This window comes from Fibrobacter sp. UWB15 (assembly GCF_900177705.1).
GTDB lineage: Bacteria > Fibrobacterota > Fibrobacteria > Fibrobacterales > Fibrobacteraceae > Fibrobacter.
Genome location: NZ_FXBA01000001.1, coordinates 920,756 through 1,036,098, shown reverse-complemented (window position 1 = coordinate 1,036,098; position 115,343 = coordinate 920,756). Strand labels below are relative to the sequence as shown.

Genomic DNA, 115,343 nt, shown 5'->3' with positions numbered 1-115,343 from the left:
GGGCGTCGAACTGCCCGCAGGTGTGAAAATCCGTCATTCCGTCATTTATGTCGGCGCGGAAATCGCCGAAGGCGAAACAATCGAAAACGAAATCCGTGGCAAGGGTTTCAAGTGGAACGTCCCTCCAACCCCTGTTTACTAACTACTAACCACTGTCTACTGTCTACTGTCTACTTCTTACTATCCTATGCGTAAATTCAGAGTTGCACTTGTTGAACCGGAACATCCGCACAACGTGGGCTTTGTGGCCCGCGCCATGCACTGCTACGCCCTCGATGAACTTTATATTGTTTATCCGAAGCGTGACAAGGTGATTGAAAATTCTTACCACACGGCACCGAACAGCCACGAGGTTCTGGACAAGGCGACTATCGTGCACAAGTTCGAAGATGCCATCGGTGATTGCGCCTGTGCCGTCGCGTTTAGCCGTCGCATTTACGGGTCTGCGATCAAGCACACGATGATGCCTGGGCTTTCGGAATTGTTGCCCGAGAACGGAACGATTGCGCTGGTGTTTGGCCGCGAATCTTGCGGCCTCGAAACCGAAGAAGTGAACGCCTGCACCTACCAGTGCGAAATTCCAGTGCCGGGGCTCATGAGCCTCAACTTGGCGCAGGCGGTGACGGTGGGACTTTACGAACTTTGCCGCAGCGGTGCGCTCGCGAACGGCGAAGGTCGTGCAAAGCGCGGAAGCAAGGGTGCCTGCGAAACGGCTCCGGCGACCATCGACCAAATTGATAGCTTCAAGAAGTTCTTGGACCGCTATTTGACGGGCCAGTATCACGACCAGTCGTGGCGCGACAACTTCCTCAATACGCTCTTGCAGCGCCTGCACCCCACGCGCAACGAACTTTCCGCTTTGTTTGGCCTCATCCGCAATCTTGCGAAAAAGCCTGCCCGTCTGGAACAGGCCGCCGACAAGGCCGCTAAGAAACTACAAAAAGACCTAGAGTAGAACCATGAAAATTCTGTTTGCTATAGTAGTGTTGATTTTACCTTTTGTGCTGTATGCACAAGAGATGGATACCACATACGTTGTTAATGAACAGGGAAAAACGATTGGTCTTGTACATGAAAAAGGAGAAATTCCTCTTTATCATGTACAGCAGAAAAAAACATCTAAAGAAATTCATAAAGATTCACGAAATAAAATTGAAAAAGATGTTTTAGCAGAAGATAGTACTGCTTATTATCAGGATTTGGTAAATCGTTACTTGGCTGTTGGAAATAGGAGTCGTTTTACAGGAAATATATTGTTAATTCTAGGTCTTGCAGGTATTGCTACAGGAACAATTCTTGTTACAAATTACGAAATTAATGAAGACGTAAGTGATGGATATCTTCTTGCAGGTGAAATAAGTTTAGCTGTTAGCGCTCCATTATTTTTGGCAGGAATTGTATTTAGGGCTCGAGGAACAGATAAATTAAGACGAGCCGATGAATATGAGAATATTTTGAAACAATATAAAAGACGATATACAATAAATTTACAAGCAGCACCTTTAGTTGATCCTTTAAATCATAGATTTGGTGCAAATGTTGCTATGATTTTTTAATTATATGGAAGTCGAATACAACATCGCCGGGCGAATTTTGGCCAAGGATGGCACGCGCGTCATAACGCTTGCCGAAATCCTTGCGTCGCCCTTGGTGGTGAATGGGGCTGCGGGTGCCGCGACTTGTGCCGCTGACCTTACCGAAGACATGCTTGCTGCCTACTGCAAGGCGGAATCCGAAAAACACGCCTGCAAAGTCTACCTGTGGAAAGACCGTGAAGAATACGGCAATGCGAACGTGTTCAATGGCGGCTCCGATTACGAAGTCGTGAATGAAATCTGCGTCCTGTGCATCTACGACTGTGGAAACGAAGTGGCCCGTGAAACCACGGACCACTGGAACGAAAAAATTGACGCCGTTATTTGAGGCGTTTAGCCTGCCCAATGCTTTAATTGCGAGAGGTGCGAATCGAAGAACTTGCGCCTTTCCGCATCTGGCGTATTTTCCGGATTAGGCATGTGCGAAAGCAAAAAGTCCAGCAGCGTATTCTTGTCGGTGTAGGCGAACTTGCCGTCGGCATAGCACCACTTGCAGTAATCCTCGTTGAAGTTGCCGTCGAGTTCGCGGCTAATCATCGCATCGTCACCGAGGGGCATGCCGCAGCACTGGCAAAAAAGTTGTCGCGGGGCACCGAGCAGCGTATTGATGGAAACATTGAATTCCTTTGACAATACCTTGAGCATTTCCGTGTTCGGCTGCGTCTCGCCGGTTTCCCAGCGGCTTACGGCCTGCCTGGTCACGTGAATGCGTTCGGCCATTTGGTCTTGGGTGAGATTGTGCTTTTCGCGGATGTTCTTGAGAATTTCGTAGGTCTGCATTTAAACTCCTTTTTGTTTACGGCTCAAATATACCTATGGCTTGGCACAAATGCAAGAAACAGGCTGTTGCGTTGTGTAAAAACTACTTTAGACAATCCTGTTTGTTTCGCCTGGTGGCTTATGCTTGAAATAGACTGTTTTGAAAACTATTTATATTTGGCTTATGGCATCACAGACGATTAAGATTCAGTACCTCGACGATTCTATTCAGCGCCTCACGTATGTGGGCGGCAAGTCCGACTGGATTGACCTCGCGGCGGCGGAGACCGTGACGCTCAAGGCGGGGGAGTTCAGGCTCATTCATTTGGGCGTTGCGATGAAGTTGCCCGAGGGTTACGAGGCGCATATCGCCCCGCGTAGTTCCACATTCAAGAATTTCGGCATCTTGCAGGCGAATTCTGTTGGTGTGGTAGATTCTAGCTACTGTGGTGCAAATGATTGGTGGAAAATGCCCGTGTACGCCACCCGCGACGTGACCATCGAGAAGGGTAGCCGCATCGCGCAGTTCCGCATCATGGAGCAGCAGCCCACGCTTACTTTCGAGGAAGGCCCGCTGGACGGCGCAGACCGCGGCGGTTTCGGCAGCACGGGAATCTAGGGAACACAGATTTTATTTCGTTTATATCGACCCGAATGTATCCTTGAATTTACATTCGGGTTTTTCTTTTTTTGGGTCATCTGACATTCCTCATTCCTAACCACTAACCACTGCCTACTGTCTACTTTCAACTTTCTACTATTTTATATATTTCCCTTACACAGGTAAGTATTGCGCTTGCCCAGATTTTTTAACATCAAAAAGGAAAAACATGAAACGTCTCCCCATTGTTGCTCTCGCAGTATGTTTCGCTGGTCTCGTTGCCTGCAATCAGGCTTCCGCTGGCGGTTCGTTCAACCAGCAGGCCAGGCTTGATAACCTTGAAAAGGATTTCAAGCAGGTCAAGGAAGAATTCGAAATCATCAAGTACGCTCTCGACAAGCGTGGCATCTCCCTGGAACAGGCCCGCGCCGAAATGGAAGCGGACAACAAGGTCTGGGACATTCCCGACGAAGACAGCCCGGTCTTTGGCAACACCAAGAACCCGAAGCTCACGATTGTTGAATTTACCGAATTCCAGTGCCCGTACTGCTCCCGCATCGCTCCGGTCATGAAGGAACTCAACGAAAAGTATCCGGACAAGATCAAGTTCGTGTACAAGCACTTCCCGCTCAGCTTCCACTCCAACGCCCGCTCTGCAGCAGCCTCTTCTATCGCAGCACACAAGCAGGGCAAGTTCTGGGAATACCGCTACGCGCTCGCTCCGCATAGCCGCGAACTCGGTGATTCCATCTATGTCGAAGTGGCCAAGCAGGTCGGCTTGAACGTTGAACAGTTCAAGAAGGACATGGTTCTCGATTCTGCCATGAATGCCCGTATCGACAAGGACTTCCAGCTCGGTACCGAAGTCGGCGTGCAGGGTACTCCGAACTTCTACATCAACGGCAAGCGTCAGGACCGTTTCAGCCCGGAACTGGTTGAAAAGCTCCTCAAGGAAGCCAAGTAATTACCTAAGCGGTTCAATCTGTAAACGCGACTTTAAGTCGCGTGCTCCCTTTTTGAACGCGAAAATTTTAATTTCAAAATCAAACTAAAAAACACAAAAAAAGGACACGATCATATGATGAAGCGTACATTGACTGCCGCTACCGTCGCCCTTCTCGGCTTCGGTGTCACGGCTACAATGGCTCAGCCGAAAGCTCCGCGTGTAGTTCCTTACAAGTTCTTCGACGAACAGTATCGTCCGGGGGGCTTTGACTACGCTTACGGCGGCAAGAGCAAAGGTATCACCATTACTAAGGACGGCGGCTACAAGTCTAAGGCTGCCTTGAACATCAAGCTCGACCCGAGCGAATATTCGGGCGCTTCTGTTTGCTTGTACAACGAAACCTTCGACCTCAATAAGTTCATGCTCGACTCCAAGCTCGAATTCATGATCAAGGGTAAGAAGGGTGGCGAAGCCGTTAAGGTCGGTCTTTTGGATGAAGAAGTTTCTGACGGCAAGAAGACTCAGGTCGTTCTCCCGATGAACAAGTACATCCAGGGCGGTGCCGTGACGACGGATTGGAAGAAGGTTTCCATTCCTCTCGTGGACTTCCCGGACCGTGGCTTGTACTGGGACAACACCCGCAAGTCCGAATTCCCGGCCCGTATCGACTGGGACAAGATTGCAGAAATCCGCTTCTCTATCGACAAGAGTGGCGCGTCTGATTTCGAAATCTGGGTCGACAACATCGAAATCGTGAAGGGCAACAAGAAGGCTGCCCCGAAGAAGAAGGTTGTCTACTGGGATGAAAACAACGACGTCATTGACGGCCCGAAGAACCCCGAAAAGCTCGACGGCAAGGCTAAGCCTGTCAAGAACGGTACGTTCTACGATAACCAGCTCAAGGGCTTCAGCTACAGCTACGGTGGTCTTTCTGCCCAGCGCGAAGCTGATTCCAAGACTCAGGGCAACCCGAATGTGCTCGCCCTGTACATCGATAACAACGACTGGTCCGGTGTGACCTACTCTCTTGGCGAAGGCAAGTTCATTGACCTCTCCAAGGTTCGCAACAAGGGTGGTCTCTACTTCTGGATCAAGGGTAAGCTCGGTGGCGAAAAGGTCTACGTGGGTATCCTCGACAACCAGGGTAACGACATCAAGAGCCAGACCAAGATCAGCCTGAACGACTGGATCGAAGGCTCCAAGGTCAGCAAGGACTGGAAGCTCGTCAAGATTCCTCTGAAGAAGTTCGGCGACAAGGGTAAGGCTTGGGACGCTAACAAGCAGGCCGAAGTTGCCAAGGACGTGCAGTGGAACAAGATTCAGGAAATCCGTTTCTCTGTGGGCAAGGGTGAAAACCAGGGCGAACCGGGCAAGCCGGCTCCTGTGACCATCTTTGTGGACCAGATTACCTTCACCGAAAATATCGACTGGGTTGACCCGGATATCAAGTGGGATAACTGGAAGTCCAAGGCTCCGGATGTCGTGATTTCTGACTTCGAAGGCAAGTTCGCCAAGGACAAGTGGGAACCGTCTTTCGGTCCGAAGTCCAAGGCCGAAATCGAAATGCCGTACAAGAGCTCCAAGCTCGACGGCAACAGCCTCTACATCAAGCACTTCGAAATGTCCGACTGGGTGGACTTCGTTCTTGACTTTACCAAGAACACTGCCGCTCACGACGCCAAGCAGCGTGACTGGACGAACCACTGGGGCATCATGTTCGACGTTTACTCCGAACGTGCATGGCAGTCCATTACGGTTCAGATCGGCGACGCCGGAAACGAACTCTTCGTTTCCAACACCGGTGTACCTCGCGGTCGCACCACGGTGATCGTTCCGTTCCGCTCCTTCAGCAAGTTCCCGTACTACCAGCCGCCTAACGCTAAGGAAAACGGTCAGTTCGACCTCAAGGGTGTTGTTTCTCTTGACTTCAAACCGGGTGGAGAAGGTTCTAACGGTAGCTTCGAAATCGATAACATCAAGCTCACCAACCAGAAGGAAGTCAAGGCTGCAGCCCGTCCGGCTCTCGTGAAGGTTGAAGTCAAGGGTACCGGCGACGTGATCAACCCGAACATCTCGGGCGGCCTCTTCGGTATCAACGCTGCACTTTGGGATGGCGACATGCTCGACAATCCGAAGTTCAAGGTTCAGACTGCTGAATACGCCAAGCGCATCAACCACGGCATCATCCGTTACCCGGGTGGTCTCCGTGCCGATGACGACCACTGGAAGGAAATCCTCGACAACCACGACTGGATGGTCGATACCGACGAATTCCTCGCCTGGTTGAAGAAGACCGGTTCTAACGCCATGTTCACCGTGAACTTCGGTTCCGGTACCGAACAGGAAGCCGCTGCTTGGGTGAAGCACACCAACATCGACAAGAAGGCCGGCATCGTTTACTGGGAAATCGGTAACGAAGTCTATGGTAACTGGCACCCGTACTACGAAAAGTATGGTAAGGACGGCGGTACCATTTATGGTAAGCGCGCCCGTAAGTTCATCGAAGCCATGAAGAAGGTTGACCCGACTATTAAGGTGGCCGTGCTCGGCGTGCTCGATGGCCAGTGGAACGACAACGTGCTCAAGGAAACCGGCGACATTGCCGACGGTCTCATTGTTCACCACTATCCGCAGCACTTCGGTGAAGAAAACGACTTCGCACTCCTCTCTGCTCCGCAGGACCTCGTTCCTATCTACAGCCGTCTCCATAAGGTTGTGGACAAGTGGACCAGCCACTTCAAGAAGGACAAGAAGATCGAACTCTGGCTCACCGAATGGAACTCCGTGGACTTCAACCCGGGTCCGCAGACCATCGCTCTCGAAAACGGTCTGTTCGTTGCTGACTACCTCGCAATGTTGGCCACCGAAAACGTGGACAACGCACAGTACTGGGATATCCACAACGACATCACTCCGGAAGGCGGTGACTACGGTTACTTGACCCGTTCTGCAGAAGAATGCATGAACTGCCCGCGTCCGAGCTACTGGGCATTCCAGATGGCTTCCGACGCTCTCCGCGGCAAGCTCCTCAAGACCGAAATCTCCGGTGACAAGGAATCGCTCATCACGACCTACTACACCGAAAACGGCAAGAAGAAGAGCCTCCTCGTGATCAACAAGAGCCCGTACAGCGACTACGAACTCAAGTTGAACATTCCGGGCTTCAAGGGCAAGGCCACTGTCCAGACTCTCGACCGCAGCACCGAAAAGCTGAAGGAAGGCTGGGCAAACGATCCGTCCAAGAAGGCCAAGAAGGGTGTTGATGTGAGCAAGCCAATCAAGGTTGGCAAGCGCACCGTCACCCTCATCACGGTGGAATAATTCTCGCTCAAAAGCGAAAAAAGGGACCGCAGCAATGCGGCCCTTTTTGTTTATATGTAATATTTTTATATTACGGTCATCAATGGGGGTCAAATGACTAAAAAAATTATACTGGTCCTTTTAACTGCAATTTATAGTTTTGCCGCTTGGAATGGCGAAACTGCTAAGCCTGCAATCCAGACAACCGCGAATGGCGATGTATATCAGATTTCGTCTCCGGCGGAACTGGCCTGGTTTGCAAGTCAGGTCAACAACGGACAAACAGACCTGAACGCAGAACTGACTGCAGATATTCAGCTAGGATCTGACTCTTCCTCTTATTCTAGCTCCCTTTGGCCGATTATCGGTGTAGACAAGGAAAATGCGTATAAGGGAACCTTTGATGGAAACAACCATACCGTCTACGGCTTGAACGTGGCCTTGGGGACCCCTTTCTCTTATGGCCTTTTCGGCTATCTCGATGCGGAGGGTGTCGTTCGGAACGTTTCCGTTGCCTACTCGCATTTTGATTTCGATTTCCAGAACATGGCCAAGGACTCGGTGAATTTGGGCCAGCTCGTGGGCCGTTCCGAGGGTACTGTCTACAACTGCCATGCCCGAAAAGGGAATATTCGGGTGTTCGACGAGAATGCCCGATTGGTCGACAGGATTTACCGGCCCGCCAAGGGCTACGTGGGCGGACTTATCGGCATTATGTCTTCGGGAACCATGGAAAAGGTTTCGAACAGCACGGAGATAAACCTGGACGCCTTCGGGTACTACGTCGTTGGCGGAGTCGTGGGGAACATGGGTAGGGATGTGGTCCTGAAGGACGCCAAGAACTTTGCCGATATCCACGTGAAAGGGGACGCATCCAGTACCTACATCGGTATCTCCTATAATCTCAATTCCTATGTCAACATGCTGGGCGACAAGCATGAAAATTATGCTGGCGGTATTGTCGGAATTAACGAGGCGGAAGCCTATTCCTGCGAAAACCGTGGAAATATTTACGCGAATTTCGGTACTGTCGGCGGCATTGCCGGTAAGTCCTGGCATTTGTATGACGTCGTGAATTACGGAACCGTTGCGGACACCCTGGGGCTCGCCGGCGGCATTAGCGGACATCAAATTGTGGGATGGAACTACGTGAACCACGGAAATGTGTTCGGATATTTTGCTGGAGGGATTGTCGGCTATGTTTTTGGTTCTGCTGGGGGCCATAACAAGGGCTCCGTCCATGGAACGATGCTTGCGGGCGGCATTGTCGCCATGGGAAGCGTTATCTATTCGAAAAACGAGGGGAAGGTTTCCGGAAAGATCGCCGGCGGTCTTGCGGGATATGGCCGTGGGAACGCAGTCGAGTATGCGTTTAACCTTTCCGGCGATATCCAGGGAGACTCCTTGGAGGGAATTCTGGTGGGCTATCTTGAGACGGAAATAAAACACGGCTATTACAACAAGGATCTCGTGTCCGATATGGCTTGCTATGGCGGTGTGCCCGAAACTTCCCGGCCTTTATGGTGCGTAGGGATGACGACGGATTCCTTGAAACAGCGCGAGTTTGTAGGCCGGTTCAGCGAAGATTGCAAATTTAGGTATGGCGAAAGGGAGTGGTCCTATGTCCCTGACGAATATCCTGAATTTAGAAAGGATGGATTCCAGGAAGTTTTCCCCGTCATCTTTGACGACGGCCAGTTCATTTCTACCGGCTATACCGATTATCAGGGCAAGCTCGACAAGATGAAAATCCCGGTTTCCGAGGAAGGCCACTATTTTGCCGGCTGGGTAGACGGTGAAGGGAACCCGGTGGGCGTGGACCATGTCTTTACGGATTCGACGGTGCTGTATGCCAGGTATTCCGAAACCATCGAGGACACTTCGCTTGTCGTGTATTCCCAGCCTTCCGACGTCCCGGAGTTCAAGGTATGGAACGGCGACTTCCAGAAGATCGACAAGATTGTTCGGAAGGACGGTCGCCTGTACTATGCCATCTATACGCCTGCGGAGCTGAAGTGGTACCTGGACGATTCCCGGAATCTTTCCGCGATCCTGATGAACGACCTCGTGCTCGGGAAGGATTCCTTGACTCCCACCGAGCATAATCTGTACTATTGGTACAGGGGCCGCACCGGACTTTGCGATACATGTATCTTTGACGGGAACCACCATACCATTTATGGGCTAAGGCATTCCCTGTTCGATTCCTTGGGGGCGAATCTCGAATGGTACGAACTGCCAGGCGGGCGTAGTTATGCCTATTACATGAGCGAAGCCCTTGTAAAGGACCTGAACATCAGAAGTGCCTTGGTAGAACAGTATGCCGGGGCCATAGCCCAGGTCAATCTCGGTCATATCAGGAACTGCTCCGTCCAGGCCAAGCCCTTCGATACGACGGTGACTATGGGTGGACTGGTCTATTATAATGAAGGTGACATTGATAGTGCTGAATTTATTTTTGATTTTAATCGTAGCGACTCGAAAAATCATGATTACAAAATTTCCGGCATTGCCGCTTATAACACGTTTGGCGGCAAAATAACGAATGCTTATACGCATGGTCATATAGACATTTCTCAAGAAAATAATTTTAGCGTCATTATCAGCGGTATCACCTATGAATCTTACGGTGACTTGGACAATGTGAGGAACGAAACTTCGTTTGATGTGAGTGCCTACAATGTTGAAGTGGCTGGAATTGCGAATTTCACGCAGCATATAATCAATGGTGTCAATACAGGTGACATCAATGTCAATTCCTGGGGATATTATCATCGTCTTGCAGGAATTGCCTTGACAAACGAAGGTATCGTTGATTCCTGTTCCAATAGCGGCAATATTCATTTGGCCTATAGTATTTCTCCTGGTAGAGATTCCGTTGCGATGGCCGGTATTGTTGCCTTGAATTTTGGCGAAGGTTCGGTCAAGAACGTCTTGAACGAAGGGCGAATTCTTATGGAAGACATTTCCAAAGATGGACGCTATCCTAACAAGTTTAGTATCGGTGGTATCGTCGGTAGCAACTGGGGCTATGTGGATTCTACTGAAAACAGGAAACCCATTTTGCATGAATGTCCGAATTTCTATAATGAATGCGAATACTCGCGTGTAGAAAACAAGGATTTAAAATTTGCTATTGGCGGTATCGCGGGAAAGAATTTTGGGGAGTTGAAAAATTCCAAGAATTTGGGCCGCGTTTCGGGATTTACGAATGTGGGTGGTATTGCAGGTATTTCGGATAGCGTCTTGATGAATGTCAATAACCGTGGCCCGGTTTATGGTATTTCGGTTACTTACGGGCATTATGCCTATATAAAAACGGTCGAACCTTATGTGGGTGGCATTGCTGGAACCTGCAATCAAGTAGAAGGTGCCTATAACGATGCTCCTATTTTCTATGCATATGCGGATCAGAAACTGAGTTCCCATATTGGAGGCGTTTGCGGAAGCCTTAAGGGCAATATGAATCAGGCTTATAATATCGGGGATATTTATAGCGAAGATAATGTGGACAGCTCCTTTGTGGCAGGCATTGTTGCTGATCTCTACCCGGGAGCGTCAATTACGAATGCGTTTAACTGGGGCAATGTGAATTCTCGAGGCTTCTCGGGCGGTGTATGGGCCAAGGGCGATTCCGCGGTGGTCGTTAAGAATGTGTACAGCACGGCAAAGGTAGACGGAATGAAACTCCAGGGAGGTGTCTATGCGTTTGTTGCTGACTATGAAGAAGACCATGCTAAGAACGCCTATGTCTACTACGATTCTGCTGCGGTCAACGACTTGTATTCTGTAGACTTTTTTGCGCCAATGTCTTCGGACCTTATGAAGACGGATGATTTTAAGGATGCACTCAATACGACTGCGGGAACAGAAGAAAACAGCAAAATCTGGACTCGTGGCGAGGGCTATCCTGTTTTTGCTGGCTACGACATGATTCCCATGTCCAGCTATTATGAAGAAGGATTTTCATCTTCTAGTGTTAAATCTTCTTCCAGCGTGAGTTCTTCGTCTAGCGCGAAGTCTTCTTCCAGCGTGAGTTCTTCGTCTAGCGCGAAGTCTTCTTCCAGCGTAGAATCTTCGTCTAGTGCAAAGTCTTCTTCCAGTGTAGAATCTTCGTCTAGCGCGAAATCTTCTTCCAGCGTAGAATCTTCGTCTAGTACGGAAGAAATTCCTGTTGCTATGAAGCCGGCTAATTTTGCGGTAAACGTTTTGGGACGAATTATAAGTGTCCGCTATGAAAAGGAATCTGCAAATTACTTGCTTCTGGATTCTCAGGGTCGAATTTTGAAGTCTGGAATGCTTTACAAGGGCGTTTCTTCCATAGAAGTTACTCACTCCGGAAAATATATTCTTAGAGTCGATGGCATAAACCAGCTTGTAAATGTTCGTTAGGTGGGGGAAACAGATGAAATTTAAATTGTTTACGGCTGCAGCCCTGCTGGCATATTTTAGCGGCTGTTCTGACAACGAAACGAAAATGACTTATCTGACAGGCATAGATGATTCTCCTGCAGAGTCCTGTTCAAGTGAAAAAGAGACTTCGGTTTCTTTATCGTCGAGTAGTTCAACCACAACGCTTGCCGGGGATTCTTCGAGCAGTTCCAATGTACAAGGATCATCTAGTTCCAGCGTTTTGGTTTCTTCTAGTTCCAATGCGTTGAATTCGTCAAGTTCCGGCGTTCAAGAATTGTCGAGCTCAAGCGTAGAAGAATCGTCGAGTTCCAATAATCAGGTTTCGTCTAGTTCCATAGATTTAATATTATCTAGTTCCAGTGTTCAAATTTCATCGAGTTCTGTCGTTCAGGAATCGTCTAGTTCGGAAGAAGAGTCTAGCAGCAGTGTGGTACAGTTGATCCCTTCAAAGGATTATGACTGTAGCAAGTACAAGTGCTTGCCGACTCAGTACCTGAATCCAGAAATTGAATATGGTGAATTGCTGGACAAAAGGGATAATCAAGTCTATCGTACAGTAAAAATCGGTGACCAGGTCTGGATGGCTCAGAACTTGAATTACGATATTGGCGATACGACAACAGATGACCGGTTCGTCTATTGGTTCTCAAAGGAAGTTATCCCACATGCCGAAGATAGCATTGCCAAGTATGGCCGTGGCTATACTTGGTCTCAGGCTATTGATACCACTGAATATTGTGAGAACCATTCCTGCTATTTTGAAATTTCGGATCTTCCTCGTCAAGGCATTTGTCCAGAGGGTTGGCATGTGCCCAGCAAACGTGACTGGAAACTCTTGGAGAAATTTGTAGACATGAATAATGGAGACGAAGACCTTGGCGTGAGCCTTAAGGCGAAAAGTTTATGGGCTGAACATCCGGATGCACCCACGGGGTCGGATCGCTTCGGTTTTTCGGCGTTGCCGTTTGAACCGAAAATGAGCCGAAATCATCCATTGGAATCGGTTGCTTTCTGGAGCGCAAGTGAATCTTCAGAGTGTGTAAGTTGCGCTGACGTACGAGAATTCAATTATTATTATCAGTATGTATTTAAAGATTATTACGGGAAGTCCAGTCGAATAGCCCTACGCTGCATGCAAGATTAGTCTCAAAAAAGTGAAAAAGCCCCGATGATGAATCGGGGCTTTTTAATGTTTAGAATTCTTCGCTTAACGTTCCAAGCGGAAGTAGACTGCGGCCAGCGGCGGGAGCTTGATATTCAGGCTCCACTGGCGATTCTGCCACGGAATATCCTGCGTCCAGACTTCGCCGAAGTTACCCACGTTAGAGCCGCCGAACATGCTTGCATCGGTGTTGAAGATTTCTTTCCACTTGCCGCGGGTCGGAGCGCCGAGGCGGTAGTCGTTGCGGACCACCGGCGTGAAGTTGAATACGCACAGAATCTGGTTTCCGTGGTCGTCCTTACGCACAAAGCTCACGATGGAATTGTCGGCATCGTCGCACCAGATCCATTCAAAGCCTGTGTAGTAGTGGTCGATTTCCCAGAACGGGGCGTTTTCCTTGTACAGGTGGTTCAAAACCTTCATCATCTGCAGGAGCTTGCCGTGGCTATCCCAGCTGATGAGGTGCCAGTCAAGCGAACGCTTCTCGTTCCATTCGCGGAACTGCCCGAACTCGTTGCCCATGAAGTTGAGTTTCTTGCCCGGGTGCGCATACTGGAAAGCGTAGGTGAGGCGGAGGTTTGCAAACTTCTGCCAGTTGTCACCCGGCATCTTGCCTAGCATAGAGCCCTTGCCGTGCACCACTTCGTCGTGGCTGAACACCTGGATGAAGTTTTCGCTGTAGGCGTACACCATGCTGAAGGTCAGCTGGTTGTGGTGGTACTTGCGGTGAATCGGTTCATGCTGAATGTAGCTGAGGAAGTCGTTCATCCAGCCCATGTTCCACTTGTAGTGGAAGCCAAGACCGCCCTGTTCAGGCGGGCGCGTAATGCTTGGAAAGCTGGTTGATTCTTCAGCAATCAAAATCGCATGCGGAGTGAGGCGACCCATGATGCTGTTCAGGTGCTTCAGGAATTCGAGCGTATCGTAGTTGATGTTGCCGCCGTCCTTGTTCGGGACCCACTGGCCGGGGCCCTTGCCGTAGTCGAGGTAAAGCATCGAGGCCACGGCGTCAACTCGCAGGCCGTCGCAGTGGAATTCCTTGAGCCAGTACATGGCGTTTGCAATCAAGAAGTTCTTGACTTCGTTACGGCCCAGGTTAAAGATGTAGGTGCCCCAGTGCGGGTGTTCGCCCTGGCGCGGGTCGGCATGTTCGTAACAGGCGGTGCCGTCAAAGCGTCCGAGTGCGTGGGCGTCTTTGGGGAAGTGAGCCGGAACCCAGTCCACAATCACGCCGATTTCGTTCTGGTGGCAAAGGTCCACAAAATGCCTGAACTGGTCCGGTGTGCCGTAGCGGCTCGTGGGGGAGTAGTAACCGGTCACCTGGTAGCCCCAAGATTCATCGAGCGGGTGCTCGGCCAGCGGCAAAAATTCCACGTGGGTGTAGCCCATTTCCTTGAGGTACGGAATCAAGGTTTCTGCAAGTTCATCCCAGTTCAAGAAGCGGTCCGGATTCGCGGGGTCGCGGCGCCAGGAACCGGCGTGGACTTCGTAAATGTTCATGGGCGAACCGAAGACCTTGGTTGCCCAATGTGTAGACATGTAAAGGTCGTCGCCCCATTCGTAGCCGTCGAGGTGCGTGGTGATGGAGGCAGTTGCCGGGCGGACTTCGCTGAGTTTTGCGAGCGGGTCCACTTTAACATGCAGGTTGCCATCGGCACCGTGAATTTCGAAGCGGTAGAGTTCGCCTTCGCCAATGTTCGGAATGAAAATTTCCCAAATGCCGGTGGAGCCAAGCATGCGCATCTGGTGGCGGCGACCGTCCCAGCTGTTAAAGCTACCGACGACAGAGACTGCGTGGGCGTTCGGAGCCCAGACGGCAAAGTGCACGCCCTTAAAGCCCTGGTGTTCAACAAGGTTTGCACCAAGTTTGCGGTACAGTTCGTAGTGCGTGCCGCTCGAAATCAGGTGGCGGTCAAAGTCGCTAAGTACAGGGAGAAATGCATACGGGTCGGTCAGCGTGTATTCGTTGCCGTCGTCTTGGCGAATGATCAAGTTGTAAAAGAACGGTTCGTATTCCTTGTCCAGAATGGCTTCAAAAAATCCCGTGTTGCCAAGCTTCATGAAATCGAATTCAAATTCGCCGTCACAAGATTCACCGCGAATAAAGCTTGCCTGCGGTTGGTAGGCGCGAATCACCGTCTTTAAGCCGCGGTCCGTGTTCAGCGGATGCAAACCTAAAATCGAGAACGGGTCTTTGGTATTGAAATCCCAAATGGCACGCATGTCTTCTGACGTAAGGCTCGTAAAATCATTCCATTCCATACAAAACTCCTGTAATTGGTCCAGACCAAGGAGGGCCCAAAACACCTTGTTGTAATGTCGTAAATATAACTTAATCAAAAAAAAGGGGGCTTTGCAATTCTATATTTGGGGCATGTACAGGCGAGTCCTTACGATTCAAGATATTTCGTGCTTTGGACAGTGCTCCCTCACGGTGGCACTGCCGATTATTTCTGCGTGCGGTGTAGAGACGGCGGTGTTGCCGTCGGCGATTCTTTCGACCCATACGGGCGGCTTTACAGGCTGGACATTCCAGGATCTGACTAAAGAAATGTTGCCGATTAGCGAACACTGGCGTGTGGCTGATATTCGCTTCGATGCGTTCTATACCGGTTATCTGGGTTCAATCGAGCAAATTAACATGGTCAAGCACATCATGGACACGAACGGTGTCGATGGTGCGATTCGGGTAGTCGACCCTGCCATGGCCGACAACGGGGCGCTTTACCCCGGCTTCAATATGGAATTTGTCGATGCCATGAAGGATTTGTGCGCCCATGCCGATGTTTTGCTTCCGAACATGACCGAAGCTTGCATGCTCACGGATACGGAGTACAGCGAAAATATTGACCGCGAAACGGTCGAACTGCTTTGCAAAAAACTCTGCGAACTGGGCACCAAGTCGGTGGTGCTGACCGGTGTCGGATTCCGTCCGGATTATACGGGTGTCATGCTTTACGACGGCAAGGAATTCAACTACTACGAGCACAAGAAAATTACCAAGGGCTTTAACGGCACAGGCGACTGCTATGCCTCGGCTTTTGTAGGAGCCATGCTCCGCGGTCGTCCTATGGTCGATGCGGCCCGGATTGCGGCCGACTTTGTGCTGGAATGCATCGAAAAGACTTATGAAGACAAGTCTCACTGGTATGGAGTCAAGTTTGAACTTGCGCTCCCGAACTTGATCAAAAATTTAGCAGACGAGTAGGTATTTATGGCGATTGCGATGGAAGAAACGGTTGACCCGATGCAATTTACGCAGGTGTTCAAGGTGACGCCCGAAATGATTGACGACAATCATCATTTCAATAACGTATGGTCGGTGCAGTGGATTCAGGACATCGCCATTGCTCATTCGGAGCAGGTGGGCGGTACGCAGCTGATGCGTGACCTGGGAGCTGGTTGGATGATTCACGTGCAGCACGTGGAATACAAGAACCAGGCGTTCCTCGGTGATGAAATCCGCGGAACCACTTGGGTCGCTGCTTACGGCAAGGTGGCTAGCTTGCGCAAGTGCCGCTTTGAACGCGTCTCTGATGGCAAGGTGATTTTCGAATCGGAAACCCAGTGGGTGCTTGTCGACATGAAACGCGGCCGTCCCATGGCCATTTCCGACGAAATGAAGCGCCTGTACGTCGGTCACTAGTTAGTAGGATGTAGACAGTAGGCAGTAGGAAGTGACTCGAAGGATCTCTAGCTGAGGAATTTCCTTGCAATCCGTTGGATTCTTGCGCGGAGTCCTTTCTCGCCTTTCTTGTGGTACGGCGGGTAAAGGAATGTCATGGTGTCTAATGCGCCTTGTCGCATCACGTTGCGTTCGTGGCTAAAAGTCTTGAAGCCATAAATTCCGTGGTAATTGCCGGTGCCGCTCATGCCGACTCCGCCAAAAGGAACCGACAGATTTTCGATTTGCAAAATGCAGTGGTTCACGCAAGTAGAGCCCGAGGTCGTGCTGGCGATGACTTCGTTGATTTTCACTTCGGATTTTCCAAAAATGTACAGCGCCAGTGGCTTCGGGCGCGCTTGAATGAAGGTAATTGCATCTTCTAGCGAATCGTAAGCGATAATCGGGAGAATCGGTCCGAAAATTTCGGATTCCATAATGCGCATGTCGGGGGTGACATCGGTCAGCACGGTCGCGGGCGTGTATCTGGTGCCACTGTCGCAGAATTCCGCGCCGCCGATGACGGCCTTCGCACCCTTCGCAACCGCATCCTCAATGAGCGCTTGGTGGCGCTCGACGGTGCGGCTTTCAACGATGTGTACAAAAATTTCTGAGTTCCGGCGGGCGTCTTCGGTTTCGCCGTACATCTTCTTTATGTTGTCTGCAACGGCTTCGGCGAGCGGCTGCATTAAACGTTGCGGGCAAAGCATGTAGTCGGGAGCGATGCAGGTTTGGCCTGCGTTCAGGCACTTGCCCCAGGCGATTTTCTTTGCGGCATCCTTGATGTTCACGTCATCCAGAACGATTGCCGGCGATTTTCCGCCGAGTTCAAGCGTGACTCCGGCATGAATTTTTGCCGCTTGTTCTGCCACATGGGCGCCCACGTTCGGGCTACCCGTAAAGAACACATGATCGAAGGGGAGGGCGAGCAACTGGTCGCCAATTTCGGCACCTGCGCCCTGCACAACGGCGACTTCGTTTTGCGGGAAAACGTCAGAAATCAGCGATTCAAGAAATGCCGCTACATGAGGCGTCTTGTGGCTCGGCTTTGCTATCACCACATTGCCGGCAGCGACGGCTGCGACGACCGGCGAAATAAAAAGCAAGAACGGGTAATTCCACGGTGCCATAATCAGCACGCGGCCCTTGGGCTCAAAATGGCTCACGCTTGAATTCAGCGGGAACAGAAGACTAAAGTTACCGTCTTTGTCTTCAACCCAATCGGGCAAGTGGTTCACGGTGTGGTCGATTTCTTGCAGGGCAGGGTAGACTTCGGTAAGCCAGACTTCGGTTTTCGGCTTGTGGAAATCGGTCCATACGGCATCATAAAATTCCTGCTGTCGGGCCACAATGACCTTGCGGAGTTTAACCAACTTGGCGATTCGTTCCTTCACGCTTGATTGTGCAATTTTCCAGCGGTTTTCACCCTGCGCATCAAATATGTTTTGTAAGAAATCTGACATGTGGAACAATATAATTTTTACTCATACGTCTTAGGTCTAAAGTCGCTTGATTTATACCATTGAAGCGTACACCCACCGTCCAAACCCCATAGCCCACACCCCATACCACTTCCTACGGCCTACTGTCTACTTCTAACTTCCTACTGTCTACTTTTTTTATAAATTGTAATTATGGCTAGTTTGATTGAATACAAAGGTAAAAAGCCCGTTCTTGGCGAACGTGTGTTTATCGCGGAAGGTGCAAAAGTCATTGGCGATGTAGAAATTGGCGACGATTCGTCCGTTTTTTACAATACGGTTATCCGTGCAGACCTCGCCGAAATTCGCATTGGCAAGCGAACCAATATCCAGGATAATGTGACCGTGCATCTTTCGACAGGAGTCGGCGTGCATGTGGGCGACGACGTGACCGTGGGCCATAATGCCATTTTGCATGCTTGCGATGTTGACGACCACGTGCTGATTGGCATGGGTGCAATCCTCATGGATGGCGTACACATCAAGTCGAACAGCGTGGTGGCTGCCGGTGCCGTGGTGACGCAAAATAAGGAATTCCCGGAACGTAGCCTGATAGTGGGCGCTCCGGCCCATGTGGTGCGCGAACTGACCGAAGACGAAATCCGCAAATTCCACGAAAATGCGGAACATTATTTGGTCATTAAAGAAGAGTTGAGAAACTCTTAACGCTTTTTTGCTACAAAAAACTTTGCTTTAGACTCGATTTCGTATATAATTATATTTTAGCAGTGATGTATAAGTTTGTCTTTCTCATTAATCCGATTAGTGGCGGCGGCCAGGGCAAGGTGATTCACCAGTATTTGCCCGAAATCATGTCTTCTTTGAATTATACGGAAGACCAATGGAAGGCCGAATTTACCAATATCGATGGGTTAGACAATCAGATCAGGGACGCTCTTGCCAATACCGAAAAACTGGTGGCCGTCGGTGGCGATGGCACCGTGTCTTCTGTCCTTTCGGTCATGGTCTCTTCGGAATACGCGAAGTCCGTAAAAATCGGCCTGATTCCCCTTGGTACGGGTAACGATCTTGCCCGCGTTTTGAACCTTTACAAGCCCTATGTAGACAAGGGTCTTCTGTTCCTGGTGCGTAGGCTTTTGCAGGCCAAGGCACGACCCTTCGATATCTGGAAGGTGAACGGGAAACTTGCCTTTGCGAACTATTTTTCGGGCGGTATCGATGCCCGAATCGCTCACGATTTTAACCGCGCCCGCGCCAACGGCGAATTCAATTCGAATTCCGTGCTGGTGAACAAACTGCATTACGTGAAGAGTTTCTTTGCGGACCGCTCTTACCAGCTTAAAAAGGGTAAGCTTTCGTTTGTGGATGCCGAGGGCCGCAGCTGGCAAAAAATTCTGGACGGCCACCGCACCGTGATTGTGGGCAATATCCCGAGTTTTGCTAGCGGTACGAATCCCTTCTACAAGTCCGATATGGCTGACGGCCTGCTCGAAATCGTATGCGTGCCGAACATGTTCAGGTTCTTGCTGGCTATTGCGGTCGGGAACTTGCCTGTCATCGGGAATCTAGTCAAGAAGTATTTTATCAAGACCCGCAAGGCCAGGTCGCTTAAGTTAGAATTTGCCGAAGACGAATTTTTGCAGCTCGATGGCGAAGACTTGAGCGGTAAACTTGGCGGCCATGTAGACATTGACTTTGCCTGCAAGGTGCAGATTATGGCGCTGGGGGAATAATGTTCTCCGTTCGCTGTGCCGAAGTCCTTGAATTTTTACGCAATACAGAATCGATGGAATGTAACGTCTTGCGCGAGTCGCCAGAGGTTACTTTAACAGGCTTTGCTGCACTGACGCAGGCTCGCGAAAACGACGTGAGTTTCTGGGTGGGTCGTGTCGAGAGTGTGACGCATGCAAACGGTCCTTCGAACGATGATTTGAAAAAGACGGCTGCCGGCCTCTTGTTTGTGCCTTCTGCAGCGGTGCAATCGGGCGAGGTTTCGTTTACCGAGATTTTTCCGAACGCAAAGAACATTGTCGCCGTCAAAGAACCTTACCATGCCATGGTCAAGTTCCTGGAACGTTTCGAGGGCAATGGCTTTAATGACAATATGGAATCGGGTGTGCATTTTGACCGCGACTACATGGGCGTGGGCTATGGCGAAACCGGCCCGTGGATTCACCCGACGGCAGTTGTGGAAGGCTTTGTCGACGAAGGCTGCTTTGTCGGGCCCGGCTGTGTGGTGATGCGCGGCGCAAGTATCGGGCGCGGTTGCCGCCTGGAATCAAACGTGACCATTTACCCGAATGTCATCGTGGGCGAGGGCTGCATTTTTCAAGCGGGCGTCGTTGTCGGTAGCCGCGGCTTCGGATTCTACGAGCACGAAGGCGAGCGCCGCATGGTGCCGCATTTTGCAGGAGTGCGCATCGGGAACCGCTCAAGCTTTGGTGCGAACACGGTCGTGGCGGCCGGATTCATTTCGCCGACGACCATCGGCGACAATTGCCACTTGGATTCCATGGTGCAGATTGCTCACAACTGCGTTTTAGGCAACAACATTTACATGGCCTCGCAGACGGCGCTTGGCGGCACGACGATTCTCGAAGACGGCGTACAGTTCGCGGGCGGAGCCAAGGCGGCGGGGCACTTGACCGTGGGCAAGAATGCGATTGTGACCGCGAAAGCGGGCGTGACTAAGAGCGTTCCCGCTGGCAAGACCGTTGCTGGGTTCCCGGCGATTGACATCGAAATCTGGCGTCGTCAAATGGTCGAACTCCGCATGATGGCGAAAAAAAAGTTAGAAGTAGGAAGTAGGCAGTAGGAAGTGACACGAATGTGTCATCCTGAGCGCAGAGCCGTAAGGCTCGAAGTCGAAGGATCTAGTTGATAAAGGTATGAAAAAGTCTTTCTGCAGAAACTTGCTTTTATTTGCTATTTTGTAGCTCGTAATGAGTAATGTGTGTGAATTTAAATCCCCCAGCTTAAGCTTTGGTTCGACATCGGTTTCTGTTGAGCCGCTGGAAAAGGATCCGCAGAAGGTTCCTTTTGTGGCGTGGTATGTGGGCGAAAAGCTTTTTTATCGCAGCGACGCGTGTCATTGTTTTGAAGAACTTGAATTTTTTGCGAAACGTACCGCTGGCTACAAGTTGAGCGAATCCGGCTTGGAACTTCTGTCGCCGGAGCATTTGGCACCCGTGTTCCTGATGTGGCCGCACCGGCGCTTTAACGTGCGGCTCACTGATGCGACTAAGCCCGAAGTCCCGATGATGGACGGTTCGTCGATTCCGTTCTTCTGCGAAATGCGAAAATTCTGCGGAGCGCCCGAAGAGCTGGTCTTTTTCGATGCTCCTGTGCATGCCGAGTGGGACTTGGGTAGAGATGCCGCGGTCTACGGCCATGTTCGCATTACGCCAGCCGAGACATTTGAGGTGGAATACGTTCTTGATCGCAATACCGCCCGCGATGGTTACGACCTGAAGTCGGCGGCCTCCGTCTCCATTTATTCGCCCGAGAACTTGTACCAAATTTTCATGGCGCGCACCTTCATTCACCAGGTGGAACTGGAGCGCGCCCGTGCGGCAGGACTCCTCGCAGGCGTCGATGAATCCTGCGGACTCCTGCTCGCAGCGGGGGATTGCGCGGCTCAAAACAGCGCCTGTTCGCCAAAATTCCGCATCGCAAACGAACCTGCGATGCATAAAATACTAGATTTGATTGGAGACCTGAGTTTTATCTGTCCGGCCCTTCCGAGGGTCAGAATCGAAATCACCAACGGTGGGCATGTGTCCCACCACCAAATCATGGAGAAAATCATTCCTTATGTCAATGCTGGAATCTTTACCCAAGTCTAACGTCGATGGAATCCTCTACGATGCCGAAGTCGTCCACAGCGTGCTTCCGCAGAAGGCCCCGTTTGCCTTTGTCGATGAAATCCTCTCCCTCGATGCTGAAAACATGGAAATCGTTGCCAAGTGGCACTTGACCGGCGAAGAAGGATTCCTCAAGGGACATTTCCCGGGCAATCCGGTGCTCCCCGGCGTGATTCAGATTGAATCCATGGCCCAGGCTGCCACGCTCCTCACCATGATCGGTCGCGAAGCCGAAACCACGGGCAAGCGCCCCGCCTTCATGGGTGTCGAAAACTGCCGTTTCCGCGCTCCGGTGATTCCGAAGGCTGAAATCGTTCTGAAGGCCAAGCTCATCATGGCCCGCCACGGCATTTACAAGTACAGTGGCGAACTCCTGATCGTCGATGCCGAAGGCAAGGAAACGCTCTGCACCAAGGCCGACTTCAGCGCCGCCATGGTGTAAGTTACGGGTCTAGCAACTCGCCACGAATCACTTCGACTTGATCCCCGACCAAACTGATAATGTTGGTCGGGTTTATTTCTATAGGGCCGCAGTCGACCATCATGTCGACGGAATGCTCGAAGGTCTTCCAGATGTCATCCGGCTCGTACATGTCTTCTTCGGTGAGCTTGGCGGCCGTGCTCAGAATCGGCTTGTCGAAATGCTGGAAAAGTTCCTTGAAGAACGGGTGCGTCGGCATTCTCACGCCAATTTCGGGGCGCTTGACGTCCAGGCGGCGGGCGATGTGCGGGTCGGCGGGCAAAATAAACGTGTACGGCCCGGGCACGCGCGGCTTCATGATGTTGAATGCAAAGTTGTCGACTCGGGCGTAGTCGGTCGCCTTGCGAATGTCCGGGATGATGAGCGCCATGAAGAACTTCTTCATCGGCTTCTTGAGGGCATAAAGCTTGTGGATTGCCTTGGGCGATTCGGCGTTGCAGCCAATCGCGTAACCAGATTCAGTGGGGTAGAGAACAAGACCGTCGTCTTCGAGGGCGGCTGCGGCAAGCTTCACGATTCTCGCTTGCGGATTTACAGGGTGAACTTCAAAACGCATATTAAAAATTTAGAATAATAGTTCTTTTTTTACAAGATTGTTATTATCCTAACCACAAACCACTGTTTACTGCCTACTTCCTACTTCCCACTTTTTCTATCTTTTCAGCGTAAAAATTATCGGAGATATCATGTCCAATTATTGTCCTGTTATCGGTCTTGAAATCCATTGCCAGCTCGCAACTAAAACCAAGATGTTTTGCGGCTGCGAAATCGAAGTGAATACGACCCCGAACAAGCACGTTTGCCCTGTTTGCCTCGGTATGCCGGGTGCCATGCCTGTGCCGAACAAGAAGGCGGTGGAATACGCCATTCGCTTAGGCCTTGCCCTGAACTGCGAAATCGACCTGAACGCGATGTGGACCCGCAAGAACTATTTCTATCCGGACCTGCCGAAGGGCTACCAGATTACCCAGACGGGCGGACTTCCGGTGTACGACCACCCGATCTGCAAGAACGGCTGGCTCGAAATCGTGAAGGAAGACGGCACCAAGAAGCGCGTGGGCATTACCCGTATCCACATGGAAGAAGACGCCGGTAAGCTCATCCACGACATGAGCCCGACCGATTCCCACTTCGACGCGAACCGCTGCGGCACTCCGCTCTGCGAAATCGTGACCGAACCGGATATTCGTAGCCCCGAAGAAGCGGTGCTCGTGCTGAAGAAGATCAAGCAGACGCTGGAATACACCCGCGTGTCCAACGCCAACATGGAAAACGGCAATATGCGCTGCGACGGCAACATTTCTCTGCGCAAGAGCGAAGACGCTCCGTTCGGTATCCGCGCCGAAATCAAGAACTTGAACAGCTTCACGAACCTCGAGAAGGCCCTGTACTGCGAAATGAACCTGCAGGCCTCGACGCTCGATGCCGGCAAGGAAGTGGAACAGTGCACCAAGCGCTACGATCCCAATGCGGACAAGACCATCGTCATCCGCTCTAAGGAAGACGCCCACGACTACAAGTATTTCCCGGAACCGGACATGGTGCGCCTCGTGACTGACCCGGCCTTTGTGGAAGAAATCCGCCGCACGCTTCCGGAACTGCCGGATGCCCGCCGCAAGCGCTTCATGGACGACTTCGGTGTTTCCGAATACGACGCCATGGTGCTCACCGAAGACCGCGACGTGAGCGAATGGTACGATACCGCCGCGAAGAACTGCAAGAACGGCAAGGTCTTGGCCAACTGGGTGATTACTGAACTCCTCGCTAAGGTGAAGGAACTCGAAGGCGGCCTCAGCACCCTCAAGATCAAGCCCGAAGACCTCTGCAAGCTCGTGAACCTCATTGCCGACAACACCATCAACGGAAAGATTGCAAAGACGGTCTTCGCCGAGATGTTTGAAACTGGCAAGGATCCCGAAGCTATCGTGAAGGAAAAGGGCCTCGTGCAGGTGACCGACACTGGCGCTATTGAAGAAGTGGTCCGTGCCGTGTGTGCCGAAAATGCGGCCCAGTTCGCCGAATTCAAGGCAGGTAAGGTTGCTTTGAAGGGCTTCCTCGTGGGTATGACCATGCGCAAGTCCGGCGGCAAGGCTAACCCGGGCCTCGTGAACCAGATCCTCGACAAGCTCGCGAAGGAATAATGACTAAGTTCGTTCTTGTTGTGGTTATAGCGCTCCTGTCCGCAGGGGCGTCTTTTGCCGCAGACAAGCTCGATAAGTACGACAGCGCTTACGTGAGCACGCTGAACATGACCGACGAAGAAGCGGCGGAACTCTATGGCATTGACTCGACCAAGCTGAATCAGGGTCCGACGCTCCAGGAACTCAATGAAGAAAATCCGACCTACGTTAAGCGCGAATACAACCATCGCCAACAAGTTATTGTTGGCAGCGTCGTGATGCTCTGCGTCGCTGTTGCGATGGTCTTAATGAACAATTACAATCCGAAACGATAAAATTTCCCAATCACCAACCACTATTTACTAATCACTATGTCCTACACAGACGAAGCAAAACAGAATTTCAAGGCCCTCTCCAATAACCCTTATCCCGGTCGTGGCATTGTCCTCGGCGAAAGTGCCGACGGCAAGTCCTACGTGCAGGTGTACTGGATCATGGGCCGTAGCGTGAACAGCCGCAACCGCGTGTTCGAAATCGAACGGTCGACCGGCTTCATGAAGACCAAGGCCTTCGATGAATCCAAGCTCACGGACCCGCACCTGATTATCTACTATCCGGCACGTCACACCGCCGACGTCCAGATTATCACGAACGGCGACCAGACCGACACGATTTACGACGCCATCAAGCTCGGCGGCACCTTCGAAAGCGCTCTCCGCACGCGCCAGTACGAAGACGACGCCCCGAACTTCACGCCGCGTATTTCCGGCATCCACTACAAGAACGCAAGCCCCGCCGTCTACAAGCTCTCCATCCTCAAGAGCAGGGGCAACAGCGAAGAAGCCGGTTGCGAACGCATGACGTTTGAATACGAGAAGGCTTTGCCGGGTCTTGGCCACTTCATCAGCACCTACGAAACCGACGGTAGCCCGATTCCTAGCTTCAACGGTTTCCCGAAGCTGATGCCGATTTTCGACAATGTCGAAGACACGCTCAAAAAATACTGGGCCGCCCTGAACAAGGACAACAAGGTTTCCCTGATGGTCAAGTGGATCGACAAGAAGACCTTCAAGGCCAAGACCTTGATCGTGAATAAAAACAAATAAGAGCAAAGATGTTGTAAAAGCGGTTCCTTTTTCAAGGAATCGCTTTATTGTAGGGTAGAGGGACATGAAATCGGCGTGGCTTATATTAGCGCTATTGCAGATTTATTTGATAGCCTGTTCTAATTCAGAACAGGTTTTATCTGAAGAAATCCTTACGGAAGGATTTTTTTTAGATTCCCTCGCCCTAAACGAAAGCTTGGTTCGAGACAGCCTTTTAAGAGATAGTTTGCTGAACGACAGCCTCCTGAGAGATAGTCTCTATAAAGATAGCTTGCTCAAGGATAGTCTAGTCAAGGACAGCCTCCTTAATGATAGCCTGCTTCGAGACAGTCTATTTAAAGACAGCGTTCTTCGTGCGGACAGCCTCGCTGAGATTGAACGCATGAACAAGAACGGAATGTTCTTAATTGCCTCGAAGGGGATGTCTGTAGAACTGGGAACGAATATTGCCGACGCCCGTGTAAGTGAACGACCTTCAATGAAGGTCAAGTTGGACTATGACTTTTACTTGTCCAAGCATGAGACGACTTGCGCCGAATTTAACGGTCTGATGAAAAAGGCAACGGGACTTACTTTGGAATGCGAAGATGAAAATCTTCCTGCAACCAATGTGACTTACTTTGATGCAGTTCTTTTTGCGAATGAGCGAAGCAAGGAAAATGAGCTTGATACGGCTTATACTTATGCATCGGCTCGATTTGATTCTGAAAAACATTGTGTAAACCTTGAGGGCTTGGCATATCATCCTGAAAAGGTCTCCTATCATTTGCCCACCGAGGCGGAATGGGTTTATGCCGCCAGCAAGAACTGGAATATGCGCGAGGCCTGGACTGCTGACGATTCTCAATTCAAGCTGCATAATGTTTGCAGCAAGTCTGTTCCCAGCACGGAATTTTGCGACTTGGCAGGCAATGCCATGGAATGGGTCAATGATTGGTTGGGTACATTCCGCGATACGATCGTCCTGAATTACGTAGGTCCTCCTGATGGTGGTTCGCTAGGTCAACGCGTAGTGAAGGGCGGCAGCTACAGAAATGCCTCGGGTGCCGTGAACTTTTATAGTCGCGGCGATGTCTACGCGGTGACTTCTTCGACTCGTGCCGAATATGTAGGTTTCCGTCTTGCGTATGGCTCGATTCCTGATGCGGTGTGGATGGATGCCGAAGGTAAGGCTGCCTTGAGTAGAGTTATTCTATTGGCGAATTCTTCGACGTTGCATTCGGTCGTAAAGACTTTCAATGCAAAGCTTGCATTCCGCAACGATGTCTCGGGGAATCTTGCTTTTGTCGATTATTCTAGCGGCGCGCAGACGGTTGTCGAAATCGAAGATACGCTGGAAGTATTTCATCCTGATATATCGCCTGATGGAAACCTTGTGGCGTTTTGCACCAAGTTTGAAGGGGTAGAAGGTTCGTCGGAACTTTATGTACGCGATTTGAATAAAGACGGTTCGCATCTCGTTAAGCTAGACTTTGAAAGTGCGGCTATCCCGCGCTGGCGAATTCTCGAAAATGGCGATACGGCGATTGTATTTGTGACATCAGCCGGCAACAATAATGACGAATCCGCTTTCCGTTCTGCATCTACTTGGCAGGTGACTTTTGCAAATGGAAAATTTGGGACACCGCAAAAGCTTTTTGACGGTGCTTATCATGGCGGAATCAGCAAGGACGACCGCCTGGCCGTCACGGGAGCTAGGCGCTTGCGTGCAAAAGTAGCCGATTCAGAATCCCCGTTGTCGCAATCTGCTCGCGACACCATGTGGTACAATGGCGAACAGGCCTGCAACGTATCGCTCTCGCAAGATAAGCGCAAAAAGACTCTGTTCCTGGATTTTGGCAGCGCGACTGGCCGTAATTTTGTCGGGAAAAGGTATGCCACCCATGAGCGGCTTTTGATAGCGGATTCGTTAGGCCGTCTGGTGCAATCGATCGGCGCACCTGCGGGGATGACTTTTGATCATAGCGAATGGGTGAGGGGCTCAAGTCATCTTGCCGTGGCGACTCTTGTCAATGTCAACGGTTCGCACCGAACCATTGTGCTGATAGATTTGACTGATAGCAGTTTTGTGAATCTCGTCGAAAGCGATGAACTGTGGCACCCGAGCCTGTGGGTGAACGAGAATGCTTTTGCAGATGATAATTCCGGTCTCGATTTGGATAGTGCTGCCTTCTATTATGATAATGTTTCGAATCCGTTGCTCTCGCACAAGATGAATATTTTCTGGAGTGCCTCCGATTCCTTGAACGTTGTCGCCTTGGGTTCTTCGCGAATGAGTGTCGGCTTTATTGCAAATGCGATTACTTATGGTAAGGCTTTCAATATGGCTGCGATCCCTTCTGATATGGATGTTTCTTTGTACTTGGCTCGGTATTATGTTTTAGCCCATTGCCCGCAACTAAAGACGATTGTCGTTGGCCTTGATTTTGACTTGTGGAATGAACCAGAAAATACGACATTGACGTTGAATTTCCTTTCGTTCCCGGGGTATTTTTACGATTATACCCATAAATACTGGGTCGGTATCGAAGGTGTGGAAGAAATCAAAAACATTAGCCGAAAAATTGTTGAAGAAAACGAAGTCTTGAGCGGCTTTGCCATGAGTATGGGCTGGGTTCCTGTCGAGGATGGTTTTTCGTGGAATAATACAGGCTTCAACGAAAATTTTGTCATCAATGATTCTACATGGAGCGACAAACCTTTGACTATTAGGCGCGAAATGAGCAATTTGCAAACGCTGATTGAGGATGCCGCTCGAAAAGGGGTTAAGGTTGTCGGGGTTGTCTTCCCGCAAAGCCCGGAATATGCGAATACGGGTTCCTATGGCAGACATGGAATGCGCCGTTCCCATGCCCTTAAACTCATTGAAGATGTTCGCAAATTTGAACAGCGTTACGATAACTTTTATTTGATGGATGAAAATAAGATGGGCAATCATGACTATGCCGATAGTCTAGCATATGATTATGACCACCTGAATGTCTTAGGAGCCGTTCAAATAACGACACGTATCGATTCGGTCTTGAATGCAATTAAGTAATTATTTCTCCACCACGTTTCCGAGAATGTGGTGGATTTTCTTGACGCCGTCAAAAGCCGAAGGACTACTGATGTAGTAGAACATCTGCTCCACGAGTGCGTCGGTGTTGAAGTCGTAAGAGGGTATGCGCAACAGGTAGCTTTCCATGGAATTATCGAAGGCTATATAATTCGGTCCGATATTCGGCATGGGAATTTCCATGTTGTTTTCTTCAACCATTTCCATAAAGATCCCGGCGACTTCGTCATTCACGCAAATCCATGGCATATTGTTGCCGTTTGCGGCCTGGAAGGCGAGAGCGCGTTCGGCAAGCGTCTTGAGTTTTTCTTTTTCAAGCGTGCGCGCCATAATTTCCACAGAAAGCTTTTCGACTTTCTTTCGGGCAATCTGCTTGTAATCCCACGGGCTTGCAAATTCGGCATCTACATAAGAATGTACCACCAGGCCGGATTCTTCGAGGCCGGTCAAGCGATCTTTGGACCAGGAACTGTTGTGGTACGGCGAAAAATAGCCTACTTCCGTGACGCCGAGGCCAAGCAGGTAGCGGCCTATTTCTTTACCGGGTTGCTTACCGAAGGTGGAATTGAAGAATACCCAGTTGTCCTTGCGCATAAAGCTGCGCGGCACCGCATCGATAGGGTGTTCCCACCACACGGCTACGGGAAATTTCGCGTCGGCGAAGAACGTCAGGAGCGGTCTGAAGTTTTGCACAAGGAGCGTTGAAAGAATCGCTCCCACGGCATTCGGGTGTTCCGATAGCTTGCAGGGTTTTCCGCTTCGGTCAATCAGCTTGCCCGTAGCATCGTTGATGCCGAAAAGGGTCAGTTTGTAGTGGTTTTTACCGGCGGTCTTGTAAATGAGGCGCAAAAAGTCCAGTTCGCGTTCACTTTCGGCGGTGAATCCGCCCCAGCTGTTGCATCGAGTTACAAAAATGAGTTCGCTAAGCGGTGCATCCTCGCGTTTTTGCTGCTTGCGGTAAAAAAGATACTGGCGCCCTTCTTTTTTCAGGATTCCGCGGGCTACCTTTTCCTCTAAGAACTTGCGGAGCGTGCCCTGCGAAACGTTGTAGCGGGCTGAAAGTTCCTTCGAAAGCGGGAGCGGTTGTGAAGGCTTAATAAATCCTTGCGCAAAGTCGCGTTCGAATGCCTTGGACAGCTTTTCCGAAACAGTCTCGTGCACGTACGGAACCATGTTCTTCAGCGGGGTATTTCCCCAAAAACAGCCTTTTCCCTGAATTTTGCAAATTTTTCCGGCGGATTCCAATTCAGAAAGCGCCGCCTGAACAGTGCCAGACGATGCTCCGAAACTCTTGATCATCGAACGAACCGACGGCAATCTGTCGCCATCGTTCAAGTTCATATCGAGCAAAGCCTTGATAATCCGCTGTTTCATGTTGGGTAATATAACAACAAAAAGACCCGCACAGGGGAGGTTCCTATGCGGGCCGGGGTTGTTTGGGGTTGGATGAATTAGAAGTTAAAATCTACCTGGTAATGTGCCTTGGTGGCTTCATTCACGCGGGCGCCCTTGGCGTTGACGGTGCCGCGGACTTCCTTGGCCTGCAGCTGCTTGGCGTGGGTCGGAAGGATACCAGTCGGGTTGCTAGAGGAGCTGAACGGGTTGAACTGTTCGCTGCTGCTAGACGGAGTTTCGCTAGACGACGATGCAACGCTAGATGAACTGGGGGTAACGCTGCTGCTTGAAACCGGAGCTTGTTCGTCGTCTCGCGGGACCTGGCCGTTGAAGCTTTCCTGACCCTTGCGAGTGAGGGCGAGAATCAACATGCCATCCCTAGAATAAATGTTCTTGTCTGTGAGGTCGACACGGTTACCGTCGAAGGTCCAGTCGCCCTTACCCCAGCGGCTTGCGTCGAATGTATCGAAGTTGTCGGTCCAGTCGAGAGTGAAGTCGCTGCCGCCTTCGCCCTGGCCCGGAGTATACTTGTAAACCTTGACCCAGTTGATGAACTGGAAGAGCGGAAGTTTGGATTGGTCGAAATTGCCGACCCATTCGGCACTTTCTGAAGACCAGAGGTTAAAGCGGAGGCCCTGCGTTCCCTTGAGGTCGCTTACCTGGCCGCCTTCGGTCTTACGGACTTCATGACCGTCTACAGTCCAACGAACGTAGTTGGGGGTCCATTCGAGGCCGTAGGTGTGGAAAGCCTGGTCGGTAGCCGGGTTCACTGAATGGTGCTTTTCGCTGGTTTTTTGTGCGCCTGCCTTACCGGTAATGATGTTAGACTGGAAACTGCCTGGGTTTTTGCCTAGAACTTCGATATCGACTTCGACCCAAGGACGTCCATCGGCGATTTCAGAGCCGTTCTGGTAAAGGAACATGGAGCTGACCGTTCCAGAAGCTGCGGCCATCTTCATACGGGCTTCGAATTTACCGTACTGGACTTCCTTCAAGGTATAGAGTTCTGCGCCGGAAAAATCTTTTGCCATAGTTGCTACTGCCGCGATTGCGAGTACGGAAAGAGTCGTTTTAAGATGCATCATGCCTCCAATTAACACATCCTTATCACCAATAATGAATTTATAAAGAAAATGCAGACGTTACAACGCCTGCAGATGTCAAAATGAAATAAGTGTATCAATAGAATTATTAAAAACTAAAACTACAAATCCAGCGACTCTTGTGCGCTGGCTTCGGCAAGAGCTTTCGGGATAGCTTTGTGAAGCATCTCGTAGGCGGTGCGCGTGGCGGTACGGCCACGCGGCGTTCGCGCGAGGAGCCCCTTGCGAATCAAGTACGGCTCATAGACTTCTTCGAGGGTGTCCGGCTCCTCGCCGAGCGCTGCCCCGATGGTGCCCAGCCCCACGGGGCCACCGCCGAATTTGTCGATAATCATCGAAAGAATTTTTCTGTCCATGTGATCGAGGCCTTCGCCGTCGATACCGAGCATTTCAAGAGTCTTGCTTGCCGACATCAAGTCGATAATGCCTGTACCGCGGACTTGCGCCACATCTCGGCAACGCCTTAATACGCGGTTTGCAATTCGAGGCGTTCCACGGCAGCGGCCGCTCAAAAGCTTTGCGGCATCTTCTTCGAGCCCCACGTTCAAAATCTTCGCGCTACGCATCAAGATGCTCTTGATGTCATCTTCGTCGTAAAGTTCCAGCCGGTACTGCAAACCGAATCGGTCGCGCAGCGGACTTGTCAAAAGTCCACTGCGGGTTGTCGCTCCCACCAGCGTAAAATGCTTGAGCGGCAAGTTCACGCTGCGAGCCGCCGGCCCAGAATCCAGCATAATGTCGAGCCTAAAGTCTTCCATAGCGGGGTAGAGGTATTCTTCCACCACGCGATTCAGACGGTGAATTTCGTCGATAAACAAGATGTCGTTTTCTTGCAGACTCGTCAAGAGTCCGGCCAAGTCGCTCGCCTTTTCGAGCACTGGACCGCTCGTAATATGGATATTCACACCCATTTCTTTAGCGATAATTCCGGCCAATGTCGTCTTGCCAAGTCCCGGAGGACCGCAAAAAAGGCAATGGTCCAGCGAATCGCCGCGGTGCTTGGCGGCTTCAATCGCGATCGAAAGGCTTTCTTTAATGTTCTTCTGTCCGGTAAATTCTTCAAGAGAAGGCGGTCTCAGGGAACGCTCTACATCGCTTTCGTCGCCGGCACGCCGTTCAGGAGAAATTATGCGTTGATCATCCATTGTCTGATTGTCATGCCCGGCGCCTGTCCTCGCTTGACGGGGATGACCGGGCATCTCCTTTTCTTAAAGATACTTGAGAGCCTCGGGAATAATCGTTGCTGCATCTGCAGAATCTCCCAAGATTTCTGCCGCCTTCATTACGGCTTTTTCTGCCGCCGGATCCTTGACGCCCAGCGTATGCAGGGCCAAAACCGCTTCCATTTTCGGGCCGGTAAGTGCGCCCATGCCCGTAATGCCTGATCCCTCTACATCGCCCAGGGCCTGCATCATGGCACCCGCCTTGTCCTTAAGCGAAAGAACCATCTGTTCGCAGGTCTTTTTGCCAAGGCCCTTGATTTTACCGAGGGCGCTCTTGTTGTCGCTGGCGATCATGTTCAAGAGGTCAGCGGGGGAGCTTCCGCTCAAAATGCGCTGGGCAAGCTTCGGACCTACGCCGTTCACCTCGAGTAGCATGATAAAGGTGTCTTTCTCGGTCTTGTCGGCAAAACCGAACAGCGTCATGGAATCTTCGCGCACCACCAGGTTCGTGTAGAGCGTAACCTCACTTTCCACCTCAGGCAATTTGCCTGCTGTGTAGGCCGAAATATTCACGCCGTAACCTACGCCGTTCACGTCCACAACCACAAAAGTGGGGGATTTTTCAATCAAAATACCGCGAATTCGTTCAATCATGCCTGTACCGTAGCAATAAACATCTGTTCACTGCACAAATATATACTAATTTGTAGACTCTGTCAAGTCAAATCGTATTTTTTTACAAGGTACTCTTGGCAATCGATTGTAGGGCGTCAGCCATGCATTCGGCGAGGAGTTTCGAAATAGCTTCTGCTGTTACTCTTGGTTCGCGACTGTCGGTGGAGCGATTCTTGTCGCATTTGCCTTCCCAAAGCATTGTATTTGATTTTACGTTCTTGAAGGTAAAGCCAAGTGCCAAGTGTGCAGATTGAGAGCTACTTTCATCTACTTCTTCAATGGCATTGACATGGCCCGAAAGTTCGTATTCCGGCATGACACCGTTGCCAGAAACGACGGATTGGAACATTCCGCTCTTTTCGACATACTCCGAGACGACTCGGGTAATCATGTGTTCGGGGCGGCTAGCCCATAAGTCCAGATCGTAGAACATGAAGTCGTAGGCCGATTCACGGTAAACGATGTTTGTGCGTTGGTAGGCTTGGTCAATGGTGAACTTGCGTACCTGTAAGCTTTTGCCGGCAAAGGCTTCCGAAGAGGGGTGGTTGATGTTTTCGACAGCAATCGTATAATAACGAGTCGGCTCGCTGGAACCACCGCCCAGACAGGCGGTTAAAGAAAGTGCGATTGCCGATAAGAGAATGTATTTCTTGAACATTTATCACTTCCTTCTAGACTTGTTTTCGGCGTGAATTAGTGCCGACGGGTTATTCTTGATTTTCTGCGAGAATTCTTCGAGGTTTTCAAGTACGGCGTTGAGTTCTACCACGGCGTCGCCGACCTGATCTTGGTTCTTGTATACCATCTGGTCTAAGCGCTTGGAAAGCTGATTGATCGACTCCAGAGTCTGCGTGATATTTTCGTTCATGCTCTTGGTGTCAATTGCGGCAATCTTTTCCTTGACTAGGTCCATGTTTTCGCTGGTCTTAGCCGCAATTTTAGCTTCTTCGATTTCGGCAAGAACGTTTTTCATTGAGGCAGCCGCATTCGAAATGTTGTTGATGGGCTTGTTCAGGTTCTGAGTCATGTTATTCAGGTTCCTGGAAGCTCCTTCAAAATTCTTGATGGCGCTGCTAATGTTTTCTGCGTTTTCCGACGAGAAAATCTTGTTGATGTTCGTCAAAAGCGAATCGATATGGCTAATAATGTCGGTGGCTTTATTCGCCATTTCATCGAAGGCCGTTTTTTCGGCGGGAACGAATCCGCCTTCGGCAACGTCGGGCTCGTCAAAGCGTCCGCCCGAAAGCACAATCTGTTTTTCGCCGGTGAGCGAAATACCGTGTGTCATGCCCGCGCGAGTACCTATCTTGATCGGCGTACCCTTGTTCACGCGGAAGCGGACAACAACCTGGCTCAAGTTTGACGAATCGATTTCAATTCCGGTCACGTTACCGACATCGATACCGTTCAGTTTAACCTGGGCGTCCGTGTATAGGCCAATGACCGATTCACTGAATACGGTGTAATAGTTGTCGAATTCCTTGTTCAAAAAGCGCGAAAGCACATAACCCAAGAAAACGCAAATCATGATCCCGCAAAGGAGCATGAATGCACCAATCTTGATTCGTTCGGAGCGTGTGGTTTCCATAGTTACTCCAAATTAATCGATAAAGTTAAAATGGTAATATTCATGGTTGTCTTCTTCCTTGGGACATTGCCTGTTGAAGAAATGCTTGAGAATCGGGTCTTCGCTTTCAAGCCCTTGCTGCAAGGTGCCGTCCATGAGTACGTAGCCGTCTTTCAAGTAAATAAAACGGTCGCAGACGATCTTGATGCTTTCGAGTTCGTGGCTCACAATAACCATCGAGACTCCGAGCGTGTCGCGGAGCTCCAGCAGCAGTTCGTCGAGGGAACGGGCGGTTACCGGGTCAAGGCCTGTCGAGGGTTCGTCGCAAAAGAGCAGTTCCGGTTTCAGGGCGATGGCGCGGGCAAGGGCTGCGCGGCGCTTCATGCCGCCCGAAAGTTCGGAGGGGTACTTGTGGAATGCATGCAGCAGGTGCACTTTTTCAAGGCGGTCGGCCACAATCGCTTCCATTTGCTTCTTGGGCATGTAGGGCATGCTGCGAATCAGCGGAAGCATGGCGTTTTCGGCCACGGTCAAATCTGAAAGGAGTGCGCCGTTCTGGAATAGTACTCCCGTACGCAGGCGAGTCTCGAAATCGAGGCCTTCCTTGGCTCCGAACTGTTTTCCGAAAAAGGTTATCGTTCCGCTTTCGGACTTGTAGAGCTTGAGGATGTTGTTCATCAGTGTCGACTTGCCGCATCCGGAACTTCCGAGAATCATGCGGATTTCGCCCTTCTTGACATCGAACGAAATGTCGTTCAACACGGTCTTTCCGTCGTAGCCGGCTTTCAGGTGATCTACCTTGAGTGTAATGTCTTCCATGTTTACCTCTAGTAGAATATAAAGCTGAACGCGCAGTCCGCGACAATGATGGCAGAAATCGAAACCACGACGCTTGAGGTTGTTGCGAGGCCTACCGCCTCGGCACCGCCCTCGGCATTTAAACCCTTGTTGCAAGAAATCAGCGTTACAAGCCAACCGAACACGATGGATTTGACTGTGCTCTTCAAGAATAGAATCGGCGGAATCCCGTCGCGGATAGACTGGAAGTAGTTCGCAAACGAAATATCGAAGAAAAAGTATCCAATCAGGAAACCGGCAAGGCAGCCCGCAATGCCAGCGCAGAAGGCAAGAATCGGGGTGCAAATGGTCATCGCGATAAAGCGGGGGACCACCAGGTACTGCACCGGCGAAATTGCCATGGTTTTAATTGCCTTGATTTCTTCGCAGACGCTCATGTTCGCGATTTCAGCGGCAATGGAGCTGCCAGAACGCCCCGCCAAGATGATGGTCGTAAGTAGCGGACTGATTTCGGCAAAAATCAGGTAGCCAAGCCCTGAGGCAAGGTAAGAACCGCCGCCCACGGCCTTGAGCATAAACGAACTCTGGAGCGCCATGATAAAGCAGATGAGAGCGACCATCAGAAAGCAGATGCCGGTTGCTTCGGTACCGAGCATAAAGACCTGCTTGGCAGTACCGCCGAACTTACTGCGCCCCTTGTCGAAGGGACCGCAAATCATCCAGTAGATGCTCATGTTCAAGAGAATGAACACCTCAGCGACTTCCTTGGCGATGACGGCGGTCTTTGCACCGATGGCTTCGAGGAAATTGCTGTAGCCGGTCTTGACTTTTTCTGGGATTCTCTCTTTCTTGAGCGCCCTGAGCTGCGCCTTGATTTCTTCGCTAAAGTGGGCGAGGGTCAGCTTGTGACCGTACTTTTCACTGGTGTCTGCTAAAAGAGCAAAAAAGGCATCGCCGCTGTAATCCATGGACTCAAGGTCCGTCCCGTCTATAGTTAACGGGCCGTTTCGCAAAATCCTAATGCAATTCTTCAGCAGAAATTGGCTGTTTCCGGCTGAAAGATTCTTTGGAAGTGAAACGGTCTGAGCGTACATGCGAACCTCTAAAAGTTGTCGTCGCGGTCAAACATGTGTGTCACAAATTCCACAACCAATTTTTCGTAGGCTTCATCACTAAAGATAGTCTTTTGCATAAGGTCAATGGCTTCCTGCGAAATATTTCCAGTCTTGGCGAGTTCAGCTCCGCCTTGCCAGTAACGCTTGCGCAAAATATTCAGACGTCGCTCGCCCCCACGGTGGTGGAGGGCTCGCATCTGCGGGCATGCAATGAGTTGGTACCCTTTATGACCAAGAATGATGTCGAACTGCTTTCTAATCGGTTCGTAGACAACATCTAGGTCGCACCAGGCGCAGCTGGAAAGCAGAATGATTTTCTGCCCTTCTTTCTGGAACTGTAGACCATGAAGGTTCGAATTGGAGGCGTTCAAGCCTTCTTTCAACTTTTGACCCATATACGGGTGGACCATGCCTACAATGCGGTCCATGAGAACCTTCATCTGTCCAGGAATGCTGAACAGGAATAGCGGAAAACTCCAAATGACGATATCGGCATTCGTCAATTTTTCACGAATGGCGGGAACGTCATCATCCTTGATAAAACAACTGCCATCGGGGCGCCCCCAGCAACTGAGGCAACCTCGACAAGGCTTGATGTTCATTTTATCGATAAAGATATATTCCGTTTCAAAGGTTCCGTTTTCTTCGAGACCTTGGACAAAAGCTTTCGTCGGAATCAACGTACCGCTTTTTTCATTCTTGGGGCTAGCCACCATTACAAGAATTTTTTTCGTATCAGCCATTGTCAAATTTCCAAGAAAGCTTTTAAATCGTCCATTTGTTTTTTGGCCATTTCGACACCATGCTCATAAGATTCGTTCATCTTGTCCATATTGGTGTCAAATTGGTCGCACAAGTCGATAATCGGGCGAATTAAGAACAATTTGCCTTCTTTTTCGAGTTGTTCAATTTTCGCAAACATTTTGTCATAGCGCTTCAGGCGGACCATGAGAGCACGGAACAGGTCCGGGTACTTGCGCTTGTACATGGGGTTCAGAATCGCACGGTACTTGCGGAAGTCCGTCACCGCTTCGCCCGGATAATGGGTCGAAATGGCTACCACCTTGTCGCAGCCCTTTTCAAACGCACGCTCGAACGGTATTGCGGCGGTAATGCATCCATCGGCATAATGCTTGCCGTCGAGTTCTGCCATCGGGAAAATCATAGGCAGGGCGCAGCTAGCGCTAATCAAGTCGAGCAAACGTTTCTTGTCGTTCTTTTCGCTCTTGAATTCGGCTCGTCCCGTTTCGCAACAGGTAAGTCCGATTTCGCATTCAATTTTAGAATTGCGATACGCTTCGAAGTCAAGCGGCATTTCGCCATCGGCAGCCAAGTAGTTCAAAGCGTGGAATTCCTTTTGGATTCCGATGAACTTGCTCGCCCACTTTTTACCTTTCTGCAAGCGCGTCGGGAGCACAATGAAACGCAGGCGACCTTGCTGACGCGTAATGAAGTTCACCGCCGCATGGGCTCCGGCAGACACTCCTGCCACGTAATTAAAATCAATCCCTTCGTCAAGCCAGGTGTCAATCACGCCTGCGCTGAACATGGTCTGACGAGAACCGCCTTCTAACACAAGCCCAGTCTTCATGCCTGAACCTCTTCAGGAGTTTCAGATGCGACCGGGAGCGGAGCCACTTCAGACTTACCCAGCGCCTGCTGCTTGAGCCCCCAGACTTTCTGTCGGAAGTATTCGCTGCGTTCAGCCAAGTGCTTCGAAGAAGGGATTCCCTTCACGCGTTCAATCTTTTCAGGTTCGCCCACAACAATTTGTGTGCGGTGACCGCGCTTGTAAATGCCGTCGATTCCCACCGAAAGCACTGGCGCCCCTGTACTGCGAGCAAGGAACGCAAAACCCGTCTTGAATTCGTTCAACAAGCCGTCATAGCGGCACTTGCCTTCGGGGAAAATAATGACGTTGTTTCCCTTTTCCAGTTCACGTTTGGCAAGCAAGGCCCATTCGGTGTCCATGTTAAAGCGGTCGCAAGGAATCACGCACTTCACGCGGGTCAGCGCCCAGCTAAAATGCGGGTCTTCAATCTGGTCTTTAGCCACCACGATGCTTTTGTGATGGAAAAAGATAGCGAGCATCATGAGGGGGTCCCACATACTCGTATGGTTCGCAATAATCACCGACGGTGTCTTCAGGCGCGGAGACTTTACCGTGTTACCGACAAAAGTCACCTTCGGGCGGTACCAAACAAGCAAATAGACTCGCACGGTGTAGATGACAATCACCATAAAGAGCCGCATAAAACTTTCGACAAAAATATTTTTCTTTTTATCGTTCACGATATATAAAATTCAGAGGCAGAGGAGATGTGAAATGTGGAATGTGAGATGTGAAGTTATCATTAGTCATCACACATTACACACTAGCCATTACTTTCCTAAACTTTCCTTCGGGATGCTCGTAAAGGTCAAGGCGCCCTTGGCATGAACGTTGCCGTTCACTTTCACGATGCAGTCAAAACCGACCAGCACGCCACCTTCTTTTGTCTTCTTCACGGAAATTTCAAGCTGGTCGCCCGGAATCACCGGTTTCACGAACTTGAATCCGTCAATCTTCAAAAGCACATAAAGATTCTTTTCCAAATCTTCGGCAGGCTTTTCGATCACGAGCGAGCAAAGCTGAGCGCAGCTTTCCACAATGAGCACGCCCGGCATAATCGGAGTTCCAGGAAAATGTCCCGTAAAGTAAGGCTCATTCACGCTCACGTTCTTGATGCCCACGGCAGACTCGTTCGGCGTAAGTTCCGTGACACGTTCGATCATCTGGAACGGCGGACGCTGAGCAATCTTTTCGCTGATTTCGTAAATGTTCATCATAGAGAAAGACCTCCGTCAAGCACAAACACCTGGCCGGTCACGTAGGCGAACTGGTCAGAAGCGAGCGCAGATACAATATTTGCGACTTCGTCGGCAGAGCCAAAGCGCTTCAGAGGAATCTTTTCGAGATAGCCCTTACGGGTTTCTTCGGGAATCGCTTCGATCATTTCGGTAGCGATAAAGCCCGGAGCCACGGCATTCACGCGGATACCGAAACCGCCGAGTTCCTTGGCAAGCGTCTGCGTCAGGGAATTCACGGCGCCCTTCGTGGCGCTGTAAACAGCCTGGCCAGCGAGAGCAAACTTCGAAGACACGGAGCTCATGTTAATGATCACGCCGGACTTCTGCTTGTACATTTTCACGGCCACCTGCTGTGCGCAGTAGAAATAGCCCTTCACGTTCAGGTCGAAGCACTTGTCCAAGGTTTCCGGATTCATCATCATCAAGTATTCGTCGCGCACGATGCCTGCGTTGTTCACGAGCACGTCAATGCGACCGTAAGCCTTGAAGACTTCGCGAACCATGACTTTCACCTGAGAAAGGTCGGCGACATTCGCCTTGTAAATCATGCCGTCGCCACCTTCGGCCTTAATCTGGTCCAAAGTCTGCTGGGCAGCCTCGTCGGAACTGGAGTAGTTCACCACGACAGTATAGCCATCGCGAGCAAGGCGCAAGGCACAAGCCTTGCCGATTCCCTTAGATGCACCTGTTACCAAAGCTACTTTCATATTCAAGCTCCTTCTACCTAAACACTATTTTCCGAACACGACTGCGCTGTAAGAACCGCCCGTCGCATAAGAGATAACCAAAATTTTCTTGAGATTTGCCGATTCAGCCGTCTTTGCCGAGACAGAACCGTCTGCCGCCACAAAGTAGGCGTTGTCGTTTGCCATTTCACCGCTCAAAAGGAGAGCGGCTTCGGCAGCGGCAAGGGCTGCAGACCCCGCACGGCCTTCACCGGTGCGTTCCTTGACTTCGAAGAGCGGCATCGCGGCAAGCTTTTCGCCAAACACGCGCTTAAGGGCTCCCTTTTCAATGTCGTCAATCTTCTTGTAGCCGTTGGCAAAACCGCAGACCGCATCCACGTCGGCTGCCGTAATGTCGGCATCGGCCAGGGCATCGGCAATGGCCTTGTCCAAAGCTTCGTCAGAACCCGAGAGCTTACCGAACTTCACGTTCTTGCGGCCATGGCCAAATCCGAGAGCGTAGCAGTAAACCTTGGCACCGCGGGCCTTGGCGTATTCTTCCTCTTCGAGCAGAATCGACACGGAACCGTCACCTACCACAAAGCCTTCGGCATTTGCGTAAGGAGCGACTACATCGTTTGCGGCCACGCCAAGCTTCTGGGCAAATTCCGTAATAATCGGCAGGTTTTCGTCGGTACCGGTAGCCATCATGGCCTGTTCCTGACCGTCGTGAATTACGTTCATGGAGTAGCCGATGCTATCGAGGCCCGAAAGCGGGCCGGTGGTAATGGTTACCCCGTAACCCTTGATGCCCGAACAAATAGAGAGGTAACCGCCAGCCGCATTGTAAACGGTGTGCGGGAACTTGAAGGCGGAACCGCCGGCATTACCGAGTTCAGCAATCAGTTCTTCAAAATCGTAAGTGGCGCCAAGACCGCCTTCGCTGGTTCCCACGATGATGCCGATATCCATAGCATTTTGGTCGGAAACCACGAAGTTTGCATCTTGCAGCGCACGCATGCCCGAAACAGTCTGGAGCTGACCTAGGTTATCGAGTTTGCGGTAGAACGCCATCTTGATGCCAAGTTCCTTATAGTCATCCAAGGCAATCGTAGAACGCACCGAGGCGGACTCGGGCTTCTTGCCGGCCTTTACGGCTTCAACGTAAGCGGTCTTGCTGTTGCCGAGCGGCGATACAATTCCAAGACCCGTCACGGCAATCTTCTTGCTTGCAGCACTCTGGGCAGACACGTTACCCGCTTCCTTCGAGAAGACAATCGCCGCATTGGTACCGCCAAAGGCAACATTGTTGCTGAGTACGCACTTCAAGTCCTTGTGGCGGGCCTTGTTCTGCACAAAGTCCATGTCGCCGACCTTTTCCTTGAGGGCGGCGGACTGTTCTTCGCTATACGGGAAGGTCGGAAGCACTGTATCGGTGGTCAGGGCCTTGATGCTGAAAACAGCTTCGATCGCACCGGCAGCACCCAGGCAGTGGCCTGTAAGCACCTTGGTGGAGCTCACGGAAACCGTCGGGTTCTCTTCGCCAAAGTAGGCCTTGAAGGCCGTCATTTCGGCGTTATCGTTCTTGCCCGTACCCGTACCGTGGGCATTGATATAGCCGATGTCGGTCTTTGCAATGCCGGAATTCTTGACGGAGCGGTTGATGGCTTCTTTAAGGCAAAGGCCATCTTCACGCGGGGCGGTAATATGGTTCGCATCGCTTGTAACGCCAGAGCCGAGCACTTCGCAGTACTGCTTGGCAGCACGCTTTTGCGCATGCTCGTAAGATTCCACAATCACAATGCCAGCACCTTCGCCAAGCGTAATTCCATTGCAACGATTAAACGGAGAGCATCCGTTTTCATCAAGAGCATGCAATGAAAGGAATCCGGAATAAGGCACTGAGGCAAAAGAATCGGCACCGCCCGCAATGACAATATCTGCCTTGCCGGCGCGAATCAAGTCGCAAGCGACTGCAATCGAAATCGTACCCGCGGCACAAGCATTCGCCACATTCGTGACAATGCCCCCAGCACCACAAGTTTCAGCCACCTGAGACGCAATAGATGCAATCGGCATCTTGGCGATTTCAGAAGCGTTGCGACCATGTTGATGATACTGTTCAATCGACAGAACGCCGCCCACGCAACTTCCGATAACCACGCTCACACGCTGGTCGTCGTTAAAGTTCTTGAGGCCTGCATCGGCCAAGGCTTCGTTTGCAGCCTTGATGCAAAGTTTCGAGACGCGGTCCTTTTCTTCGGGAGCGTCAATTTCATCGAGGGTATCGCACTTGACTTCGGCAGCCAAGTCCGCATAGCAGTTTACTGTATCAACAGAAGTGGTCTTATGAATACCGGAAACCGATTCCAGGGCATTCTTCCAAGTTTCTTCGACATTGTTACCGACGGCACAAATGACGCCTAAACCTGTAACTACACAACGCTTGTCATTAGGGGTCATAATTCTTCCAAAGATAGATGCATCCTATTGCCGAGCTCCAGGATGCTAGAAAAACAAAAAAAGAGCCGAGAACGTATCCCCGGCTAAATTATTTAGGCCTTGTGAGCTTCGATATAAGCAGCGATTGTATCGATGCTCTGGAAGTTTTCCTTGGCAACGCCCGTCATGGAAACACCGAAATTGGAATCCACAAAGGAAATAATTTCAAGGGAATCCACAGAATCGAGGCCAATTTCTTCACCGAAAAGCGGGGTATCGAACTGGAGCACGTCGCCATCGACGCCGAGATCAGACATAAAGAAGGCCTTGAGTTTTTCTTTCATTTCATTCATATTATACCTCGTAACTTTTTTGAGACAAAGATAGAAAAAAATAATAAATGCATTGTCAATTTTACTACAAAAGCGACATATAGACTTAAATTAAGGACGAAATGCACATATCCAGTCAATTTCTTGGCGATTTTGTGCTAAAAAGCTTGACGAACGTAAAAAGAGAGACCTAAATGGTCAAAATCGACCCAAGAAAAGTCCGCTCTTGCGAATAAGTTTTCTTTCAGGTTAAGTCCGAGTAAAGCGCCTACGCCAACGGACCGGTGCCAGTCGTTACGCGCAAGTTCACTAAAGTAACGGCCTGATTTTCCGCCTTCAAAAAACACATGGCTACCTAGGCGCCACCAAATAAATTGACGGACTTCTGCCTGCATGATTACCGCCTGATTGTCTCCAAAATACAGACTTTCTACGCCGCGGAAACGGCTGATTCCGTCAGGACCTGCCAGCATATCAAAAGGAACATCGCCGTCTGCGCGCATCCACAAAAAGCCGACTGCCGTCGTAGTCGATTTAGACAAACTCGAGTAGCCACGCAAGTCGAGGGTTTCTACATTGAAGGTATAGTCGCCCAGGTGATTGTTGTAGAACATTTGTTGCCATTGCACCAGGTAGCCGTGGCGAGTCCAGTTGGTGTTGTCACGGGTATCTAAGCCAAGCAGGTAGCCTAGTCCGTTACGCCAGCCCGAATGTGAATGGGGGAGAGGTTTAGAATCGCTTTCGTGGAATGAAATGTCGGTGTGTTCTATATGCAACTCTAAGCCGTATTTGAATTCTTTGGGAATGCCGATTCTAGATTCTATCCGAGTTCCGCCATGGAACTTTTTGCGGTCAAAGAGTGTGTATTCGTCAATATCGGGGTCATTTCCTCGTCCGAAGTAGCTTGCAATCCAATCTTGGTATTTGAGAATGGACCATACCGTAATTTGATCGTGAAAAAAGTAAAAATAGGGTTCCAATGCCACTTGCAGCTGGTTTCTGGTAGAACCGTAGGTGGTAATCCCGATTTCAGGAACTTTGCCACCTTCAGTTTCGGGCTTAAGAAAAAAGAGTCCCATGAAACCGTACTGAAATTCGGTTTCTTCGGTATACCCGAGTATAGGTACGACCGAATAACGCTGAAAAGAGTCTTCTGCAAAAAGGGGAATGATAAGTAAGAGGGCGACAAGAGCACCGAGTTTCATTTTTAAAATATAAATAATTTCTATACAAATTTTGCTGTTTTGAACAACCCTTGGCCAAGAGTCTCTTTTCTTTGAGAATATTTAGTTTACATAATCCGCATTATCGGCAATAAAGATGTTGAAAATTCAGGGGAGGCTTGTTTTACAATGTCGCGACGTACAGCCGACTTCCACATGGCGCAAAATAGACTTCCACGTAGGAATTGTCGGACCAGTTGGGCTATGGACTGGCCGAATCCAGTCGACTTCGTCACAACTGTCGTACTCGTTCTCGTAGGTTCTCCGATATCGTAAGACGGCGCGTACGGTGCCATAATTGCCGGAATCCGGCAAATTTCGGCATATATCGCACTGGATGACCGTCCATAACATTAATGACGATATTAGTTCGAACTGTTGCTGACTCTGGCCGGATCATCGGTCTGCACCAGGTCTGAATAGGTGGAACTTTGGACAACTCCAATATGGAAGTACACCGTGCTATAGGACATGGAGTAAGTCCGATATCGCAAATTTCGGAGGTTCAAGAATGCCCAAATTGATACAAAAACGCCAATTCATTTTGCGGATTTCGGCAAATAATGCGGATTTCGGCATACATCAATGTTTTTCGGAATCATTTTTCGGGATTTGGAGGCGCCAAATTGCAGAAGAGTAATCCCAAAACCAGATGCACAAAACGTAATCTAAGCAAGTCTACCGACGTCTGTAGGTGCTACAATGACTTGCAATCCGCATACGCGGAGATATTGCAAGCTAGCGATGATGTGGAATCGTTCACATGTAATTTGCCTCTGCGGGGACTTGAAATAGGCGATTACACATCAGACTTCTATATACGGAGGACAAGCGGTTCATTTGCAGTCCGCGAATGTGTAAGTCGTAAGCATCTTATTAAACCAATGACTGTGCGGATTTTGGATGCCTCTAGGGACTACTGGTATAGGCGCGGAGTGACTGACTGGGGAGTTGTAACAAATAAGGAGACTAACCATGTTCAAGGATAAAGTGCTTTTAAAGCATAATGGGTGTATATATCGTGTCCTCTCCTCTTCTGGTGACGGGATGATACTTGTCATCAACTGTACCAATATCGGCGCACCCAGGTTCATGCGCGAAGACGAACTTGCCGGAGCAGTCGTCGTCAGCGAGTCAGAAATGCAATCGGCCAATAACCGACACATTCCGGAGCAATTAAACGCACGACAAGAACAAGCATGCAATCATCGATTCGCTCGCATCGCCCTAGCACTAATGTACTTGACTGACGAACGTAAACGGTTCTCCGTATTAGCAGAGTCAGCGGAATCGTTACACTTGAGTCGACGTCGATTGAAAGACGATCTTAATCTTTATCTGGTCTACCAGACCAAAGCTATTTTTGCGCCTCCCCTACGTGTTCGCCCAAATCTCAGCGAGGACCAGCGAAATATGCGATGGGCTATCAATAGATATTACTACACGCGGTTTGGCCGAAGCATACCAGAGACATACGTAATGATGCTCAAGGAACGATATTGTGATACTACTGGTAGCCTCCTACCCCATCATCCTTCTATTCACCAATTTCGATACTACTTTCGTAAAACCCGCAAATTACAGACGGAGTTTATTACAAGGGATGGTATCAAGGCATATCAGATGAACCGCCGTCCACTTCTTGGCGCTGGGGTGCAACAGCTCTCTGCAACCATCGGAGTCGCGATGATTGACTCGTCTGTATGCGATATATACTTATGCGATGCTGCCAAGCGTGTCGTGGGTCGCCCCTTGCTGACCGTATGCGTGGATGCGTTTAGTTCTATGTGTACCGCCTACAGTCTCACGTGGGAAGGCGGCATGTATTCTGTCCGAAACATGCTCTTGAATGCCGTAACCGATAAGGTTAATTGGTGCCATCAATTTGGAATCCTTATAGACTCTCATGACTGGGATTGTAATACGCTTATGGCTACATATATTACCGATAAGGGTTCCGAATTTGCAAGCGCGAATTTTGAACAGCTCAGTGAATTAGGCGTTACGGTCGTCAATTTGCCAGCTTTCAGGCCAGAGCTTAAAGGCCCCGTGGAGAAGTTGTTTAGCCTTATTCAAGAGGCCTTCAAACCATATCTTAAGGGACATGGTGTTATTGAGACAGATTTTCGACGTCGTGGTGGGCATGATTATCGCCTAGATGCGACACTGACGCTTGAGGAGTTTGAAAAAGTCGTTATTCGCACTATACTTCACTATAATACACAACGTGTACTGGCTAATTTCCCGTATACTCGCGAAATGTTGGCTAAAAGAGTTCCGCCACATGCCGCAAGCGTTTGGAACTATGCCAAGTCGTTAAGCGCTGACGGATTGGTTAAGGTTGACAAGAAACGTCTAATGCTCATCCTGTTGCCGCGAACCAAAGGTAAATTTAGCCGTAAGGGTTTGCTAGTAAATGGGCTCCGCTACCATCACGATGGTTATGTCGAGCATTACCTTCGTGGCGACGATGCGATTGTTGCGTATAATCCAGATAACACGTCATCGGTATACCTAGTGACTGATGACTACTGCGAGTTTTCGCTGATTGAAGATCGGTTTGCAGATATGAGTTTCGACGAGAAGGACCGCTTTGTTAAGGACATCCGATGCTTTGTGGGTGGATTCCGAACCAAAGCGTTACAAGGTAAGATTGACCTAGCTAATCATATTGAGACTATTGTTGCTAATGCTGGGCATGGCGCGGCATCAAACATCAAAAATATACGCGAAACGCGCGAGATTGCGCGTATAGACACACATAAGGATTTCGTCAAGGAGGCGTCCAATGGCTGATTTCGCAAGCTATCTTCCTCCCCTACTAACCGGAGCCTGCTTAATTGATGCGCTGACTCGCCTACCAGATTATAGTGCCGATGTTCGATTAATGTCAGCCAGTGACCGATTAATGCGACTGACTGATGTCTACCGAATCTTCGTACCGACGACGATGTGTGTGGAAGTCTACCACAAATTATATACGATGACGCGTATGAGCTTGGAACAAAAAGGTAATCCCGACAGCGTAAGACGGCTTAATGCAACATACCGTTGGATGAACGGTTTAGAGTATCACGGCGTCGTTTCTGGTGCAACCAGTGCTACAGTTATCGGTTGTTCTGGAATTGGAAAATCTTCATGCTTACAATATTCCGTTGAACTGTTGGGTGGCGTCATTGATATACAAGATTCATTCCACAAGATTGTTCCGGTGTTGTTAGTTAGCTGCCCATTCGATTCGAGTTGCAAGGGGCTTCTTTATCAGATTGTTATTGCGATAGATGACGCGCTTGGCACAAATTACTATGAAACGGTCTGTAAAGGTCGTGTGAACAGTCAGCAATTACTTGGAGTTGTTTGCCAAATATGTCACTTGCATGTAGGTACCTTGGTTGTGGACGAAATCCAGAACATAGTCGAACATCGAGCCGGTCGGCAACTGTATATGATGCTCATCCAGCTCATTAATACAACCGGAATAAGTCTTCTGCTTATAGGGACTCCAGAGTGTATTGGATTTTTTCAGCAAGTCCCACAGATGGCACGAAGAACCGTTGGACTCGAATACGGCCCGATGACCTACGGAGACGAATTTTATCGACTCTGTTCGACCATGTACGCTTACCAGTATGTGGGCAAAGAGTCTGCTCTTAACGAGTCCATTTATAACTGGTTATTTACGCATTCCGGTGGATTGCCTTCGTCACTTGTAGCTTTGGTCCATGACGCTCAGCAAGTAGCTATTCTTCGCGGTACAGAATCATTGGGGCTGGACTCGCTGACTATAGCGTATAACGAACGAATGCGAATGCTTCATAGACATACGCTGCCTAGTATACAGCCAAGATTATCACAAACTACTAGGCTAAAGCATGAACATTTGCCTACACCTAAGGAAGCTTCCTTACATGTAGCCGTCACTAGGACGATGGCCGATGTCGTTGCGGAGTATAAACGCTCTGGTGGTGACTTGATAGGCTGTTTACGTTCGTTGTTTAGCGTAGAGGAAATCTGATGCTTGCGTACATGCCGAAGATTTACCCGGATGAACTGATCTCTAGCTGGCTCTCACGATGGGTAGGTCATTGCAGATGTTCTGTAATTACACGATGTCGTACACTTAGTGCTGAATTTGCCATAAAATTTAGTGAAGACATCAAGACTGCATTACGTAGCCAGTATATTGATATTGGTGCGTTCCTATGGCGACATACAATGATTCCCTATTATATTCGATACATGGATGCGTATGCACGTCGTGTTGCATTAAGCCGCTTGGAACATAGTGGCAAGATAGACATAGCTGACTACATGCTGTTAAATCATGCGACGATTCGCCGTATACGTTATTGTCCGAAATGTGCGACAGAAGATCGATTGATGTTCGGAGAGTGCTATTACCATCGTTGTCATCAGTTGCGGGATGTTTCGATTTGCGTTAAGCATGGCTGTATGCTAGCATCAACTTATATAACTCTCGCTAGCGCAACTCTGAATCCTCCAGACTCAACGATTCCGATTGAGGCTGCTATTGATGCGCCATGTAACAAGCGTCTAGTAGATTACAGTAATTATGTCGTGACCGCTTTTAATGATACAGATATAGATGTAAGTGCCGATTATGTTGAATGTTTACACCGATTATCTGCCAGGTATACGCTCTGGAACAGTCGTTTGGTAGATTACGATAGGATTGTTCGGAATCTACACGAGTTCTATGCTGATTGCGGTATCTGTATACCGAATGCACAATTCGTTCAGTATGTGGTTGATGCGACTCGCATAGACACGCGTATAATACTCTTACTGTTATTTATGAAGCAAGCGCGTTGATCCCCTACCCTACCCCTAAATTTTTTGAAAAATGGACGATCTTTGTATGCCTACTTTTTGGGGCGTCTGACTATGGAGAGTCCTCATTCATCGAAAAACGTGTACCCTAACAAAGAATCCTCTTTTTGCAAATTCACACGCGTGAACAGCGATAAAGATACATGGCTCAATACTCCCTTACGCCGATTTCGGCCCAATCAATTCCGACTTCGGCTCTTCTACGCAGACTGGCTCAACTTCGGCGGGACTGCCTCATATACGGATTAGCTCTGAAACGATACGAGGTTTACATGGCAGATCGAATCATATTTGTCCTAAAACATGATGGCAAGACACTTGCCTACCTATATCAGCACTGGGGGCACGGTGATGGCGAATCCATCGAAGCAGAAGTACGCAAAGCCGCTGAGACTTATCATCTCGATTTGACCAAGCAATCAGACGCAATCACGGCAATCCGCTGTGCTGGAGAATGCGTCTATGGTCATTCCCTGTGGAACGGCGCAATCGACAACACCGACGATATCGAATACATCAAGGCTACCCAAGAGGACAGAGACTACCTCTTGCTTCATCGTGACGATATTGTGGCGGACAATCAAGACTCCAACGGCATTACGTTCTATTACGGAGTCAGCGAGGCATATCCCAGCTACATCGAAAGCTGGTGTGAAGATGCATACTGTATGGAAGTCTAATTAAACGAGTCTAATCGAGTGCCCCAAGGGGCACATTTTTTTGTTGTCTATTACAGACGACTGGCACAACGTCGGCGGGACTGCCCATGAATTGGATTGCGGTCTATGACAAGCAACAATCATCAAGAGGTAATAATGAACTACAGCACAATGAAGAAAGCCGACTTAGTCGCTCGCATCCAGCAGCTCGAAGCCCAATCTAACACAGCAATGCAAGTCACCGACTGCAAGATATTCCCCTTCACCGAGGGGCCGTCTATGGGGCACATCAAGGCGCTTGCAAACATTATCCTCGGCGACCAGTTTATGATTCGCGGTTTGCGGGTCATGGACGGCGACAACGGCTTGTTTGTAGGCTACCCAGTAGACCCATTCTTCAAAGGCGAGGATTATCGCAGCGTCTGCAATCCAATAACGCGAGCGATGCGCGAGCACATCGAAGCCGCAGTATTGACAAAGTATCAGCAAGTAATCGCGGAGGCCACCAATGGCTAAGAAGCGTATCCACATCTACAGACCTAGCAAGAAACGAGTCTCTGGATAGTACGATATTTTCTTCCTTCAATTAATCACCCGACGTGGAGGCGTTGGGTGTTTTTTTTGTTGTTCGACGTCGAAACGACTGGCAGAGCGACGGCGGGCTTGCCCTCGCCTTCTATTGCATTCTATGAAATGAATTGACGGAGGCTACAATGCTTAATAATAAATCGTACCAAGAAATCACCGATACCGTAATATCCATGCTGCAAAATGGCGACGGGCTTGCGCCATGGCATGCCCCATGGCTGGGTAATGGCCTTTTGGTTAGTCATGCCACAGGCCGTCCCTATTCCGTAATCAACCAACTTTTGGTCGGCAAATCGTCAGGGGAATTGGCAACGTACCATCAAATCCATGCATGCAATGGTCGTATACGCCGTGGAGCACACGGATATAAGGTCTACTTCTGGACCATGCTTGAAAGGCAAGAAGTCGACGAAAATGGTGAAATAGTCACTAAACAGATTCCGTTCCTTAAGAAATATATCGTGTTCGATATTGCCGACGTAGACGGCATGATGCCAAAATGGTTGACCAAGACTAAAGAAGCAAAACCTATTGCCGATGCCGAAACATTAATAAACAACTACGCAAAGCGAGAAAAAATTTCCATAGTTCACACGTCTTCAACAGAAGCATACTATTCCGTATCCAAGGATTTTATTAATGTTCCTTGCATTGAACGCTTTACAGAGGCAAGTCAATACTACTCGGTTCTCGCCCATGAAGCAACCCACTCTACGGGCCATTTTCATCGATTGAACAGATTTAAGCCTAATGCAAAAATTGCTCCGTTCGGCAGCGAAGATTATAGCCGTGAAGAATTAATTGCCGAACTCGGTAGCACCTTTTTACTGCACAAATTGGGTATCGACAGCACGTATACCGTCAAAGATAGCGCGGCATATATTCAGTCTTGGATACGTGCGCTTCGCAATGATATTTCACTTTTGCCGATTGCAGCTAGCAAGGCTGAACGCGCTGTACAATATATATGCGGTGAAACCATAAAATAAATGAAAACGAGCGGACTGGGTATCGTATTTTATGAACCAACTATTCATCCCAATCCGCTCGTCGTCTTACCAAATGAGAATGCATAATGCATTGGTTGCTAGGATTCCCTAACGAACTATCAGAAGTTTATATGCTGATGAAAAATTTTTTCGTCACCCAGCCCATATCGGTGTACAACTACTAAGTAGACACGCCTACAAAGCACCCCTATTGGTACACTCATCACATATATATTAATATAGAGCATTGTACCATTCAAGTTTTTTCCGTAAGATTCCCACATGTATACACAAACCCTATTGATGTAGACCCGACATCGTCATCATCAAAAATCGTGCACAAAGTAGGTCGTTAAAGTGTACAAGACCGCACTACTATTTTTAGGTCCAAAATGCGGCTTAAATTAGTGCGCTAAACACTGAAAAAGCAAAGCGCACATTCGGATTGCACCACCCATCTTTCACGCACATTCGCTTCGCATGCGTTGACGAATCCGAACAATGGCAAGTCATTCACGGGACTGCCTTACATAAAAAATCATTAATCATCTAACACGGAGACCACCATGGCAACATTTGGTTACGCAAGGGTCAGTTCGACCGACCAAAACCTAGACCGACAAATTGAAGCTCTAAAACCATATATCACCGATCAACGGTATTTGTACTGCGATAAGGCTTCTGGCCGGGATTTCGATAGACGCGCTTGGAGAGCGTTGGTAGGCACGGAATCGTCCTTACCGGCATTACAGCCCGGAGACCGAGTTGTGGTGCTTTCAATCGATAGAATCGGGCGTAATTATTCTGAAATACAGAGCGAGTGGAAGCACATTACTCAGACATTAAAATGCGATATTAAAGTGCTTGACATGCCTTTACTCGACACCTCAATTGGCGGAGATAATTTGGATAACCGCTTCATTGCGGACCTCGTTTTACAGATACTCAGTTACGTCGCCGAGCGCGAGAGGATCAACATAAGATCTAGGCAGCAACAGGGGATAAGACTCGCGTTGGAGCGCGGCGTTCACTTCGGAAAAAAATCGATTCCGAAACCAGAAGGCTGGGATGACGCAATCACTCAAGTCAAATCTGGTACGCTAACAGCGACGGCGGCAATGCGGCAATTAGGGTTAAAAAGAACAACCTTTTACAAATTACTACGGCAAGACCATCAGAATGCGGCCTAAAAATGTCATCCGTTCGTCATGGGGTAATGGAAATTACCCTAGGCTGACGGATGCTTTATTTTTTTCATTATATCCGACATTGGTGTTGCTATTTCGGCGGGAAGAATAATTTCGTACTCATCTTCGGATGGTATGTAAGAGTTGCATTCGGCGTAATATTACTGTTACAAAAGGGATAAAACAGGCCACCAGTGTTATATTGGTGGCTTTCAAGCACTATCATCTCGATAACCAATGTTAGGGGGCAGGATTTAGGGGATAGGGGGTAGGGATTATTCCGAGTCCTTCACACAACGGACGGAGTAGCCCATGTCTTTACTACTGTCATTCAATGTCGCATTATCGTGACGATAGTAGAATAATGACATTTGATATGCCCAGTTATCATTTCTGACTGTAGAGCTCCAAAAGTGCGCATACTCGGATTCCTCACCATAATATCCATTATAGAAATAAGTGGAGATATCCCTTTTGCCCGCAGGAAGCGCTGAAAAAGAATAGGAATCAACCCCATTCCCGTCGAACGTCCAATCCGTAGTAGACTTGAGCATTCTTCCAGCCTTATTGTCAGAAGTATATTCCGTAATGGAGTCATCCACGGCTACAATCAAGTTTTCCCATTCTGACTTGCTGGGTAAATGCCATCCCTTTGGACAGACTCCACGAACAAAGCCTGCACCAAGATCACATTTATGTCCGTATCCGCATTCTTCCAAGGTCTTTCCGACCGCAGCACTCCACAGGTACAAGCGGCCATATTTATCACAATTTTCGAATTTATCTCTATAACAAAAACTGTTCTCTGTCCTATAATTTAAATTCTCCGCCATCCACACTTCCGAATAATTCGTTCCGACAGGGGCAATCGTGGTTGTCTTGTAGTTTCGACCATCGCGTAAGTCGGTCAATATGTTAGCAGACGCGTCGTAGATACTGCCATCGCTGCTGGAAGTTGCAGTTTCAGCCATATCGGAACTTGATGAAGATTTTGGGTCCCCGCTCGATGAAGAACTTTTTGCACTCTTCGGAGTGACAGAAGAACTTGATTTTTCATTGCCGCTAGATTGAGCATCATTGGATGCCTCGCGACTGTCGCTGGACCCGTCAGTCACTTCGGCTGGTTCAGTGACCTTGGCGCTGCTGCTCAGGGCACTTGTTTCGCCGTTATCATCGCCACCCGCCGATGAAGAGTCGTCGCAAGCGGAAAGGGCGAAACCGAGCACCCCCGCAAGGGCACAGACCGTAAACTTTCTAGAGAACGTGTTTTTCATAGGGAAACCTTTTGAGATTTAGTCCGAGTCCTTGAGACAACGGACGGAGAAGCCGCCGTTCTTGTAGTTGGAGGTGAACAGGCGCGCTTGGTCGCTGACAAAGTCCAAGTCCATGTAGTACGCAGCGTCGCGATGGACATCCGTTGAACTCCAGAAGAGCGCTTTGTCGCCATCGTAGGAGAAGGTGCCAAAGGCTAAGATGATGCCAGCAGGCAACGCAGAAAAACCGAAGGTATCTTCGCTAGTGATGACGGTAAAGGTAAATGGATCGGTAAAAGGATGCCATGCAGTCTGGGACTTGAGCTTGGTGCCAGCCGTAGAACCGCCGCCCACCGCAGTGAAAAGGGTGTTCCATTCCGTAGTATCGGGAAGGTGCCAGCCACTGGGGCAGAGCCCCTGGACCTTACCGGACAGGTCGCACCGCTTGCTGAAGCCGCAGTCCAACGGGTTGTCCGCATCATTAGCCAACTTCACCGAATCGATGGCCGCCGCCCAGGTATAAAGACGACCGTACTTGTCGCAGTTGGAAACCTTGTTCTCGTAGCACCAACTTGTGGAATCGGAGGTGTATTTTTCCCCGTAGAACTTCACACCAGTGTAAGCATAATTCAAGTTCTGGGCCATCCATATCTGATCTCCGATTTTAACCGTCTTATAGACTTGTCCATCACGTTCATCGGTAAACTCTCCATAATCGATGTCCGGATTCAAGTAATCCCAAGCGGTTTTGCTAGACCCCTCGACATCGCTCGGGGTGACACTTGAAGAACTAGAGTTGCTGGACTTGGTCGATGTTTCGCCGCCATCACCCCCCGCCGACGAAGAATCGTCGCAGGCGGTCAGGGCGAAACCGAGCACCCCCGCAAGGGCGCAGACCGTGAACTTTTTCGCGAATGTGTTTTTCATGGGGAAACCTTTTGAGATTTAGTCAGAATCCTTGACGCAACGGACGGAGAAGCCTTCGCCTTTTTGGCAGTAGCTCAGGGACGCGGTGCGCCAGTCATAGCGCAGGGTCATAAAGTTGGGGTAATCGACTTTGTATTGTGAGGCACTCCAAAAATAGGCCAGACTGCCGACACCGTAGAAGCCGCCTCCGACGCCCCTGTCACCTGCTGGCAGCGCGGCAAAGCCGACGGCATCAACATTGGTGATGCCGTCTTTAGCTTTCCAAAGCGTTGTAGCCTTGAGCTTAACACCCGTAGTTGACGAGTTGGACCCGCCCACTGCGATGATTAGGACTCCCCATTCATCGTTGGTCGGAATGTGCCAACCGTCGGGGCAAATGCCCTGCACATTGCCCCTGAGCAAGCTGCAATAACTTCCATAGACGCATTCGTCCTCGGACATGCCCACGGCTGTGGACCAAATGTAGAGACGCCCATATGTGGCGCAATTTTCCGTCTTGGGGTCACTTTTGGTCTCTCCGTAGCAGTAACTGCCGCTTGCCGCCTCATAGTTCAAGTTCTCCGCCATCCACCACTGGTCACCAATCTTAACAGTCTTATAAATCTGACCATCTCGTTCGTCATTCAATGTTCCATATTCGCAGCTGTCCTCGGTTTCAGTCTTGCAAGGCGTTGCCAATGCCACAGAACTAGATGATAAAGCCGATACTTTTACGGAACTTGAACTCTTGGAGTCGGAAGAGTCCTTGTTTTCCTTCGTGGAACTGCTGGACTTGACTTCATTGTCTGAAGACACTACAGACGAACTAGACGCTTCGGTTTCATTGGAACTCGCCGACGACGAATCGTCACAGCCCACAAATGCCCCAAGGCAAAGCGCCGCGAGCACGCACCCTACCGCCGCCCCGCCTCTCCAGGATGACACTTTCACAAAGTTCATGGCGAATAAATTTTTCATAGCGAAACCTTTGGGTTATTACTCGGAGTCCTTGATGCAACGAACTGATCGGGCGATATTTTTGAAATCATAAACAGATGTCACTTTATTGCCTGCATGAAAACCAAAACAAGCCGCATAATTGTAGTAATCGTTCCATTCTCCTTCAGAAGATGACCAAAAAACAGTGCTACTTCCAGCATCAGTAAATTCCGCTTTTCTGTTTCTATCTCCTGCAGGTAAAGCGGAAAAACCTTTTTCGTCAGTTCCATCACCATAACCATAGGAATCAGTATTCCAACCAGAACTAGATTTTAATGTTCGTGCCGCCAAATTTTCGCCACCTGCTTCTGTAATGAGAGTACGCCATTCTGTACTGCTTGGTAGATGCCAACCACTTGGACAGATTCCTTGAATAGCTTTTTTATCAAGATTTTCCTGAGTAAGTCTGTCGCATATATGCCCGATACCGCAAATTTGTGGATTACTCTCATCATTTGCTAATGTAGAAGAATCTATAGCTGCAGCCCATGTGTAAAGGCGGCCCGTCACAGCGCAATAATCGGGATTATCATCATAGCAGAAGCTTTTTCCCGATTCATCATCAAAGTTTAGATTCTCCGCCATCCAGACTTGATTTCCTATTTCAATAGTTTTATAGGTTTGATTATCTCGGGAATCTGTCATTGTTCCATAAGTAAGCTTTGGATTCAACCGATCCTTTTTGGGAACATTCCAGCTCCAGCCATCAGCACTATCCATGACACAACGGACAGACATATAAGCACCGCGATCAAGAAGAGAGCTTCCCATACTAGAATCCGAGCTCATAACATGTATATGCCTACCTGTTGAAGTCCAAAAATAAGCACCTGTTCCTACACTTTGATATTTTTTATGATAATTCATGCCACCAGGCAAAATGGAAAAACCAAAAGAATTCTCATTGGTAAGTGGATGGCTATCATTACTGGTATCCCAACCACCGATTGTTTTGAGCTTAATTCCAGACACACTGTAATCAACATAATTCAGCATACTTTCCCATTCATTGTAGCGAGGTAAATGCCAGCTTTCGGGGCAAACTCCTTGAATTGGAAAAGACGCAGCACATTCAACGCCTTCACTACATTGACTAGCTATTCCAGATGCAACTCCAGCACTATCCATAGCAGCAGACCATAAATACAGGCGTCCGAAATATGTACAATTTACAGGATTATTTTCATAGCAAAGGCTCAAAGAATCCAAAGTTTCTGTCGGCTCTTTATATGCGTAATTCAAATTTTCAGCCATCCAAACATGTCCACCAATTACAACGGTCTTGTAGATTTTACCATCTCGTTTATCGGTAAATTCACCATAATCAATATCAGGATTCAAGTAATCCCAAACCGATTTTGAAGAATCTAAATTCTGAAGAAATTTATTGACTCCGCTACTCGACGAACCATCCCTATCAGCAGTCTTGGAGTCGCTGGAGCCGTCGGGATTCTTGCCGCTCGATGACTCTGTCGAACTCGGCTTTGTCTGGTCGTAGGACTTAAACCACTTCTCGCCGTCGCATTCGTAGTTCTCTTCGAGTTCGGTCACATAGACCTTCTCGCCGATGACATCCATGCTGCACTCGTAGGTTTCGAGTTCCGCCTTGTCAGCCACTTCGGCAGGGAGTCCCTTTGCGCTCGGCGAAGACGACCCGTCGTCCCCGCAGCCGATAAACGCAGAACCAAGCACCCCCGCAAGGGCACAGACCGTAAACTTTCTAGAGAACGTGTTTTTCATAGGGAAACCTTTTGAGATTTAGTCCGAGTCCTTCACGCAGCGGACCGCGTAGCCGTAGTCCTCATTGCTGCGATCCACGTATGCGTACGCGTTGGTGCTGCGCAGGATCATCTGGTACGCGACGAGGCCCGTGATGTACTCGAAAGAAGACCAGATGTTCGCATAGCCGCCGGCGGTGTAGTAGTCCCCCCCGTCGCGGCTCCTGTAGCCGGACGGGAGCGCCGAGAAGCCGAACGCATCCGTGCCGTTGCCATCGTTCCCGTAGCCATCGTTCTCCCACCCGGAGGTCGATTTCAACTTTGCTCCCGCGGAATACTTTCCGCCGGCAGCTACGATGAGATCGTGCCAATCGGTCGTATCGGGCAAATGCCAGCCGCTCGGGCAGATGCCCTGGACGGGATGCGTCGCCGTGCAGGACTTGCCGAAACCACAATAGGTCGTAGCGGAGTCCATCGCGGCGGCCCAGGTGTAGAGCCGCCCGTATTTGGCGCAATTGGAAGGGTCGTCGTCATAGCACCATGACCAATCGTATGCCGACGAACCTGAACCACCCTGTCCAGGGTCATAGTTCAGGTTTTCGGCCATCCACACCTTGTCGCCGATTTTCACCGTCTTGTATGTCTGGCCATCGCGTTCATCCACCAACTCGCCATACTCGCAGTTGTCTTCGGTTTCAGTCTTGCACGGCGTCGCCAAGCCATTCACCTTGCCCGCAGAACTGCTGCTGGACGAGTCACCCGACTTCACAGAACTTGAACTCTTGGAGTCAGAAGAAGTCTTGGTTTCTTTCGCCGAACTGCTGGACTTGGCGTCGCTGTCCGGCAGCCCCTTCTCCACCGACGAACTGGAGCCTTCGGCAGGCTCGCTATCCTTATCAGTGGCCTTGTCGCTGCTGGAGATTGCTTCGTCCTTATCGTTGGAACGAGAATCACTGGATTCTTCGCGGCTATCGCCGCTCAGAATGACGTTATTGTCATCGTCACCCGCCGACGAAGAATCGTCACAGGCGGTCAGGGCGAAACCGAGCACCCCCGCAAGGGCGCAGACCGTGAACTTTTTCGCGAATGTGTTTTTCATAGGGAAACCTTTGGGTTATTACTCGGAGTCCTTTACGCAACGAACCGAGTAGGCAAAAAATTTATAACTCCCAGACCGATGCGCATACTCGTCCTTGGCAATCAAGCTCATGGAACCAGCTTTTTCAACAAGAAGAGTCGCATCCCCACTCCAGAAGTATGCGTGGTCTCTAAAATGGTCAAAGTAGCCAGACTGATGTCTAAAGCCTACAGGCAACGCTGAAAAACCATAAGCATCGTCGCCGTTAGCATCACAGCACCAGCCCGTTTGGGATTTCAGTATATTACCTGCCGTAGATTTACCCCCGACAGTTGTAAACAGCGTATCCCATTCGGCCGCAGTCGGCAAATGCCAGCCTTCGGGACAGATTCCCTGAACTCTTGCAGGAAGAGAGCAGTTTTTGCCATAACCGCAATCCAACGGGTTCTCGGCATCATTTGCAAGTTTCACCGAGTCAATTGCTGCAGCCCAGGTGTAAAGGCGACCTGTCCCAGCACAATTACCCAGCACATTAAGATAACACCAACTTGAGGAATCAGAACTATAGTCTTTATCAGAGTTATCGTCTCTATAATTGAATTTCACACCTGTGTAAGCATAGTTCAAATTCTCCGCCATCCACACCTGCGAACCGATTTTTACCGTTCTATAAACTTGACCATCGCGGCTGTCGGTCATAGAGCCGTAGTCAATATCAGGATTAAACCGGCATTCCTTCGGCACATACCAATTCCATTTGTCATGTTTTTTTTCCAACTCTAAAAATGTCGAACAATCCACCTTACCCGCAGAACTGCTACTTGCCTCGGACAATTTCTCCGAGCTACTAGACTCCGTTTTCTTTTCGGACGAACTAGACCGGCTAGACCCATTCGACCCTGCATTGCTGTCGCTAGAGATTGCTTCGTCACATTCTTCAGAAGCACCTGCGCAACGAGAAGAAGAAGACAAGGTCTCCGAACCCGCCGAAGAGACCGAGCTCGAAGATGAACGCCCCTGCTTTTCAGCACTACTCAACGCCGCAGGTTCACTGTTTTCTGCCGATGCCGACGACGAATCATCACACGCTGCCAAAAACGCAACCAACACAAGAGAGATTGCCACGCACTTCGTACTCGCAATGACACGTTGGATGGATCCTATCGCCGCCTTGCGGCTCCAGGATGACAGCTCAAAAAACTTCTTCATAAACGCCTCAAATAATGCTTACCTAATGGAAATATAATTTTTTCACCCCAAAACAGCCCCCCAGAAAAATTATACCATTTGGTATAATACCAAATGGTATAAGGCTCTGTCAAGTTATGCCGTATGGCTACGGACTTGCTGCGATAACCCAAATGGCCAAAACAGACTAAAAATGGCGATTTTGAAGCAAATTAGCCATTATCCTCCAGCCAGTCGTAGTAACCAAGCCGTCGGTCGATTGCGCCCTTACGTCACAAGGCTTCGTAGTCGAGGTGTTTATAGTAATGATACTCGCGCATTAGACGCTTATGCATGTGCTGCTCGTATAGCTCGTAGAGATGAGCCATCGTTTCGATGTCTTTTCGACGATAAGCACGCTTCGCCTCTTGACAGAAGGTCTTCCACCAACATTTATCAGTATGATTTATGGTCATATTTTAGTCTATCCAAGGGAATATACCTGAATCATAAAAATAGCCTTAGCGAAAGCCCCAAACACGCTAAAAGACGCTCAATGCGTTTACCACCGTCAACGGCTTTACAGTACGTGTAATAAAGCACTGGGGCTATTAAATGACGCCGCGCTTCTGCTGTTGCTTGCGCACGGCCTCAATGAAGTTACGGTTCTCTGATAACTCAGCCAGCCATTGAAGGTTGGCCAGCCGCACTTCGATAGGTTTCGCCATGTACGCGTCCAGCGTGATATCGTGAAGCATAAACGAAAAGGCGTCCAGCAACAATACTGGACTCCTTACGATGTAGCCTATACGGCTTAGCATCAATTCCAAATGCGGTTCAGCATACCTTGGAAATCGGCACGCATATCATCCCATACATCCAATTCACTAGCCGTATACCGTTCAACATCTATACTTTTCAGCCAGCACAGTATACTGAATAACGTATTGTTGCGGTTGCCAATTTGAGCTTCGTCGATAACGGCCTGAGCCTTGCGCATGGCTCCAGCAATCCGGCGGTCCTCATCGGAACACTCTTCCTCACGAGCCCGCCTCCTAGCCTCTTCCTCCTTTCGGAGTTTTTCAAGGTGGGCGGCATAGCGCTTGTTTTCGAGTTCTTGCCACTCAACGCTGAACAAGTCCAACAGCTCACCCTTATGCTGGTAGAACCGATACGGAGCATCAGAACTACGCTTGCACGGCAGCTTCTGCCAATGACCCCTATGGAAACATGAGACGTCACAGTACTTAAAGTGCAATTCAAGCGCTTCCTTCACAAAGAGATTGAGGTTACGCACATACAGAGGCTCCGCCAAGGGGGCCACGACACGGTAGCGATCACCCGGAGTCAACCCATAGCTATAACTGGTATAGATTGTATAGCGGAAATCGTAGCTGTCACAGAACTCGTCAATGGACATTCCCTTGCCGGTTTTCTTGTCAGGCTCGTAGTCCAGCTGCAACGCGTAAAGGCAATCCATGTTATCCGCGATGTTTCTTGGCAGACAAGATTCTGGGTCCAGTTCTGGATTGTCAATCTGCGTACCGTATATTGCCAAGTCACATAGGGACTTGTCTTCGATTACGGGTGGATTCTGGAGACGACGAAGCCAGTCGTCATTGGTCATGTGGACAGTGGACATGAAGGGGACGCAATCCTGAGGCTTGTATAACAGTTTCATAAATTCTCCTTTTTGAATGTTTATCTGTTATAGATTTATAAGAATGACCACAGTGACCACACCGTCCACAACAGCCATTTTCGTCCAAAACGCTTCAAAAAAGGCATTTCTTGTGGACACCATGTGGTCACCAGTGGACAGTGCTAGGTTCCCATGTCACCCCCTATCACCAGAAGTGAATCTTCAATGTTATAGAGCTTAGGCTGATTCGCCTTGATGCCGATACCGACATACATCTTCGGAGTCGCCTTCCCTATCCGTACGGTCTTCTTGGTTATCTGATACCGTTTCATCAGATATGTCAAGAAGCCATTGAACGTACAGCCAAGGCGCTCGCCGATGCCGTTCCGTAACCGACTCGTAACGAATTCCATCAGCTCCGTTGGAGAACACCTAAATTCGGCGCCGACGTCGAAGTATTCCATCAACGAATCATACACGTCTTCGTGTTCGTCGCTCATCTCATCGTTATGTTCCAAGATGGAATCCGGCACAATGATACTAGCTCGTGTCGGACAAAGCTCTGCGTAGACGTCACGGCACTTGAACAAGAATCCGCTGAACTCCTCTTTAAGCCTATCACCGAAGGAACTGTCCCCAACGAGTTTCGGTCGGCCAGAGGCGTCGCGGATTACATTGCCATTAGCATCCTTCGCAGCAATCTGCTGTATGATTTCATCAGTCATCTTGGGCTTTATCACAATAACACGACTGGTTTCATGCAGAGCGTGCGTGTCAATGGACAACATGACGTTACCGCAAGCGATTATACGGCAACAGAGCCTCGTCGAGAACGAATTGCGCCCCTTCAACTCGATTTCGGCCATGCCGCCACCCAAGATCATGTGCGGTTTCTCGCCCTTAAACAAATAACAATTCTTATTGTCGTCTATCGTAATAAACCTTTTGTCGTATACCTTTGCCAAGGCGAACTGGTTGCAGAGACTATCCTTCTGCAAAGCGACACACAGTTTCTCGCCAAGTCCATTAAATATGGCGTTAAGGACCACGGACTTGCCACTGAAACCGTCCTTGTCATAGATATACAACGCTTGACGACCTTTGTTATCGGCATCGAAGATTGACCACACGTACGCCATAAACACCTTGGCCTCATCATCAGTAAAGCGTTTCAGCCAGAACTCCCATGTAGGACACGGCGAATCACTTACAATCGCGTCGAGGTCCAAGTAATTCAAGGCAGGGACATTCGGGTCATTGCTGTAGACGACTGGCATCGGAACCATGTTCGCCGGATTCGACGCTATGACATCTGGATGCTCGACAACGAAACGCAGCGGGTCTACATAATCACTTTGGCGACCAAAGAACGCTCCAATCGGCTTCGACACCTTGCAAACCTCATTCTGCTCGACGGCAATGACCAGATTAAGTGTCTCATGGGTCAGCATAGTCGTAGGAAGATGTCCAACACACCATTCCGCGAACTGGTCAGAATCGGTCAATTCAGCCGCCTTACGCGTGGATTCGGCACAAGCCTCTTGAAAATCAGCGTCAATACAATCCTTTAACGATTGCGTCTCGTTCACCTTGATTGACGCACACAGCGCCGACAACCGAGCCAGTTCCATTCGAACAGTGCCACCAGACGGCATCGGATACATGCGATTGTTTGGAGCTTGCACTATCACCAACGGCGAACCGTCGGTCGGATTGATGGCACACTTGAAGCATGAGAACAGCTTATTGTCGAGCCCATTCCACTGATAGCTTCGACTGAACAATGGCGAGACGACTGGGACAATCTTCTTATTATCTTCCCAGCTAGCCCCGCGCATCTGCTTTCGGTATAGCACCCCGATATCATGCATTGTCACGCCGAAGCGTTCAACACTCGCCTTGGCAGCGTTATCGTTCAACTTCTGGTCGGCATAAAACAAGTGCTTACCATCAAAATGCAGATTGGCCTCTTTCAGCTTCTCTGCGAGTTCCGAGTACGTTTGAAACTCATTCATATAATGATTCCTTTTGGACCACCGCACACTGATACGAATGCGACTAGACCAGAGTCAGCATCAGCGTACACCGCAAGATTGCTCTGCGGTTACAGCTAAGCTATTTGTTTAACAATAGTTAGATGTCCCTTTTGGTACGGCTGAATCATGTTCCATACCAAGGACAATCGACCTGACCCTGCATCGTCTAGGATTTCATCGACTTACGTTGTCGCCACGGGCTAATAAGGGTGCCAAGGATGCTTTACGTCTACGCTGGATTCATCAGCGCACGACTTCCTTTAATGGTGGAAGTCGGATGCCATTTGGATTTCAATCACGCGACAAAAGATAGTACATTCAAATTTGAAATGCAAATTCACGGTTTCAAGCCCCAATAAGGGTCTCAATCCGCAATGTCCGTACACCTATTGTCAAGTGTTTGCCCCAAATATAGAACAGACGAATTTGAATTGCAAATTCGTCTATTTATATGCAATTAACGCCGATGTACGGCATTAAGCGCCATCATAATGCATTATAAACCGCTAAATGCTGTTATCCAATACCCACAAGACATTGACAAGCCCTTACAATGAGAAAATAGGCTAAGGCAAAGAATGCTATTCATTTGCCACTATCGAAACCTTCTATAATAAGAGGCGCCCCAGCTCCCATGTAGGGGATTGTTCGCGCCAAGTCGCCTAATAGGTCCGCGGAGTCCGCGTCCAGATCATCGTTCGATGCGTCTGGACGCTCTTCTTTTAGGCGGTTCCTTATTATGTCAAGGATTAAGCCTTCCTCATAAACGGCTATCACCTTATCGAACTCGTTACGGTATGTACCCACTAATGCAGACTCGAAGCCTTCTAATAAGGATATCCCATCACCGGTATCACGGTCGCGGACTTCCGCGACGCAATCCCTAATAGGGCACATTGGGGACTTGACATTATCATTCATAGTATTACTCCTTTGCCAACAGTTTATCGGTGTTGTTTCTGGTATAAGCCCTATCCTATATCAAAACAATTACTATATTGGGGTTATGTCGTAGGACTCTATGTCGCGACGTACAGCCGACTTCCACATGGCGCAAAATAGACTTCCACGTAGGAATTGTCGGACCAGTTGGGCTATGGACTGGCCGAATCCAGTCGACTTCGTCACAACTGTCGTACTCGTTCTCGTAGGTTCTCCGATATCGTAAGACGGCGCGTACGGTGCCATAATTGCCGGAATCCGGCAAATTTCGGCATATATCGCACTGGATGACCGTCCATAACATTAATGACGATATTAGTTCGAACTGTTGCTGACTCTGGCCGGATCATCGGTCTGCACCAGGTCTGAATAGGTGGAACTTTGGACAACTCCAATATGGAAGTACACCGTGCTATAGGACATACAAAATCACGTATTTTCTGCATAATAATCTTATATATTCCTATTGGAGCCTAATGGAATAGGCCTTTTTATTATATTGTCTCTAAAAGACGATAATACCGTATGGTGATCAAAGAAATGAAGATTTTGCAAAAAAACAGATCAGGGATAATTTGGGCGCTGCTCGCGGTCCTAGCGTGTGTCGCTCTCTTTTTCTCGGGCTGTGCGGCTGCCAAGAAACTTTCTGCGGCGGATATCCTTTCGAAGACAAAGCTGGAATTCGTGAGCATGTCTTTGGATTCGGCTACGCTGAACAAGGATCTTTTCCCCAAGTCCGATGACCTGATGAAGGGCCTTTTGCCAAATCCGCATGTGGTTGCCTTGGTGCAGGATTTTGCCCGCGGAATCCTCGAGAAAGAAATCGGCAGGGCTCATTTGACTGTTGGCCTGAATGCCAAGAATACTGGCAAGGATACGCTCTGGATTCGAGGCTTGATGGCTAATTTGGTGCTAGATTCCCTGATGGAACTCCCTGTAGCGCTTCGTGATTCTGTGAAGTTGGTCCCTGGCGACAACCAGGTGATTCTAGTGACAGAAATGCCTATTGATCGCCGTATTTTTAGGCTCATGGACGTCAACGTGGTCCATATCGTGGGCCGTATGGATGTGGCACTGAAGGCTCAGGCTGAAGCGTTCACGTTGGATTTTGATATGGATCGTAAGATCAGCCAAGAAGAAAAGCAGGCTCTTGCCGACAAGGCCCGCACTTCGGTTTTGGACAATATTGTAAGCGATTGGGTAGGAGCAATCGGATTTTAGAGGATGCTATGCGTACTTTTGTACCTGAAAATTTTAATGTAGACAACGTTAAGGAAGTTGAAAATTTATACCAGAGCCTTCTGGACGAAAACGTCCCGAACTCCCCCGAGGCTTTGCGAGCCTGGATTCTGAAATGGAGCGAACTGGGCTCGGTTCTTTCGGAAGTTTCTTGCCGCCGTTACGTGGCCATGACCGTAAACACCAAGGATGAAGCGGCTGCCAAGGCCTACGAAGACTTTGTCAGTAACGTAGATCCAATTTCTAACGAGTTTAGCGACAAGCTGAATAAAAAGTTAATGGCCCACCCCGCCAAGGATCAGCTGAAAGGCGAATTCGGCGTGTGGTTCAAGAGTGTGCAGGTGTCCCTGGACCTGTTCTCCCCCGCCAACATTCCCCTTGAAACCGAAGAGACCATTGCCATTCAGGCTTACCAGAAGATTACCGGTGGCATGAGCGTGGAATTCGATGGCGGAATCAAGACCATGCAGCAGCTGAGCGCTTACCTGGAAAAGACCGACCGCGACTTGCGCGAACGCGCCTTCCGCACCATGTGGGATCGTCGCCTCAAGGACAAGGACGCTCTCGATGCATCCTTTGACAAACTTTTCCAGATCCGCAACAAGATTGCAAAAAACGCTCATTGCAAGAACTTTATCGACTACATCTTCTTGGCCAAGCGCCGTTTTGACTACACCCCTGCTGACTGCAAGAATTTCCACGAGAGCGTCGAAAAGCTCGTGCTTCCGCTCCTTAAAGAAATCTACAAGAAGCGTGCCGAAAAAATGGGTCTCAAGACGCTTCGCCCGTGGGATTTGAGTGTCGATCCGCTGAATCGTGCTCCGCTAAAGCCCTACAGCAATGGCGACGAACTTATCGAAAAGGTGGACCAGATTTTTGAATTGATTCACCCGCAGGCGGGCATATGGGCCCGTGAAATGCAGGCGAAGAAGCTTATCGATCCGGATAGCCGTTTGGGCAAGGCTCCGGGTGGCTACCAGATTGGTTTCGACGAAAGCCGTCTCCCCTTCATTTTCATGAATTCGGCCGAAACTGACCGCGACATCTACACGCTGTTGCATGAATCGGGCCATTCCTTCCATCAGTATGCCCTGGCAAATCAACCCATTCTCGCCTACCGCGACGTTCCGTCTGAATTCGCCGAAGTGGCAAGCATGAGTATGGAACTCATTGGCATGAGCAACCTGAAGCCTTTCTACGGAGATGATGCCGAGGCCATTCGCCGCAGTATCGAAGGCGAACTGGAAGATGTAATTTGGCTGTTCCCCTGGGTGGCAAGCATCGATAGCTTCCAGCATGAACTTTACAGCCGTCCGAACCATACGGCCAAGGACCGCGAAGAAATCTGGAAGGGGATCATGGATCGCTACGATGCAGGCGTGGACTATGCCGGGTTGGAAAATGTCCGAAACAACATGTGGCAGAAGCAGCTGCACCTGTTCGAATGCCCGTTCTACTATATCGAGTACGGAATTGCGCAGCTTGGCGCGCTCCAGGTGTGGGCAAACTTTAAAAAAGACCCGAAAAAGGCCATTGATGACCTGTTTAGGGCCGAAAGTTTGGGCGATAGCCGCCCCCTACCGGAGCTTTTTGCCGCCGCAAACATCAAGTTTGATTTCACTGCGAAGACCATCGAACCGCTTATGCAGGTCGTGTGGGATGAATTAAATTAGACGAAAGACCGGCTCTTCGAGCCTACAGACGAAAGACGAGTGAAAAAAATGCATTTTTTTCGTAAAAAAGCCCAAAAACGCTTGACAAACGAAAAATAAAATGGTATATTTGGCGCACATCCTGGAGGGATGGCCGAGTGGTTGAAGGCGCACGCTTGGAAAGCGTGTTTACCTCACGGTAACGAGGGTTCGAATCCCTCTCCCTCTTCTAAAACATTTTCAGAGGTACCTTAATGGCTGAAGAACAGAGAGTCTATCTTGATGACATTTACGCTAACGAGCAATGTCAAGGCTCCGTTTTCCGTGCAGTGGTCATGATGGCTCAGGAAGCCCGCTTTGTGAACAAGCAGGCTACTCAGGGTTATATCACTCTTACCAAGAAGCCGACCACCATCGCCATGTACAAGTTCAAGGAAGGCAAGCTTTCTATCTCCGACAAGAAGGCTAACGATCAGGCTGAAGCAGTCGCCGTTGCCGAACCGGAAATGACTTCTGAAAACGTGGCTCAGGTTTCTGCAGCAGCAGATGACGCTTTCGGCGCCTAATTGCTTAAACCTTAGCAAAGAAAATTGAAAAGCGGCTCGATTGAGCCGCTTTTCTTTTTTTTCTCCCTCCCCCTTCTTATAAGACCGCTCGCGCCCAGTCACCTAAGTACGTCCCCAGAGCGTTCGCTCTCGCCGCCACGACTCATTAAGATGAGTCGCTTGCGGCTCACGGTACAGACCGCTCGCGCCCAGTCACCTAATTACGTCCCCAAAGCGCTCGCTCTCGCCGATTGCTTAAACCTCCGCGCTTTTGCGGTAGTATGCTTCCGGGAAAGCCTTGGCTGCGCATTGGTTGCAGAGCATGCGGAGTCTTGCTTCGGCGACAGAAGTCACCCGAATCTGTGAGCCGCAGTCGGCGCACTTGGCCAAGAAAACCATGGACAACGGCGTTGTCTGCGTTTCGACATTGCTGCACTCGCCTACCCTGCGAACAGTGTTGCGGAATATGATTTCCCCGTTGGCGTTCTGGACAATTTCACGTACGATACAGCATTCGAAGCTGCGCCCGCGGCGATTTCTCATGCGGGTGTTGAAACTTGAATTGACCGTGTCGTTGCGGAACTTTTCCCAGTCGCTTATGTAGCGGTACAAGTCCGTTACATAGTGCCACTGCAGTTCCGACGGTTCAAAGCCGAACATGCGGCAAAAGCGCCTGTTGCCGCTGAGAAGGCGGCCATGTTCATTAACTTCGAAATATGCAAGATCGATAGTGTTCATCATTGTACGCCTCCTCTTTGATAGTACCTGTACAGTACATCGGCTGAAGTGATTGCTTTTTCACCCAATCGCACATCACTCAAGGTCATATCAATTTCTTTATCCCCAAAAACAAACGGTGCTGTCGAGAAATTTTGCGAGACATAGTCCTGCAAATAGATTTCTGCGATTTTAAAACCATCCTTGTAAAGCGTTAAGTAATGCCCGTTGAAAACTCCCGTAAGCGAAATCGTCTTCCCGACTTCCACGGTGGCAGTAGAGATGACTGCATCCTTGCAGTAGAACTGTCCGTACTGAGCGATGTACAGGGCGAAGGACGGTGCTTCGGTTCCACATTCGCCTTTAATGATCGCAAGGCTTACAATTCCAGTTCCGGATTCGAACTTGCCAAAGATATTCTTGCGGTAATAGTCTTGTTTGTCTATAGAATCCAGCTTAAATGTTGCTTCGATGGTCCATTCCGCATACCATTTGAAATCACTATAGGGATCTTCTTCAGTCGAACCGTTTACGATGCTTGTCCAATGCTTAATGGTGCCGTAGTCGGATTCATGAGGCAAATCGTTGGAGGGAACACCCGCAAGCGAATCGAGGTGCCCCATATATTCTATTTGACTCGAAGAACTGTGTCCGCCGTCAGTCGCACCGTTAGAATCCGAGGATTCTGGATCAGGTTCCGGATCAGGTTCCGGATTCGGAGGTGGAACAGGATTGCCGGTGGCCGGTTCGTCTTTATATACGAATGTCTGCAATTCGGGTTCATTGAAGTCGGAGGTGTCAACGAGGGAAATTGCAGAAGACGGTACCGGTCCAAGCAAATCCGCGTTAGCTCCAATCGTCAGCAGGTATGCTACACCGTCGGAATTGCCGGAGGATACAATCATCTGGTATGTTCCAAGGGGAAGTTCCTCCAGTTTAAAATAACCGGCTCCATCGGTTTTTGTCGTTATGCTTTTGCCAGAAGCCATGATCGTGATGTCAATAGGTTCACCGTTGGTATTGTTCAACTTGCCGACAAACGTTTGGGTATTGTCTATTTCTTTGTCATTTATCGGGGTGGGCTCAGAGGGTGTTACATGACACGTATCTATATCGTGTACTATGATATAATTATGACCGGAAGGAGGGGCTATGTGAATGGAGTTTTGGGCGGAGTCGACAATGGGATCTGTATCTTGTACCGCATTGTTTGTGTTTTCCTCCGAAACTCCTAATTCGGGATCAGCAGCTGCAACGGTGTTTGTTTCTTCGTCAACGCCGCCGGCCCAAAAGACTCCACATGCCGACATAGTGAATGCGACAGAGGCGAGCGCCCAAAGTTCAATGCGGCTAGCTATTTTAAACATCTTAAGCATGGCGTTCCTCCTTCGGCAAAGTGCGTGTGAGGGGGAACAGCTGCACGTTCAGACGATAAACTCGTTCTTCGCCAGAATCTTCCATGACGATGGAGCTGATGCGGCGACGGAAATCGGCAATTTCCTTCGTGATCTTTTCAAAAGCGGTTTCGGAAATACCGATTGTAAGGCCGGAAATATCGCGTTCTTTAACAGGAACCTGGTCGAGGCTTTGCACGCCGAGCTCGCCCATTTGGCGATGCATTTCGCGGATGGCCAGCGAGGTGACATCAAGGTTGCCTGTGGTTACCGAACGAGAATTTTGATTGTAACGGCCCTGCTCGTCTTTGACAAGAAGTCCGTTCTTTTCCAGTAATTTCAGCGAATTTTTGACATGAGATGCGTCGCTATCAAAGACGAGCTCCCCCGCCATTTGGGCGGGGGTTGCGCCGTTTAGGCGCGGGGCCATTTCGCGAAGAACCGGATTCAACCAGCTGCCATAATAATCGTACTGATCTTCACCGACAAGTGCAAAAGCGTTTTCGTTGGCAATCTTGCGTAATTCAGCAAAAATTTTTTTCTTGGCGATGGAAGACTTTTCTTGGTTGAATTCCACAAGAAGTCTAAAATACTGCAAGTCGACACCGACAAGTCCCATGGCCGAAGCGACACGTTCAATGCCCGCTTCGCTCAAGTTTGCCTTACTGTCGCAAACCAATTTCAAGAACACCGGCGAAGAATACCCTGCCGCTTTTGCAAAATCACGCCAAGTAAAACCGAAGCGTTCTTTGTGCTCGGCATAAAAGTCGCGAATATAGACGCGGTAGCTGGTGTATTCCATTACGGGTTTCATGTTCTTGAATATATATTCTTTTAGTTATAAAGTCAATAGATTATGATACAAAAAGTTTAAAATTGTTTAGAAATGCTTGAAAATGGCCTTACTTGTGCTAAAATGGCGAATTTTCTATGATACAACTGAGCAAAAAACGATGATACATATCATCTGAATTGCTTTTTGAATGTTTGCTGTCTATCGTGAGCAACAAACGCCTCGTATTAACGAGGCGTGGTTGACGCCTACGGCGTCCGCGGCTTCACTCGGTCATGAAATTATGCTGGCATAATTTCGCGACTCTCGTTTTGCACGCTTTTGCGAGAGCGAGTGGTTTGGGGACGTACTTAGTATGATTGGACGCGAGCGGTTGAGTAATGGGTCTTTTTATCTTCGTACATGAGGGCATCGGCTTCGCGCATCGCCTTACGTACATCTCCCCCGTTTTCGTCGTGGTAGAACCCGATAGCGAAACTCACGTTGCCCTTGACCTTGGATTTTTTGCGGAGCGTTTCGACTCTAGCTTCAAGGCTTTCCTTGGGAACATCGATTGCCACGACGACAAATTCGTCGCCACCTGCACGGTAGATTTCACAATCCGAGAAGGTCTGCTTCAAGATTTCTGCGGCGCTCTTCAAGAGGGCGTCGCCGGCATTGTGACCTTCGTTATCGTTAATGGGCTTAAGACCGTTCAAGTCTGCAAAAACCACGGAAATCGTCCTGTAGTTGACTTCGCCACTTACAAATTGAAGCACCCTGTTGTTCATGGCGTTTCGGTTATTCACGCCAGTCAGGAGGTCTTCATTGCTCAAGAACCTAAGGCGCTGCACCAACTTGTAGCTGGCCACTTCAGAGGCAATAAAGAAGGTCACCAGTTCAAGGGTTTCCTTAATGCGCAGGACTCTGGAGGTATCAAAGTTAGTCGCCCAAATGAACCCGATAAATTCGTCATTGTTCGTCAATGGCAGCAGGACAATGCTTTTGACACAGGCATCTGTCAACGATTTGTACCAGTCCGGGTTTTTCTGGCGAATAATTTCCATATCCGCTTCGTTCTGGATAATCAGGCAATTGCTTCCCTTAAGTATTTCAATCCAGGATTCCGCGATATAGATATATTCGTTGTTGAATACCCTATCAAGATCTAGCGGAGGCATTCCTTGCCTTCGGGCACAGCTCAAAATGGAGCAGGTTCTCTCCTTGAAGTCGGTCAACAGAACACTGCAGGTGCTCGCTTTGCAAATGGTGCGAACGTCTTCAATCACCTCGTCCATGGTTTTCTTGAAATCCTTTGAACCGCGCAGCTTGATGCATGCCTTGAGCACGTTTTGCGAAATTTCAGAAGAAAGCCTTGTGGAGGTGTCAAGGTCTTCTTCGGGCTGGATTTCAATGGTAAAGACGCAATAGCCCTTTTCGTCGTCTTCGACATCGACGGGCATCAAGAATTCATTGATGCAAAAATTAAAGCGTTCCGGGCGAATGTAGGCATGAACCGGCTTATGCAGAATGGCGCTCTGGTAAACGAACTTCTCGAAGTTCAGTTCCTTTTCCATGTACCGTTCATAATTGGAGCCCGGAACAAAAGTCTGGGTGAATACGGAATTGCCGTCCTCGTCTTTTCTTTCCATGGACTTGATATAGATTTGGTTACCCGCTTCGATGCGGATAGTCCCGATACTTCCATCGGTACGCTTTTCTACCGATAGAATACTCGTCATAGTCGGAAAAGATTCAACGAATTTTTGCAATTCTTCTTTTTTCATTTTCGTCTTAATTCAGGGAATCGGTCGTAGTATTGTTTTTTGTCTTCGTACATAAGGGCGTCGGCTTCGCGCATTGCAACACGGATGTCGCCACCCTTGTCATCATAGTAAAATCCTACCGCAAAGCTGACATTTTGGGGGTCCGCCGAGTCCTTCCGGATTTTTTCGACGCGCGATTCAATCTCTTTTCTAGGTTTGTCCAAGGCGATAATCACGAACTCGTCGCCACCGGCTCGGTAAATTTCACACCCTTCGAATGACAACTTGAGAATCAAGGCGGCTTCTTTCAGCAGGCAGTCTCCTGCGTTGTGGCCTTCCTTGTCGTTAACAGGTTTAAGCCCGTTCAAGTCGGCAAAGACAATGCCAATCGATTCAGGCTTGCGCTCGCGACCGGTAACCATACGGAGAACTCGGTTGTTCATAGCGTTACGGTTCAGGACTCCCGTCAACAAGTCTGTCGAACTCAGCATTTCAAGGCGCTGTAGAAGTTGATAGTTGGCAATTTCTGAGGCTATGAAGAATGTCGTAAGTTCAAGAGTTTCTTTAATGCGGTCGGTATCCTTGGTGTCGAAGTTGGTCGCCCAAATGAATCCGACCGTCTCGCCATTATACTGAAGCGGGAACAGAACAAGGCTTTCCACTTCGGCGCTTTTTAACGACCTGTACCAATTGGGATTGCGCAGCTTGACTTCGCTCATGTCGTTTTCGTCTTGAATGACTAGACAATTGCTTCCGTCAATGGTTTTAAGCCAACTTTCGGCGTATTCAATGAAGGAATCGTCCAAAAAATTCTTGAGAGAATGTTGCGGCACGCCGACTGCAATATCTTCGCTTAAAAGACTGCAGGTCCTTTCTTTAAAATCAGTAAGCATGACACAGCAATAGCTTGCTTCGCAAGCGGTGCGAATATCATGGATGATTTCATCCATCGTTTTCAGGAAATTCGTAGAACTACGAAGCTTGATGCAGGTCTGCAAGACTTGTGATGTTGCCTTGGCAGACAAATTCGTCATCTGTTCTGTATTTGCTTCGGTCGAGAGTTCTTGGGTGTAGGTACAGTAATACTTGTCAGGATCGTCAATATTTAATGGAAGGCTGAAAATGTTGAACCAAATGGGGTAACGGTCCGGGTGGATATAGGCGTGCATTGGTTTTTTGTTGACTGCGCTGGCTACAACAAAATGTTCAAAGTTTAAATCCTTCGGGAGGTAGGTCGTGTACTCGCATCCGGGAACAAATCCATTCTCGTCTTTCATGGCTATGGGGGCATTTGCTTTGTCAAAAGAAGCAACATATGCAGGATTTCCCACTTCGATTCGTATTTTCCCGTAAGACCCGTCAGATTTTTTTTCGACAGACATGATACAGGTCATCGAATCGAATTGATTCACATATTCCTGTAGATCCATATTAACAGCCCTCCATGTGTATTATGTCTGTGACATTATCCTTCTTTGTGTATTATAATAGCACTTTTTCAAAGAAAAAGTGCTTTATTTGTAAAAAAAAATAAGAGTTTTTTTATTTCAAATTGGAATATTCACAGGTGAAACGCTATTTGGACAGGTCCTTTACGACCATGATTCCGCTGCGTTCGATTTTGGGGTACTGGCGCATGCCTTCACCACCACGCCCCTTGTCGAGCACCTCCAGAAGCTCACCCTTGGTGGAATACAAATGCAATTCCCAGGGGCCATTCGGGGCGTTAAAATAGCCCGAATTCTTCTGCACATTGCGCTGGAAGGTTCGGTTGAGGCGGTCTTCTACGCTGCGGGCCTGCACAAGCGAAATATCGCTGAGTTCCCAAGAAATTGGTACCCCGCCCATATCGTAAATCAACAAGGCATTGGGGTCCGAATCTTCTTTCATGGTAAACTTCCAGCTAAAGCTCTGCCAGCTGGTACTCAAGTCCAGGATACGGCCGTTGGCGTAGGGCGTATATTCTTCGGAATCTCGCTTGATGTTCACATTCAGGGTGCGGGGCTTGTCAGCCTTGGCGCGCATGCTGAAAATGTAGGTGATACCTTCGCGGAGCGAAAGTTTCTGCTTGAACTGCAGGTTCCAGGATTCCTTGCCTGCCTTCTTGATGTCAAAACGGACAACGCCCTTCGTGACCTTGACGTCGGCCTTGCCGCCCCAGAAGTCCACTTGCCAGTTGGTCAGCGGTTCGTCGGCAGAAAAATCGCCATTTTGGATCAGGTTTGCATCGATTGCCTGGGAGCCTGTATCAAAATTCTTCTCTTGAATGAATGTCGGAATGACGCTCGTGTTCTGGATGCCGTTCGGGTTATCGACGCAGACTTCCTTGCCCCAGCCCACCAGGGTATTGAATGAGCTGTGGACTGTCATATCCATTTCGGGGCTGTCGAAGTTACCCGGCCCCCAGCTCCAGGCGAGCCAGCCGATGCTCAGGCGTTCGGCTTCGGCCATAATGAACTTATACGGGATTTCCTTGATATCGCCAGCGGCAACAGGAGCGAATTCGCCCACGATAAGCGGCAGATTCTTTTCGACAGAGGCTTCGAGTACGCCGCGGATTCGGTCTTGAACGGTAGCGTAGCCCGTAGCTTTCGGATCGTGACGTTCCGAGGGCCACCACATATGCAGCGAGAACAAAAGGTTGTGTTCCGGATCGGCCTGCAAAAGCTTGGGGCCAACTTCAAGCAAATTCTTTTCGCTTTGGCCCCATTGGTCGGCGTCAATCATCAGCGGAATGCGGATGTTGGCGGCGCGCATCCTGGTGACAATGGAATTATAGACGGTGAAGAATTCGTCTGCGGACTTGGATTCTGCACCCGGTTCGTTACCGATGTTCAGAATCAAGTACTGCTGATGGTTCGAAATCATCTGCACCGTTTCTTCGCGGAGCCAGAAATCGACAGCATCGCCCAGGCGTTCCCAGTTGCCCGTGGTATCGTGAATTTCGGGAATGGGAATCATTCCGTTAGCGATGCACTGCGCAATAATGTTGTCGAGGTCGCTCACGCGGCCGCGGGTATTCCAAACGATTCTTACGCAATTGGCTCCCGTCTTGGCTATTTCGGGAATGGTTTTTCCTTCGCGGTCTGTCCAAATAAACATATGGTTGATTCCACGAAGAATCACCTTTTCGTTATCTTTACTGTATAAAAAACGATCTTGTACAAAAAAGCCAGGTTTTGCCGAAACCATATTCATAGCAACTATTTCTCCAATATTTCCAAAAGAAAAATACAATTATTTGCAGAAACAGGGGCTTTTTTTTTGAAAAACTGCAAAAAATTGGTTGGAAGAATATCAACAAGAGCTCATTTGTCGTTCTGGCAAGTGGTTCCAATAGCGAACAGGCAGGCATCTCCTTAAAAGTTTGGGGTTTTCGCGCTCCTTGATGGCGATTGACTTGTAATAATCCTGCCAAAGGCGGACCATTTCGTCGGGCGGAGTGGCCTTGGTGACTGCATCTAGGTTCGGAATGGTGATTTCTGCAAGCTGATGGCCCGCGTAATACACGCCGTAACCGCGTTTGGAATCGTAAATCGCCCACTTTTCGTTGGCGAATCGCCCGCGAAAGTGCCCCACAATCATGTCCAAAATGTCATATTTGGGTTCAATTTCGGCGAAATACGTGCCGTCAGATGTCTTGCTGAAGCGAACAAGCCCGAGCATTCCGCCAGCTTCGTGACGCACGGCACGTGCTGTCATGAACAGCGGGAGCATTTCGTCGGAGGTCGGGTTCTTGGCGTATTTCGGATCCTTGCCGTCAAAAACTTTGCGTAGATAGGCAAGAATCTTCATCTCGATGCCCTCTTCTTCGGAGCGGAACGCTACATGCAAAAGTTCCAAAATATCAGCGTTTGTGTAGTTTTCGATAGCCCGCTTGAGCCTGGCCGCTTCTTCTTCGGATGTTTCGATGCGGAAGGGCTGCATAAACAGGTTGCATGGCGATGTACTGCGGTCGCCATGAATCTCGCCCACTTCCAGGTGCTGGCGGTAAATCTCGAATACGACACTCAAGAAGCCGTCGAAAGTGGAATCGTAAGAAATAGAAAGCATGGTAGTAGACAGTAGGAAGTAGACAGTAGACAGTAGACAGTAGACTATTGGGAGTTGGCTGGTTTAAGCGGGGAGTGCAAGGGGTTGGTTGGAGAACAAATCTAGCTGCAAGGGCTGGGGCTTGGGGAGCAGCAAGGGCCGCACCATTTCGGGGTAAAGCCTGCGCAAACAGGCGGGAGTGTCCGGGTGGTAAATAAAGTACTGCGCCCGCTTGAGTACAACGCCCATTTTCTTTAGATGTTCTAGGCGGATTTTAGAAAACCTGCGCCCCGAAGCGATCAATTGCGCTGATTTGACGCCGATTCCAGGCACACGCAAGAGCATTTCGTAGTCGGCAGTTTGGATGTCGATGGGGAAAAATTCCGGGTGTCTAAGTGCCCACGCCGCCTTGGGGTCTAGCTCCAGGTCCAGATTCGGGTGCGCCTGGTCGACTACTTCGTTGTAGCCGAATTTATAGAATCGCATAAGCCAGTCGGCCTGGTAAAGCCTGTGTTCGCGCAGCAGGGGCGGCTTTGTCGTGAGTGCAGGCAGGCGTTTGTCGGCGTTGACCGGTACATAGCCCGAAAAATACACGCGCTTCATTTGCTGCTGCTTGTAGAATCCGTTAGAAAGGGTCAGAATTTGCAAGTCCGACTCCCCCGCTGCTCCTACAATCATCTGCGTACTTTGGCCTGCCGGTAAGAATTTAGGCGAATAGCGGCATCGCTCGCTCTTGTACTCCAGTTTCTTTTCGGCAAGAAAGTTCATGGGCGTCATGATAGAGGCGTGATTTTTTTCGGGGGCCAAGTATTGCAACGCCCTGTCGGTCGGGATCTCGATATTCACGCTGCTGCGGTCGGCATAAAGCCCCGCCTGGTACAAAAGCTCGCGACTTGCACCGGGAATTGCCTTCAGGTGAATGTAACCGCCAAATTTGTGGACGGTGCGCAACTCCTTGGCGACTTGAATCAGCATTTCCATGGTGCGGTCAGGAGACCCCACCACCGCAGAACTCAAGAAAAGGCCCTCGATGTAGTTGCGTCGGTAAAACTCAAGAGTCAAGTTGATGAGTTCCTTGGGCGTGAACGTGGCCCGAGGGATATCGTTACTGCGGCGGTTAATACAATAGGCGCAATCGTACTTGCAGGCGTTGCTCATGAGCACCTTCAAAAGCGAAATGCATCGCCCGTCCGATGACCAAGTGTGGCAAATTCCTGCACTACAGGCACTCCCGAGCCCGCCCTTGGGGGCTTGTCGCTTAGATCCGCTCGAAGAACACGACACGTCGTACTTGGCCGCGGCCGAAAGAATATTCAATTTTTCGCGAACGTCCATAAATGCCTTTTTGTTTAGTTGCACCTTTGTTCACTACTAAATATAAGTACAACTGCACAAAAAAGCAAGATGTCGGTAAATTATTTTACTTTTTTTCGATGGTTACCTTTTTCCATTCACCATATTCACATGTATAATATCCGTCATCAGATTCGACAAAATATTTATCTAGAATAATGTCAATGGGGCAATAACCCAATTTGGAGTCATAAGTACTTTTCAGCCATACATTTTCGCCATTCCGGCTCCTTTGTTCATACAAATAGTAATTCATTTGACCGTCTAATTCATACGAACACGTGTCTCTGACAGACATGTTTTCTGTTGGGCAATAATATTCCAATTCAGTTATTTTGCTCCAAGCTCCATCAAAACAACGATGATAAATGGTTACGATGTTTGAATCGTCTCCATACGTCAGTTTTTGTTTTAAACTGTCGTTTTCTGCATTGCATTCTGGATTTGCGTTTGCAAGACTATCAATATCGTACCAAGCTCCGTTGCCTGCGTATACGTATCTTTCAGTGGGAAGGCCATTTTTGGAAAGGATACAAACATCCCCTTCTGCTTTATCAACGGTATCACAGAGAACATTTGATTTTCTTTCAACCCAAAAGCCTTGCTCACATCGATAATATGTTGGAGGAATCGTCGCGATAAATGTTGAATCGACCAGGCCTTCATTTTCAGCATTGCATTCCGGAAACTCGTCTACAAATCTATTCATGTAACAATAAATTCTTCCTATCGACGGACCTTCCATGCAATTCTTGCGATAGAGGGAACTCTCTGTTTCCAAAGACGAACTGTATTCAATTTCGTCATCGTAACTAGAAGAGCTTATTTCATCATCGCTAGATGAGGTCAATTCTTCGAAATAGGACGAGCTTGAGACGTCCGCAATTGGTTCTGGTGAAACAATCTTTTTATCGTCACCGCAAGCCGTAAAGACGAGTGCAAAGCCGAGGGCGGTTTTGCAAGCTAATCTAAGCATAAATTATCCTCCAATTCCTGTAATTGCGTCAAATATACAAAAATTGGGGATGTCGAAAAATATGGATTTGGAAAATCAATTTAGATGTTGGAGCCTATTCCCAGTATATTAAAGTCGCCCTTTGATCCAGATTTTGCCTGAATTCTGATAATCACTTTGACGAGCCGACGGGCCGCCTCTTCTCCTGATACGGTCAAGGCGTCTTTGCTTTTCCAGGTAGGTTGCAAAAAGTCACTCCATTCAAAACAACTAGATTTCCCATAAGATTTTCCCAGAAATTCTTCTGGAAGCGCGTATTCCATTGCTTTGTCAAGGGAATCACCCATGCTAAGTTGCACATTTGCGGACGCTCCAGAAAGGGTAAAAGCGATACAGATGCCTTGCCAATTCGATACGTCTGCGGACAACGGATTTCCACTAGAATCAAAACCGGCAACATAGAATCCAATTGTTATAAAAGGATCATAAGAAAGATCACCTTTGTCTAAAGCAAACGTACCGCATAGACCGTTACATTCTTCAATGACGGGGATGAGAGATTGTCCGTCCCAATCAATGTCCATGTATTCAAGACCCCATTGAATGGTGGATTTTCCGCCATCAGAAGAATCTGTCTCCAAGAACCATGTTCCTGCTTTTTCTCCAAATACGGACTTGTCTTCGGCATATCGGTCAGTCTGAATTAGGTCGTAATCGTAGGCCGGGTACCACAAATCACCGCCACCGGGTCCCCCACACGGTCCGCCATTTGTCTTACACAGAACGGAATGCGATGAAGAACTTGATTCCGGAATAGGAGGCTCGCTAGAACTGGATGTCAGTAAAGGTATTTCCGAACTTGATGACAAAATCGAAGGTTCTGTTGAACTTGAAGATGTAATCGGAAGTTCAGCTGAACTGGACGACAGTTCGCGTATTTCGGCGGACGAAGCGGGTATCTCTATCGAAGAGCTGGAAATATCGTTCTCCGCTGTCAGTACATTGGGTTCTTCGGCAGTTCCCGAAACCGGAGAATTTGTTGATTCTGAACAAGCAAGCATGGCAAGCGAGAAAATTCCCGCACATGCCATATAAAGTTTCTGATTCATCTTAAGCCTCCTTGGAACCCTTGACTTGCTTGGTCAGAGGGAATAGTTGTAAATTTAACCTGTAAACTTGATCAAGTTCGTCGCATTCCGTGGCTATAGCCACAATTTTCTTGCGACAGGCGTCAAGTTCTTCGACAATCTTTTCGTAGGCTTTATGGTTCAAGCCCATCGTAATTCCGGTCACGTTACGTTCGCTGGAATCGAATTTTTCTAGAGAATCGACAGCGAGGCGGCCCATTTCGCGGTGCATGGTACGAATGGCGAGTGGAAGCCCTTCCTTGGAACCGATGACGGACTTTTCGGTTTGCACGTAGGTTTCTTCACCGATTTTTTTCAGAAGTCCTGCTCGCTCTAAAAACAGGAGCGACTTGCGGACTTCGTAAGCAGAAATTTCCTGGTTGCACATTTTTGCAATTTCGCCCGGCATGGCTCCCGGCATCATGGGTGCAAGTTCTCGCACTACCGGATTTTTCCAACTGTCGTAAAATTCGAATGCGGTTTTGTCGACGATTCGTACTTTGTGTGCCGTTGCAATGGCTTGCATTTCGTCAAAGTAGCGTCTTTTGACATCGTCTTTTTTAGCATTGCCAAAATTGACCATTGCCTTAAAGTAATCTACTTCGAATCCGACGAGTCCAACTACTTGAGCAACGCGTTCTGAGGTCACTCGACTCAAGTTTGTTTTGCCCTCGCATACCATTTTAAGGTACGATGGAGAAACGAAGCCTGCTATTTTCGCAAACTCACGCCACGAAAACACTGAAGTATGCTTGCGTTCTTCATAGTAATCACTTAAAAAAGCGTGATAATCTTGATAGTCAACAATAGGTTTCATACTATCAAATATATATCCGCGAAAATTGGATGTCAATGTTTTATAGTACAAATATTCACTTTTTTATCAAAAATCAACAAAAAATGTTGTTTCAAAACGAGTTTTTTTTCTATATAGTACAGACTGTGCTATAAAACCCAAAACGAGACAATCGTTGTATGCGATCACAAAGACGACAAGGGAATTTTTTATTTTATGGGTATGCAATTCGTTGAAAAGTTACGGGAAAAACCCGCTGTTCAGAAATTAGAGAAGTTTTTTCCGGCTATAGCGTTTTTGGGCGGTTTTGCTTGGGATTCCATTACGCTAGGCCAGATGGTTTATGGCTCCGATATTCTGATTTTGCTGGCCTACTACACCGGCGCTCTTATTCTGGTAATCTTGCTTTCGGCGCAATTGGAACACCCTGAAGGCTGGACAACGGAACGCTTGCAGGCGCTTGCCAAGGCGCAAGCGAAACCGAAGCCTGCCGCAGTCGCACCGAAGGCGACAAAGGTTGCACCCTCCCCTGCGGAAGAAAAATCTGAATCCGCAGAACCTGTTTCTGAAGATTCCGTTTCTGAAAATCCAGATGTAAAAATCGAAGAATCTCGCTTTAGAAGGGCTGCCGCATTCATCGCAGAAAAAACACCCGCCCGCGCCAAAGAGGCCGCCAACCGCGCCGCCTTGGAAGCGAAAGAAGCGACAGCCAAGGCCGCGGCCCTTGCGTCTGCAAAAGCCAAAGAAGCGGCAAGCCGTGCCGCCATCGAAGCGAAAGATGCCGCTGTCAAGGCGAAGGGGGCTGCCACCAAGTTCGCCAAGAACGTGGGTTACGAATCTACGGCAATCCCCGAAAATGCGATTGTCGTGCGCCACCGTTTTTTGGACCGCGAATGGAGCGAAACCTGGAAACAGCGCTTTACGTGGGCCGTGCAATTCTTCTTTGGCGGCCTGTTTAGCGCCCTGGTGGTATGCTACTTTAAGAGTAGCGGCTCGCTCGCCTCGTTCTTGCTGGTAATTTTGCTTGCCATTTTACTTGTGGGTAACGAATTTTTGCAGAAAAAATACGAAAGCTTCGGCGTGAGCCTTGCGTTCTTCTGCCTTTTGGGCACCATGTTCATGAACTTTGCCATTCCGCACTTGGTTCACCGCATTGGGTTCATTTGGTTCTTGATTAGCACGGTGCTTTCGTTTGGCTTGTGCTTGTTTATCTGGAAGATTTCGCACCGCAAGAAGTCTATTCTGGTGGCCCCGGCGCTCATCAGCATTTTCTTGATTGTGGCTTACATTATGAACTGGGTGCCGCCTGTACCGCTGGTGCTCAAGCAAAAGATTGCCTGCCAGAACTTTGACAAGGCAAGCTATAGCTGCGATGTAGATGACCCGAGCTTGCTGCAAATGATTGGCCTCAAGATTCCGAGCGTGCATCGCGTCGACAGCAGCGAAGTCTACTTCTTGACATCGGTCTATGCGCCGGCAAAGCTCAAGGCCGAACTTGAATATTTGTGGTATTACCAGGACCCGAAAACGGGCAAGTACATGCTTACGGACCGTATTTCTTCTGGCCGCATGATGATTAACGGCGGCCGTGAATCCGGATTCAGGACGTTTACCCGCAAGAAGAACACTCCTCCGGGCAAGTACCGCGTCGAAATCGCTTACAAGAACGGGGCCGTGATTGGTTCGGGAACCTTCGAAGTCTTTGGCGAACCGCCTGAAGACGGTTTTGTTCGTGACACCCTCCGCTAATTTCTATATTTGAATTATGAACGATTTAGAAAACGATCCTATCCTTAACGCTAGTTCCATTAACAGCGAAGATTATTGGTTTCTAAAACTGAACAACAAAGATTTGCAAAATGAACAAAATCAAGACAGCAACACTGCAGGGCAAGTGGACGGGCAACAGCCAAACCAATAACCAGTGGTACGTGGACCAGGCGCTTGCGCTCAAGGGCAAGGGAATCGACCTGGTCGTTCTCCCCGAAATGTTCCACACGCCGTATTTCCCGTTCGAGGAAAACGCCGACTTTTTTGACATGGCTATCGAAAAGGATAGCGAGATTGTCAGGCAGTGGCAGGGAATCGCCAAAGAAATCCACGCGGTCATCGTTTTCCCGTTCTTCGAGAAGCGCGCCCGCGGCATATACCATAACAGCGCCTTCGTTTTTGAACGCGACGGTTCGATTGCAGGCCTTTACCGCAAGAGCCACATTCCCGACGATCCGGCTTTCTACGAGAAGTACTACTTCATTCCGGGTGACACCGGTTTTGAACCCATCAAGACGAGCGCCGGTACACTCGGTGTCCTGATTTGCTGGGACCAGTGGTTCCCCGAAGCGGCCCGCATCATGAGCCTGAAGGGTGCAGACATTCTGATCTACCCCACTGCTATCGGTTGGATGAAGTCCGAACCTGCAGAAATCTACCCGCGTCAACAGGACAGCTGGGTCACGGTGATGCGTGGGCACGCCATTGCGAACCGCACCTTCGTGCTTTCGGCAAACCGTATCGGCACCGAAGGCGAACTTACCTTCTGGGGAACGTCTTTCGTGGCCGCACCCGATGGCTACTTGATTCACAAGTGCGATACCGATTTCTTGGGTGCAAGCATTGTAGAAATCGACCTCAAGGAAACCGAAGAAAATCGCCGTTGGTGGCCGCATTTCCGCGATCGCCGCGTAGACCTTTACGGTGACATTCTCAAGATTTGGTGCGATAAGTAGAACGGGCTTCGCCCTACAGACGAAAGACGAGAGATGCTTTTATGGCAAAGACTTCTGTAAGATACCCTGCTGAATGGGAAGAACAGGCCGCTACTTGGCTCGCATTCCCGCACAACAAAAAGAACTGGTACGGTGAACGCGGAGAAATGATCCGCAAGTTCTATATTGATTTAATTCGCACGATCAGCGAATTTCAGCCCGTAAACGTGCTGGTTCCTAAAAAGGATTTTTTGACGACGGAAGAAAAAATCGCCGTTGCCGACCGCCCCTATCCGGCCAGTTTCTTTACCATCAAGACAGACGACATCTGGATTCGCGATTACGGTCCATTCTTCTTGAAAAAAGGGAAAGAAACGATTGTTTCGGAAACGGTCTTTAACGCCTGGGGCGCAAAATTTCCGCCCTGGAAAAATGACAACGAAATTCCCGCACGAATCGCCGACATTTTCGAATACAAGAAGGGCGTAAGTGTCCCCTACATTTTTGAAGGTGGAGCCATTGAAGTCAACGGCGACGGTCTCGGTATTACCACACTGGATTGCCTGACGGGCAAGAACCGCAACGATGCGAAAGATATCAGGAAAGTGGTCAAGGCCCTTTGCAAGGCATTCGGGCTCCGTGATATGCTGGTACTCCCCCACGGTTTGCACGGCGACCACACCGACGGACACATCGACAATGTGGCGCGTTTCGTGGCGAAGGACCGCATCGTGATGTGCGAAGCAACAGACAAGCGTTCCCCGAACAACGTGATTCTGACCGAAGCGAAGTACTTGATCGAAACCTGGCTCAAGAGCCATTACGGCAAGTCGGCGAAGGTCGATACATTGCCGCTCCCGCCGCAGCGCAAGCTCGACGACGGGCAGATTTTGCCGGCCAGTTACATGAACTTCATCTATGCAAACGGGGCGCTCATTTTCCCGAAGTACAAGTCGCCGAACGACGCTGTCGCCAAGCGCTACTTTGAAAGCGTGTACCCCGACCGCAAGGTCATCGGGCTGGACTGCCGCACCGTGATTGAAGAGGGCGGCAGCCTGCATTGCATGAGTAAGCATGAAAGTCTATAAGACCGCTCGCGCCCAATCATACTAAGTACGTCCCCCGAGCGCTCGCTCTCGCAACCGCCCCAGCTTAACGCCTGGGGCTTTGTTGCTCACAGAGACCGCTCGTTTTTTACATTGTCTCGTCTTCGAGGAGTTCCTGCACGTGTTGTGCGAAGGACTGCAAGCTCGGATCTCGCGCACCCATCAGCAGAATCGTGTCGCCGGGCTGGGCGTATTCCACCATTTTTTCGGCGCATTCGTTGCGGTCGGCGATGTAGATGGCTTCGCAGCCCTTGAGCAGGAGGTCATCGGCAAGGTCACCGGCGCTGATGTCGCGGGTGACGGTGCCGCCGGCGTAGTAGATTTCGCTGAAGAACATCACGTCGTTATCACGGTCGTCGTCAAAGTCCTTGGGGCGAAGCGTCTTCGCGATAAATTCCACAAGGTCTTTGCGCAGGAATCGCGTGGGGCCAAAGCCGTGAGGCTGGAACCAGGCGATGACGCGGCCCTCGGTAAAGTCCTGGGCGCTTCTAATGCTGGCGGCAATTTTTGCCGGATTATGCGCGAAGTCATCCACCAGAGTCACGCCGTTGAAGGTCCCTAAAATCTGGTGACGGCGGAACACGCCGGGGAATGTCGCAAGGGCATCGGCACAGGTATGCAGCGAGACTCCTGCGCGGAGAGCGGCGGCCGTTGCGGCCAAGGCGTTTTCCATATTGTGCTTACCCGGAAGCGGCACGACAAACTTCACCAGTTCTGCCTGGTGACGCACGCGGAACTGAATGGACGTGCCGACTGACTTGAAGTCCGTACCCTGCACGCCTACGTAATTTTCAAAGCCAAAATCGAATTCGCGACCGGCGCTGAACTTCTTGGCCAGCGGGTGCGCATCGTTTACAATCAGAATCTTGCCGTTATCAAGAATGTTGTGGCTGAACTTGAGGAAGATTTCCTGGAGTTCGCTCAATTCCTTGTGGTCCTTGTCCACATTCAAAATCAAGCCGATTTCGGGTTCGTAGCGCACCAGCGTTCCGTCGCTTTCGTCTGCTTCGACCACGAGCCATTCACCCTTACCGGACACGGCGTTACCGATCTTGCCTTCCTTCTGCAAATTCACGAGGCCCGCCCCCGTCATGACCGACGGCTGGAGGCCCGCATATTGCAGAATGTGATAAATCATGGCGGTCACGGTGGATTTTCCGCTGGTGCCCGAAACGGCGATGGTCTTCGCCTCTTTAGAAATCTTCGCGAGCATTTCGCTACGGTGCATTACCGGGATTCCCAGTTCCTTGGCGCGCTTGAGATCCGGGTTCGTATCTTCGATGGCGGTACTCACCACCACTGCAGAGAGGCCCGCAACAACGCCCGAACCATCCTGCGGAAAGCACTTGACGCCACATTCTTCAAGCTGGCTCATGACGAGCGGCTTTTCTGCCGCACCGAACTGGCGGTCCGAACCGCTAATAGAAACACCCTTGCCAACCAAATACTGGGCGATGGCACTCATGCCTACGCCTGCTACACCGATAAAAAAGTAAGATTCCATGTTAGGAAATGTAGTAAAACCTTGTATCCTGTCGCTCATTTTTCATTGAAGCAATCATCTTTCAGCAACCAACTACGATAGTAGGTCAATGAAGAAAACTTGTATTTGGGTTGCAAAGGGTCCTTTTTCAAACCATTAATAAAATCGTCAATATACTTTTGAAACTTTTCAACTATAAACATATATCGCTTCATTACTTCTGTATGCTCCCGTGAATCAATATGAGCTGGCATACCGATTTCATCATCATTAAAAATGATAACACTTTTGCTAAAATCTAATCCCGATGAAGTACGCTTTGATTTTTCACTTTCAAATTTATACGCATGCGTATGCTGAATATTTGATCTAAATGGAATAGCAAACCTAAAGGATCGATATTCCACAAGCAACACCAAATAGGGGCGGTTTTTCTTCACAAGAATTTCGGCATTATCTGCATACCGTTCATAGAACAAGGGTGAAAGCAGCATAACCTTAGGCATATTTTCTTTTTTCATAATTTCCTTTTTGGGGCATAACAAAAAAAGAAGCCGTTTCTATATAGATATATAAAAACGGCTTCATCTAATGAGCTTTCTTTTTTATCTCAGGTGGTCGCTCTACCACCCTGTCATCATTTTGAGCTTTCTTTTTTATCTCAGGTGGATGCTCTGCCACCCTGTCTATACCAAATATACATTATTGTTCGACAAAAGACAAGTGTAGAAGGAAAAATGCAAAAAATGGGGCAATGATGTTGTTTTTTGTTTAAATAAAAACAGTCGTATAACAGGGAATTTTAGGGAATTGTACCATTTTTGTCTTTTTACAATCAATTTCGACAACCAGATGACTGTCAAATTATATATTCATACCATGAACTTCTCGGATTCAAGATTCACGACGATTGCGCACCGCAATTTGTGGGGGCAGTGGACTTTCGTGTTCGAGAAATCCAAGTTGTGTAGCCTGCGATATACGGGAGAAGGTGTGCCAAGTTCGGTTCAAGCCTGCGCCTACGCCGAGCCTGATGTGATTCAGACTTTATCGTCGACGGTGGCCCGCGCCTACCGCAAGGCCGTGCAACAGCTTAATTTGTATTTAGCGGGTAAACTCCGCGAATTTTCGCTCCCGCTTAAGGTGTACGGCACCGATTTCCAGAAGAAGGTCTGGGAAGCCATCGCCGAGATTCCTTACGGAGAAACGCGCACCTACCAGCAGGTGGCCGAAGCAGTTGGAGAGCCCCGCGCCACGCGTGCCGTGGGCGCCGCCCTCCGCGCGAACCCGTTACAGATTATACTCCCCTGCCATCGCGTGGTGGGCAAGGGCGGAAGCCTGGTCGGCTACGCCCTGGGGCTCGACCTCAAGCGGCGTCTCCTCGTTATCGAAGGCGCAATCCCGCAGGAACTCTTATTAGAGTAAGCCTTCTTGCCGAACGTTGACAACGAGCGTTTTTCATAATTTGTTAAAAATACCCCGGTTTCCCGATGTGTTTTTTAAACGATGCTAACCAAAGAATGAGGAGTTCTCATACTTCTTTGGTCTGTTTATTATGCCGAGCTTTGGTAACAGGTATTAAGCTGTTATCAAAGCGAAGGAAGACCAAAGACTGACTAACCTTTTGGAGTTCTCAAATTTCTTTGGTCTGTTTATTTTGTGCATTAGGCTTCCGAGAATGCGGGCGGAGTCTAATGAATTTTTTACCGCTGTGGACCGGGAGCTGTTTTGCCCCCTCGCCAGCATGCGACACGCGGACCTCCCCCGCTAGTTCCGTCTGCCCAGTAAATAGGTTATGATTGATAGCCATACTTTTCAATTTACTAAAAAAATTTTTTCTGTCAATAACACAGGTCCTTTTTCGCACCTAAAGGCAATTCTTGGCCAATTCGGAAACGACAGATTACTATATTTCACGCCGTTATTATCGGCTTTACGCCTGCAAAAAAGGAATTAGTATGAGAAACTCGCTCAAGATTGAAGGTCCGGTCAAGACTTACCTTAAAGAAGACGAACTCCCGAAAGCATGGTACAACGTCCGTGCCGACATGAAGAAAAAGCCCGCACCGCTCCTGAATCCGGCAACCGGCAAGCCGGTCACGTTCGAAGACTTGCAGCCGGTGTTCTGCGATGAACTCATCAAACAGGAACTCGATAACGACACCGCATACATCGAAATTCCTGAAGAGATCCGCACTTTCTACAAGATGTACCGCCCCTCTCCGCTCGTTCGCGCCTACTTCCTTGAACAGGCACTCGGCACTCCGGCACACATCTACTACAAGTTCGAAGGAAACAACACCTCGGGCTCCCACAAGCTCAACTCCGCTATCGCTCAGGCCTACTACGCCAAGAAGCAGGGCCTCAAGGGCGTCACGACTGAAACGGGGGCTGGCCAGTGGGGCACCGCCCTTTCGATGTCCACCGCCTTCTTCGGACTGGACTGCCAGGTTTACATGGTGAAGGTTTCTTACGAACAGAAGCCGTTCCGCCGCGAAGTCATGCGCACCTACGGTGCAAGCGTCACCCCGTCGCCTTCCATGACGACTGAAATCGGCAAGAAGATCAACGCCGAATTCCCGGGCACCACGGGTAGCCTCGGCTGTGCCATTTCTGAAGCCGTGGAAGCCGCCGTGAAACAGCCGGGTTACCGCTACGTTCTCGGTTCCGTGCTGAACCAGGTGTTGCTGCACCAGTCTGTGATCGGTCTTGAAACGAAGGCCGCTCTCGACAAGCTCGGCGTGAAGGCCGACCTCATTATCGGTTGCGCTGGCGGTGGCTCTAACCTCGGCGGTCTCGTGAGCCCGTTCATCGGTGAAAAGCTCCGTGGCGAAGCCGACTACGATATTCTCGCTGTGGAACCGGCTAGCTGTCCGAGCTTCACTCGCGGCAAGTACGCCTACGACTTCTGCGATACCGGCAAGGTTTGCCCGCTCGCCAAGATGTACACGCTGGGCTCCAGCTTCATTCCGTCTGCAAACCACGCCGGCGGTCTCCGCTATCACGGCATGAGCAGCATCCTCTCCGAAATCTACGATCAGGGCCTCATGCGCGCAACGTCCGTGGAACAGACCAAGGTGTTCGAAGCCGCCAAGCTCTTCGCCCAGACCGAAGGCATTCTCCCGGCTCCGGAATCCAGCCACGCTATCCGCGCGACGATTGACGAAGCTCTCAAGTGCAAGGAATCCGGTCAGGCCAAGAACATCGTGTTCGGCCTCACCGGCACGGGTTACTTCGACATGGTCGCTTACCAGAAGTTCAACGATGGCGAAATGGCCGACTACATACCGACGGATGAGGACATCGCCAAGAGCCTCGCTCAGCTTCCGCAGGTCAACGGCTAGCTAAAACGTTATTGCGAGGAACGCAGTGACGAAGCAATCCATCCTTAAATAGATTAGCCCCGGAATTAATCCGGGGCTTTTTGCTTATATCTTTAATCGCTCAGTCCTAGTTCTTGCTACCAGTGACGCGGTAGCGGAATTCTCGCCCATTCTTTTTGAAGCGAACGAATAGGGCCTGTTCCTTTTGGTCGTAATAGAGCTTTGGCTGTTGCGGTTCTACGGCCTGCAGGCGCGGCAAGCTGCGGATTGCAATCGTACTATCTTGTGCCGTCGAATCTGTTTTGACTGAATCGATTTTAGAAGAATCTTGCTGAGTGGAGTCCGTCTTCACGGTATCTTTTGAGGTCGTGTCAGGCTCGGGTTCTTGCGCCTTCAAAAGTTCCAGCATTTTTTCGGCATAGCGTTCGCCAAACGTCTGGTAACCTTCGCGCGTAAAGTGCAGCGTATAGCTGGCTTCTTTAAGTGCCGGGCAGCCCTGTGCCGAAATCAAGTGACCGTTCGGAATGAGTTCTGCCGCCTGCTTTACAGCGTCGTTACGCCAACCGAGGTCACCCGTAGGAGCAAGTTCGCCAATCAGAATCGGAGTCTTTTCCGGGTCGAGTTCCAGCTCGGCAATCAAGTCGTCGTAGACTTTTTTCACTCGTTTCGGCCAGTCGTTCATCTGGTAATCCGCTTCGCCCTGATGGAAGAGGAACCCCTTGATAACGCCCTTCTGCTTTGCGATTTTACCCATCTCGACAATGCGCTTGTACAAATCGCCGCCGTATTCGTCCAGGTACTGAATCCACCAGGTGTCGCCTTTGTTCTTGGCATTCTGCACGTAACTCTTGTTGCGGTCCTTATCGAACAGGTCAATGCTCTGCCCACCAATCGCCACGTTCGCGACAGCCACCGTAATGCTATCTGGCAATTCCTTGATCATTTTGCGACCGAAGAAATCGACAATGCCGACCTTGGATTGGCTATGCCCCATCGGGGGTGCCGCCGGGTAAAACTCGCCCACCTTCTGGTTCGAATGGTTGCCTGCACGCAACACCTGAAACCGCGGATTTGTTTGACGATCCGCATCGGTCACGGTCGCCTGCCCCGACATATTCGATTGTCCGTAGGCCAGGTAGATATGCAGATTAGGGTCTTGAGCCAAGGCGGCGACACAAAGCGCCGTCGTTAAAAATAGGGATTTTCCAAACATATGAACCTCCTTTTTTCCACACCAAACGTATTGAAGATAATAAAAACGAATGAAAAAGAGTTTTTTCATTCGTTCTAAATAAGTTTATTTTGATGCTCTGAGGCTGTTTACCGCAAGTTCACGCGGAGCATTTTATTAGAATCCTTGCTGCGAATAAGGTATGTGCCCGCGTTCAGGCCCGCCTTGCGCAAAGATTCTTGCAGCGAAATTCGACCTTGAGTTCCGTTTTTAACGACACCCAGATACTTTCCGTTCAAATTGAACACTTCAAAAGTATCGTCCGCCAAATTCAGGCGCAGGCTTTGAGCATGAACAGTCCCCGTAGGATTCGTTCCAGAGGAATCGTCCGCCACCGCATACCATACGGCCTTATCCAGGCTTGCGGTCGCATCGGTAGGCGGAGTCGTGAGGTTTGCGCCGTAGTTTGCATTGTTAAGCATTCCGTTGTCGACCATGCCGTAGAAGATCCCCTTCGAAATTTCCTTGTCGAAGTTGTTTTCGAGGTCGCCGCGCAACTGCGCCGTGCCAGAGAGCTTTTTGCCGTTTAATGCCCACATCACGCCGTAGACTTGAGCGTTGTCGGTCACCGTCGTATTCACGATAATCGAAAGCGCGCCTACCTTAGCCTTGCCGGTAATGCTTCCGCTTACAAGCCACGCGTCTTCTTCGAGCACGGCATCGTCGCCAATGGTACCTGCAGTCACGAGCGCGCGCCCGCGGACAACGGCATTCCCGCTAATGGTTCCGCCGTCTACAACCGCGAAATCCTCGATGCGGGCTTTGCCGCTAATGGTGCCGCCGTTCACGACCGCATCGGGACCCACGTATACGCTCGCATCGACCTTCGCCTTGCTGCTCACGAGGCCGCCGCCGTTGCTGTGCCTGGTGTATCCACTGGTGTTTGTGGGCTTCCAGAAGTCCTTATTGTAGCCCTCGGGAGCGCCATTCTCGACCTCGATCATGTACGGGTAACGATAAATGCTGTAGTAAAACTGGTCCCACAAAATCGTCTGAATCTCGGTCGGAGTCGCCGTCACGGCAAGCCACAAAGCCTTGTCGCTTGCCTTCGTCTCGATTTCAAGATTGAATCCGGTACCATGCTTCATCTCGCTGTAACGGGGCGTTCCGTCCGCGCCCTCCGCGACTAGCCCGACCGTCCAACCCGAGGCCGGGTCCGGCAGCTTGTCGGGCGCGTAGTTGCACCAGTTGTATGTTTTTCCCTTGTAGTAGTCGGTATTGTCGCCAAAGCATTTATAGCCGTTTACCGTCGGCTTGCTCTGCACGATGCCGCGGAACTTGACCGTCACCTTGCCGGCGGAATCCGGATAGATTCGCACCAGGTTGTAGCCCCAGCGCTGCGGAGCCCAGTAGCTTGGAGAAATGTATTGCTCCGGGCATTCCTCTTCCATGCCTTCGCGCGGTTCATAATCCGGACACGGGATCTTGTTCAGCATAGTCACGCGCGGGTGTCTGCGGTAGTTGTCGCCCCAACTGGCGTCACGACGCGTCTTGAATTCATAGTCGCCATAGGATTTTTTATACAAAGTCTTCTTTGCGGGTGCATACTCGAGCGTCGCGTTCTTCATCGCAAACTTGCCGAACTGCTGGTTCAGGCTATCGAGCGTCCAACCGTAAACCATCATCATGGCGGTAAACGGCGTCTGCTCCATGCGGCCGTCTTCGCCATCGCGGATCGATTCCATCCAGATGCGGTTTACCTCGTGAGCACCCTTGTAACCACCGCCGAATTCTTCTTTGAGGTGTTCCAAGAATTGCCAGTTGCAGTAGCGGTCTCGCGTAGAACCGTAATACAGGTACGGATAATTAATCAGGTATTCCGAGCAATGGGCGTCGTTCGGATTGTACTGGTGCGCCATCCAGTTCGCGTGGCTTTCGGCGAACCAGCCCGAATGGCTGTTGTTACCCATCCAACCCGCAACGCCTTGCAGGCCGTGCGCGAACTCGTGCGATGTGCCCCAGTAATCCTTGAGGGAGCCCACGCCAATCCACATACCGGGGCCGAATTCATTGTTCAGGCCCTTCACGTAGTCCTGCCCGCCGTAGAGCGCCGCCATGACGGAATTGTCGAACACATAAATGTTGCTCTTGAGTTTTTTATCGGGGCTACTCGGGAACGGCAACATCCAGCCGAGCGAATCGATGTAGAAGGAATAAACCTTCTCAAGCGATGTGAGCACGCCCTGCGCATCCGCATTCGGAATTGAGACATTGTTCGCCTGGCCGTCGTCCGTCGTAGGCTTCTTGCAAACTTCAAAGTGATCCGATTCGGCGATCAGCGTAAAGCCGTTACTGGCGCACTGGTTTACCCATTCAATGGCGGCGTTCGCGCTTACTGCACCTGCGCAAAATACCGCCATGGCAATATTTATACCATGATTGATTTTCATACATTTTTCCCAAACAACACACCCACGCGGGCGATATAAATAAATATAAGCTCGTTTAACTAAAACGAGCTCTTGTATACAAAATTAAACAATCTGTCGCTGTTTTTTGTTCAACAGGCAAAACTACTTTTTTTCGGGCTCTTTTGCCTTTTGATCTTTAGCGGTCGAATCCTTGGATTTAGAGTCGCTCACTTTGGAATCTTCGGCCTTTTTCTTTTCGGGGCGGCCAATATTCTTGTAGTTCGGCGTAATGCTTATGCAGGCCGGAACCTTGGGAGGTTGCCTGTAAAGTGCCAATTCCTTGGTAAAAACGCCCTTTGCTTCGGAATACACGCTCCATTTGGTGCCTGCAGGGCAATTCTCGATAGGCACTCTCGAAATGGCGGTAAAGCGCGCACCAGTCACTTTGTATTCAAAGTAGTCCGAAGACGAGGTGTCCGGCAATTGCAAGGCCTTTGGCCCTCCAACAGTCTTTGTCCTGCCAAAATAGGCCTTTTGTGCCTTGATATAGTCCAGGGTATGCTGTTCCAAATCTTCGATTGCAGAATCAACAGAAGCAAGCTTGGCCGATTCCTGGCAACTACGAATCCCTGCGAAACCGCCCACTAATACGACAATTGCTGCAGCCGGAATGGCCAGTTTTTTAAGCGGAATTTCCCCGATGTTTGCAATTATTTCACGAAAAGAGGTTTCTTCGCCTTCTTCTTCGATACCGTCAGTTTCCCATTTAAGGAGCTTGAGGGTCACAAGAATATGCACAAAGAACCTAGGTAAAGCAAGCCCCACCACAGCAATAGCCAACAACACGATTGCAATAAACAAGAGAACCGTCAAGGCCGATTCTGCTGAAGGAAGTAACCCTTGAACGTCTTGAAGCATCTTGAACAGCTGACGGTCTTCGGCGAAGTTCTGGAGTGCCATACGCCCGGTAAAGCTGTCGTAGCGCGTAAGGCCAAGCTGAACGCCTTCGGATGCCATTTGCAGCACGGCAGCAAGCGCCCGTTCCAGGAACAAGAAAACCATGCCCACTAGGGCGATTAGCGATGCAATCAACCGTGCCGTGCGTACCGGAGTCAAACCCGTATTTTTCTGTCCTTCTGTCATAGGCTATTACTAGTGTGAAGTGTGAGGTGTGAAGTGTGTAATGACAAATTACAAATTTCACACTCCACATTTCACATTATTTTACTCCTGCCAGTTCCTTGGCGAGCTTTTTCGCGGTGGTAAAGTCTGCCTTGCCCGTACCGAGCTTAGGCACTTTTTCGACTGCAAATGCAAGGGACGGCAACATAATCGGCGGGAAATTGCTTGCTCGCAATTCCGAAATCACGTCCTTCGGGTCCTTTTCGCCTTGGTACAAAAGAACAATCTTTTCGCCCTTGGCAGAATCCGGAATGGTCGTCACCAAGTAGTCGCAGCCTTCCAGGACCGGCGTATCCTGAATCTTCTTTTCGACGGCACCCAGGCTCACCATTTCGCCGCCGAGCTTTGCAAATCGGCTGTAGCGGTCCACAATCGTCAAGAATCCGTCTTCGTCCAGGTAGCCCTTGTCGCCGGTGCGGTAGTAACGAATACCGTTGATTTTGACAATCACGCTATTTGTGCGGTCCGGGTCCTTGAGGTAGCCCTGCATCACCTGGCAGCCGCCAATCAGAATCATGCCCGCTTCGCCTGTCGGGAGTGGAATGTTCGTTTCGGGGTCTACAATCAGGAACTGTGTTCCCGGAAGCGCAGGACCCACGGTACCCGGCTTATTATTTATCTGGAGCGTCGTGTAGTCGTTATGCAGAGTGTTTTCGGTATTCACCGAGGCCACCGGAGCCGTTTCGGTGCAGCCGTAACCTTCGTAGATTTCTTTACCGAACTTGAGGCGGAATGCAGTTGCAAGTTCCGGGCGCAAGGCTTCGGCACCGGCAATAATCATGCGCACGTACTTGAACACCAACGGGTGCACATAGCGGCTCACCGTAAAGGCTCGCAAGAACGTAGGCGTTGCCACCAAGCATGTCACATGGAATTCGGCGCATACGCGGGCCATGGTCTTTACGTCGGTGGGGTCTGCCACAGCCACAATCGGACAGCCTTCGGTCAAGTTCAAGAGGGTCGTGACAGTCAGGCCAAAGCTATGGAACAGCGGGAGTTCCGAAAGCATTACGTCGCCGCGGCTCACGTTGATAATGCAGGCTAGCTGCTGAATGTTACCCATCAAGTTCCTGTGGCTGAGCATTACGCCCTTCGGAGTTCCCTCGGAACCGGAACTGAAAACAATGACCGCTGTATCGTCGATCTTGGTACGCTTGCAGAAAATAAAGCGAATGAGCCAGCTCGGCATAATAATGCAAAGGAACAGGAGAGCCGCAATCTTTGCCTTCGGAATCTCTTTCATCAAGTCTTCGGCGTAAAGAATGCGGAGTTTGTCCGAGGCAATTTCAGAGTAGTCGTTCCCTCTCCCCTTCAGTTTCTGGATAAATTGCCTGCTCGAAATGACCGTCGTCACGTCGGCGCGTTCGCAACAGTACTTGACGTTTTCGACCGACGAGGTGTAATTCAAGTTCACATTCGTCTTGCCCATGACCCAGAGTACCAGGTTCACGATGACGCCAGCGGGGCTCGGCGGGAGCATGATACCGATATTCTGTTCATCATTGCCAAGCTTTTTCTTTAAAAGACCGCGGAATGCCATAACGGCGCCCATGAGTTTGTAACCCGAAAAGTGTTTGCCGTCGGGGCTGTAAATGGCAGGCCCGTGCTTCACGTAGCGCTTGCAAGTACGAATCCAAGACGAGGCAATCGGGTGCACGAACTTGACAGCGTACTTCCAGGCATCAATCGAAATTTTGCGGACAATGGCGCGAATCTCGTTAGGAGGCGTCGTTGCAGGAATGGCCTCGCCAAAGGCAACCGTCACGGAACGGTCCGAAGACGCGCCGTACATGTTGGAGCCGCTATAGCTGTAGTTGGAGCCCCAAAGGCCCTGAATGTAGAACGGGACAATCACTGCATCGGTCTCGTCAACAGCCGAAGAATAGTCAATGGTAAAGGGTTCCACGTGCGGGGACTTGGACACCTCGCCTGTGGGGAATATGACCACGGCTTTACCCTCCAGAAGATCCTGATGGATTTTGTCCATGGCCTCTTTGGGGTTATTGTTGTCAATACGGATCATGCCCAAACGCTTGAGGACTGCGCGCAGGTACCACTTTTCAAAGTGGTCCTTGTTGCTTGCAATGCAAAGCGGACGGGGGGATGCCATCTGCAACATGGCCCAGTCGATAAAGCTGTGGTGGTTACCCACCAAAAGCACCGGTCCTTCGTTCGGAATATTCTGCACGCCAAGCACGCGAATGCGGTAGCGGTTGAACACCAGCTTAAGAAGCGTGCGGAGCAACGCCTGCGGCAAGTTCGAAATGGTCCATACAAACACCACCAGCGATACGATGGCGATTCCGAGGAAGTACAGTTGCGGACGGATGTTGGTGTAATGGACCATTAAGGAGAATAGGAACAAGAAGGCAATCAGCACGATTGCCTGGATCATGTTTGCCAAGGCCAGCACCGAACCGGAATTGTTTGGGCGCGTATTGTATTGCAACAAGGCGTTCACCGGCACCAGGAAGAGACCGCCGAACAAACCGGTCAAGGAATAAAGAATCACCAGGGCTATGGGGTTCACAAAGAACGGCACCAGGAACATGCAGATGGATACACCAATCATGCCCATGGGGATAAAGCCGGTCTCGATAAAGTCACGGGACTTGGTGGCCGCAATAATGGAACCAATCATAAGGCCAACAAAGGCGAATGCTAGGTAATTCTGAATAGTGTCGATTGCATAGGAGCCTGACACATCCTGATACATAAGCACGAACACCTGAGCCAAGGCCCAGAACATGGAAAGGGCGATAATCGAAGCGCGCAATGTCGGCACTCGCCAACCGAGGCTCAAGTGCTTTTTCACGTTCTCGATATTCACGTTCGGGTTTTCGTACTTGACCTTGGGCACCATAAAGCTAGCCACTGTTCCAAGCACACCGACACCCGCCAAAATCCAGGGAATCACGAGTGATTCCGAAGTAATACGGTGAACCGCTGCATACGACTTGAGCGATTCCAGGTTAATGAGGTTTACCCCTACCACTGCAAGCCAAGACGCACAAATAATACCGCCCAAGCCAAAAATCTGCAAAAAAGCATTCGCAAAACTCAAGTTGCGAACGCCAAACATCTCTTTAAGAATACCGTATTTTGCGGCACTATGGATAGCGAAACCGCAACTCAAGCCAATAGACAGCCAGAACGCCACACGCGGGGTATTGCAGGTCACAAGAATCGCCTGAGCAATCACAAAGACCGTCATCATGAGTGACGACCAGGCAAGCACCTTGTTCTTGGAAAACCTATTGGTAAAGAACCCCGCAAAGAATACCATTAGAATATATGGAGCGAGGAAGAAGATTTGCAGCATGAACGCTTGCCAGGTCTGTCCCGAATCCTCGTTCACAAACGATCCGGACAAAATCTTCTGGGCATAAATAAACACGCCCATTTGTACAAAGGTCATCGCAAGGATCGACAAGAAATATCGAATCGTACCCTTAGTTTTCCACATACAATACCTTCTAAAAAGGATGAAGTTATTACCAGGATAATTTAAAAAAATCCCTAGTTGGATTCACTAGGGGTTTTCCGAAATAATCTATTTAAAAGCTTAGATTGTAACCAAAAGTTTAACAACGACTTACGGCTTGGGCGGCATGCCGATTCCAGCCGATTTGAAGGCTTTTTTGGCGATAAAGGGCATTGCGATAAAAATCATGATATAGCCGAATACAAAACAGGCAATTTGAGAGCCCACGAACATGGGCATAAAGGGCGGCTTATGGTCGGGCGGCATGAGCACAAAGAACGCAAAAGTCACCATGACAGCCGTCATGAGCGGCGTGTAAATCAGGTTAGAAACGAAGGTTTCGATGGCGTGAGTCGTGATTTTATGCGGCGTCAGGTGCAATTTTTGGCCAAGAGCGGCGTTCACCTTGCCCATGGGCACCACAAACCCGATGCCAAAACTGACCACAAAACTGAGCAAAAAACTGCCGAACCAGCCGATAATAATCGGGGCAAGTGGCATTCCGGCAGGGCGTTCCGCCGTCGCGGTACCAAAAATACTGAGTGTAAAGCTCATCCACAGAGCCATCATAAACGAAATTCGGAGGCCGACAGCCTTCATTTGAGCCGGATTCGAGCCGCGATTCTGGTTTTCGGTATTCATAAGGAGTCCTTCTTATAACTTTTGTTTACAAAGATATACTCTTTTTTCATGAAAAAACATTTTTGTTCAAATAATTGTAAAAAAGTCGTTGTACGTTTCAAAACAAAACAACTTTCTAATCTTTGCACTTGGCATGAAAATTGCTAAATATGGCACGGAAAATGTAAAACAGAGCCCCGACATATCAATGTGAGGCATTTTTAAAGGATTATTTAGAAATGGCAGAAGATTTGAATCAGCAGGAACCGACCGCAGAAGAAAAGGCAAAATTCGAGAATGACGTGCTCAAGGCCGCCGAAGACGCGATGAAGATGGAGGCCGAGGCCAAAAAGGCCGACGCATCTGACGCCCAGGCTGAAGCCGCCGAGCAACCCGCTGAAGCTGCAGAAAAACCGGCAGAACCTGCCGAAGCCGCTCCCTCTGCTGAAGAAGTTCTGAAGCAGCAGCTGGCCGATGCCACTGACCGTAACCTACGCCTGATGGCTGAATTTGACAACTACCGCCGCCGTACCGCCAAGGAACAGCTCGAACTCATCGAAACCGCGAACGGCAAGCTTCTGGAGAAACTCTCCGAAGTGCAGGACAACTTCGAGCGCGCCTTCGCGAGCGAAAACAAGGCCCAGGATCTCGAAGCCTTCGAGAAGGGCATGCAGATGATTTACAACCAGTTCGCAAAGATTTTGACCGACGCGGGCCTCGAACAGATTGACCCGACCGGTGCCGAATTCGACCCGAACTGCCACGAAGCCCTGATGCAGCAGCCCAGTGAGACCGTGCCCGAAGGCCACGTGGTCACCGTGTTCCAGAAGGGCTACAAGCTCAAGAACAAGATCTTGAAGACCGCAAAAGTCATCGTCTCTTCCGGGAAATAAGCCCGCGCCGCCATCCGGAGCCGCGCGACTCCCCCGCTATTTAGGCACAGTTACGCTTTGTACTGTGCCATTTTTTCGTGCAATTCCAAAAAATAGTCGAAATCGCTGTGGAAAAGCTTATCCTGAACCACGCGATATTTTTCCCATTCCGTGATGGCGTGGGCCTGGGCCACTTCCATGGAAATTTTGCCCGCATTCGTCAAAAGTTCGTGTTCCGTAGCCTCAAGAATGCGGTCGAGGTGCCTCGCCCAGTCTTCCATCGTCATGGGAATGTGCCTAGCGGCCTGCATTTCTGCAAAATCCAGATAACCCGAGACAATCAGCTCAAGCGCCTTGAGTTCTTGGCCGTGAATCGCCCAGTGGAGCTTGTTTTGGACCTTCTTGAAAAAATCCCGGGTGATTTTTGCAGAGGGATCGTAATCTAACGCAGTCGAATAGATATCGGTCACCTTCTGGTAAAAGCGTCGCTCCGACACGCGGATTTCTCGAATGGCTTCCAATTGCCGCTCGAAATAGTCTTCGGTAAGGATTGTCCCGAAATTCTTGAGCCGCTCCTTGTCCATGACCCAGCCCTGGATGGTGTAATCCTTGACAATTTGCCCCGCCCACTTGCGGAACTGCACCGCCCGCTCGTTGTTGACCTTGAACCCCACGGCGATAATCATCTGGAGGTTGTAGTGCATTATTTCACGGGAAACCTGTCGTGAACCTTCTGTTTGAACTATCCGAAAATTTCGGATAGTTGGTTTTTCGGGCAATTCACCATCTGCCAGAATTTTTGAAATATGGTCATTAACCGTACGCACATCGACCCCGTACAGTTCTGCCATCATTTTTTGCGTGAGCCATACGTTTTCGTCTTCGTAACGCATTTCGACGCTCTGTTCGGAACCGCCCACGGCAGCCACATAAGTCAAGTATTCCGCAGCGGAACTGCGGATAGACACGGGATTGATTTTTTGGCTATTTTTGCTCATTTGAACACTAATATATATAAATTGAACTCCCCTGTCAATAGCCGGAGGGGACAATTTGTGTGAAAATAAACTAAATTTGGGGTGTAGATTTTTGAGGTTACTGGAGGTCTTCTGTGAAGATTTTTGCAAACGCTTTGGCTCTGTCCATTCTCCTAGCCCTGCTTGCTGCATGTGGCGATGAATCCTCTTCTTCTGTTTCGCCGGAACCGGGCGACGATTCTTCGTCTTCTGTCATCCCCGCCTCGAGCGGGGATCTCCAATCCTCGTCTTCTCAAAAGAGTTCCGGCAAGGAAAAGTCTTCTTCTAGCGAGAAGAATGTGAAGGAATCTAGTTCCTCAACAACTGCCAAGAATTCTTCTAGCTCCGTTGATGACAACAAGAGTAGTTCTTCAATCAAAAAAGAAGATTCCAGCAGTAGCGTGGAGATTGCTTCTTCCTCTAGTGTAACGCCGAAGTCGAGCAGCAGCGAAGACGTAAAGCAGTCTTCTTCGAGTGTTGTTGCTTCGAGCAGCAGCGTGGCTGAGCAGTCGAGTAGTAGCTCTTACGATAGAACGATTGCATTCAATGGATCCTTGTGGCGTAAGGGTGAGTACAAAATATTTGTTGACACCCGCGACAACCGTGAATACTATTACATACAAATTACTGGTGAAGACACGGCGGGCAAGGCTGCCGCAATCAAGGTGATGGCCGAAAACCTGAATGTCGGCGAATTCGTTTGGGGCTTTGAGGATCAAGAAGATGATTCTAAAATAGAACGCTACTGTTACAAAAACGATACTGCTAACTGCAACAAGTACGGAGGCCTATACCAGTGGGCAGAAATGATGCAGTTGCCGAGCCGTTGCAACACCGAAAGCTGTGCCGATTTAATCAAGCCGAACCACCAGGGAATTTGCCCCAGTGGCTGGCGTCTGTTGACTTATAATGACTACTACATTGTGGTGCATGCTGATAACAATGAAGATGGTGTAAAGGGAACCCGTGCTGGTCGCTTTGGCGGTAGCAATGATAGTGGCTATAGCCTTATTGGTGCTGGGTATCTTTGGGATCATTCTTTTAGAAGGGTCGATGAAGTTATTTATTGGCATTATCCTGCAGAGGGCTTTTTAGATTTTCCTCTTACATCGCAAGTTGGGTTCCAGGGAACGTCGTCGACGACTCAAGGTTCGCAGGATACTTACAAAACCCATGGCTTTTCCGTCCGTTGTGTAATGGTTGAATAACCATCACTATCAAACTGTAAAATTTTAAACAAAAAATCAAAAAAATCGGCATTCCGTACGGAATGCCATTGAGGGTTATTATGTCTAAGAAGAACATTAAGAATAATAAGAAAAATTCCACCCGTAAAAATTACAAAATCGAAGCGCTCGAGCCGCGTCTGATGATGGATGCGGCTCCAGTCATTGATTTTACTGATCCAGATGTTGTAGAAGCTCAGCTTGCTGAACTTTGTACAGAATCCGAAAATCAGACTGCAACTGCTGTTTCTAACCAGGTTCAGTCAATTGTATTCCAGATGAAGGATTCGGCTGACCAGTCTTTGACCCAAATTTCTGATTTCCTAAAGAACGTTGAAACCGATGTGAAAAATTTGGTTAATGCTTCTTTTGATGATGCCAAGGCTAAGGCTGAAGCCTATATTAATGAGTTCAATAGTAATCCGGATCTTGATGAAAAAAATAAAATCCACTCCGTAGATACATCTATCTTTTTAGGATATCAGAATTTCAGTTGACTTTTTTGAGCCGGGGCGTTACCCGGAACACGTCCGGGGCAGGCTCTAGCGCGGCGACTGAGCGCCCGTTCGAGGGGGTGCTGGAAGCCTCGGCTATGGATTGCTTCGTCGCTTTGCTCCTCGCAATGACGTGCAAGCCGAAGCGAATGTTGTTAGCAAGCGAACGAGCCACGGAATTTTCCGTCTGTGAGCAATAAGCCCCAAGCGTTAAGCGAGGGCGATTGCGAGAGAGAGGCTGTAAAGCCGATCGGTCGCTCCTTGAGCGGGTAACAACATCGCAAAGGCCATACGCATAAGCCGGGGCTGCAAGCAGGGGGACAACTGCACAAGGCGAGTATCGCAGCCATGCTCGCATGGCTATGATCGAGCCGAACAGTTGGGACTTGAACAAAGTGAAAGTCCAACCCTCCCCCCCCTTTTGTAAAATTGTCAATGATAAGTTAATTCCGGGGCGTTCCGCGGGGCTTTTCGCGATATATCTTTATCTCTGGTGTAAAAAATGTTTGGAGATTAAGATGAAAAATATCTTATTCGTTTCTTCCGTATTGGCCTTGGCTTGTACGGGTTTCGCTCAGAAAATTGTAATCACGACGAACTATACGGCGGACCCAGCGCCCTATGTCCATGGGGATACGGTTTACCTGTACACGACCCACGACGATGACAATGCCGAAGGGTTCGTCATGTACGACTGGCTGTTACACACGTCTACAGACATGGTCAACTGGACTAGCCACGGGGCTGTGGCCTCCCTGAACGATATCCAGTGGAGTACTAAGACCAATGGCGCTTGGGCCGAGCAGGTTGTGTTTCGCAATGGCAAATGGTACATGTACGTCCCCATTCACGGCAACGGCATTTCCGTCTTGGTGGCAGATAGTCCCTACGGCCCCTTCAAGGAACCTCTGAACAAGGCCTTGGTGTGGCAGCGGCAACATTGGAACGACATCGACCCCACCGTATGGGTGGATGATGACGGCCAGGCCTATTTGTACTGGGGAAATCCCGACCTCTATATGATCAAGCTTAACGAAGACATGATCAGTACTTCCGGCAATATTGTTACCTACCCCAAGATCAAGGATTACCAGGAAGGCCCTTGGCTCTACAAGCACGATAAACATTACTATATGGCTTTTGCTTCCACCTGCTGTGCCGAAGGCATCGGTTACGCCATGAGCGACTCCCCCACGGGCCCCTGGACCTACAAGGGCGACATTATGCCTCATTCCTCCCGCAGTAATGGAAACCACCCGGGAATTGTGGATTACAAGGGGAAATCATACGTTTTTGGCCATCATTACCAGCTTTGGCACCAGAAATCCGATAAAATGGGCCTTAAGTTCCAGCACAAGGAACGCCGTTCTGTTGGCGTTGCCGAGATGAAGTATAATGCCGACGGAACCATCCAGAAGATTGAGTGGTGGCCGGATAATGGTGTGGCCCAGCTGGAAGATTTTGACCCGTACAAGCGCGTGGAAGCGGAAACCATGTCGTGGGGCGAAGAAGTGAGGGTCCGTAAGAGCGGTGCTGCCGGCAATACGGTCATCACCAATCTTACCGAAGGCAAGTACACCAAGATTAGCGGCGTGGAATTCGGTGACGCCGGCGCAGAATCCTTCTCGGCTTCCGTTTTGAGCGTTAAGAGGGCATCCTCCGTTACGGTTCGCCTGGACAAGGTGGATGGCCCCGTGGTTGCCAAGGCTGAATTCAGTAAGGACGGTCTGGTGACCGTGCCTGCCGAAGGTGCAGTTGGCAAGCATGATGTATTCTTCATGTTTGCAGGTGATTTCGAAGCCGATTACTGGGAATTTGAAGACAGCAAGACCGCAGTTCCTCAGGGGCCGTTCTGCAAGGCGAAACTCAGCGACCCCGAGGCAAAATGCGACGCGCCGGTAGTGGGCGCGAAGGTCGAGGGCACGGCCAACTTCATCGACTTCGAGAACTACGACGTGGGCGGTGCCGGCAAGGCCTACTACGACATGGATACCAAGAACCAGGGCGGCGAATACCGCGAAGACCGCGTGGACATCGTGAAAAACGGCGACGGATTTGCCGTGGGCTACACGCAGAAGGGCGAATGGCTGGAATACACCGTGAACGTGCAGGCCGGCGGGAAGCTCCCCTTCGAGCTCAGCTACGCGAGCGGCATGGACAACACGGGCGTGCGCCTGTTCATGGACGACGAGCCGATTACCGACACGCTCGCGCTCACGGGCACCGGGGATTTCGACACCTACGGCACCTTCAAGGGCACGACCACCAAGGAACTCACCGAGGGCGAGCACGTGCTCAAGGTGATGGTGACAAGCGATTACGTGAACCTCGACTGGATTGCCTTCGGTGAAAGCGAAGGCAGCGCTGAGGATATCAGGAACGGGACCACGGGCATCGTGCCGAAAATCGCCCTAAACGGCGCCGGAGCCGCGGGCATGGCAAACGCTTTCGCAAGGGCCGCGGGCAGCTACAGGGTATTCGACCTGATGGGCTCCGAGCTCGGGAACATGCGTCTGAACGCCGGCGCGACGCTCACGGACCTCAAGGCCGGACTCAAGACCGCCGGCTTCGGGAGCGGCGTCTACGTCGTCCGTAACCCCGCCGGAAAGACCCTGAAATTGCAAGTCGGGGAATAAGTTCCCGCGGATCTTAAACCGCGCGCAGCCTCCCCCGCATAAAAAATCCCCGACCTCTCGTAAAGAAGGCCGGGGTTTTTAGTGTCAAAGTTTAATGCAATTTTATGCAAATTGCAGAAAGTTGAATAAAATTGCAGTATTTTTATTAAAAATTATTGCTTTTTGCAGTCAATAAATGTACATTTGTAAGGTAACAAAGGAGCATTATATGGCACAGGCAACGATATCCGCACGCATCGACAGCAAGGACAAAGAAAGCTTTGACAAGTTCTGCAGCAATGTGGGGCTGTCCACTTCTGCCGCCATTTACATGTTCGTGAAAAACGTCATCAACGAGCGCCGCATCCCCTTTGAAGTCCGCGAACCCTCCCCCCGCTACAACGCAAGCGACATCGAAGCCCTCAAGAAAGGCATCGAACAGCTCAACGCCGGGAAAGGTGTTGTTCATGAACTCAGCGAATTAGAGTCAATGGAGAACGACTAATTGTTCATTGACATCCTTTCGTGCAAAGGTCATTACGAAGACGTTTGACGATTAAGTCGGCTTTTTGATTATATCCCCAATGAATATTGGGAGTTTTATATATCAAAAGCCGACTTTTTTTGTTTATAGGAGTAAAAAATGGATAAAAAAGAAGAAAAAGGTGAAATTGTGCTCTACCAGCCGGATGGCGAAGTCCGGTTGGAGGTTCGTGTTGAAAACGAGACCGTATGGCTGAATCGTCAACAATTGGCGCTATTGTTCAATCGTGACATTAAAACGGTAGGTAAGCATATCACAAATGCTTTGAGGGAAGAATGTCAAAATTCAGTTGTCGCAAAATTTGCGACAACTGCCGATGACGGCAAAATTTATCAAGTTGAGCACTATGATTTAGACATGATTTTGTCTGTGGGTTATCGTGTAAAATCGGCAAATGGTATTAAATTCCGCCGCTGGGCAAATCAAGTGCTCAAAGACTATATGCTCAAAGGGTACGCCGTAAACCAACGAAAAATTGCAACAGACTTGCAAATTGTAGACCGTTTGCATGAGCAGCGGCAGCTAATTGAGGACCAAAATGTAAAAATTGAAGGTGTGGAAAAATCCATAGCCGAACAGGATTCCCGCCTTTCTGCGGTCGAACAACGCATCGATTTCTTCGTCAAGGCTTCGCAAACTCCTACAGGAGGCATACTTGCGACTGGAACACGTTTTGACGGGCTCGTTTTAATTGCTGATCTCGTGAAGTCGGCGAAGCGTTCTGTAGTTTTTATTGACCCGTATGCCACAATCGAAGTACTGAAATTTGCGGCGATGCGTATGAAGGGCGTCAAGGCCGTTATTTATTCTCCAAGAATCACTCCCGAATTCAAGGAGGCTGTAGCCTTGCACAAAAAGCAATATCCTGACCTAGATTTAAAGACGATGCGGACGATTCACGACCGGTTCCTGCTGATTGATGACACAGTCTATCACTTTGGGGCTAGTTTCAAAGATATGGGCAATGAAATGACCGCTTATAGCGTTCTGAACTTTGTGACCCCTGAGGAGGTTATCGAGAAAGTACAGGAAAGCACCAATGCTTGAAAAAAAACGAAAGGGGAACATCTCCCCCACGGAGATTTTTTTTTATTTGATACAGAACAGGGCGGTAGGTCGCTGCCTGAGATAAAAAAGAAAGACCAATTTGATGCCCCCAAATTTTTTGGGTGATTAGAATAATCTCTTGACAATGGGATAATCTGAAAATAGATTAGAGGTATGATGATAAAATCTACATCGACCTTTGATAGGATTATGGCGGATCCGAAGCAGAAAGGGACTTTCGAAAAGGAATATGCAAACTTTCTTCAATCAGAAATGAAACTTCAGAATGCTCTTGCCGAGGGTGAAAGATCTGCCGAACAGGGCTGCTGGCTTTCCGCTGCAGACGTTCGGAAGAAATTTTAGCCCCTATTTTGAGAAAAACTTGAAATCGCATATTGCGATATCAAGTTCAGGCTTATGCAGGACTGGGTTCGGAATTTATCAGTTTCTTGATAAATTCCGGGGCGAAGTCGACGCCGTTTGGCCATGTGATTGTGTGCGCTTGCAGCGTGAAATCCTTAAAGGTATTGTCCAGTACACATTAACCAGTACTAGAAAAATTTAGACAAGAATTGTCCGGGTTCAATGGCGGGAACGGCGGATGCCCTAAAATCATCAATATTGCGCGTAACGATTTAATCGAGTTTTAAACGGGCGGCACATTGTTGTTGCAAGCCATCTTCTAGATCTTCGGTATTCGGTTTTTCTGTAACAGTCATGAAATCCGAAGCCGTTTCAGGAATAACTGTAAAGAACTGGCAGAACATATTTACCAGCTTCAACCTTTGCTCTGCGGACATATCCTTGCGGAGAATGTAGTAGATGTCGCAAAGGGAATGTGCCGTAACAAAACCTAAATGGCTCTGCCTAATACATTCTGCGATAATTTCTTTTGACTCGAGGAAAAATGGTTCACGATGTTGAACCATGTCGAGAATGACATTTGAATCAATAAGCAGGTTCATCTAGAAATCCCTGCTTTCTTCGCGTTCTTTCTTGTAGTCAATTTCGCGTTCTACTGAACCGGCGAATTCGTCAAGCAGGGCAAGACCAGCGGCCACATTAGTCGTTGACTTTTTACGTTCCAAAATGCGGTCCAATTTTTGCCGAAGGACAACAATCTGAAACAGAGGAAGTTCTTCCACCTGGGATTCGAGTTCTGCAAAAGCTGCGTCCGACATAATTAAACCTCTTGTCTATACCAAATATACTCTTTTCTTTGCAGAAAAGCAAGCAATGGGTTTTGCTGTGTGGGGCGTTTTCAGTGTGTTTGGTCACGGGGTGGTTGTTTTGGGGACTAAAAATTCATCAATCCTTTGATGAATTTTTCGGCATCTGCGGCTTTTGCTTCGTTTTTGATTTCGGAGATGGCTTTGGAGAGTTCGGCGTAAACATCGTCCAGGGGCGTGATGCGGCCGTTGCGCATGTCGTCTAAGCCCTTTTGCATCTTGGCGTAAAAGAGTTCATCCGATTCCTCGAGTGCTGACAAACATTCCTGCTTATCGTATGACATGAAAACTTCATAGACAATAGTCTGCGAACAAATATAATTCAATTGCTATGTCAGATTATGACAAAAATGGACTTTTTCGGGGTGTTTGGGCACGGGGCGGTTGTTTTGGGGCGGGGTTAAGCATCCATCATCAAGCGAGGTTCAAGAGACTCGATCTTGTAATTTTTGCGATTGATATTCTTAGACATCTTTTTGTTCTTCTTGGACATATATAACTCCCATAGGGCTTTTCCCCAAAGCCCTTATTTTTTTTGTTAAACTTTTTGGTAGATGATTATTAAAGGATTAGTAATCCTTTACACAGCGAACACTATAGAGAATATGCTTCCCTAAATGATCATTATCCCCGAACCAAACATATTTATCTGTAATGGTAACCGCATAAGTTCCAATAGCACTAGACTCATTAGGGAGCAAGAAATACGCTTGCATCCAACTAAGTTCATACGCTCTCATTTTGAAAAGAACCGACAAACCAAGCAAATTAGCGCCAGCCATATCCAGCGGAGCCCAGTTCACTTTCGAGGCAAGACTAAGCCCCCCTCTAGACGTAAAATTTTTCCACTCATAACCGTTCATAATATGCCAACCTTCTGGGCAAATTCCCTGATGTATGCGGGTATCGCCACCAACGGTATCTTTCCAAAGAACGGAATCATATTTGGCAGGCAACCCCATTGCCTCGCTCCAGGCATATTGACCACCCCAGCCATTATTACAAAACCATTCATCATTTAAATCACAGTATTTTTCCACCTTGTTGTCATCGCGTACAAGGACACTAGTATCTATCATTACCCCGTAATTCAAATTTTGTGCAAAGGCCTCAATCACAACACCGTCAACAATATTACCATCATCATCATGCTTATGAAGAATTAAAGTTTTATACTTTTGATGGTCACGGGGATCTTCAAACTCTCCATATTTTGTATACTTTGTATCAAAAAGGCTATCCATATTGGGGTAGACCTTGGGTAAATCAACATAGACAATTGTATCTACAACCCAGTCGTTATTTTCACAACGATAATATTTTATTCCCCAATCCTTTACAACCGTATCCCGATCACCTTCGTTACAAAAAAGATACTCAGAACTACTCGACTCAACTACAGACGAACTACTATTCTTGCCACTTACAGAGCTAGAAGATTTCTCTTCAATCGAGGAAGAAGACTTATCCTTGCCGGAACTCTTTTGAGAAGACGAGGATTGGAGATCCCCGCTCGAGGCGGGGATGACTGAAGACGAAGAATCGTCGCCCGGTTCCGGCGAAACAGAAGAAGAGGATTCATCGCCACATGCTGCAAGCAGAGCTAGGAGAATGGAAAATGTCAAGAAGATGGATTGCTTCGTTACACTCGCAATGACGTAATTCATAAGACCTCCGGTAACCTCAAAAGAACCTTTTTTCCAAATTTAAATTATTAAAACAGGAATCACGTTAGTGATTCCCAACCAGTGTGGCAATAAAATCTTTCTTAGCAGGCGTCAAAAGAGATCCCGGATTCCACGTTCCGAGGACCATATCCACTAAGCAGCAAAGCTGCAAGTGGCTATTGGCAAGGCCGGGAAGACAGAGGGCAGGGGGTGTTAGGGGGCGGAGCCACCTAGGCGAGGGGGTGGAGAGCAACGGAGTGCGAACCAGGGGGATGCCTCCCCCTTCCCTTTTTCTATAGACCCTATCCCCTATCGCTACGCTCCAGGGTCCAGGGTGACAGGGAGATCCCCGACCAAGTCGGGGATGACAAGATGGTGGCGGGGATGACATCCCGCGGCAACCGTTCCATAATGAAACAAGCCTGTTTTACCCCGATTTAGGGGCTTTTGTTGTTTCAGAACGAAACAAAATGGGCGTTTTTTGCCAGTTATTAGCATTTGGCACGGGTTTTGCTTATGTATGGGCGTAAAAATCGCCCCCTTTCGGAATGATTCGCGGGCGGCAAGAATTTAAAATAGGAGATAAAATCATGGGTAAGATTATTGGTATTGACTTGGGTACGACAAACAGCTGCGTTGCCGTGATGGAAGGCGGCAAGCCGGTCGTCATCGCTAACGCGGAAGGTTTCCGCACCACCCCGTCCATTGTCGCTTTCGGCAAGAACGGTGAACGTCTGGTGGGCCACGTGGCAAAGCGCCAGGCCATCACCAACCCCGAAAAGACAATTTACTCCATCAAGCGTTTCATGGGCCGTACGGCTGGCGAATGCTCCGCTGCCGAAAAGAACATGCCCTACAAGCTGGTGGGCTCGGGTTCTGACCCGGTGCGCGTGCAGGTGGACGACAAGCAGTTCGCTCCTCCCGAAATTTCGGCCATGGTTCTCCAGACCATGAAGAAGATTGCCGAGGACTACCTGGGCCAGCCGGTGACGCAGGCCGTGATTACGGTCCCCGCCTACTTTAACGACTCCCAGCGTCAGGCTACGAAGGACGCCGGTAAGATCGCTGGCCTCGAAGTGCTGCGTATCGTGAACGAACCGACGGCTGCTGCCCTCGCCTACGGTCTTGACTCCAAGAAGAGCGAAAAGGTCGCCGTGTATGACCTCGGTGGCGGTACGTTCGATATCTCTATCCTTGAAATCGACGACGGCATGTTCAGCGTGAAGGCCACCAACGGCGATACGATGCTCGGCGGTGACAACTTCGACGAAGTCATCATCGACTGGATTAACGACGAATTCAAGAAGGATAATCCGGGCATCGATTTGAAGAAGGACAAAATGGCTCTCCAGCGTTTGAAGGACGCTGCAGAAAAGGCAAAGATTGACCTTTCTGCTACGACTTCTACGAACATCAACCTTCCGTTCATCACTGCTGACGCTTCTGGTCCGAAACACCTCGACCTCACCCTCAGCCGTGCAAAGTTCGACCAGCTCACCGCTCACCTCGTGGAACGTTCTATGGAACCGTGCCGCAAGGCTATCAAGGACTCTGGTCTTTCCTTGAGCGAAATTGACGAAGTGATTCTCGTCGGTGGTTCTACCCGTATCCCGGCCGTTCAGGAAGCTGTGAAGAAGTTCTTCGGCAAGGAACCGAACAAGACTGTGAACCCGGACGAAGTGGTGGCTATCGGTGCCGCCGTCCAGGGTGCCGTGCTTAGCGGCGACTCCTCCGTGAAGGACGTGTTGCTCCTCGATGTGACCCCGCTTTCTCTGGGTATCGAAACCCTCGGTGGCGTGATGACCAAGCTCATCGACCGTAACACCACGATTCCGACCAAGAAGAGCCAGGTGTTCTCTACCGCCGAAGACAACCAGCCGGCCGTGACGATTCACGTGCTGCAGGGCGAACGCGAATTTGCCCGCGACAACCGTACGCTCGGCAAGTTCGACTTGACCGACCTCCCGAAGAAGCCGCGTGGCGTGCCGCAGATCGAAGTGACCTTCGATATCGACGCGAACGGCATCGTGCACGTGTCTGCCAAGGACAAGGAAACCGGCAAGGAACAGTCCATCAAGATTACTTCTTCCAGCGGCTTGTCTGAAGACGAAATCAACAAGATGGTGAAGGATGCCGAAGCCAACGCCGCCAAGGACAAGGAACAGCGCGAACTGGTGGACATCAGGAACCAGGCCGAACAGATGGCTTACCAGGCCGAAGGTCAGCTCAAGGAATTTGGCGACAAGCTCCCGGCCGACACCAAGAGCCAGCTGCAGGCTGCTATCGACGATATCAAGGCCAAGAAGGACAACGGCACCAAGGAAGAGATCAAGGCCGCTATGGACAAGCTCCAGGGCATGATCAGCTCCATGGCCCAGGCCGCCGGTGCAAACCAGGCTCAGCCGGGTCCGCAGCCGGGCGCTTCTGAACAGCCGAAGAACGACAAGAAGGGCGATGGCCCGGAAGTCGTCGACGCGGAAGTGGTTGACTAACTAGTTAAAAGTAGGAAGTAGGAAGTAGGAAGGAAAATCGTTAAAATTTGCCTTCCTGCTGCTACAGACTACGTTTAACAAAATAGGATTGATTCCTTTTTTAGGGGCAATCCTTTTTGCGTAAATAAAGGTTATTGAATAAACTGTATACTGTCTACTTCCTACTGTCTACTAATGCCGAAGGCATATTATGGCTGAAAAAAGAGATTATTACGAAGTTCTAGGCGTCGGCAAGGACGCAAGTGCTGATGAAATCAAGCACGCTTATAAGAAGCTTGCTATCAAGTACCATCCGGACAAGAACCCGGGCGACAAGGAAGCTGAAGAAAAGTTCAAGGAAGCTGCCGAAGCTTACGACGTACTCTCTAATCCTGAAAAGCGCAAGAACTACGACCAGTTTGGTTTTAATGCTCCTGGTGGCGGTTTTGGCGGTGGTGGATTCGGTGGTGCTGGATTCGACATCAACGATATCTTCAGCCAGTTTGGCGATATCTTTGGTGGCGGCTTTGGTTTCAGTGGCGGTGGCCGCAGAAGTTCTCGCAAGGCTGGTCCTCCGCGTGGTAACGACTTGCAGATCAAGGTGGCTCTCAGCTACAAGGAAATCTTCGAGGGCTGCACCAAGAAGGTTCGCCTGAAACGCTACACGCCGTGTACGGAATGTAACGGCAAGGGCGGCACCGACATCAAGACTTGTGAAACCTGTAAGGGTACGGGGCGCGTGCGTCGCGTATCTGGCGGATTCCGGAGCATGATGGTTTCCGAGAGCGCCTGCCCCACCTGTAATGGTACGGGTGAAGTTATCGCGAAACCGTGTAGCAACTGCCATGGCGAAGGCCGTGTGCAGGAAACGGAAGAGATTTCCATCAAGATTCCGGCGGGCGTTGCCGAGGGCCAGTACCTGAACCTGCGTGGCGAAGGCAACTGCGGGCCTCGCGGCGGTGCCTGCGGCGACTTGCTGGCGGTGATTGCCGAAAAGCCCGATGACTTCTACACCCGCGAAGGCGACGATTTGCACTGCGAAATCAAGGTTCCGGTCCACAAGCTGGTGCTTGGCGGAACGCAGCGCATCCCGACGCTGGACGGTGGCGAAGTGCAGATCAAGATTGCGGCCGGCACTCAGGCCGGGAGCATTCTGCGCCTGCGCGAACAGGGCCTGTACCCGCTGAACAAGCGAGGCGACCGTGGAAGCCTCTACGTGAACATCGGCGTGGAAATCCCGAAGGACCTTAGCCGCGAAGAGAAGGAACTCTACCAGAAACTCGCGGAACTCAGGCACGACAAGGAAACCGCGCAGGAAGAGTCTTTCCTTGAAAAGATGAAGAATCTGTTTAAGTAGAAAAACGTCATTGCGAGCCTCAAAGAGGCGAAGCAATCCATAAAAGATTCTCCCGGACAGCAATGCCCGGGATTTTTTTTATAATTACATTCATGAACAAATTCATCGCCATCGTACTTTTAATATGCACCATCGCATTTGCGGACGAAGATGGCGTAGTCCCCGAAATAGATAGGAAAAGACAAATTGACCCCGCCCTTATTTTGGGAGGTTTCGGATATTCCTCTCTAGACAGAATTGCAATCGAAGGATTTATTTTAAATGGATTTCAGCCGTTTAAAAACATAGGCTTATATCTTGAATATTCCCCACGGCTAGATTTAAGGTTAGATGCTGATGAGCCATCTTATGGTAGCTTAAGTATTTTTGCGATTGCAGGCACGGCAAATCTAATATTGCAAGCCAATGAAGGTTACAAAGAGGAAAAAGAAGAAATATCTGTTGCCTACTACATTGTTTTCGGATCATTATGGCTTTCTTCAGGTACATCCTATTATGCTCTTTTGGGAAACAACATGATTGGCCTATCCATATTCGAAAATCATCTATTTGAATGGTGGATAGACCAAGACGATTGGGATATGAGAGAAGTTGGATTTATGGAAAGCGTCGGCCTGCAGGCCAATTTACTTTTTATGTTTGTCGGTGGCGGTGTTCAGTTCGAGGTAACGAATAGACGGCGGAATCTCGGCGTTTTCTTTCATATAAAGCTTTTCCCCATATTTTTTGAAAGATTTCCCCATGAGTGACATTTTCTAGATTCTGAGGTGTTTAACAGGGGAAAGTTTTATAGAAGAAAGTTTCTTTTGGATGGAGACACAATGAGAAAAGTGGTCATTTTGAATGCAAGCCCGCGCAAAGACGGAAACATCAGCCAAATGCTGAATATCATGGGCGATACCTTGTTCGAAAAGGGCACCGAGGTGACAATCATTGATGTCTGCAAGCTGGAATTTCGTCCGTGTATCGGCTGCATGAAATGCCGTAGCACTCACGATTGCGTGATGCCGGAGGACGATGCGAAGCGGATTTTGCGTCTGGTGCAAGAATGCGACGCCCTTGTGGTCGGTTCGCCATGCTACTGGGGCAACATGACGGGGCAACTCAAAATGCTTTTCGACCGCTGGGTTTACGGCATGATGGACCACAGCGAACGCGATTACCCGATTCCTCTGTTAAAGGGAAAGAAGGCCGTCATTGTGACGACATGCACTACCCAATGGCCATTCAACCTCATTTTCAAGCAGTCGGCAGGCACTGTCCGCGCCCTCAAGGAAATCCTTTGCTGGAGTGGATTCAAGATTGCAGGTGTGATTCAAAAAGGCGGAACCCATAAGCAAAATGGCCTTACGCCCAAAGAAATTGCCAAGTGCAAGAAGATTGCCTTGTCACTTGGTTCGCATTAAAGGCGTGAAAACGCAATCGGATTAAATTATCGGAAAGCCTTCACGATATTCCTTGATGATTTCCGGATGCGTCTTGGCGTATTCAAAGATTTTATCGCCGAGACCGTTTTCTACGAGATTGACGAGTGCCTGACTTGGAACTTCGCCGATGCTTGGGCAGGTGGGCGTGAGGGCGATGACGAGTTTTCCATCTTTATTCATGATGCGTAGCGGCCAGATGCTACAATCAAAAGGCTTGTCTTCGGGCTTCAAGATGCAGCCGCGTTCCGGGTCCAGGAAGGTGCAGGGAACTTCTTCTTCGGGGTCATTGGTTTTGTAGCCGCCAAGAATAACTTGACCGTCGCGGAACTCCCCCACCACACCGTATTCGTTAGGCTTGCTGAGTTTTTCAACGACTTCGGGCGGGAACAGCGGCGTTTCCCAAAGGCTCTGCCTGCGGAAAGAGCAGCAGAATTTGCAGGCGGCGCATTGACTTTTGGAGAGGATGGAGGATAGCATTTTTCTTTAAATGTTATGGATTCTATCGGGGTTTCACCCCTCCAGAATGACGATGTGGGACTTGTCTAATATAGTCTGCGGGTAATATGAAAGTTTCGCCTTGCGGAGTCCTTCGATGTTGATGTCTTCTTCGCGGTTGATCAAATGAGCTCCCGTAGCCCAGAGCTTTTCGGCGAATAGTTTGTTAATAATCGCGTAGCCGCCATTCACCGCATATTCGTCGATGACTTTTTCGAAATGGATATCCCATGCGCCGGGAGCAATTTCAGAAGCCATGGTCATACCGACGGGCTTGCCTTCGACATACAGCACCGCCCCTTTCATGCCGAGCTCATCGAAATGCTCAATCGCCTCCACAATAGCGCAGTATTCCGAGAGTCTGGATTTCTCATCTTCGGAGCGTTCCGCCCAGGCGGCTTCGCGACATTCGCAGGCGCATTCACAGTCGGTATCGCTGGATTCGCCCAAGGTTTCGATGTTGAGCCAGCTCTTTTCGACCGCAAGCGCATCCGCAAAGTTCGAAGGCGTAAGCGGGCGAATTTCGTAGTTCGAATAAGTCCTGTTAAATCGAGAAACGTGGTTGCGCTTTTTCTTGTACTGGTTTCCAGCCAAGGTGGCAAGGCTTTCGGCAGAATAGATGTAGTCGCTGTCGCCGCGATTTTCTGTAAAATGAAGGGGCGGTTCTGCGCCGTTCGACCCAGCTGTCTTAAAATATTCCCGCAAAATCTGTGCCCGAGGCTCGTCTACAAGGCAAAATTCCAGCGGACGGCCCGATTCGCGGGCTTCTTCGGCAATAAGCGCGATTGCCGCCGCCACATCGCCCTCTCCTAGCGGAAAGGCATAGCCCCTGCGGCTCCCTTGCCCGTTGTAATAGCGGAAAAGGAACCCATCTTGCAGCGCAATCTGTGTGCCGTACTTTTGCCGTAGCAGGAAAATGTTCGCGAAGCTTGCGTCACTGCCGGTATAACCTGAATCGGCCACGGCCTTTGCCACCACAGCCCGGTCAGAAAGCTCTGGACTCTTAAATTTTATCATCTATTAGAAAATACAATTTTTCTTGTCGCAAGGAACATTTTTTTTGCACCTTATGAATACACCCGTAAACAGGAACTTTTATTCTGCGTCGCGCTGGAGTTGCGGGATAATTTCGGCAGACCATTCTTCGAAATCACCGGCCTCGATGTGGTCGCGAGCCTGTTGCATCAAATGCAGAT

At 49.5% G+C, this 115,343-nt stretch carries 104 protein-coding genes and 1 tRNA gene (2 of these 105 running past the window's edge); 48 read left to right on the top strand and 57 right to left on the bottom strand.

The genetic code is table 11. The features are described 5' to 3' along the window. The 4 genes in view from B9Y58_RS04315 to B9Y58_RS04300 are tightly spaced (at most 45 nt apart) and all read left to right on the top strand, a layout consistent with a single transcriptional unit that may run on beyond the window. Positions 1-142: the 3' portion of a sugar phosphate nucleotidyltransferase gene (locus B9Y58_RS04315; RefSeq protein ID WP_233247833.1), read on the top strand. The gene continues 764 nt to the left of window position 1, outside the view; 142 of the gene's 906 nt are visible here — the last part of the coding sequence; the start codon falls outside the window, past its left edge; its stop codon occupies positions 140-142. Between the two features lie 45 nt (positions 143-187). Further along, positions 188-955 (top strand): RNA methyltransferase, encoded by a 768-nt coding sequence (locus B9Y58_RS04310; protein WP_073054520.1) that lies wholly within the window; start codon positions 188-190, stop codon positions 953-955. A 4-nt stretch (positions 956-959) separates the two neighbouring features. Continuing rightward, positions 960-1,556: a hypothetical protein gene (locus B9Y58_RS04305; RefSeq protein ID WP_143154646.1), complete on the top strand. Its 597-nt coding sequence runs from the start codon at positions 960-962 to the stop codon at positions 1,554-1,556. 4 nt (positions 1,557-1,560) lie between these two features. Continuing rightward, positions 1,561-1,923 (top strand): hypothetical protein, encoded by a 363-nt coding sequence (locus B9Y58_RS04300; protein ID WP_073054516.1) that lies wholly within the window; start codon positions 1,561-1,563, stop codon positions 1,921-1,923. Between the two features lie 5 nt (positions 1,924-1,928). On the opposite strand, the gene B9Y58_RS04295 is transcribed toward B9Y58_RS04300, so the two are convergent. Continuing rightward, a complete protein-coding gene (locus B9Y58_RS04295; RefSeq protein ID WP_073054514.1) occupies positions 1,929-2,375 on the bottom strand; it encodes a zinc ribbon domain-containing protein in 447 nt (148 codons plus the stop codon). A 163-nt stretch (positions 2,376-2,538) separates the two neighbouring features. Here B9Y58_RS04295 and B9Y58_RS04290 point away from each other — a divergent pair, with 163 nt between their 5' ends. The 5 genes from B9Y58_RS04290 to B9Y58_RS04270 all read left to right on the top strand — a co-directional run bounded on the left by B9Y58_RS04290 (position 2,539) and on the right by B9Y58_RS04270 (position 12,758). Beyond that, on the top strand, positions 2,539-2,973 hold the full coding sequence (locus B9Y58_RS04290) for a dUTP diphosphatase (RefSeq protein WP_073054512.1): 435 nt from the start codon (positions 2,539-2,541) through the stop codon (positions 2,971-2,973). 211 nt (positions 2,974-3,184) lie between these two features. Then, positions 3,185-3,919 carry a DsbA family protein gene (locus B9Y58_RS04285; RefSeq protein WP_073054510.1) on the top strand — a complete coding sequence of 245 codons (735 nt, stop codon included), beginning with the start codon at positions 3,185-3,187 and terminating at the stop codon, positions 3,917-3,919. Between the two features lie 114 nt (positions 3,920-4,033). Further along, positions 4,034-7,222 carry a carbohydrate binding domain-containing protein gene (locus B9Y58_RS04280; RefSeq protein WP_073054509.1) on the top strand — a complete coding sequence of 1,063 codons (3,189 nt, stop codon included), beginning with the start codon at positions 4,034-4,036 and terminating at the stop codon, positions 7,220-7,222. A 93-nt stretch (positions 7,223-7,315) separates the two neighbouring features. Continuing rightward, on the top strand, positions 7,316-11,593 hold the full coding sequence (locus B9Y58_RS04275) for a hypothetical protein (RefSeq protein WP_073054507.1): 4,278 nt from the start codon (positions 7,316-7,318) through the stop codon (positions 11,591-11,593). A 13-nt stretch (positions 11,594-11,606) separates the two neighbouring features. Beyond that, positions 11,607-12,758 (top strand): FISUMP domain-containing protein, encoded by a 1,152-nt coding sequence (locus B9Y58_RS04270; RefSeq protein ID WP_158278316.1) that lies wholly within the window; start codon positions 11,607-11,609, stop codon positions 12,756-12,758. Positions 12,759-12,821: 63 nt separating this feature from the next. Here B9Y58_RS04270 and glgB read toward each other — a convergent pair whose 3' ends face one another. Next, on the bottom strand, positions 12,822-15,038 hold the full coding sequence (gene glgB, locus B9Y58_RS04265; protein WP_199220937.1) for a 1,4-alpha-glucan branching protein GlgB: 2,217 nt from the start codon (positions 15,036-15,038) through the stop codon (positions 12,822-12,824). A 112-nt stretch (positions 15,039-15,150) separates the two neighbouring features. Here glgB and B9Y58_RS04260 point away from each other — a divergent pair, with 112 nt between their 5' ends. After that, positions 15,151-15,984, top strand: coding sequence for a pyridoxamine kinase (locus tag B9Y58_RS04260; RefSeq protein ID WP_073054503.1), 834 nt, complete (start codon positions 15,151-15,153; stop codon positions 15,982-15,984). 6 nt (positions 15,985-15,990) lie between these two features. After that, positions 15,991-16,422, top strand: coding sequence for an acyl-CoA thioesterase (locus B9Y58_RS04255; RefSeq protein WP_073054501.1), 432 nt, complete (start codon positions 15,991-15,993; stop codon positions 16,420-16,422). 47 nt (positions 16,423-16,469) lie between these two features. Here the strand turns inward: B9Y58_RS04255 and B9Y58_RS04250 are convergent, their stop codons facing one another. Next, positions 16,470-17,903 (bottom strand): aldehyde dehydrogenase family protein, encoded by a 1,434-nt coding sequence (locus tag B9Y58_RS04250; RefSeq protein ID WP_073054499.1) that lies wholly within the window; start codon positions 17,901-17,903, stop codon positions 16,470-16,472. Positions 17,904-18,074: 171 nt separating this feature from the next. On the opposite strand from B9Y58_RS04250, the gene B9Y58_RS04245 reads away from it, so the two are divergent. The 5 genes from B9Y58_RS04245 to B9Y58_RS04225 all read left to right on the top strand — a co-directional run bounded on the left by B9Y58_RS04245 (position 18,075) and on the right by B9Y58_RS04225 (position 22,187). Next, the gene (locus tag B9Y58_RS04245) at positions 18,075-18,587 is read left to right on the top strand and encodes a gamma carbonic anhydrase family protein (RefSeq protein ID WP_073054497.1); all 513 of its coding nucleotides are present in this window, start codon (positions 18,075-18,077) and stop codon (positions 18,585-18,587) included. 65 nt (positions 18,588-18,652) lie between these two features. Further along, positions 18,653-19,615: a diacylglycerol/lipid kinase family protein gene (locus B9Y58_RS04240; protein WP_073054495.1), complete on the top strand. Its 963-nt coding sequence runs from the start codon at positions 18,653-18,655 to the stop codon at positions 19,613-19,615. Continuing rightward, positions 19,615-20,697 carry a UDP-3-O-(3-hydroxymyristoyl)glucosamine N-acyltransferase gene (locus B9Y58_RS04235; RefSeq protein WP_073054493.1) on the top strand — a complete coding sequence of 361 codons (1,083 nt, stop codon included), beginning with the start codon at positions 19,615-19,617 and terminating at the stop codon, positions 20,695-20,697. Before B9Y58_RS04240 ends, B9Y58_RS04235 begins: the two co-directional genes overlap by 1 nt. 127 nt (positions 20,698-20,824) lie before the next feature. Further along, on the top strand, positions 20,825-21,727 hold the full coding sequence (locus B9Y58_RS04230; RefSeq protein ID WP_073054491.1) for a UDP-3-O-acyl-N-acetylglucosamine deacetylase: 903 nt from the start codon (positions 20,825-20,827) through the stop codon (positions 21,725-21,727). After that, positions 21,696-22,187, top strand: coding sequence for a 3-hydroxyacyl-ACP dehydratase FabZ family protein (locus tag B9Y58_RS04225; protein ID WP_233247832.1), 492 nt, complete (start codon positions 21,696-21,698; stop codon positions 22,185-22,187). The genes B9Y58_RS04230 and B9Y58_RS04225 overlap by 32 nt, the downstream gene beginning before the upstream one ends. Before the next feature lies 1 nt (position 22,188). On the opposite strand, the gene B9Y58_RS04220 is transcribed toward B9Y58_RS04225, so the two are convergent. Next, positions 22,189-22,782, bottom strand: a complete 594-nt coding sequence (locus B9Y58_RS04220) for an L-threonylcarbamoyladenylate synthase (RefSeq protein ID WP_073054489.1) — start codon at positions 22,780-22,782, stop codon at positions 22,189-22,191. A 130-nt stretch (positions 22,783-22,912) separates the two neighbouring features. Between B9Y58_RS04220 and gatB the strand changes: the two genes are divergently transcribed. The 4 genes from gatB to B9Y58_RS04200 all read left to right on the top strand — a co-directional run bounded on the left by gatB (position 22,913) and on the right by B9Y58_RS04200 (position 28,492). Beyond that, the gene (gatB, locus tag B9Y58_RS04215; protein ID WP_073054487.1) at positions 22,913-24,367 is read left to right on the top strand and encodes an Asp-tRNA(Asn)/Glu-tRNA(Gln) amidotransferase subunit GatB; all 1,455 of its coding nucleotides are present in this window, start codon (positions 22,913-22,915) and stop codon (positions 24,365-24,367) included. Continuing rightward, positions 24,367-24,681 carry a phage portal family protein gene (locus tag B9Y58_RS04210; RefSeq protein ID WP_073054485.1) on the top strand — a complete coding sequence of 105 codons (315 nt, stop codon included), beginning with the start codon at positions 24,367-24,369 and terminating at the stop codon, positions 24,679-24,681. The genes gatB and B9Y58_RS04210 overlap by 1 nt, the downstream gene beginning before the upstream one ends. A gap of 36 nt (positions 24,682-24,717) precedes the next feature. After that, on the top strand, positions 24,718-25,452 hold the full coding sequence (locus tag B9Y58_RS04205) for an IMP cyclohydrolase (protein ID WP_073054483.1): 735 nt from the start codon (positions 24,718-24,720) through the stop codon (positions 25,450-25,452). 226 nt (positions 25,453-25,678) lie between these two features. Continuing rightward, the gene (locus B9Y58_RS04200; protein WP_159432589.1) at positions 25,679-28,492 is read left to right on the top strand and encodes a TIGR02171 family lipoprotein; all 2,814 of its coding nucleotides are present in this window, start codon (positions 25,679-25,681) and stop codon (positions 28,490-28,492) included. On the opposite strand, the gene B9Y58_RS04195 is transcribed toward B9Y58_RS04200, so the two are convergent. The 16 genes from B9Y58_RS04195 to B9Y58_RS04120 all read right to left on the bottom strand — a co-directional run bounded on the left by B9Y58_RS04195 (position 28,493) and on the right by B9Y58_RS04120 (position 43,820). Beyond that, the gene (locus B9Y58_RS04195; RefSeq protein WP_073054479.1) at positions 28,493-29,884 is read right to left on the bottom strand and encodes a GntR family transcriptional regulator; all 1,392 of its coding nucleotides are present in this window, start codon (positions 29,882-29,884) and stop codon (positions 28,493-28,495) included. It lies immediately after the preceding gene. A 77-nt stretch (positions 29,885-29,961) separates the two neighbouring features. Beyond that, the gene (locus B9Y58_RS04190; RefSeq protein WP_369827934.1) at positions 29,962-30,990 is read right to left on the bottom strand and encodes a glycoside hydrolase family 16 protein; all 1,029 of its coding nucleotides are present in this window, start codon (positions 30,988-30,990) and stop codon (positions 29,962-29,964) included. 119 nt (positions 30,991-31,109) lie between these two features. Continuing rightward, positions 31,110-32,153, bottom strand: a complete 1,044-nt coding sequence (gene ruvB, locus B9Y58_RS04185) for a Holliday junction branch migration DNA helicase RuvB (protein WP_073054477.1) — start codon at positions 32,151-32,153, stop codon at positions 31,110-31,112. Between the two features lie 63 nt (positions 32,154-32,216). Continuing rightward, complete coding sequence (gene ruvA, locus B9Y58_RS04180) at positions 32,217-32,825, bottom strand: Holliday junction branch migration protein RuvA (protein WP_073054476.1); 609 nt, start codon at positions 32,823-32,825, stop codon at positions 32,217-32,219. Positions 32,826-32,907: 82 nt separating this feature from the next. After that, complete coding sequence (locus tag B9Y58_RS04175; RefSeq protein WP_073054474.1) at positions 32,908-33,504, bottom strand: ABC-type transport auxiliary lipoprotein family protein; 597 nt, start codon at positions 33,502-33,504, stop codon at positions 32,908-32,910. Positions 33,505-33,507: 3 nt separating this feature from the next. Beyond that, complete coding sequence (locus B9Y58_RS04170) at positions 33,508-34,434, bottom strand: MlaD family protein (protein WP_073054472.1); 927 nt, start codon at positions 34,432-34,434, stop codon at positions 33,508-33,510. Between the two features lie 12 nt (positions 34,435-34,446). Beyond that, complete coding sequence (locus B9Y58_RS04165; protein WP_073054470.1) at positions 34,447-35,232, bottom strand: ABC transporter ATP-binding protein; 786 nt, start codon at positions 35,230-35,232, stop codon at positions 34,447-34,449. 8 nt (positions 35,233-35,240) lie between these two features. Then, positions 35,241-36,305 (bottom strand): ABC transporter permease, encoded by a 1,065-nt coding sequence (locus B9Y58_RS04160; protein WP_073054468.1) that lies wholly within the window; start codon positions 36,303-36,305, stop codon positions 35,241-35,243. Positions 36,306-36,313: 8 nt separating this feature from the next. Beyond that, the gene (locus tag B9Y58_RS04155; RefSeq protein WP_073054466.1) at positions 36,314-37,069 is read right to left on the bottom strand and encodes a flavodoxin family protein; all 756 of its coding nucleotides are present in this window, start codon (positions 37,067-37,069) and stop codon (positions 36,314-36,316) included. Positions 37,070-37,071: 2 nt separating this feature from the next. Next, on the bottom strand, positions 37,072-37,917 hold the full coding sequence (locus B9Y58_RS04150; RefSeq protein WP_073054464.1) for a patatin-like phospholipase family protein: 846 nt from the start codon (positions 37,915-37,917) through the stop codon (positions 37,072-37,074). Beyond that, a complete protein-coding gene (locus tag B9Y58_RS04145) occupies positions 37,914-38,567 on the bottom strand; it encodes a lysophospholipid acyltransferase family protein (RefSeq protein ID WP_233247831.1) in 654 nt (217 codons plus the stop codon). The genes B9Y58_RS04150 and B9Y58_RS04145 overlap by 4 nt, the downstream gene beginning before the upstream one ends. Before the next feature lie 141 nt (positions 38,568-38,708). Further along, positions 38,709-39,155: a 3-hydroxyacyl-ACP dehydratase FabZ gene (fabZ, locus tag B9Y58_RS04140; RefSeq protein ID WP_073054460.1), complete on the bottom strand. Its 447-nt coding sequence runs from the start codon at positions 39,153-39,155 to the stop codon at positions 38,709-38,711. Then, a complete protein-coding gene (locus B9Y58_RS04135) occupies positions 39,152-39,883 on the bottom strand; it encodes an SDR family NAD(P)-dependent oxidoreductase (protein WP_073054458.1) in 732 nt (243 codons plus the stop codon). The genes fabZ and B9Y58_RS04135 overlap by 4 nt, the downstream gene beginning before the upstream one ends. Positions 39,884-39,907: 24 nt before the next feature. Further along, positions 39,908-42,304: a beta-ketoacyl synthase N-terminal-like domain-containing protein gene (locus B9Y58_RS04130; protein WP_073054456.1), complete on the bottom strand. Its 2,397-nt coding sequence runs from the start codon at positions 42,302-42,304 to the stop codon at positions 39,908-39,910. A gap of 92 nt (positions 42,305-42,396) precedes the next feature. Next, positions 42,397-42,636: an acyl carrier protein gene (locus B9Y58_RS04125; RefSeq protein WP_072801095.1), complete on the bottom strand. Its 240-nt coding sequence runs from the start codon at positions 42,634-42,636 to the stop codon at positions 42,397-42,399. Between the two features lie 137 nt (positions 42,637-42,773). Further along, a complete protein-coding gene (locus B9Y58_RS04120) occupies positions 42,774-43,820 on the bottom strand; it encodes a BamA/TamA family outer membrane protein (protein ID WP_073054454.1) in 1,047 nt (348 codons plus the stop codon). Between the two features lie 993 nt (positions 43,821-44,813). Here B9Y58_RS04120 and B9Y58_RS04110 point away from each other — a divergent pair. The 7 genes from B9Y58_RS04110 to B9Y58_RS04080 all read left to right on the top strand — a co-directional run bounded on the left by B9Y58_RS04110 (position 44,814) and on the right by B9Y58_RS04080 (position 52,115). Further along, the gene (locus B9Y58_RS04110) at positions 44,814-46,634 is read left to right on the top strand and encodes a DDE-type integrase/transposase/recombinase (protein WP_073054452.1); all 1,821 of its coding nucleotides are present in this window, start codon (positions 44,814-44,816) and stop codon (positions 46,632-46,634) included. Beyond that, positions 46,627-47,853 carry an ATP-binding protein gene (locus B9Y58_RS04105; protein ID WP_073054450.1) on the top strand — a complete coding sequence of 409 codons (1,227 nt, stop codon included), beginning with the start codon at positions 46,627-46,629 and terminating at the stop codon, positions 47,851-47,853. Before B9Y58_RS04110 ends, B9Y58_RS04105 begins: the two co-directional genes overlap by 8 nt. Continuing rightward, a complete protein-coding gene (locus B9Y58_RS15120; protein ID WP_073054448.1) occupies positions 47,853-48,671 on the top strand; it encodes a TniQ family protein in 819 nt (272 codons plus the stop codon). The genes B9Y58_RS04105 and B9Y58_RS15120 overlap by 1 nt, the downstream gene beginning before the upstream one ends. A 290-nt stretch (positions 48,672-48,961) precedes the next feature. Further along, on the top strand, positions 48,962-49,369 hold the full coding sequence (locus B9Y58_RS04095; protein ID WP_143154645.1) for a hypothetical protein: 408 nt from the start codon (positions 48,962-48,964) through the stop codon (positions 49,367-49,369). Positions 49,370-49,504: 135 nt separating this feature from the next. Next, positions 49,505-49,864 (top strand): SpoVG family protein, encoded by a 360-nt coding sequence (locus B9Y58_RS04090; RefSeq protein WP_233247830.1) that lies wholly within the window; start codon positions 49,505-49,507, stop codon positions 49,862-49,864. 197 nt (positions 49,865-50,061) lie between these two features. Next, on the top strand, positions 50,062-50,925 hold the full coding sequence (locus B9Y58_RS04085) for an ArdC family protein (protein ID WP_073054444.1): 864 nt from the start codon (positions 50,062-50,064) through the stop codon (positions 50,923-50,925). A gap of 566 nt (positions 50,926-51,491) precedes the next feature. Continuing rightward, a complete protein-coding gene (locus B9Y58_RS04080) occupies positions 51,492-52,115 on the top strand; it encodes a recombinase family protein (protein ID WP_073054443.1) in 624 nt (207 codons plus the stop codon). Between the two features lie 272 nt (positions 52,116-52,387). Here B9Y58_RS04080 and B9Y58_RS04075 read toward each other — a convergent pair whose 3' ends face one another. The 10 genes from B9Y58_RS04075 to B9Y58_RS04020 all read right to left on the bottom strand — a co-directional run bounded on the left by B9Y58_RS04075 (position 52,388) and on the right by B9Y58_RS04020 (position 63,832). After that, positions 52,388-53,386 (bottom strand): fibrobacter succinogenes major paralogous domain-containing protein, encoded by a 999-nt coding sequence (locus tag B9Y58_RS04075; protein WP_083532199.1) that lies wholly within the window; start codon positions 53,384-53,386, stop codon positions 52,388-52,390. A gap of 18 nt (positions 53,387-53,404) precedes the next feature. Then, positions 53,405-54,292 (bottom strand): fibrobacter succinogenes major paralogous domain-containing protein, encoded by an 888-nt coding sequence (locus B9Y58_RS04070; RefSeq protein WP_073054441.1) that lies wholly within the window; start codon positions 54,290-54,292, stop codon positions 53,405-53,407. Positions 54,293-54,310: 18 nt separating this feature from the next. Continuing rightward, positions 54,311-55,249, bottom strand: coding sequence for a fibrobacter succinogenes major paralogous domain-containing protein (locus tag B9Y58_RS04065; RefSeq protein ID WP_083532198.1), 939 nt, complete (start codon positions 55,247-55,249; stop codon positions 54,311-54,313). An 18-nt stretch (positions 55,250-55,267) separates the two neighbouring features. Then, positions 55,268-57,010, bottom strand: a complete 1,743-nt coding sequence (locus B9Y58_RS04060; RefSeq protein WP_073054437.1) for an FISUMP domain-containing protein — start codon at positions 57,008-57,010, stop codon at positions 55,268-55,270. Positions 57,011-57,028: 18 nt separating this feature from the next. Continuing rightward, entirely contained in the window at positions 57,029-58,087 is a 1,059-nt protein-coding gene (locus B9Y58_RS04055) for a fibrobacter succinogenes major paralogous domain-containing protein (RefSeq protein ID WP_073054435.1), read from the bottom strand. 18 nt (positions 58,088-58,105) lie between these two features. Then, on the bottom strand, positions 58,106-59,275 hold the full coding sequence (locus tag B9Y58_RS14845; protein ID WP_233247829.1) for a fibrobacter succinogenes major paralogous domain-containing protein: 1,170 nt from the start codon (positions 59,273-59,275) through the stop codon (positions 58,106-58,108). 569 nt (positions 59,276-59,844) lie between these two features. After that, on the bottom strand, positions 59,845-60,015 hold the full coding sequence (locus B9Y58_RS14550) for a hypothetical protein (protein ID WP_158278314.1): 171 nt from the start codon (positions 60,013-60,015) through the stop codon (positions 59,845-59,847). A gap of 38 nt (positions 60,016-60,053) precedes the next feature. Continuing rightward, positions 60,054-60,914, bottom strand: coding sequence for a hypothetical protein (locus B9Y58_RS04030; protein ID WP_073054425.1), 861 nt, complete (start codon positions 60,912-60,914; stop codon positions 60,054-60,056). Between the two features lie 143 nt (positions 60,915-61,057). After that, positions 61,058-62,815, bottom strand: coding sequence for a DUF5906 domain-containing protein (locus B9Y58_RS04025; RefSeq protein ID WP_144066147.1), 1,758 nt, complete (start codon positions 62,813-62,815; stop codon positions 61,058-61,060). Between the two features lie 681 nt (positions 62,816-63,496). After that, a complete protein-coding gene (locus B9Y58_RS04020; RefSeq protein ID WP_073054422.1) occupies positions 63,497-63,832 on the bottom strand; it encodes a hypothetical protein in 336 nt (111 codons plus the stop codon). A 546-nt stretch (positions 63,833-64,378) separates the two neighbouring features. Here B9Y58_RS04020 and B9Y58_RS04015 point away from each other — a divergent pair. The 4 genes from B9Y58_RS04015 (at position 64,379) to B9Y58_RS04000 (ending at position 67,310) form a co-directional block, all read left to right on the top strand. Further along, positions 64,379-65,074, top strand: coding sequence for a hypothetical protein (locus tag B9Y58_RS04015; protein WP_073054420.1), 696 nt, complete (start codon positions 64,379-64,381; stop codon positions 65,072-65,074). Between the two features lie 8 nt (positions 65,075-65,082). Continuing rightward, positions 65,083-66,765, top strand: a complete 1,683-nt coding sequence (locus B9Y58_RS04010; RefSeq protein WP_073054418.1) for a M3 family oligoendopeptidase — start codon at positions 65,083-65,085, stop codon at positions 66,763-66,765. A 123-nt stretch (positions 66,766-66,888) separates the two neighbouring features. Then, positions 66,889-66,973 (top strand) — tRNA-Ser (locus tag B9Y58_RS04005). Positions 66,974-66,998: 25 nt separating this feature from the next. After that, complete coding sequence (locus B9Y58_RS04000; RefSeq protein ID WP_073054417.1) at positions 66,999-67,310, top strand: hypothetical protein; 312 nt, start codon at positions 66,999-67,001, stop codon at positions 67,308-67,310. Between the two features lie 234 nt (positions 67,311-67,544). Here B9Y58_RS04000 and B9Y58_RS03995 read toward each other — a convergent pair whose 3' ends face one another. The 11 genes from B9Y58_RS03995 to B9Y58_RS03945 form a co-directional block, all read right to left on the bottom strand. Beyond that, entirely contained in the window at positions 67,545-68,030 is a 486-nt protein-coding gene (locus B9Y58_RS03995) for a PAS domain-containing protein (RefSeq protein WP_073054415.1), read from the bottom strand. Continuing rightward, positions 68,027-69,382, bottom strand: coding sequence for a peptidase associated/transthyretin-like domain-containing protein (locus tag B9Y58_RS03990; protein ID WP_073054413.1), 1,356 nt, complete (start codon positions 69,380-69,382; stop codon positions 68,027-68,029). The genes B9Y58_RS03995 and B9Y58_RS03990 overlap by 4 nt, the downstream gene beginning before the upstream one ends. After that, positions 69,375-70,214, bottom strand: coding sequence for a TIGR02147 family protein (locus B9Y58_RS03985; protein WP_073054411.1), 840 nt, complete (start codon positions 70,212-70,214; stop codon positions 69,375-69,377). Before B9Y58_RS03985 ends, B9Y58_RS03990 begins: the two co-directional genes overlap by 8 nt. Before the next feature lie 329 nt (positions 70,215-70,543). Then, a complete protein-coding gene (locus B9Y58_RS03980) occupies positions 70,544-71,959 on the bottom strand; it encodes a GGDEF domain-containing protein (protein ID WP_073054409.1) in 1,416 nt (471 codons plus the stop codon). Further along, on the bottom strand, positions 71,956-73,368 hold the full coding sequence (locus tag B9Y58_RS03975; RefSeq protein WP_085534763.1) for a GGDEF domain-containing protein: 1,413 nt from the start codon (positions 73,366-73,368) through the stop codon (positions 71,956-71,958). The genes B9Y58_RS03980 and B9Y58_RS03975 overlap by 4 nt, the downstream gene beginning before the upstream one ends. Before the next feature lie 145 nt (positions 73,369-73,513). Continuing rightward, positions 73,514-75,130 (bottom strand): cellulase family glycosylhydrolase, encoded by a 1,617-nt coding sequence (locus tag B9Y58_RS03970; protein ID WP_255370607.1) that lies wholly within the window; start codon positions 75,128-75,130, stop codon positions 73,514-73,516. Positions 75,131-75,235: 105 nt separating this feature from the next. Beyond that, complete coding sequence (locus B9Y58_RS03965) at positions 75,236-75,991, bottom strand: TIGR03915 family putative DNA repair protein (protein WP_073054403.1); 756 nt, start codon at positions 75,989-75,991, stop codon at positions 75,236-75,238. 63 nt (positions 75,992-76,054) lie between these two features. Then, positions 76,055-77,305 carry a putative DNA modification/repair radical SAM protein gene (locus B9Y58_RS03960; protein WP_073054764.1) on the bottom strand — a complete coding sequence of 417 codons (1,251 nt, stop codon included), beginning with the start codon at positions 77,303-77,305 and terminating at the stop codon, positions 76,055-76,057. Between the two features lie 85 nt (positions 77,306-77,390). After that, a complete protein-coding gene (locus tag B9Y58_RS03955; protein ID WP_073054402.1) occupies positions 77,391-78,299 on the bottom strand; it encodes a hypothetical protein in 909 nt (302 codons plus the stop codon). An 80-nt stretch (positions 78,300-78,379) separates the two neighbouring features. Next, entirely contained in the window at positions 78,380-79,387 is a 1,008-nt protein-coding gene (locus tag B9Y58_RS14355; protein ID WP_143154643.1) for a hypothetical protein, read from the bottom strand. Position 79,388: 1 nt separating this feature from the next. Further along, positions 79,389-80,222: a TIGR02147 family protein gene (locus B9Y58_RS03945; RefSeq protein ID WP_073054398.1), complete on the bottom strand. Its 834-nt coding sequence runs from the start codon at positions 80,220-80,222 to the stop codon at positions 79,389-79,391. Between the two features lie 201 nt (positions 80,223-80,423). On the opposite strand from B9Y58_RS03945, the gene B9Y58_RS03940 reads away from it, so the two are divergent. Genes B9Y58_RS03940 through B9Y58_RS03930 form a run of 4 tightly spaced genes read left to right on the top strand, consistent with a single transcriptional unit; the run spans position 80,424 to position 83,994 of the window. Next, positions 80,424-81,950: a DUF2914 domain-containing protein gene (locus B9Y58_RS03940; protein ID WP_158278313.1), complete on the top strand. Its 1,527-nt coding sequence runs from the start codon at positions 80,424-80,426 to the stop codon at positions 81,948-81,950. 16 nt (positions 81,951-81,966) lie between these two features. Next, the gene (locus B9Y58_RS14545) at positions 81,967-82,122 is read left to right on the top strand and encodes a hypothetical protein (RefSeq protein WP_158278312.1); all 156 of its coding nucleotides are present in this window, start codon (positions 81,967-81,969) and stop codon (positions 82,120-82,122) included. After that, entirely contained in the window at positions 82,061-82,927 is an 867-nt protein-coding gene (locus B9Y58_RS03935; protein WP_073054394.1) for a carbon-nitrogen hydrolase, read from the top strand. Before B9Y58_RS14545 ends, B9Y58_RS03935 begins: the two co-directional genes overlap by 62 nt. A gap of 41 nt (positions 82,928-82,968) precedes the next feature. Beyond that, positions 82,969-83,994, top strand: a complete 1,026-nt coding sequence (locus B9Y58_RS03930; RefSeq protein ID WP_073054392.1) for an agmatine deiminase family protein — start codon at positions 82,969-82,971, stop codon at positions 83,992-83,994. Between the two features lie 106 nt (positions 83,995-84,100). Here B9Y58_RS03930 and murC read toward each other — a convergent pair whose 3' ends face one another. Next, entirely contained in the window at positions 84,101-85,516 is a 1,416-nt protein-coding gene (gene murC / locus B9Y58_RS03925; protein ID WP_073054389.1) for a UDP-N-acetylmuramate--L-alanine ligase, read from the bottom strand. A gap of 35 nt (positions 85,517-85,551) precedes the next feature. Next, positions 85,552-86,016, bottom strand: a complete 465-nt coding sequence (gene tenpIN, locus B9Y58_RS03920) for a type III toxin-antitoxin system TenpIN family toxin (protein ID WP_073054387.1) — start codon at positions 86,014-86,016, stop codon at positions 85,552-85,554. A 331-nt stretch (positions 86,017-86,347) separates the two neighbouring features. Between tenpIN and B9Y58_RS03915 the strand changes: the two genes are divergently transcribed. Continuing rightward, positions 86,348-86,920: a methylated-DNA--[protein]-cysteine S-methyltransferase gene (locus B9Y58_RS03915; RefSeq protein ID WP_233247827.1), complete on the top strand. Its 573-nt coding sequence runs from the start codon at positions 86,348-86,350 to the stop codon at positions 86,918-86,920. Between the two features lie 533 nt (positions 86,921-87,453). Then, a complete protein-coding gene (locus B9Y58_RS03910) occupies positions 87,454-88,839 on the top strand; it encodes a TrpB-like pyridoxal phosphate-dependent enzyme (protein ID WP_073054762.1) in 1,386 nt (461 codons plus the stop codon). Positions 88,840-88,945: 106 nt separating this feature from the next. Here the strand turns inward: B9Y58_RS03910 and B9Y58_RS03905 are convergent, their stop codons facing one another. The 5 genes from B9Y58_RS03905 to B9Y58_RS03885 form a co-directional block, all read right to left on the bottom strand. Next, positions 88,946-90,031, bottom strand: coding sequence for a sialate O-acetylesterase (locus B9Y58_RS03905; protein WP_073054383.1), 1,086 nt, complete (start codon positions 90,029-90,031; stop codon positions 88,946-88,948). Positions 90,032-90,138: 107 nt separating this feature from the next. Continuing rightward, positions 90,139-92,439 carry a T9SS type A sorting domain-containing protein gene (locus tag B9Y58_RS03900; RefSeq protein ID WP_233247826.1) on the bottom strand — a complete coding sequence of 767 codons (2,301 nt, stop codon included), beginning with the start codon at positions 92,437-92,439 and terminating at the stop codon, positions 90,139-90,141. Between the two features lie 123 nt (positions 92,440-92,562). Then, positions 92,563-93,543, bottom strand: a complete 981-nt coding sequence (locus tag B9Y58_RS03895) for a hypothetical protein (protein ID WP_085534761.1) — start codon at positions 93,541-93,543, stop codon at positions 92,563-92,565. A 76-nt stretch (positions 93,544-93,619) separates the two neighbouring features. Further along, positions 93,620-97,048 carry an MFS transporter gene (locus B9Y58_RS03890; RefSeq protein ID WP_085534760.1) on the bottom strand — a complete coding sequence of 1,143 codons (3,429 nt, stop codon included), beginning with the start codon at positions 97,046-97,048 and terminating at the stop codon, positions 93,620-93,622. 129 nt (positions 97,049-97,177) lie between these two features. Next, positions 97,178-97,708, bottom strand: a complete 531-nt coding sequence (locus tag B9Y58_RS03885; RefSeq protein WP_073321790.1) for a hypothetical protein — start codon at positions 97,706-97,708, stop codon at positions 97,178-97,180. 218 nt (positions 97,709-97,926) lie between these two features. On the opposite strand from B9Y58_RS03885, the gene grpE reads away from it, so the two are divergent. Next, on the top strand, positions 97,927-98,580 hold the full coding sequence (gene grpE / locus B9Y58_RS03880) for a nucleotide exchange factor GrpE (protein ID WP_085534759.1): 654 nt from the start codon (positions 97,927-97,929) through the stop codon (positions 98,578-98,580). 50 nt (positions 98,581-98,630) lie between these two features. On the opposite strand, the gene rhuM (B9Y58_RS03875) is transcribed toward grpE, so the two are convergent. Further along, positions 98,631-99,557 (bottom strand): RhuM family protein, encoded by a 927-nt coding sequence (gene rhuM, locus B9Y58_RS03875; protein ID WP_085534758.1) that lies wholly within the window; start codon positions 99,555-99,557, stop codon positions 98,631-98,633. A 113-nt stretch (positions 99,558-99,670) separates the two neighbouring features. Here rhuM (B9Y58_RS03875) and B9Y58_RS03870 point away from each other — a divergent pair, with 113 nt between their 5' ends. The 6 genes from B9Y58_RS03870 to B9Y58_RS14350 all read left to right on the top strand — a co-directional run bounded on the left by B9Y58_RS03870 (position 99,671) and on the right by B9Y58_RS14350 (position 105,864). Then, on the top strand, positions 99,671-100,783 hold the full coding sequence (locus B9Y58_RS03870) for an FISUMP domain-containing protein (protein ID WP_073054370.1): 1,113 nt from the start codon (positions 99,671-99,673) through the stop codon (positions 100,781-100,783). 80 nt (positions 100,784-100,863) lie between these two features. Next, the gene (locus tag B9Y58_RS03865) at positions 100,864-101,298 is read left to right on the top strand and encodes an LEPR-XLL domain-containing protein (protein WP_073054368.1); all 435 of its coding nucleotides are present in this window, start codon (positions 100,864-100,866) and stop codon (positions 101,296-101,298) included. 515 nt (positions 101,299-101,813) lie between these two features. Continuing rightward, complete coding sequence (locus B9Y58_RS03855; RefSeq protein WP_073054364.1) at positions 101,814-103,931, top strand: family 43 glycosylhydrolase; 2,118 nt, start codon at positions 101,814-101,816, stop codon at positions 103,929-103,931. Positions 103,932-104,139: 208 nt separating this feature from the next. Then, positions 104,140-104,415: a type II toxin-antitoxin system RelB/DinJ family antitoxin gene (locus B9Y58_RS03850; protein ID WP_073054758.1), complete on the top strand. Its 276-nt coding sequence runs from the start codon at positions 104,140-104,142 to the stop codon at positions 104,413-104,415. Positions 104,416-104,553: 138 nt separating this feature from the next. Next, the gene (gene rhuM, locus B9Y58_RS03845; protein ID WP_073054362.1) at positions 104,554-105,501 is read left to right on the top strand and encodes a RhuM family protein; all 948 of its coding nucleotides are present in this window, start codon (positions 104,554-104,556) and stop codon (positions 105,499-105,501) included. A gap of 174 nt (positions 105,502-105,675) precedes the next feature. Then, on the top strand, positions 105,676-105,864 hold the full coding sequence (locus tag B9Y58_RS14350; protein ID WP_073054359.1) for a hypothetical protein: 189 nt from the start codon (positions 105,676-105,678) through the stop codon (positions 105,862-105,864). Positions 105,865-106,136: 272 nt separating this feature from the next. On the opposite strand, the gene B9Y58_RS03840 is transcribed toward B9Y58_RS14350, so the two are convergent. The 5 genes from B9Y58_RS03840 to B9Y58_RS03825 form a co-directional block, all read right to left on the bottom strand. Then, positions 106,137-106,466, bottom strand: coding sequence for a type II toxin-antitoxin system VapC family toxin (locus tag B9Y58_RS03840; protein WP_073054358.1), 330 nt, complete (start codon positions 106,464-106,466; stop codon positions 106,137-106,139). Then, entirely contained in the window at positions 106,467-106,682 is a 216-nt protein-coding gene (locus B9Y58_RS03835; protein ID WP_073054356.1) for a hypothetical protein, read from the bottom strand. It lies immediately after the preceding gene. A 116-nt stretch (positions 106,683-106,798) separates the two neighbouring features. Then, positions 106,799-107,014 (bottom strand): hypothetical protein, encoded by a 216-nt coding sequence (locus B9Y58_RS03830; RefSeq protein WP_073054354.1) that lies wholly within the window; start codon positions 107,012-107,014, stop codon positions 106,799-106,801. Positions 107,015-107,130: 116 nt separating this feature from the next. Next, the gene (locus tag B9Y58_RS14345) at positions 107,131-107,223 is read right to left on the bottom strand and encodes an LEPR-XLL domain-containing protein (protein ID WP_109639660.1); all 93 of its coding nucleotides are present in this window, start codon (positions 107,221-107,223) and stop codon (positions 107,131-107,133) included. A gap of 76 nt (positions 107,224-107,299) precedes the next feature. Next, a complete protein-coding gene (locus B9Y58_RS03825) occupies positions 107,300-108,397 on the bottom strand; it encodes an FISUMP domain-containing protein (protein ID WP_073054352.1) in 1,098 nt (365 codons plus the stop codon). A gap of 590 nt (positions 108,398-108,987) precedes the next feature. On the opposite strand from B9Y58_RS03825, the gene dnaK reads away from it, so the two are divergent. The 4 genes from dnaK to B9Y58_RS03805 all read left to right on the top strand — a co-directional run bounded on the left by dnaK (position 108,988) and on the right by B9Y58_RS03805 (position 113,631). Next, a complete protein-coding gene (gene dnaK, locus B9Y58_RS03820) occupies positions 108,988-110,889 on the top strand; it encodes a molecular chaperone DnaK (RefSeq protein ID WP_073054350.1) in 1,902 nt (633 codons plus the stop codon). A gap of 190 nt (positions 110,890-111,079) precedes the next feature. Further along, positions 111,080-112,225, top strand: a complete 1,146-nt coding sequence (dnaJ, locus tag B9Y58_RS03815) for a molecular chaperone DnaJ (protein ID WP_085534757.1) — start codon at positions 111,080-111,082, stop codon at positions 112,223-112,225. Between the two features lie 92 nt (positions 112,226-112,317). After that, a complete protein-coding gene (locus tag B9Y58_RS03810) occupies positions 112,318-112,974 on the top strand; it encodes a hypothetical protein (RefSeq protein WP_085534756.1) in 657 nt (218 codons plus the stop codon). A gap of 72 nt (positions 112,975-113,046) precedes the next feature. After that, positions 113,047-113,631 carry a flavodoxin family protein gene (locus tag B9Y58_RS03805; protein WP_085534755.1) on the top strand — a complete coding sequence of 195 codons (585 nt, stop codon included), beginning with the start codon at positions 113,047-113,049 and terminating at the stop codon, positions 113,629-113,631. A 21-nt stretch (positions 113,632-113,652) separates the two neighbouring features. On the opposite strand, the gene B9Y58_RS03800 is transcribed toward B9Y58_RS03805, so the two are convergent. The 3 genes from B9Y58_RS03800 to tgt all read right to left on the bottom strand — a co-directional run. Continuing rightward, positions 113,653-114,129 carry a hypothetical protein gene (locus tag B9Y58_RS03800; RefSeq protein ID WP_085534754.1) on the bottom strand — a complete coding sequence of 159 codons (477 nt, stop codon included), beginning with the start codon at positions 114,127-114,129 and terminating at the stop codon, positions 113,653-113,655. A 33-nt stretch (positions 114,130-114,162) separates the two neighbouring features. Further along, the gene (locus B9Y58_RS03795) at positions 114,163-115,164 is read right to left on the bottom strand and encodes a DUF2156 domain-containing protein (RefSeq protein WP_085534753.1); all 1,002 of its coding nucleotides are present in this window, start codon (positions 115,162-115,164) and stop codon (positions 114,163-114,165) included. Positions 115,165-115,242: 78 nt separating this feature from the next. Further along, on the bottom strand, positions 115,243-115,343 hold the end of the coding sequence (gene tgt / locus B9Y58_RS03790) for a tRNA guanosine(34) transglycosylase Tgt (RefSeq protein WP_085534752.1). Its footprint extends 1,042 nt past the window's final position; the window shows 101 of its 1,143 coding nt (coding positions 1,043-1,143); its start codon lies off the right edge, out of view; it ends in the stop codon at positions 115,243-115,245.

What these genes read in the sequence shown, in the direction of transcription:
- B9Y58_RS03895 (WP_085534761.1), bottom strand. Translation starts at nt 93,543, where the DNA reads ATGACAGAAGGACAGAAAAATACGGGTTTGACTCCGGTACGCACGGCA.
- B9Y58_RS04085 (WP_073054444.1), top strand. Translation starts at nt 50,062, where the DNA reads ATGCTTAATAATAAATCGTACCAAGAAATCACCGATACCGTAATATCC.
- B9Y58_RS04305 (WP_143154646.1), top strand. Translation starts at nt 960, where the DNA reads ATGAAAATTCTGTTTGCTATAGTAGTGTTGATTTTACCTTTTGTGCTG.
- B9Y58_RS03830 (WP_073054354.1), bottom strand. Translation starts at nt 107,014, where the DNA reads ATGTCATACGATAAGCAGGAATGTTTGTCAGCACTCGAGGAATCGGAT.
- B9Y58_RS03805 (WP_085534755.1), top strand. Translation starts at nt 113,047, where the DNA reads ATGAGAAAAGTGGTCATTTTGAATGCAAGCCCGCGCAAAGACGGAAAC.
- B9Y58_RS03930 (WP_073054392.1), top strand. Translation starts at nt 82,969, where the DNA reads ATGGCAAAGACTTCTGTAAGATACCCTGCTGAATGGGAAGAACAGGCC.
- B9Y58_RS04105 (WP_073054450.1), top strand. Translation starts at nt 46,627, where the DNA reads ATGGCTGATTTCGCAAGCTATCTTCCTCCCCTACTAACCGGAGCCTGC.
- B9Y58_RS04090 (WP_233247830.1), top strand. Translation starts at nt 49,505, where the DNA reads ATGAACTACAGCACAATGAAGAAAGCCGACTTAGTCGCTCGCATCCAG.
- B9Y58_RS03890 (WP_085534760.1), bottom strand. Translation starts at nt 97,048, where the DNA reads ATGTGGAAAACTAAGGGTACGATTCGATATTTCTTGTCGATCCTTGCG.
- B9Y58_RS03980 (WP_073054409.1), bottom strand. Translation starts at nt 71,959, where the DNA reads ATGAAAAAAGAAGAATTGCAAAAATTCGTTGAATCTTTTCCGACTATG.
- B9Y58_RS04170 (WP_073054472.1), bottom strand. Translation starts at nt 34,434, where the DNA reads ATGGAAACCACACGCTCCGAACGAATCAAGATTGGTGCATTCATGCTC.
- B9Y58_RS03825 (WP_073054352.1), bottom strand. Translation starts at nt 108,397, where the DNA reads ATGAATTACGTCATTGCGAGTGTAACGAAGCAATCCATCTTCTTGACA.
- B9Y58_RS03905 (WP_073054383.1), bottom strand. Translation starts at nt 90,031, where the DNA reads ATGTTTGGAAAATCCCTATTTTTAACGACGGCGCTTTGTGTCGCCGCC.
- B9Y58_RS03810 (WP_085534756.1), top strand. Translation starts at nt 112,318, where the DNA reads ATGAACAAATTCATCGCCATCGTACTTTTAATATGCACCATCGCATTT.
- B9Y58_RS04270 (WP_158278316.1), top strand. Translation starts at nt 11,607, where the DNA reads ATGAAATTTAAATTGTTTACGGCTGCAGCCCTGCTGGCATATTTTAGC.
- B9Y58_RS04145 (WP_233247831.1), bottom strand. Translation starts at nt 38,567, where the DNA reads ATGGTGATTGTCATCTACACCGTGCGAGTCTATTTGCTTGTTTGGTAC.
- dnaK (WP_073054350.1), top strand. Translation starts at nt 108,988, where the DNA reads ATGGGTAAGATTATTGGTATTGACTTGGGTACGACAAACAGCTGCGTT.
- B9Y58_RS04130 (WP_073054456.1), bottom strand. Translation starts at nt 42,304, where the DNA reads ATGACCCCTAATGACAAGCGTTGTGTAGTTACAGGTTTAGGCGTCATT.
- B9Y58_RS03970 (WP_255370607.1), bottom strand. Translation starts at nt 75,130, where the DNA reads ATGGTTTCGGCAAAACCTGGCTTTTTTGTACAAGATCGTTTTTTATAC.
- B9Y58_RS03955 (WP_073054402.1), bottom strand. Translation starts at nt 78,299, where the DNA reads ATGCTTAGATTAGCTTGCAAAACCGCCCTCGGCTTTGCACTCGTCTTT.
- B9Y58_RS03865 (WP_073054368.1), top strand. Translation starts at nt 100,864, where the DNA reads ATGTCTAAGAAGAACATTAAGAATAATAAGAAAAATTCCACCCGTAAA.
- B9Y58_RS04165 (WP_073054470.1), bottom strand. Translation starts at nt 35,232, where the DNA reads ATGGAAGACATTACACTCAAGGTAGATCACCTGAAAGCCGGCTACGAC.
- B9Y58_RS14355 (WP_143154643.1), bottom strand. Translation starts at nt 79,387, where the DNA reads ATGAATCAGAAACTTTATATGGCATGTGCGGGAATTTTCTCGCTTGCC.
- B9Y58_RS03965 (WP_073054403.1), bottom strand. Translation starts at nt 75,991, where the DNA reads ATGCTTTCTATTTCTTACGATTCCACTTTCGACGGCTTCTTGAGTGTC.
- B9Y58_RS04060 (WP_073054437.1), bottom strand. Translation starts at nt 57,010, where the DNA reads ATGAAAAACACGTTCTCTAGAAAGTTTACGGTCTGTGCCCTTGCGGGG.
- B9Y58_RS03945 (WP_073054398.1), bottom strand. Translation starts at nt 80,222, where the DNA reads ATGAAACCTATTGTTGACTATCAAGATTATCACGCTTTTTTAAGTGAT.
- B9Y58_RS04070 (WP_073054441.1), bottom strand. Translation starts at nt 54,292, where the DNA reads ATGAAAAACACATTCGCGAAAAAGTTCACGGTCTGCGCCCTTGCGGGG.
- B9Y58_RS04065 (WP_083532198.1), bottom strand. Translation starts at nt 55,249, where the DNA reads ATGAAAAATTTATTCGCCATGAACTTTGTGAAAGTGTCATCCTGGAGA.
- B9Y58_RS04280 (WP_073054509.1), top strand. Translation starts at nt 4,034, where the DNA reads ATGATGAAGCGTACATTGACTGCCGCTACCGTCGCCCTTCTCGGCTTC.
- B9Y58_RS03995 (WP_073054415.1), bottom strand. Translation starts at nt 68,030, where the DNA reads ATGATGAACACTATCGATCTTGCATATTTCGAAGTTAATGAACATGGC.
- B9Y58_RS04205 (WP_073054483.1), top strand. Translation starts at nt 24,718, where the DNA reads ATGTCCTACACAGACGAAGCAAAACAGAATTTCAAGGCCCTCTCCAAT.
- B9Y58_RS14845 (WP_233247829.1), bottom strand. Translation starts at nt 59,275, where the DNA reads ATGAAGAAGTTTTTTGAGCTGTCATCCTGGAGCCGCAAGGCGGCGATA.
- B9Y58_RS03985 (WP_073054411.1), bottom strand. Translation starts at nt 70,214, where the DNA reads ATGAAACCCGTAATGGAATACACCAGCTACCGCGTCTATATTCGCGAC.
- B9Y58_RS04150 (WP_073054464.1), bottom strand. Translation starts at nt 37,917, where the DNA reads ATGAAGACTGGGCTTGTGTTAGAAGGCGGTTCTCGTCAGACCATGTTC.
- B9Y58_RS04110 (WP_073054452.1), top strand. Translation starts at nt 44,814, where the DNA reads ATGTTCAAGGATAAAGTGCTTTTAAAGCATAATGGGTGTATATATCGT.
- B9Y58_RS03835 (WP_073054356.1), bottom strand. Translation starts at nt 106,682, where the DNA reads ATGTCGGACGCAGCTTTTGCAGAACTCGAATCCCAGGTGGAAGAACTT.
- B9Y58_RS14545 (WP_158278312.1), top strand. Translation starts at nt 81,967, where the DNA reads ATGAACGATTTAGAAAACGATCCTATCCTTAACGCTAGTTCCATTAAC.
- tenpIN (WP_073054387.1), bottom strand. Translation starts at nt 86,016, where the DNA reads ATGAAAAAAGAAAATATGCCTAAGGTTATGCTGCTTTCACCCTTGTTC.
- ruvA (WP_073054476.1), bottom strand. Translation starts at nt 32,825, where the DNA reads ATGATTGAACGAATTCGCGGTATTTTGATTGAAAAATCCCCCACTTTT.
- B9Y58_RS04055 (WP_073054435.1), bottom strand. Translation starts at nt 58,087, where the DNA reads ATGAAAAACACATTCGCGAAAAAGTTCACGGTCTGCGCCCTTGCGGGG.
- B9Y58_RS04235 (WP_073054493.1), top strand. Translation starts at nt 19,615, where the DNA reads ATGTTCTCCGTTCGCTGTGCCGAAGTCCTTGAATTTTTACGCAATACA.
- B9Y58_RS04220 (WP_073054489.1), bottom strand. Translation starts at nt 22,782, where the DNA reads ATGCGTTTTGAAGTTCACCCTGTAAATCCGCAAGCGAGAATCGTGAAG.
- B9Y58_RS03795 (WP_085534753.1), bottom strand. Translation starts at nt 115,164, where the DNA reads ATGATAAAATTTAAGAGTCCAGAGCTTTCTGACCGGGCTGTGGTGGCA.
- B9Y58_RS04010 (WP_073054418.1), top strand. Translation starts at nt 65,083, where the DNA reads ATGCGTACTTTTGTACCTGAAAATTTTAATGTAGACAACGTTAAGGAA.
- B9Y58_RS04290 (WP_073054512.1), top strand. Translation starts at nt 2,539, where the DNA reads ATGGCATCACAGACGATTAAGATTCAGTACCTCGACGATTCTATTCAG.
- B9Y58_RS03850 (WP_073054758.1), top strand. Translation starts at nt 104,140, where the DNA reads ATGGCACAGGCAACGATATCCGCACGCATCGACAGCAAGGACAAAGAA.
- B9Y58_RS14350 (WP_073054359.1), top strand. Translation starts at nt 105,676, where the DNA reads ATGATGATAAAATCTACATCGACCTTTGATAGGATTATGGCGGATCCG.
- B9Y58_RS04230 (WP_073054491.1), top strand. Translation starts at nt 20,825, where the DNA reads ATGAGTAATGTGTGTGAATTTAAATCCCCCAGCTTAAGCTTTGGTTCG.
- B9Y58_RS04195 (WP_073054479.1), bottom strand. Translation starts at nt 29,884, where the DNA reads ATGAAACAGCGGATTATCAAGGCTTTGCTCGATATGAACTTGAACGAT.
- grpE (WP_085534759.1), top strand. Translation starts at nt 97,927, where the DNA reads ATGGCAGAAGATTTGAATCAGCAGGAACCGACCGCAGAAGAAAAGGCA.
- rhuM (WP_073054362.1), top strand. Translation starts at nt 104,554, where the DNA reads ATGGATAAAAAAGAAGAAAAAGGTGAAATTGTGCTCTACCAGCCGGAT.
- B9Y58_RS04225 (WP_233247832.1), top strand. Translation starts at nt 21,696, where the DNA reads ATGTCAATGCTGGAATCTTTACCCAAGTCTAACGTCGATGGAATCCTC.
- B9Y58_RS04275 (WP_073054507.1), top strand. Translation starts at nt 7,316, where the DNA reads ATGACTAAAAAAATTATACTGGTCCTTTTAACTGCAATTTATAGTTTT.
- B9Y58_RS04240 (WP_073054495.1), top strand. Translation starts at nt 18,653, where the DNA reads ATGTATAAGTTTGTCTTTCTCATTAATCCGATTAGTGGCGGCGGCCAG.
- B9Y58_RS04020 (WP_073054422.1), bottom strand. Translation starts at nt 63,832, where the DNA reads ATGAATGATAATGTCAAGTCCCCAATGTGCCCTATTAGGGATTGCGTC.
- fabZ (WP_073054460.1), bottom strand. Translation starts at nt 39,155, where the DNA reads ATGATGAACATTTACGAAATCAGCGAAAAGATTGCTCAGCGTCCGCCG.
- B9Y58_RS04175 (WP_073054474.1), bottom strand. Translation starts at nt 33,504, where the DNA reads ATGTTCAAGAAATACATTCTCTTATCGGCAATCGCACTTTCTTTAACC.
- B9Y58_RS15120 (WP_073054448.1), top strand. Translation starts at nt 47,853, where the DNA reads ATGCTTGCGTACATGCCGAAGATTTACCCGGATGAACTGATCTCTAGC.
- B9Y58_RS04250 (WP_073054499.1), bottom strand. Translation starts at nt 17,903, where the DNA reads ATGTCAGATTTCTTACAAAACATATTTGATGCGCAGGGTGAAAACCGC.
- dnaJ (WP_085534757.1), top strand. Translation starts at nt 111,080, where the DNA reads ATGGCTGAAAAAAGAGATTATTACGAAGTTCTAGGCGTCGGCAAGGAC.
- B9Y58_RS03885 (WP_073321790.1), bottom strand. Translation starts at nt 97,708, where the DNA reads ATGAATACCGAAAACCAGAATCGCGGCTCGAATCCGGCTCAAATGAAG.
- B9Y58_RS03900 (WP_233247826.1), bottom strand. Translation starts at nt 92,439, where the DNA reads ATGAAAATCAATCATGGTATAAATATTGCCATGGCGGTATTTTGCGCA.
- glgB (WP_199220937.1), bottom strand. Translation starts at nt 15,038, where the DNA reads ATGGAATGGAATGATTTTACGAGCCTTACGTCAGAAGACATGCGTGCC.
- B9Y58_RS03840 (WP_073054358.1), bottom strand. Translation starts at nt 106,466, where the DNA reads ATGAACCTGCTTATTGATTCAAATGTCATTCTCGACATGGTTCAACAT.
- B9Y58_RS03935 (WP_073054394.1), top strand. Translation starts at nt 82,061, where the DNA reads ATGAACAAAATCAAGACAGCAACACTGCAGGGCAAGTGGACGGGCAAC.
- ruvB (WP_073054477.1), bottom strand. Translation starts at nt 32,153, where the DNA reads ATGGATGATCAACGCATAATTTCTCCTGAACGGCGTGCCGGCGACGAA.
- B9Y58_RS04135 (WP_073054458.1), bottom strand. Translation starts at nt 39,883, where the DNA reads ATGAAAGTAGCTTTGGTAACAGGTGCATCTAAGGGAATCGGCAAGGCT.
- B9Y58_RS04310 (WP_073054520.1), top strand. Translation starts at nt 188, where the DNA reads ATGCGTAAATTCAGAGTTGCACTTGTTGAACCGGAACATCCGCACAAC.
- B9Y58_RS03960 (WP_073054764.1), bottom strand. Translation starts at nt 77,305, where the DNA reads ATGGACGTTCGCGAAAAATTGAATATTCTTTCGGCCGCGGCCAAGTAC.
- B9Y58_RS04295 (WP_073054514.1), bottom strand. Translation starts at nt 2,375, where the DNA reads ATGCAGACCTACGAAATTCTCAAGAACATCCGCGAAAAGCACAATCTC.
- B9Y58_RS04125 (WP_072801095.1), bottom strand. Translation starts at nt 42,636, where the DNA reads ATGAATGAAATGAAAGAAAAACTCAAGGCCTTCTTTATGTCTGATCTC.
- B9Y58_RS04255 (WP_073054501.1), top strand. Translation starts at nt 15,991, where the DNA reads ATGGCGATTGCGATGGAAGAAACGGTTGACCCGATGCAATTTACGCAG.
- rhuM (WP_085534758.1), bottom strand. Translation starts at nt 99,557, where the DNA reads ATGAGCAAAAATAGCCAAAAAATCAATCCCGTGTCTATCCGCAGTTCC.
- B9Y58_RS04160 (WP_073054468.1), bottom strand. Translation starts at nt 36,305, where the DNA reads ATGTACGCTCAGACCGTTTCACTTCCAAAGAATCTTTCAGCCGGAAAC.
- B9Y58_RS04260 (WP_073054503.1), top strand. Translation starts at nt 15,151, where the DNA reads ATGTACAGGCGAGTCCTTACGATTCAAGATATTTCGTGCTTTGGACAG.
- B9Y58_RS04095 (WP_143154645.1), top strand. Translation starts at nt 48,962, where the DNA reads ATGGCAGATCGAATCATATTTGTCCTAAAACATGATGGCAAGACACTT.
- B9Y58_RS04245 (WP_073054497.1), top strand. Translation starts at nt 18,075, where the DNA reads ATGGCTAGTTTGATTGAATACAAAGGTAAAAAGCCCGTTCTTGGCGAA.
- B9Y58_RS04155 (WP_073054466.1), bottom strand. Translation starts at nt 37,069, where the DNA reads ATGGCTGATACGAAAAAAATTCTTGTAATGGTGGCTAGCCCCAAGAAT.
- B9Y58_RS04190 (WP_369827934.1), bottom strand. Translation starts at nt 30,990, where the DNA reads ATGATGCATCTTAAAACGACTCTTTCCGTACTCGCAATCGCGGCAGTA.
- murC (WP_073054389.1), bottom strand. Translation starts at nt 85,516, where the DNA reads ATGGAATCTTACTTTTTTATCGGTGTAGCAGGCGTAGGCATGAGTGCC.
- B9Y58_RS04015 (WP_073054420.1), top strand. Translation starts at nt 64,379, where the DNA reads ATGGTGATCAAAGAAATGAAGATTTTGCAAAAAAACAGATCAGGGATA.
- B9Y58_RS03915 (WP_233247827.1), top strand. Translation starts at nt 86,348, where the DNA reads ATGACTGTCAAATTATATATTCATACCATGAACTTCTCGGATTCAAGA.
- B9Y58_RS03910 (WP_073054762.1), top strand. Translation starts at nt 87,454, where the DNA reads ATGAGAAACTCGCTCAAGATTGAAGGTCCGGTCAAGACTTACCTTAAA.
- B9Y58_RS04210 (WP_073054485.1), top strand. Translation starts at nt 24,367, where the DNA reads ATGACTAAGTTCGTTCTTGTTGTGGTTATAGCGCTCCTGTCCGCAGGG.
- B9Y58_RS03990 (WP_073054413.1), bottom strand. Translation starts at nt 69,382, where the DNA reads ATGCTTAAGATGTTTAAAATAGCTAGCCGCATTGAACTTTGGGCGCTC.
- gatB (WP_073054487.1), top strand. Translation starts at nt 22,913, where the DNA reads ATGTCCAATTATTGTCCTGTTATCGGTCTTGAAATCCATTGCCAGCTC.
- B9Y58_RS04080 (WP_073054443.1), top strand. Translation starts at nt 51,492, where the DNA reads ATGGCAACATTTGGTTACGCAAGGGTCAGTTCGACCGACCAAAACCTA.
- B9Y58_RS04075 (WP_083532199.1), bottom strand. Translation starts at nt 53,386, where the DNA reads ATGAAAAACACGTTCTCTAGAAAGTTTACGGTCTGTGCCCTTGCGGGG.
- B9Y58_RS04300 (WP_073054516.1), top strand. Translation starts at nt 1,561, where the DNA reads ATGGAAGTCGAATACAACATCGCCGGGCGAATTTTGGCCAAGGATGGC.
- B9Y58_RS03800 (WP_085534754.1), bottom strand. Translation starts at nt 114,129, where the DNA reads ATGCTATCCTCCATCCTCTCCAAAAGTCAATGCGCCGCCTGCAAATTC.
- B9Y58_RS03855 (WP_073054364.1), top strand. Translation starts at nt 101,814, where the DNA reads ATGAAAAATATCTTATTCGTTTCTTCCGTATTGGCCTTGGCTTGTACG.
- B9Y58_RS03940 (WP_158278313.1), top strand. Translation starts at nt 80,424, where the DNA reads ATGCAATTCGTTGAAAAGTTACGGGAAAAACCCGCTGTTCAGAAATTA.
- B9Y58_RS14345 (WP_109639660.1), bottom strand. Translation starts at nt 107,223, where the DNA reads ATGTCCAAGAAGAACAAAAAGATGTCTAAGAATATCAATCGCAAAAAT.
- B9Y58_RS04285 (WP_073054510.1), top strand. Translation starts at nt 3,185, where the DNA reads ATGAAACGTCTCCCCATTGTTGCTCTCGCAGTATGTTTCGCTGGTCTC.
- B9Y58_RS04030 (WP_073054425.1), bottom strand. Translation starts at nt 60,914, where the DNA reads ATGAAACTGTTATACAAGCCTCAGGATTGCGTCCCCTTCATGTCCACT.
- B9Y58_RS03975 (WP_085534763.1), bottom strand. Translation starts at nt 73,368, where the DNA reads ATGGATCTACAGGAATATGTGAATCAATTCGATTCGATGACCTGTATC.
- B9Y58_RS04120 (WP_073054454.1), bottom strand. Translation starts at nt 43,820, where the DNA reads ATGAAACTCGGTGCTCTTGTCGCCCTCTTACTTATCATTCCCCTTTTT.
- B9Y58_RS04000 (WP_073054417.1), top strand. Translation starts at nt 66,999, where the DNA reads ATGGCTGAAGAACAGAGAGTCTATCTTGATGACATTTACGCTAACGAG.